At 44.7% G+C, this 114374-nt stretch carries 119 protein-coding genes and 1 pseudogene (1 of these 120 running past the window's edge); 91 read left to right on the forward strand and 29 right to left on the reverse strand.

Annotated features, from left to right (window positions below; genetic code table 11):
- Nucleotides 1-551: 551 nt before the first annotated feature.
- From ICN42_RS07565 to ICN42_RS07575, 3 genes are all read right to left on the reverse strand, one after another.
- Nucleotides 552-1076 carry an HPP family protein gene (locus ICN42_RS07565; RefSeq protein ID WP_216253042.1) on the reverse strand — a complete coding sequence of 175 codons (525 nt, stop codon included), beginning with the start codon at nt 1074-1076 and terminating at the stop codon, nt 552-554.
- A gap of 128 nt (nt 1077-1204) precedes the next feature.
- A complete protein-coding gene (locus ICN42_RS07570) occupies nt 1205-1672 on the reverse strand; it encodes a nitroreductase family protein (RefSeq protein ID WP_216253044.1) in 468 nt (155 codons plus the stop codon).
- Nucleotides 1673-1764: 92 nt separating this feature from the next.
- Nucleotides 1765-2556, reverse strand: coding sequence for an energy transducer TonB (locus ICN42_RS07575; protein WP_216253046.1), 792 nt, complete (start codon nt 2554-2556; stop codon nt 1765-1767).
- Between the two features lie 132 nt (nt 2557-2688).
- Here ICN42_RS07575 and ICN42_RS07580 point away from each other — a divergent pair, with 132 nt between their 5' ends.
- A complete protein-coding gene (locus ICN42_RS07580; protein WP_216253048.1) occupies nt 2689-3303 on the forward strand; it encodes a class I SAM-dependent methyltransferase in 615 nt (204 codons plus the stop codon).
- Between the two features lie 446 nt (nt 3304-3749).
- Here ICN42_RS07580 and ICN42_RS07585 read toward each other — a convergent pair whose 3' ends face one another.
- Entirely contained in the window at nt 3750-3956 is a 207-nt protein-coding gene (locus ICN42_RS07585) for a DUF3079 domain-containing protein (RefSeq protein ID WP_216182416.1), read from the reverse strand.
- 206 nt (nt 3957-4162) lie between these two features.
- Here ICN42_RS07585 and ICN42_RS07590 point away from each other — a divergent pair, with 206 nt between their 5' ends.
- Genes ICN42_RS07590 through ICN42_RS07605 form a run of 4 tightly spaced genes read left to right on the forward strand, consistent with a single transcriptional unit; the run spans nt 4163 to nt 9421 of the window.
- Complete coding sequence (locus ICN42_RS07590) at nt 4163-4588, forward strand: PAS domain-containing protein (RefSeq protein WP_216253051.1); 426 nt, start codon at nt 4163-4165, stop codon at nt 4586-4588.
- An 11-nt stretch (nt 4589-4599) separates the two neighbouring features.
- Nucleotides 4600-5754: an NnrS family protein gene (locus tag ICN42_RS07595; RefSeq protein WP_216253054.1), complete on the forward strand. Its 1155-nt coding sequence runs from the start codon at nt 4600-4602 to the stop codon at nt 5752-5754.
- Between the two features lie 45 nt (nt 5755-5799).
- Nucleotides 5800-7020, forward strand: coding sequence for a nitronate monooxygenase family protein (locus ICN42_RS07600; protein ID WP_216253056.1), 1221 nt, complete (start codon nt 5800-5802; stop codon nt 7018-7020).
- Entirely contained in the window at nt 7001-9421 is a 2421-nt protein-coding gene (locus ICN42_RS07605; protein WP_216253058.1) for an adenosylcobalamin-dependent ribonucleoside-diphosphate reductase, read from the forward strand. Before ICN42_RS07600 ends, ICN42_RS07605 begins: the two co-directional genes overlap by 20 nt.
- Before the next feature lie 21 nt (nt 9422-9442).
- Here the strand turns inward: ICN42_RS07605 and ICN42_RS07610 are convergent, their stop codons facing one another.
- Complete coding sequence (locus ICN42_RS07610; protein WP_015420595.1) at nt 9443-10408, reverse strand: potassium-tellurite ethidium and proflavin transporter; 966 nt, start codon at nt 10406-10408, stop codon at nt 9443-9445.
- A gap of 17 nt (nt 10409-10425) precedes the next feature.
- Between ICN42_RS07610 and ICN42_RS07615 the strand changes: the two genes are divergently transcribed.
- The 15 genes from ICN42_RS07615 (at nt 10426) to ICN42_RS07685 (ending at nt 29774) form a co-directional block, all read left to right on the forward strand.
- Nucleotides 10426-12276 (forward strand): type IV pili methyl-accepting chemotaxis transducer N-terminal domain-containing protein, encoded by a 1851-nt coding sequence (locus ICN42_RS07615; RefSeq protein WP_041484816.1) that lies wholly within the window; start codon nt 10426-10428, stop codon nt 12274-12276.
- A gap of 40 nt (nt 12277-12316) precedes the next feature.
- Nucleotides 12317-12976, forward strand: a complete 660-nt coding sequence (locus ICN42_RS07620; protein WP_216860525.1) for a response regulator — start codon at nt 12317-12319, stop codon at nt 12974-12976.
- A 128-nt stretch (nt 12977-13104) separates the two neighbouring features.
- A complete protein-coding gene (locus ICN42_RS07625) occupies nt 13105-14367 on the forward strand; it encodes a nitrate/nitrite transporter (RefSeq protein WP_216253060.1) in 1263 nt (420 codons plus the stop codon).
- Between the two features lie 24 nt (nt 14368-14391).
- Nucleotides 14392-15774 (forward strand): NarK family nitrate/nitrite MFS transporter, encoded by a 1383-nt coding sequence (locus ICN42_RS07630; RefSeq protein ID WP_216253062.1) that lies wholly within the window; start codon nt 14392-14394, stop codon nt 15772-15774.
- A 20-nt stretch (nt 15775-15794) separates the two neighbouring features.
- Complete coding sequence (locus tag ICN42_RS07635; RefSeq protein WP_216253063.1) at nt 15795-19568, forward strand: nitrate reductase subunit alpha; 3774 nt, start codon at nt 15795-15797, stop codon at nt 19566-19568.
- 12 nt (nt 19569-19580) lie between these two features.
- Nucleotides 19581-21104: a nitrate reductase subunit beta gene (gene narH / locus ICN42_RS07640; RefSeq protein WP_216253064.1), complete on the forward strand. Its 1524-nt coding sequence runs from the start codon at nt 19581-19583 to the stop codon at nt 21102-21104.
- 8 nt (nt 21105-21112) lie between these two features.
- Nucleotides 21113-21790, forward strand: a complete 678-nt coding sequence (narJ, locus tag ICN42_RS07645) for a nitrate reductase molybdenum cofactor assembly chaperone (protein WP_370624735.1) — start codon at nt 21113-21115, stop codon at nt 21788-21790.
- The gene (gene narI / locus ICN42_RS07650) at nt 21787-22488 is read left to right on the forward strand and encodes a respiratory nitrate reductase subunit gamma (protein ID WP_216182447.1); all 702 of its coding nucleotides are present in this window, start codon (nt 21787-21789) and stop codon (nt 22486-22488) included. The genes narJ and narI overlap by 4 nt, the downstream gene beginning before the upstream one ends.
- A gap of 19 nt (nt 22489-22507) precedes the next feature.
- A complete protein-coding gene (locus tag ICN42_RS07655) occupies nt 22508-23182 on the forward strand; it encodes a carbonic anhydrase (protein WP_216182450.1) in 675 nt (224 codons plus the stop codon).
- Nucleotides 23172-23762 carry a nitroreductase gene (locus ICN42_RS07660; RefSeq protein WP_255532669.1) on the forward strand — a complete coding sequence of 197 codons (591 nt, stop codon included), beginning with the start codon at nt 23172-23174 and terminating at the stop codon, nt 23760-23762. Before ICN42_RS07655 ends, ICN42_RS07660 begins: the two co-directional genes overlap by 11 nt.
- A 68-nt stretch (nt 23763-23830) precedes the next feature.
- Nucleotides 23831-24379, forward strand: a complete 549-nt coding sequence (locus tag ICN42_RS07665; RefSeq protein WP_216253065.1) for an HPP family protein — start codon at nt 23831-23833, stop codon at nt 24377-24379.
- Between the two features lie 820 nt (nt 24380-25199).
- Nucleotides 25200-26357: an efflux RND transporter periplasmic adaptor subunit gene (locus ICN42_RS07670; protein WP_216253066.1), complete on the forward strand. Its 1158-nt coding sequence runs from the start codon at nt 25200-25202 to the stop codon at nt 26355-26357.
- Nucleotides 26354-27544, forward strand: coding sequence for an ABC transporter permease (locus tag ICN42_RS07675; RefSeq protein WP_216253067.1), 1191 nt, complete (start codon nt 26354-26356; stop codon nt 27542-27544). The genes ICN42_RS07670 and ICN42_RS07675 overlap by 4 nt, the downstream gene beginning before the upstream one ends.
- A gap of 1 nt (nt 27545) precedes the next feature.
- Nucleotides 27546-28238: an ABC transporter ATP-binding protein gene (locus ICN42_RS07680; protein WP_216228698.1), complete on the forward strand. Its 693-nt coding sequence runs from the start codon at nt 27546-27548 to the stop codon at nt 28236-28238.
- A 672-nt stretch (nt 28239-28910) separates the two neighbouring features.
- Entirely contained in the window at nt 28911-29774 is an 864-nt protein-coding gene (locus ICN42_RS07685) for a carotenoid biosynthesis protein (protein WP_216253068.1), read from the forward strand.
- 188 nt (nt 29775-29962) lie between these two features.
- On the opposite strand, the gene ICN42_RS07690 is transcribed toward ICN42_RS07685, so the two are convergent.
- On the reverse strand, nt 29963-30841 hold the full coding sequence (locus tag ICN42_RS07690) for a LysR family transcriptional regulator (RefSeq protein WP_216253070.1): 879 nt from the start codon (nt 30839-30841) through the stop codon (nt 29963-29965).
- Nucleotides 30842-30940: 99 nt separating this feature from the next.
- Here ICN42_RS07690 and ICN42_RS07695 point away from each other — a divergent pair, with 99 nt between their 5' ends.
- The 11 genes and pseudogenes from ICN42_RS07695 to egtD all read left to right on the forward strand — a co-directional run bounded on the left by ICN42_RS07695 (nt 30941) and on the right by egtD (nt 42563).
- On the forward strand, nt 30941-31924 hold the full coding sequence (locus tag ICN42_RS07695; RefSeq protein WP_216253072.1) for a tripartite tricarboxylate transporter substrate binding protein: 984 nt from the start codon (nt 30941-30943) through the stop codon (nt 31922-31924).
- Between the two features lie 3 nt (nt 31925-31927).
- Nucleotides 31928-33475: a UxaA family hydrolase gene (locus ICN42_RS07700; RefSeq protein WP_216253075.1), complete on the forward strand. Its 1548-nt coding sequence runs from the start codon at nt 31928-31930 to the stop codon at nt 33473-33475.
- 17 nt (nt 33476-33492) lie between these two features.
- Nucleotides 33493-34421, forward strand: a pseudogene (locus ICN42_RS07705) (dihydrodipicolinate synthase family protein).
- 62 nt (nt 34422-34483) lie between these two features.
- Nucleotides 34484-35632 (forward strand): beta-propeller fold lactonase family protein, encoded by a 1149-nt coding sequence (locus tag ICN42_RS07710; RefSeq protein WP_216253076.1) that lies wholly within the window; start codon nt 34484-34486, stop codon nt 35630-35632.
- Between the two features lie 368 nt (nt 35633-36000).
- Nucleotides 36001-37185, forward strand: a complete 1185-nt coding sequence (locus ICN42_RS07715) for an SUMF1/EgtB/PvdO family nonheme iron enzyme (protein WP_216253093.1) — start codon at nt 36001-36003, stop codon at nt 37183-37185.
- A gap of 60 nt (nt 37186-37245) precedes the next feature.
- On the forward strand, nt 37246-38286 hold the full coding sequence (gene selD, locus ICN42_RS07720) for a selenide, water dikinase SelD (RefSeq protein WP_216253095.1): 1041 nt from the start codon (nt 37246-37248) through the stop codon (nt 38284-38286).
- A gap of 39 nt (nt 38287-38325) precedes the next feature.
- Complete coding sequence (locus tag ICN42_RS07725; protein WP_216253097.1) at nt 38326-39198, forward strand: putative selenate ABC transporter substrate-binding protein; 873 nt, start codon at nt 38326-38328, stop codon at nt 39196-39198.
- Complete coding sequence (locus ICN42_RS07730) at nt 39195-39983, forward strand: phosphonate ABC transporter ATP-binding protein (protein ID WP_370626018.1); 789 nt, start codon at nt 39195-39197, stop codon at nt 39981-39983. The genes ICN42_RS07725 and ICN42_RS07730 overlap by 4 nt, the downstream gene beginning before the upstream one ends.
- Nucleotides 39983-40810: an ABC transporter permease gene (locus tag ICN42_RS11945; RefSeq protein ID WP_255539321.1), complete on the forward strand. Its 828-nt coding sequence runs from the start codon at nt 39983-39985 to the stop codon at nt 40808-40810. Before ICN42_RS07730 ends, ICN42_RS11945 begins: the two co-directional genes overlap by 1 nt.
- Nucleotides 40807-41601, forward strand: coding sequence for a phosphonate ABC transporter, permease protein PhnE (gene phnE / locus ICN42_RS11950; protein WP_216253100.1), 795 nt, complete (start codon nt 40807-40809; stop codon nt 41599-41601). The genes ICN42_RS11945 and phnE overlap by 4 nt, the downstream gene beginning before the upstream one ends.
- Before the next feature lie 29 nt (nt 41602-41630).
- Complete coding sequence (gene egtD / locus ICN42_RS07745) at nt 41631-42563, forward strand: L-histidine N(alpha)-methyltransferase (RefSeq protein WP_370626019.1); 933 nt, start codon at nt 41631-41633, stop codon at nt 42561-42563.
- Between the two features lie 5 nt (nt 42564-42568).
- Here egtD and senB read toward each other — a convergent pair whose 3' ends face one another.
- Complete coding sequence (gene senB / locus ICN42_RS07750; protein WP_216253102.1) at nt 42569-43531, reverse strand: selenoneine biosynthesis selenosugar synthase SenB; 963 nt, start codon at nt 43529-43531, stop codon at nt 42569-42571.
- A 152-nt stretch (nt 43532-43683) separates the two neighbouring features.
- Here senB and ICN42_RS07755 point away from each other — a divergent pair, with 152 nt between their 5' ends.
- The 3 genes from ICN42_RS07755 (at nt 43684) to ICN42_RS07760 (ending at nt 44889) form a co-directional block, all read left to right on the forward strand.
- Nucleotides 43684-44103, forward strand: coding sequence for a CHRD domain-containing protein (locus tag ICN42_RS07755; protein ID WP_216253104.1), 420 nt, complete (start codon nt 43684-43686; stop codon nt 44101-44103).
- Nucleotides 44104-44322: 219 nt separating this feature from the next.
- A complete protein-coding gene (locus ICN42_RS11955; protein ID WP_255539322.1) occupies nt 44323-44454 on the forward strand; it encodes a hypothetical protein in 132 nt (43 codons plus the stop codon).
- Nucleotides 44455-44463: 9 nt separating this feature from the next.
- Nucleotides 44464-44889, forward strand: a complete 426-nt coding sequence (locus tag ICN42_RS07760) for an SRPBCC family protein (protein ID WP_255539338.1) — start codon at nt 44464-44466, stop codon at nt 44887-44889.
- A gap of 120 nt (nt 44890-45009) precedes the next feature.
- Here ICN42_RS07760 and ICN42_RS07765 read toward each other — a convergent pair whose 3' ends face one another.
- From ICN42_RS07765 to ICN42_RS07775, 3 genes are all read right to left on the reverse strand, one after another.
- Nucleotides 45010-45504: a cupin domain-containing protein gene (locus ICN42_RS07765; protein WP_216253109.1), complete on the reverse strand. Its 495-nt coding sequence runs from the start codon at nt 45502-45504 to the stop codon at nt 45010-45012.
- A gap of 212 nt (nt 45505-45716) precedes the next feature.
- The gene (locus tag ICN42_RS07770) at nt 45717-46127 is read right to left on the reverse strand and encodes a hypothetical protein (protein WP_216253111.1); all 411 of its coding nucleotides are present in this window, start codon (nt 46125-46127) and stop codon (nt 45717-45719) included.
- 4 nt (nt 46128-46131) lie between these two features.
- Complete coding sequence (locus ICN42_RS07775) at nt 46132-47124, reverse strand: tripartite tricarboxylate transporter substrate binding protein (RefSeq protein WP_216253113.1); 993 nt, start codon at nt 47122-47124, stop codon at nt 46132-46134.
- Between the two features lie 353 nt (nt 47125-47477).
- Between ICN42_RS07775 and ICN42_RS07780 the strand changes: the two genes are divergently transcribed.
- The 6 genes from ICN42_RS07780 (at nt 47478) to ICN42_RS07805 (ending at nt 53004) form a co-directional block, all read left to right on the forward strand.
- Entirely contained in the window at nt 47478-48659 is a 1182-nt protein-coding gene (locus ICN42_RS07780; RefSeq protein WP_255539323.1) for a serine hydrolase, read from the forward strand.
- A 67-nt stretch (nt 48660-48726) separates the two neighbouring features.
- Nucleotides 48727-49707, forward strand: a complete 981-nt coding sequence (locus tag ICN42_RS07785; protein WP_216253118.1) for a tripartite tricarboxylate transporter substrate binding protein — start codon at nt 48727-48729, stop codon at nt 49705-49707.
- A gap of 65 nt (nt 49708-49772) precedes the next feature.
- Nucleotides 49773-50639 (forward strand): TauD/TfdA family dioxygenase, encoded by an 867-nt coding sequence (locus ICN42_RS07790; RefSeq protein ID WP_216253120.1) that lies wholly within the window; start codon nt 49773-49775, stop codon nt 50637-50639.
- Between the two features lie 203 nt (nt 50640-50842).
- A complete protein-coding gene (locus ICN42_RS07795; RefSeq protein WP_216253122.1) occupies nt 50843-51445 on the forward strand; it encodes a nitroreductase family protein in 603 nt (200 codons plus the stop codon).
- A 219-nt stretch (nt 51446-51664) separates the two neighbouring features.
- Complete coding sequence (locus ICN42_RS07800; protein WP_216253124.1) at nt 51665-52063, forward strand: BLUF domain-containing protein; 399 nt, start codon at nt 51665-51667, stop codon at nt 52061-52063.
- A gap of 287 nt (nt 52064-52350) precedes the next feature.
- Nucleotides 52351-53004, forward strand: a complete 654-nt coding sequence (locus ICN42_RS07805) for a cupin domain-containing protein (RefSeq protein WP_216253126.1) — start codon at nt 52351-52353, stop codon at nt 53002-53004.
- A 47-nt stretch (nt 53005-53051) separates the two neighbouring features.
- Here the strand turns inward: ICN42_RS07805 and ICN42_RS07810 are convergent, their stop codons facing one another.
- Nucleotides 53052-54779, reverse strand: a complete 1728-nt coding sequence (locus ICN42_RS07810) for an amidohydrolase (RefSeq protein ID WP_216253128.1) — start codon at nt 54777-54779, stop codon at nt 53052-53054.
- 229 nt (nt 54780-55008) lie between these two features.
- Here ICN42_RS07810 and ICN42_RS07815 point away from each other — a divergent pair, with 229 nt between their 5' ends.
- The 4 genes from ICN42_RS07815 to ICN42_RS07830 all read left to right on the forward strand — a co-directional run bounded on the left by ICN42_RS07815 (nt 55009) and on the right by ICN42_RS07830 (nt 59976).
- Nucleotides 55009-56118, forward strand: a complete 1110-nt coding sequence (locus ICN42_RS07815; RefSeq protein WP_216253130.1) for a linear amide C-N hydrolase — start codon at nt 55009-55011, stop codon at nt 56116-56118.
- Nucleotides 56119-56545: 427 nt separating this feature from the next.
- The gene (locus ICN42_RS07820) at nt 56546-57346 is read left to right on the forward strand and encodes a hypothetical protein (RefSeq protein ID WP_216253131.1); all 801 of its coding nucleotides are present in this window, start codon (nt 56546-56548) and stop codon (nt 57344-57346) included.
- 19 nt (nt 57347-57365) lie between these two features.
- Nucleotides 57366-58244: a hypothetical protein gene (locus ICN42_RS07825; RefSeq protein WP_216253133.1), complete on the forward strand. Its 879-nt coding sequence runs from the start codon at nt 57366-57368 to the stop codon at nt 58242-58244.
- Nucleotides 58245-58269: 25 nt separating this feature from the next.
- On the forward strand, nt 58270-59976 hold the full coding sequence (locus ICN42_RS07830; protein ID WP_216253135.1) for an amidohydrolase: 1707 nt from the start codon (nt 58270-58272) through the stop codon (nt 59974-59976).
- 63 nt (nt 59977-60039) lie between these two features.
- Here the strand turns inward: ICN42_RS07830 and ICN42_RS07835 are convergent, their stop codons facing one another.
- A complete protein-coding gene (locus tag ICN42_RS07835; protein WP_216253137.1) occupies nt 60040-60954 on the reverse strand; it encodes a LysR family transcriptional regulator in 915 nt (304 codons plus the stop codon).
- A gap of 112 nt (nt 60955-61066) precedes the next feature.
- Here ICN42_RS07835 and ICN42_RS07840 point away from each other — a divergent pair, with 112 nt between their 5' ends.
- The 9 genes from ICN42_RS07840 to ICN42_RS07880 all read left to right on the forward strand — a co-directional run bounded on the left by ICN42_RS07840 (nt 61067) and on the right by ICN42_RS07880 (nt 67097).
- On the forward strand, nt 61067-62260 hold the full coding sequence (locus tag ICN42_RS07840; RefSeq protein WP_216253139.1) for a CaiB/BaiF CoA-transferase family protein: 1194 nt from the start codon (nt 61067-61069) through the stop codon (nt 62258-62260).
- A 29-nt stretch (nt 62261-62289) separates the two neighbouring features.
- Nucleotides 62290-63216: a hydroxymethylglutaryl-CoA lyase gene (locus tag ICN42_RS07845; protein ID WP_216253141.1), complete on the forward strand. Its 927-nt coding sequence runs from the start codon at nt 62290-62292 to the stop codon at nt 63214-63216.
- A gap of 31 nt (nt 63217-63247) precedes the next feature.
- Nucleotides 63248-64234, forward strand: coding sequence for a tripartite tricarboxylate transporter substrate binding protein (locus tag ICN42_RS07850; RefSeq protein WP_216253143.1), 987 nt, complete (start codon nt 63248-63250; stop codon nt 64232-64234).
- Nucleotides 64235-64252: 18 nt separating this feature from the next.
- Nucleotides 64253-64645: a VOC family protein gene (locus tag ICN42_RS07855; RefSeq protein ID WP_216253145.1), complete on the forward strand. Its 393-nt coding sequence runs from the start codon at nt 64253-64255 to the stop codon at nt 64643-64645.
- A 10-nt stretch (nt 64646-64655) separates the two neighbouring features.
- The gene (locus ICN42_RS07860; protein ID WP_216253147.1) at nt 64656-64973 is read left to right on the forward strand and encodes a cupin domain-containing protein; all 318 of its coding nucleotides are present in this window, start codon (nt 64656-64658) and stop codon (nt 64971-64973) included.
- On the forward strand, nt 64958-65770 hold the full coding sequence (locus ICN42_RS07865) for a hypothetical protein (protein ID WP_216253149.1): 813 nt from the start codon (nt 64958-64960) through the stop codon (nt 65768-65770). The genes ICN42_RS07860 and ICN42_RS07865 overlap by 16 nt, the downstream gene beginning before the upstream one ends.
- A gap of 95 nt (nt 65771-65865) precedes the next feature.
- A complete protein-coding gene (locus tag ICN42_RS07870; protein WP_216253151.1) occupies nt 65866-66132 on the forward strand; it encodes a DUF1488 family protein in 267 nt (88 codons plus the stop codon).
- A gap of 56 nt (nt 66133-66188) precedes the next feature.
- Entirely contained in the window at nt 66189-66593 is a 405-nt protein-coding gene (locus ICN42_RS07875; RefSeq protein WP_216253154.1) for a translational machinery protein, read from the forward strand.
- Between the two features lie 36 nt (nt 66594-66629).
- Entirely contained in the window at nt 66630-67097 is a 468-nt protein-coding gene (locus ICN42_RS07880; protein ID WP_216253156.1) for a potassium channel family protein, read from the forward strand.
- Nucleotides 67098-67144: 47 nt separating this feature from the next.
- On the opposite strand, the gene ICN42_RS07885 is transcribed toward ICN42_RS07880, so the two are convergent.
- Entirely contained in the window at nt 67145-68047 is a 903-nt protein-coding gene (locus tag ICN42_RS07885) for a transporter (RefSeq protein WP_216253159.1), read from the reverse strand.
- 170 nt (nt 68048-68217) lie between these two features.
- Here ICN42_RS07885 and ICN42_RS07890 point away from each other — a divergent pair, with 170 nt between their 5' ends.
- The gene (locus tag ICN42_RS07890) at nt 68218-68841 is read left to right on the forward strand and encodes a hypothetical protein (RefSeq protein WP_216253161.1); all 624 of its coding nucleotides are present in this window, start codon (nt 68218-68220) and stop codon (nt 68839-68841) included.
- Nucleotide 68842: 1 nt separating this feature from the next.
- Here ICN42_RS07890 and ICN42_RS07895 read toward each other — a convergent pair whose 3' ends face one another.
- Complete coding sequence (locus ICN42_RS07895) at nt 68843-69745, reverse strand: histone deacetylase (RefSeq protein WP_216253163.1); 903 nt, start codon at nt 69743-69745, stop codon at nt 68843-68845.
- Nucleotides 69746-69801: 56 nt separating this feature from the next.
- On the opposite strand from ICN42_RS07895, the gene ICN42_RS07900 reads away from it, so the two are divergent.
- Both ICN42_RS07900 and ICN42_RS07905 read left to right on the forward strand, forming a co-directional pair.
- A complete protein-coding gene (locus ICN42_RS07900; protein ID WP_216253165.1) occupies nt 69802-69987 on the forward strand; it encodes a DUF2256 domain-containing protein in 186 nt (61 codons plus the stop codon).
- Nucleotides 69988-71238 (forward strand): DASH family cryptochrome, encoded by a 1251-nt coding sequence (locus tag ICN42_RS07905; RefSeq protein WP_216253167.1) that lies wholly within the window; start codon nt 69988-69990, stop codon nt 71236-71238.
- On the opposite strand, the gene ICN42_RS07910 is transcribed toward ICN42_RS07905, so the two are convergent.
- From ICN42_RS07910 to ICN42_RS07925, 4 genes are read right to left on the reverse strand one after another with little or no spacing between them, the layout of a single operon-like run.
- On the reverse strand, nt 71220-71600 hold the full coding sequence (locus ICN42_RS07910) for a DUF2237 family protein (protein WP_216253169.1): 381 nt from the start codon (nt 71598-71600) through the stop codon (nt 71220-71222). The genes ICN42_RS07905 and ICN42_RS07910 overlap by 19 nt on opposite strands.
- 44 nt (nt 71601-71644) lie before the next feature.
- The gene (locus ICN42_RS12035; protein WP_216253171.1) at nt 71645-71854 is read right to left on the reverse strand and encodes a hypothetical protein; all 210 of its coding nucleotides are present in this window, start codon (nt 71852-71854) and stop codon (nt 71645-71647) included.
- Nucleotides 71855-71888: 34 nt separating this feature from the next.
- A complete protein-coding gene (locus ICN42_RS12040; protein WP_370626020.1) occupies nt 71889-72332 on the reverse strand; it encodes a histidine phosphatase family protein in 444 nt (147 codons plus the stop codon).
- The gene (locus ICN42_RS07925; RefSeq protein ID WP_216253697.1) at nt 72238-72933 is read right to left on the reverse strand and encodes an SDR family NAD(P)-dependent oxidoreductase; all 696 of its coding nucleotides are present in this window, start codon (nt 72931-72933) and stop codon (nt 72238-72240) included. The genes ICN42_RS12040 and ICN42_RS07925 overlap by 95 nt, the downstream gene beginning before the upstream one ends.
- A gap of 59 nt (nt 72934-72992) precedes the next feature.
- Here ICN42_RS07925 and ICN42_RS07930 point away from each other — a divergent pair, with 59 nt between their 5' ends.
- The 19 genes from ICN42_RS07930 to ccmI all read left to right on the forward strand — a co-directional run bounded on the left by ICN42_RS07930 (nt 72993) and on the right by ccmI (nt 87211).
- Nucleotides 72993-73262: a TIGR03643 family protein gene (locus ICN42_RS07930; protein ID WP_216253181.1), complete on the forward strand. Its 270-nt coding sequence runs from the start codon at nt 72993-72995 to the stop codon at nt 73260-73262.
- Between the two features lie 5 nt (nt 73263-73267).
- Nucleotides 73268-73654: a thiol-disulfide oxidoreductase DCC family protein gene (locus ICN42_RS07935; RefSeq protein WP_216253183.1), complete on the forward strand. Its 387-nt coding sequence runs from the start codon at nt 73268-73270 to the stop codon at nt 73652-73654.
- Between the two features lie 4 nt (nt 73655-73658).
- Nucleotides 73659-74207, forward strand: a complete 549-nt coding sequence (locus tag ICN42_RS07940; RefSeq protein WP_216253185.1) for a chalcone isomerase family protein — start codon at nt 73659-73661, stop codon at nt 74205-74207.
- Complete coding sequence (locus ICN42_RS07945; RefSeq protein ID WP_216253187.1) at nt 74208-74762, forward strand: DUF3833 domain-containing protein; 555 nt, start codon at nt 74208-74210, stop codon at nt 74760-74762. It abuts the gene before it with no gap.
- Nucleotides 74763-74812: 50 nt separating this feature from the next.
- The gene (locus tag ICN42_RS07950) at nt 74813-76339 is read left to right on the forward strand and encodes a cryptochrome/photolyase family protein (RefSeq protein WP_216253189.1); all 1527 of its coding nucleotides are present in this window, start codon (nt 74813-74815) and stop codon (nt 76337-76339) included.
- Between the two features lie 87 nt (nt 76340-76426).
- Entirely contained in the window at nt 76427-76879 is a 453-nt protein-coding gene (locus tag ICN42_RS07955; protein WP_216253191.1) for a DUF2452 domain-containing protein, read from the forward strand.
- A 29-nt stretch (nt 76880-76908) separates the two neighbouring features.
- Nucleotides 76909-77889 (forward strand): zinc-binding dehydrogenase, encoded by a 981-nt coding sequence (locus tag ICN42_RS07960; RefSeq protein WP_216253193.1) that lies wholly within the window; start codon nt 76909-76911, stop codon nt 77887-77889.
- A gap of 143 nt (nt 77890-78032) precedes the next feature.
- The gene (locus ICN42_RS07965) at nt 78033-78446 is read left to right on the forward strand and encodes a carboxypeptidase-like regulatory domain-containing protein (protein WP_216253195.1); all 414 of its coding nucleotides are present in this window, start codon (nt 78033-78035) and stop codon (nt 78444-78446) included.
- Nucleotides 78447-78505: 59 nt separating this feature from the next.
- Nucleotides 78506-79258 carry a transporter substrate-binding domain-containing protein gene (locus ICN42_RS07970; RefSeq protein ID WP_216253196.1) on the forward strand — a complete coding sequence of 251 codons (753 nt, stop codon included), beginning with the start codon at nt 78506-78508 and terminating at the stop codon, nt 79256-79258.
- Between the two features lies 1 nt (nt 79259).
- On the forward strand, nt 79260-80231 hold the full coding sequence (locus tag ICN42_RS07975) for a tripartite tricarboxylate transporter substrate binding protein (RefSeq protein WP_216253199.1): 972 nt from the start codon (nt 79260-79262) through the stop codon (nt 80229-80231).
- Between the two features lie 164 nt (nt 80232-80395).
- Nucleotides 80396-81043, forward strand: a complete 648-nt coding sequence (ccmA, locus tag ICN42_RS07980) for a cytochrome c biogenesis heme-transporting ATPase CcmA (protein WP_216253201.1) — start codon at nt 80396-80398, stop codon at nt 81041-81043.
- A complete protein-coding gene (gene ccmB, locus ICN42_RS07985) occupies nt 81040-81705 on the forward strand; it encodes a heme exporter protein CcmB (RefSeq protein ID WP_216253203.1) in 666 nt (221 codons plus the stop codon). The genes ccmA and ccmB overlap by 4 nt, the downstream gene beginning before the upstream one ends.
- Nucleotides 81702-82472 carry a heme ABC transporter permease CcmC gene (gene ccmC, locus ICN42_RS07990; RefSeq protein WP_216253205.1) on the forward strand — a complete coding sequence of 257 codons (771 nt, stop codon included), beginning with the start codon at nt 81702-81704 and terminating at the stop codon, nt 82470-82472. The genes ccmB and ccmC overlap by 4 nt, the downstream gene beginning before the upstream one ends.
- Nucleotides 82472-82660, forward strand: coding sequence for a heme exporter protein CcmD (gene ccmD, locus ICN42_RS07995; RefSeq protein ID WP_216253206.1), 189 nt, complete (start codon nt 82472-82474; stop codon nt 82658-82660). Before ccmC ends, ccmD begins: the two co-directional genes overlap by 1 nt.
- The gene (gene ccmE / locus ICN42_RS08000; RefSeq protein ID WP_216253208.1) at nt 82657-83091 is read left to right on the forward strand and encodes a cytochrome c maturation protein CcmE; all 435 of its coding nucleotides are present in this window, start codon (nt 82657-82659) and stop codon (nt 83089-83091) included. Before ccmD ends, ccmE begins: the two co-directional genes overlap by 4 nt.
- Nucleotides 83088-85007, forward strand: coding sequence for a heme lyase CcmF/NrfE family subunit (locus tag ICN42_RS08005; RefSeq protein ID WP_216253209.1), 1920 nt, complete (start codon nt 83088-83090; stop codon nt 85005-85007). The genes ccmE and ICN42_RS08005 overlap by 4 nt, the downstream gene beginning before the upstream one ends.
- Nucleotides 85004-85528, forward strand: coding sequence for a DsbE family thiol:disulfide interchange protein (locus ICN42_RS08010; RefSeq protein WP_216253212.1), 525 nt, complete (start codon nt 85004-85006; stop codon nt 85526-85528). Before ICN42_RS08005 ends, ICN42_RS08010 begins: the two co-directional genes overlap by 4 nt.
- A gap of 41 nt (nt 85529-85569) precedes the next feature.
- The gene (locus ICN42_RS08015; protein WP_216253700.1) at nt 85570-86028 is read left to right on the forward strand and encodes a cytochrome c-type biogenesis protein; all 459 of its coding nucleotides are present in this window, start codon (nt 85570-85572) and stop codon (nt 86026-86028) included.
- Nucleotides 86021-87211, forward strand: coding sequence for a c-type cytochrome biogenesis protein CcmI (ccmI, locus tag ICN42_RS08020; RefSeq protein ID WP_216253214.1), 1191 nt, complete (start codon nt 86021-86023; stop codon nt 87209-87211). Before ICN42_RS08015 ends, ccmI begins: the two co-directional genes overlap by 8 nt.
- Here ccmI and ICN42_RS08025 read toward each other — a convergent pair whose 3' ends face one another.
- The gene (locus ICN42_RS08025; protein ID WP_216253216.1) at nt 87212-87985 is read right to left on the reverse strand and encodes an SDR family oxidoreductase; all 774 of its coding nucleotides are present in this window, start codon (nt 87983-87985) and stop codon (nt 87212-87214) included. It abuts the gene before it with no gap.
- Between the two features lie 104 nt (nt 87986-88089).
- Between ICN42_RS08025 and ICN42_RS08030 the strand changes: the two genes are divergently transcribed.
- From ICN42_RS08030 to ICN42_RS08085, 12 genes are all read left to right on the forward strand, one after another.
- Entirely contained in the window at nt 88090-89400 is a 1311-nt protein-coding gene (locus ICN42_RS08030) for a TAXI family TRAP transporter solute-binding subunit (RefSeq protein ID WP_216253218.1), read from the forward strand.
- Nucleotides 89401-89423: 23 nt separating this feature from the next.
- Nucleotides 89424-90179 carry a 2OG-Fe dioxygenase family protein gene (locus ICN42_RS08035; protein WP_216253220.1) on the forward strand — a complete coding sequence of 252 codons (756 nt, stop codon included), beginning with the start codon at nt 89424-89426 and terminating at the stop codon, nt 90177-90179.
- 5 nt (nt 90180-90184) lie between these two features.
- Nucleotides 90185-91429: an MFS transporter gene (locus ICN42_RS08040; RefSeq protein ID WP_216253221.1), complete on the forward strand. Its 1245-nt coding sequence runs from the start codon at nt 90185-90187 to the stop codon at nt 91427-91429.
- 7 nt (nt 91430-91436) lie between these two features.
- On the forward strand, nt 91437-93875 hold the full coding sequence (locus ICN42_RS08045) for a heavy metal translocating P-type ATPase (RefSeq protein ID WP_216253222.1): 2439 nt from the start codon (nt 91437-91439) through the stop codon (nt 93873-93875).
- Nucleotides 93876-93884: 9 nt separating this feature from the next.
- The gene (ccoS, locus tag ICN42_RS08050; protein WP_216253223.1) at nt 93885-94064 is read left to right on the forward strand and encodes a cbb3-type cytochrome oxidase assembly protein CcoS; all 180 of its coding nucleotides are present in this window, start codon (nt 93885-93887) and stop codon (nt 94062-94064) included.
- 170 nt (nt 94065-94234) lie between these two features.
- Entirely contained in the window at nt 94235-95674 is a 1440-nt protein-coding gene (gene ccoN, locus ICN42_RS08055; protein WP_216253224.1) for a cytochrome-c oxidase, cbb3-type subunit I, read from the forward strand.
- 12 nt (nt 95675-95686) lie between these two features.
- Nucleotides 95687-96337, forward strand: a complete 651-nt coding sequence (ccoO, locus tag ICN42_RS08060; RefSeq protein ID WP_216253225.1) for a cytochrome-c oxidase, cbb3-type subunit II — start codon at nt 95687-95689, stop codon at nt 96335-96337.
- 35 nt (nt 96338-96372) lie between these two features.
- Complete coding sequence (locus ICN42_RS08065; protein WP_216253226.1) at nt 96373-96540, forward strand: cbb3-type cytochrome c oxidase subunit 3; 168 nt, start codon at nt 96373-96375, stop codon at nt 96538-96540.
- Nucleotides 96537-97460, forward strand: coding sequence for a cytochrome-c oxidase, cbb3-type subunit III (gene ccoP / locus ICN42_RS08070; protein ID WP_216253227.1), 924 nt, complete (start codon nt 96537-96539; stop codon nt 97458-97460). Before ICN42_RS08065 ends, ccoP begins: the two co-directional genes overlap by 4 nt.
- A 3-nt stretch (nt 97461-97463) precedes the next feature.
- The gene (gene ccoG / locus ICN42_RS08075) at nt 97464-98921 is read left to right on the forward strand and encodes a cytochrome c oxidase accessory protein CcoG (protein WP_216253229.1); all 1458 of its coding nucleotides are present in this window, start codon (nt 97464-97466) and stop codon (nt 98919-98921) included.
- Nucleotides 98922-98951: 30 nt separating this feature from the next.
- Entirely contained in the window at nt 98952-99155 is a 204-nt protein-coding gene (locus ICN42_RS08080; RefSeq protein WP_216253231.1) for a FixH family protein, read from the forward strand.
- On the forward strand, nt 99152-99412 hold the full coding sequence (locus ICN42_RS08085) for a hypothetical protein (protein WP_216253235.1): 261 nt from the start codon (nt 99152-99154) through the stop codon (nt 99410-99412). Before ICN42_RS08080 ends, ICN42_RS08085 begins: the two co-directional genes overlap by 4 nt.
- Nucleotides 99413-99422: 10 nt before the next feature.
- Here the strand turns inward: ICN42_RS08085 and ICN42_RS08090 are convergent, their stop codons facing one another.
- Entirely contained in the window at nt 99423-100181 is a 759-nt protein-coding gene (locus tag ICN42_RS08090) for a helix-turn-helix domain-containing protein (protein ID WP_216253238.1), read from the reverse strand.
- Between the two features lie 81 nt (nt 100182-100262).
- On the opposite strand from ICN42_RS08090, the gene ICN42_RS08095 reads away from it, so the two are divergent.
- A complete protein-coding gene (locus ICN42_RS08095) occupies nt 100263-100994 on the forward strand; it encodes a sulfite exporter TauE/SafE family protein (protein ID WP_216253240.1) in 732 nt (243 codons plus the stop codon).
- Here the strand turns inward: ICN42_RS08095 and ICN42_RS08100 are convergent.
- Nucleotides 100991-102628 carry a SulP family inorganic anion transporter gene (locus ICN42_RS08100; protein ID WP_216253242.1) on the reverse strand — a complete coding sequence of 546 codons (1638 nt, stop codon included), beginning with the start codon at nt 102626-102628 and terminating at the stop codon, nt 100991-100993. The genes ICN42_RS08095 and ICN42_RS08100 overlap by 4 nt on opposite strands.
- Nucleotides 102629-102641: 13 nt before the next feature.
- Entirely contained in the window at nt 102642-103043 is a 402-nt protein-coding gene (locus ICN42_RS08105; protein WP_216253244.1) for a DUF2177 family protein, read from the reverse strand.
- Between the two features lie 88 nt (nt 103044-103131).
- Between ICN42_RS08105 and ICN42_RS08110 the strand changes: the two genes are divergently transcribed.
- Nucleotides 103132-103572, forward strand: coding sequence for a universal stress protein (locus ICN42_RS08110; protein WP_216253246.1), 441 nt, complete (start codon nt 103132-103134; stop codon nt 103570-103572).
- 71 nt (nt 103573-103643) lie between these two features.
- On the opposite strand, the gene ICN42_RS08115 is transcribed toward ICN42_RS08110, so the two are convergent.
- Entirely contained in the window at nt 103644-105107 is a 1464-nt protein-coding gene (locus tag ICN42_RS08115) for a M23 family metallopeptidase (protein WP_370626021.1), read from the reverse strand.
- Nucleotides 105108-105178: 71 nt separating this feature from the next.
- On the reverse strand, nt 105179-106105 hold the full coding sequence (locus ICN42_RS08120; RefSeq protein WP_216253247.1) for a 3-hydroxyacyl-CoA dehydrogenase NAD-binding domain-containing protein: 927 nt from the start codon (nt 106103-106105) through the stop codon (nt 105179-105181).
- Nucleotides 106106-106223: 118 nt separating this feature from the next.
- On the opposite strand from ICN42_RS08120, the gene ICN42_RS08125 reads away from it, so the two are divergent.
- Nucleotides 106224-107357 (forward strand): mandelate racemase/muconate lactonizing enzyme family protein, encoded by a 1134-nt coding sequence (locus ICN42_RS08125; RefSeq protein ID WP_216253249.1) that lies wholly within the window; start codon nt 106224-106226, stop codon nt 107355-107357.
- Nucleotides 107358-107451: 94 nt separating this feature from the next.
- Here ICN42_RS08125 and ICN42_RS08130 read toward each other — a convergent pair whose 3' ends face one another.
- The 4 genes from ICN42_RS08130 to ICN42_RS08145 form a co-directional block, all read right to left on the reverse strand.
- Nucleotides 107452-109464, reverse strand: a complete 2013-nt coding sequence (locus tag ICN42_RS08130; protein WP_216253251.1) for a TRAP transporter fused permease subunit — start codon at nt 109462-109464, stop codon at nt 107452-107454.
- Between the two features lie 96 nt (nt 109465-109560).
- Nucleotides 109561-110511, reverse strand: a complete 951-nt coding sequence (locus tag ICN42_RS08135; RefSeq protein WP_216253253.1) for a TAXI family TRAP transporter solute-binding subunit — start codon at nt 110509-110511, stop codon at nt 109561-109563.
- Nucleotides 110512-110539: 28 nt separating this feature from the next.
- Nucleotides 110540-111466 carry a dihydrodipicolinate synthase family protein gene (locus ICN42_RS08140; protein WP_216253255.1) on the reverse strand — a complete coding sequence of 309 codons (927 nt, stop codon included), beginning with the start codon at nt 111464-111466 and terminating at the stop codon, nt 110540-110542.
- Between the two features lie 13 nt (nt 111467-111479).
- Nucleotides 111480-112409: a 2-hydroxyacid dehydrogenase gene (locus ICN42_RS08145; protein WP_216253257.1), complete on the reverse strand. Its 930-nt coding sequence runs from the start codon at nt 112407-112409 to the stop codon at nt 111480-111482.
- An 84-nt stretch (nt 112410-112493) separates the two neighbouring features.
- On the opposite strand from ICN42_RS08145, the gene ICN42_RS08150 reads away from it, so the two are divergent.
- Nucleotides 112494-113435: a 3-hydroxyacyl-CoA dehydrogenase family protein gene (locus ICN42_RS08150; protein WP_216253259.1), complete on the forward strand. Its 942-nt coding sequence runs from the start codon at nt 112494-112496 to the stop codon at nt 113433-113435.
- Between the two features lie 7 nt (nt 113436-113442).
- On the opposite strand, the gene ICN42_RS08155 is transcribed toward ICN42_RS08150, so the two are convergent.
- Nucleotides 113443-114374 carry the 3' portion of an MFS transporter gene (locus ICN42_RS08155; RefSeq protein ID WP_216253261.1) on the reverse strand. 274 nt of this gene lie beyond the right edge of the window, so the window shows 932 of its 1206 coding nt (coding positions 275-1206); its start codon lies beyond the right edge, outside the window; its stop codon occupies nt 113443-113445.

Consider the following 114374-nt stretch of genomic DNA (forward strand, 5'->3'; position numbering starts at 1 on the left):
TTTCCAGCGCTCCCACATTAAATCCTTCTGGGTGGCTGTGTAATAGATTCGAGGTCGTTGTTTCATGAGCAACACTCCTTGCGCTTACGCAGTTTGTAGTGTGTTGCATCGACGGGTTGAAATCAAGGTCGGTAGCGGTCATTGGTTAAACAGGCGTTACTTTAAGTAACACTTACAAATCACTCAAAAAGTACTTTGGAGCAACGAGGTGTTAGACGGTTGCTCCAAAAATCCTGTGGTTTTGAAAACCAAAGAGTGAGATAGTGTTTGCTGTGATCTTATTAATGTAGTCACACAAATACTCACACACCGACAAACAGGAGACGTAAGCTCTTGAAATCCTAATGGTTTTCTTTGAGTGTCTGCTCTCATAACCAGAGAACCTAAACAGGACCTAAACGTCACAAAAAGCCAGCTTTTGAGACTAAAGGTGAGATTTGGTCATTTGAGCGTTACTTTAAATAATGGTTGAGGTGATAAAAAGTGTGTAGGCAATTACTGTACAGTTTACCGATTGGCAAGACTAGATATATCAATTCAAGCTTATAAGTTCATTTTTTAATAAGTGGAAACTTCTCTAGGGTTTTATTGAAAAAATAAATTGCTATCAGCAATATAAGAATATCAATTGCAATTGGATCAAAAGCCAGGGTGTAGTCCCTCAATCTCTCGCTAATAATCATAATAGGTAACATTATTGCGGGAGGGTGTAAGCATTCAAGCACCAGCATGAGAAAGAAGCTAATTACAAAGGCAGCAATCATTACCCATTGGGCATAGTCAAATAGATATACAAATGCAAAACCAATAAGCGAACATAGAAGATATGACTGAAAAATTACGCTAGCAGAAGTCATTTTTTTGCTTGGCATTGTAAATATCATTAATGCACTAGCGATGAATGGCGCAAGCAGTAGCAAATTTTCTTTATCTAAGAGATGGTTAACCAATGATAGGATGCAGATAGTAGTTGTCGTGCCTATGGTAATGATGAATTGCTGCGTAAGAGAAAATTCGGAGGGGGGTGGCTTGAGTGCCTCATAAAGCTTATGGCACCAGATTTTTAATTTATTCATTAATCTATCGAGTAATTATTTAATAGTAGATAGCCACTAATTTAAACGATTTAATTTAATTTAGTTTTGGTGGTGCGAGAGTTATTAAACAAATTTTGTTGTCAAATATAGAAACTGGGCTATTCTTTTTAAAATATTGATGTATATGAGTTGGCATCTGGCCTATCTTTATTAGGCTTATGGGTTGAGATGGTTCCGATGGTTATGAAACATAAGGGCTGCTCTTTCTCTTTTAATAAAAATAACTCTCTCATTTTTTGACTATAAAGAGCCTTGCCGCTCGAAAGTCCAGATCCAAATCCCAAAGCATTGGCCATTAATAAAACATTTTGAATTGCGCATCCCGCAGAGATGATTTTTTCTTGTTCGGGAATGTTATCTAACTCACTATTGAGATTGACGGTTGCCAATAGCAGCAAGGGACCTCGAAAAGCTTTCTGCCTAGCTTCATCAACCTGAGTTAGAGTCGCGCCTGGGTCTCTTGCGATGAGAGCATCGGCAAATAAGTCGCCTAGCCTATCGCTTCTCTTGGCAACTTCAGAAATGAATACAACCATTCCTGCGGTTAGGAGATATTTGGTGATGATCCAAGCCATAGAAGCCTTTATTGTGTGTACCTACCCCATTATAGGAATGTCGTCTAAAACAATGGCGTATATATATGCGTATATACGCATGAATATGAATGCTACTTTCCTCGATTGAGTTTTCCTGAACTCCATATGTCTAGTTGACGTTGAGCTTCAGCAGTTATGCCATCAATAGAGTCCTGAGGTAATTGCTTTAGGCATTCAGCCAAGGCTTCAGTGCTGAGTTTTTCAGCAGGCTTGTTCTTCTTGATTTCTTGAGGCGACTTGCCATCCCAAGCAAATGGATTGCTAAACGAAGGCGTATCAGGCAGGCAATCATCCCTGTAAATTGGGGCATCATTTGTAGCAAATGGTGTGAGCGAAATCGTTCTCTCAAAAATAAGTGGCTTACCAGTAGGGGTGGGTGGCAAAGCTGGCATAGACTTCATTGCCTGTCTAGCTAGTTGCTCTGCTTTGTCAGATGTTTTCCAAAGTGTTTCCACTTTAGTAACAGTTCCATTTGGAGCAATTTCAATTCTAATTCTCACATGCCCTTGATCTGGCCCCTCAACAGCAGTTCCCATCATGCTTCGCACTTGCTGGCCAAAAGAGTGGCGATATCCCTTGCTATTTTTTAGTGTGTACTTAGATGCGAAAGCCCACTCTTCTGCGGTTGGGGCTGATAGTGCTACCAGTGAGGTTGGTTGATTGTCACTATTTGGACTAGCATTTAGGTCACTATTGTTTTTAGCAATAGGCTGTTCAATATAAGCTTCAATAATGTCCAGATTTTTCTCTTTGGGTTTAACAAAGATAAATCCTTCATATGTTGCCCATAACAAGATCAGTCCAAGGTGGATGGCAATCGATATCCAAATAGGGATAAATTGTCTAAGCCGAGCTCGTGTCATGAAATGGTGGGGGGATTAGACTCTATTGCTTATGAGGGGCGATGGCTTGTAATGCCTAGATAATGTCATGGATATCGAGACTATTTCTTAAAAGAGCATAGAATTGAAAAAATAATTATGTAAAAGGTAATTATGGATAACAAACAGCACTGGGAAAAGGTTTACGGCACCAAAGCGCCAGATGCGGTGAGTTGGTATGCACCTCATCTTGAGACATCATTAAATCTTATTCGCCAAGCAAGTGCTGATAAGAGTGCTGCCATTATTGATATTGGTGGTGGTGAATCTACACTGGTAGACGACCTTTTGTCTGAGGGTTATGGGGACATCAGTGTTTTAGATATTTCTCAAAAAGCAATTGATGTAGCAAGGGATCGTATTGGCAAGTTGGCTGATAAGGTTCACTGGTACTGCGCTGATATTACTCAAGCAACATTACCCCAAGGCTATTTTGACGTTTGGCACGATAGAGCCGTATTTCATTTTTTAACTGAAGAAGCTCAGCGAGCCAGATACGTAGAGCAAGTAATGCGCTCAGTGAAGCATGGCGGCTATGTGATTATGTCCACCTTTGGCCCTGAAGGCCCCGAGAAATGTAGCGGCCTAGATGTAGTTCGCTATGATTCTGAACATTTACATGGGCAGTTTGGTAAGACCTTTAAGCTTATTGATAGCTCTACTGAGATCCATCAAACCCCAATGGGAGCTACGCAACAGTTCCTATATTGCTTTTGTAGGATGGAATAGGGTCGAGCATTTTCGAGATCTGTCGATTCTGTTCCAAACTTCTAAGAATTACTAAAATTACCTTCAGGTAGTTTTTTTAATAATTTCCTTTTTGGCGCATTCTCCTTGCCGTTAAGAGGCACGTCGAAAGCCTGTTTTGTAATCACCGGAGTCTATCTCAGCCCTCGTGCTCGAGCGTTAGTCACATGAATTATCTAGTGTCACTCAGCGCGACGGTTGGGCCTTATGAGGTGCTTTGCGAATGATTAAAACGGGGCGCTTGAAGGTTTTTCGGCAATAGAGGGCGGCCAAAAGTAGTCACCAAGGCCTGCACTATTTGAATCTTATGTCCCCAGATTCACCCCCTAGCCGGTCCACTAGGAATGAAGATGCTAATCTCCGAATTGATATTTTTGTGGGTATTACTTTAAATAACTGCGGAGTAGCTCTAGCGATAGCAGGATCATTCAGTCACATGCTGATTTTTTAAGATCATTAAAAGACTCTCGATCATCTAGCCCCCAGCTTTCCCAGCCATCTCCAAAAAGCTCATGGGGATGCTGTGTTCTATCGGATCCATTTCCACATGCCATTGAATTCGACGGGCAATATCTCTCGCATCCCCAACATACTCGTTCTGGATGTGGTGGGTTGAGGGGGAATTTTTTTAGCATATCAATTTTTATTTGTAATTAAACGCTTGTTTATCTCCAAGTATTTGATTTATAGCAAAAGAAGTCTGCATTTCAAGCGTTTAAAGAGGCCTTATTGTTGGGCATAGTTCTATAGAGCTATTTCAATAACCAATGGTTACGTGGAGAATCCAAAAATCTAAAAACAATAGACCTTTTGATCCCTAGCTTACGGAGTTTGTCTGAATATGAAATACCAAGTTGATTTTGAGCAGTTAGCCAACGCGATGGGTGATGGTGTTGTTATTTCAGATGCCAAAGGCGATATTGTTTTTTGGAATGCATCTGCAGAAAGAATTTTCGGATACTCAGCTGTTGAAGCTCTAGGTAAAAGTTTGGACATCATTACGCCAGAGCGTTTTAGATTGCGGCACTGGGACGGGTATAAAAAATCCATGGAAACGGGAACGACCCGCTACGGTTCTACCTTGCTCACCGTACCGGCCCTTCACAAAGAAGGCAAAGCTTTATCAATTGCTTTCACAGTGGCAATGCTGACGGATGAAGATGGCAATGTAGGCGCTATCGCAGCCATTGTTAGGGATGATACAGAGCGCTTTCAGACAGATCGTGAACTCAAAAAGCGCATTGCAGAATTAGAGGCGAAGTCTTAATTAAAGTAGATATGATAAAAAAGACCATCCCTCTTTTTGCGCTAGGCTTTAGACCATTTTATTTATTGGCGGCATTTTGGTCTGTAGCGGCTATTTTGGAATGGCTGATGGAGCTTAGTGGTTCAGGCATTCGAGGGATTGGCTCGATTCCTGGAATTCAGTGGCATGCTCATGAAATGATTTTTGGGTTTGCAACAACAGTTGTAGCTGGCTTCTCCCTAACTGCAGTTAGATCATGGACGGGGCTTGAGACACCTAAGGGCAGATCGTTAATGCTGCTAGCATTTTTCTGGATTGCGGGACGACTTGGTCCGTTATTTAGTTCGTATTTTGTGATTATTGACATTCTGTTTTTGCCGATCATCGCAATGATTATTGGTAAGTTGATATTACAAAGAAGTATGGTGAGAAATCTTTTCCTGCCTCTTATTCTCAGTGTTTTGGGGATACTGAATGGATTGTTCTATATGTCTGCTTATGGACATATCAGCATTGATAGCAATGTTCCTTTGATCTCATCGTTATTCTTAATTGTGATGATTGAAATCATGATTGGTGGTCGAGTTATTCCAAGCTTTACCGCGAATGCCATTGTGGGAATAAAGCAGTTTCGCAATAAATCATTTGCAACTGTTGTGCTGGCATTCAGTGCGACGTCCTTTTTGCTTTGGATATTCTTTCCAGTCAGCGTTGTTACTGCTCTCATATGCATTCTGACCGGCGTATTACAGTTTATTTTGCTGTTAGGGTGGAAGCCTTTGGCTACACGATCCAAGCCAATCGTATGGATCCTACACGCTGCTTATTTTTGGATTCCTTTAGGTTTTATCCTCCTCGGCCTTTCATCTTTTGGGCTGGTCTCCATGTATATCGCTCTGCATGCTTTTGGTATTGGTGCTACGGGCGGCTTAATTATTGGCATGATTACCAGAACGGCTATGGGGCATACAGGCAGGCTGATTAAGGCAGGGGCAATAGAAGTGAGCTGTTATGTATTGGTGCAGGTGACAGCAGTGATTTGGATGGTTGCGCATTTAACAGTGGGCGTTTGGTTCCATTTTACGATTGGGTTAGCTGGTATCTGCTGGTGTTTGGCTTTCATTCTTTACATCTACAAGTACTTTCCTTGGCTTACCAAGCCCCGCTTGGATGGGCAGCCAGGGTAGTAGCGCTATTGAGTTGATAGCGCAGTCTCTTATATGGGTATGCCAATGAATATGATGATTCCTTCCTTTTCACGAGATCTACTAACTAAGAGTGGGATTGCACCGCTAGTTATCAAAGGCAAGACAATTCTTCCTATTGTGCAAGGCGGTATGGGTGTAGGAGTATCGGCTCATCGTCTTGCGGGCGCTGTTGCAAAAAATGGAGGAATGGGAACGATCTCCTCCATCGATTTGAGACGTTTGCATCCAGACTTAATGCAAGAGACTCAACACCTCTCTCCTTGTTCGGATAGCCGAGAGGTAATTAATAAAGCGAACGTTGAGGCATTAAAGCGAGAAATTACCCAGGCAAAATCAGATTCTGAGGGATTTGGTTTAATTGCAGTAAATGTGATGAAGGCTGTGAATGAGTACGCTGCTTATGTGCAGTGCTCCCTAGAAAATGGTGCTGACGCCATAGTAGTTGGCGCAGGATTACCACTCGACTTACCAGACCTAGCGGCAGATTTCCCCGATACTATTTTGATTCCAATTCTGTCTGAATCCAGAGGTGTTCAATTATTGGTAAAAAAATGGATGAAGAAAGGACGTCTCCCGGATGCCATTGTGATCGAGAATCCTAGGTTGGCTGGAGGACATGTAGGCGCATCTAGCGTAGGGGACATTCATAACCCAAAATTTAATTTTGAAAATGTGATTCCTGAAGTCATTGCCTTTTTTAAATCAATCGGCATTGAGGGGCAAATTCCTCTTATTGCAGCAGGCGGAGTCTCCTCCTTAAAAGATATTAGGCGCTTGCAGGTGCTTGGGGCATCTGGTGTTCAGTTGGGCACTGCCTTTGCGGTAACTTGCGAGAGCGATGCTGATGAGGCATTTAAGCATGTGCTTGCGAATGCCAAGAAAGAGGATCTAGTTGAGTTTTTGAGTGTTGCTGGACTTCCAGCGAGGGCAATTAAAACACCTTGGCTAGGAAAATATCTCAAAGTTGAGAGCATTCTTCAGGGTACGGCTCGTAAGAAACCACGCTGCACAATGATTTTTGATTGCCTTCATGATTGCGGCTTGCGTGATGGTAATAGTTCATGGGGTCAATTTTGTATAGATAAAGTTCTTGGGAGCGCACTGACTGGCAATGTGCAGAAGGGACTCTTCTTTAGAGGGGCAGGTGCCTTACCTTTTGGCAATCAGATACGCCCTGTCATCGAATTAATTACCCAATTATTGTCAGAAGTGGAGCCAGAAAATTATGGTTATGCAGCCAATTAGTTTTGATGTATTAGCTGAAAAGTATTTGAAAAGTGGTGAAAAAGATGAGCAAACTATTTTTGCAAGGGTGGCAAAAAGTCTCGCCTCAGTAGAAGAGCCGTCTTTACGCGAAGAAGTGGAGAAGAAATTCTTGGAGAATTTCAATGCAGGTGCCATTGGTGCCGGTCGCATTATGAGCTCGGCTGGAACTGGGATTAAGGCAACACTTATTAATTGCTTTGTGCAGCCCGTTGGAGATTGTATTCAGGACTTAGATGAGGATGGATACCCTGGTATTTATGAGGCTTTAAAGCAAGCTGCCGAAACTATGCGTCGTGGCGGCGGCGTTGGGTATGACTTTTCTAGAATTCGACCCAAAGGTGCCGAGGTTAAAGGAACCGCCTCAATTGCTTCAGGCCCTTGTAGTTACATCAATGTATTTGATCAATCCTGTTCCACAGTAGAAAGCGCTGGAGCAAGACGAGGAGCGCAAATGGGGGTATTGAGAATAGACCACCCAGATGTATTGGATTTCATTACGGCAAAGAGAACGCCGGGTCGATGGAATAACTTCAATGTCTCCGTTGGCGTTTCAGATGACTTCATGCGATCGGTTGAAGATGATGAAGAGATAGAGCTAATACACAAGGCAAAGCCTGGTGAGTTATTGATTGCTGATGGAGCTTACCAAAAAACGGATCGAATTTGGGTATACAAAAAAGTAAAAGCAAGAGATGTTTGGGATGCGGTAATGCAATCTGCCTATGATTTTGCTGAGCCTGGAATTTTATTTCTTGATAATATTAATCAGGACAATAATTTGTATTATTGCGAGAGAATTGAGGCGACCAATCCTTGTGGTGAGCAGCCCTTGCCTCCCTATGGTTGTTGTGACCTAGGCCCTATAATTCTCCCCAGATTTATCGTCAATCCTTTCGGGTTTTCAGGTGAACCTTATTTTGATTTCGATAAATTCTCTGAAGTAGTGAAGGTTCAAGTACGTATGCTTGATAATGTCTTGGATGCAACATACTGGCCACTTGAAGAGCAGGGATTAGAGGCCCACTCAAAGCGACGTATTGGCGTAGGCTTTACCGGTCTTGGAGATGCCTTAATTATGCTTAAGCTGGCATACAACAGCGCTCCAGCGAGATTAAAGGCCGCGGAAATATCAGAAAAGTTGCGTGATATTTCCTACGAGGCTTCAATTGCATTGGCTCAGGAGAAGGGGTCATTTCCAGATTTGGATATCGACCAATATCTTTCGGGTGGAAATTTTGCGAGTCGACTTGGTGAGGATTTGAAGAAAAAAATTCGGCAGTTTGGCTTGAGAAATAGCCACCTGTTGTCGATAGCACCTACTGGAACAGTGAGTCTTGCATTCGCAGATAATGCATCAAATGGAATTGAGCCTCCTTTCTCATGGACATATACCAGAAAGAAAAGAGAGGCTGATGGCTCAACGAAAGAGTATGCGGTTGAGGATCACGCTTGGAGGATGTATAAGGAACTGGGTGGAGACGTCAATGTATTGCCAGAGTATTTCGTAACTGCCTTAGAAATGTCTGCTGAAGATCATATTTTAATGATGGAAGCAGTTCAACCATTTATTGATACCGCCATTTCAAAAACGGTAAATGTTCCGGCAGATTATCCTTATGAGAAATTTAAGGATCTATATCTAACGGCATGGAAGTCCAGACTCAAGGGAATGGCCACCTATCGACCCAATAGTATTTTGGGTTCGGTATTGCAGGTAACTCCTAGTCCAAACGAGAATCCCTTAAGCGCAGATCTAGATGGCGAGGATTGGAGAAATAGCCCGTCAAAAAAAGTGGTGGATCGTCGTCCTAATGGCGAATTACCTGCGGTGGCTGAGAAAATTAATTACTGGACTCAGGATGGGCAAAAAACGCTGTATTTAATTATTTCCTTTTTGACTGTTGAGGGGGTGGTTGCTGGCAAGAAAGCAAGTGTTGAGAGGGCAATTGAATTTTTTATGCCTGTAGGCCAAAGTGGAGAGTCTCAGCAGTGGATTACTTCGAGTATGCGAATGCTCTCTCTTGCAGCACGCGGAGGCTTCCTTGCAAGAGCTCTCAGTGATATGAGGAAGGTTGCTTGGGATAGAGGGGCTGTTCGATTAGGAACGAAGAAAAAGCAAGATGGTGCTGTAGCCCCAATGTGGCATGACTCTGAAGTGGCTGCTGTGGCTTTTGCTATTGAGAATATCCTAGCCAAAAGGGGAATTACAGAATTTAAAGCTGCAGATGAGTTTACGATTGGTGAGCTTGATTCTCAAAAAAGCACGGGTGGGGGCCTAATGGCTGGGAAAAAATGTCCGGACTGTGGCGCTCATGCGATGATAAAAAAAGATGGCTGTGATTACTGCACAAGTTGTGGTTACGTCGGAGCGTGTGGCTAATCATCTGTGGATGCAGTGAGTTCAATATAGTTTTTGTTGAATCAACAAGATTATTGTTCGGGCTAGCAAAAATAGGACAAGCGCAGTAGAAATAGCAATTGCAATCGTCGCAGCTTGATGGGGCCAGCCTCCTCGTATAACCGCCTCAATGACGCAAGAGGTGGTTGCAGCAGCAGGGAATGCAAATGACCAAAATCCAAATGAAAAGGGGACCGCCGTCCAAGAACGCCATCTCGTGAGTACTGCAAAAATAGGGCCTGATGCAATACCCAAACCTACCAAGATGGCATCAACTGGAAGGTTTGGCCAAATCGTAATGGCGGTGATGGTGCTAACTGCTGCTGGACCCATTTCAATTCCAATGGTTGGGCGAAATTGCGGTGGCAGAGGGCCTGCAAACAAGCGATGCAAAATGCGCATTTCTAATAACGCCCAACCTCCAAGACCCATTCCCCATACAAGATATCCAAATCCAGGCAATCCAATTGCAGCTAACGCAGCGCCTCCAACTAAGCCGCCAGGAACAATGGGTAGATACAGCGCTGGTGTTACTTGGTCAGTGGGCATATTACCCATTGAGAGCATATGAACCACTCGCCAAGCAATGGTGACTTGAATAATGAGCGCGATAGCAGTTAACGTATAAGCAAACGTAGAGTATTCCGGAAATCTGGGGAATAGTAGAGCGATAGCAAGCATTGTGCTAATAGGAAAATAAGCCATCATTGGGCCTAAAACCGGGTTTAAGAACTTCTCCCTAATCGCTTGAGGATAAAAAATCGCCTTAATACTCCAGAGTATTGTTAGAAAGCATAGAATGAAGATGCCGAGTACAAGAAAAAAACGTTCAATCCAAAAAGTTGAAATTGAAGTGACGTGAGAGTATTTACTCCATGCGAAGGAGAGGCTAAGTAAGCTTAGGGACATGCCAAATAGTCCTGGGTGTAGGCGATGAAGCCAATTGGGCTCTTTGTCTCTTTGTATCATTATTTATATGTTGTGGAATGAAGAATACCGAATTTACCTTAAAAAAGAAACTAATGATCATTGGCACGACACTTTTGGTGTTGGCGATGATTTCTATTAGCTTTACTTTATGGGTTACTTGGAAGCTTGAGGGTGGCGCGGCAGCAATCAATGAGGCTGGCCGCATGAGAATGCAAACTTATCAGTTAGCCCTTCTGGTAAATGAGGGTGATGCTGCGGCAACAACTAAGCTAATAACTAAGTTTGACAACAGCATCATTACCCTTAAATATGGAGATCCAGCTCGGCCGCTATTTGTGCCTTGGAATCAATTAAATAAACAATTATTTCTAAATATTTCTGGTCAATGGAGCAGCATCAAAGATGATCTACAGACGAGGAAGGCTACCAGTATTTCTGTATCGCGCATTGATAATTTTGTTGCGAATATTGATCGGTTTGTCGGGTCAATAGAAGTCGAGGTTGATTACTGGACAAATATGCTCCATCTATTCCAGTTTGCTATGTTGGCCATCTCTCTTTTTGCCACATTAGTCATCATGTATGTGGGGTATTCCGTTATTTTAGATCCAGTAGAGAAGCTGCGCATTGGTTTTGATGGTGTGAGATCCGGAAAATTAAATACACGAGTTCAAATCGAGGCAAAAGATGAATTTGGTGATTTGGCAATCGGCTTTAATTCAATGACTGAAACTATTAGTGACTTATATAGCGGGTTAGAGGCAAAGGTCCGGGAAAAGACATTCCATTTACAAGAGCGACAAAATCGTTTGCAAGCGCTATATGATTTGAGTTCATTCGTTTCAACAGAAGATAATCTGGAAAGATTGGCTCAAGGATTTTCAAAGCGAATTTTGTCTATAACGGACGCTTCTGCCATCGCGATACGTTGGACAGATCAGGCAAATAAGAGATATTTTTTATTATCTGGCGCAAATTTACCCTCATCCATTGCCGAGGAAGAGCAATGTTTGGTTGCTGGAGACTGTTACTGTGGACAGTCTAGTGGTAATGCAGAAATTCAGGTAATTACATTTGATCCAAAGATAGAGGCGGATCGGCATTGCGTAAAGGCAGGTTATAACGCCCTTATTTCGGTTCCGATCCTATTTCAGCAAGATTTACTTGGCGAAATTGATATTTTTTATACTAAGGAGCAGTCGATAGATTCAGATCAGAGGGCCTTGCTAGGGACCTTGGCGCATCATTTGGCTGGGGCAATGGAGGCTTTGAGAATTAAAGCTTTGGAGAAAGAGGCGGCAATTTCTGAGGAGCGCAGTTTATTAGCAAGAGAGTTGCATGATTCAATTGCGCAGTCACTAGCGTTTTTAAAATTACAGGTTGGAATGCTCAGAGATGAGATTGTAGAGCCCGCTACGGAAAAGGCCAAAACTATCCTAGGTGAGCTGGATGAAGGCTTGAGAGAAAGTTATAGTGACGTGCGCGAGCTTTTGTTGCATTTTAGAACGCGTACTAATACCGAGGATATTGAACCTGCGATAAAGACGACTTTACAAAAATTCGAGCACCAATCCGGTATTCATACTGAGCTATCTGTTGAAGGGCAAGGACTTCCTTTAGCGCCAGATGTTCAGATTCAGGTAATGCATGTCATTCAAGAGGCCTTATCAAATATCAGAAAGCATTCGAAAGCGAGCATTGTAAGAGTCGAAGTAGCGCAATCGCCAAAATGGACGTTTAGAGTAATTGATGATGGGATTGGTTTTTCAACAGAGCTAAATACGGTTGATAGCACGCATGTGGGGATGAGTATCATGCAGGAACGTGCCAATAAAATTGGAGCCAAGCTGGAGTTGAGCTCGGAGGCATTGGCAGGAACCTGCATATCGTTAACTTTACCTACGTAGGTGATATTCTGTTATCTCAATATTGAAGGTGTGGAAAAAATTGGAAAAAATCCGGATTCTAGTTGTTGACGATCACACCTTATTTAGGCGAGGTTTGATCGCTTTAATTTCGCAGGCCAGTGACTTTGATGTTGTCGGCGAAGCTGGGGACGCTATTGAGGCGTTGCGCTTATGTAAATCTCTAAAGCCGGATGTAATCTTGCTTGACAATCATTTGCCTGGCGCCAGTGGCATTCAATCGCTCCCTGATATTTTTCATGCATCCCCTGATTCGACTGTCATCATGCTTACAGTGAGCGAAGATGAATCTGATTTAATGCAAGCTTTGCAAAATGGCGCCCAGGGGTATTTGCTTAAAACTAGCGAGAAAGACGAGCTTCTACTTGGCATTCGGAAGGCGTTTGAAGGTGAGTCGGTTATTAGCAAGGAGCTGACTCATAAGCTAGTTAGTGCCTTTAAGACCAATACCAGAAAAGAAGATAAGCCCTCAAATACTTCTTTGGCGGCTACGTTATCACCCAGGGAGATCGATACTGTCCGCTTGATTGCCGTTGGGTCAAGTAATAAAGAAATCGCTCGGCAGCTTGGCATAGCTGAAACTACTGTCAAGATTCACGTACAGCATATTTTGAGAAAGCTCAACTTGACTTCTCGAGTACAGGTGGCAGTGTTTGCCAATGCTGAAGGCATTATTTCGTAAGTACTAGTCCTAAAGAACTATAAGCCACAGCTGCCTATAGTTCGACTGCTTTTTGAAAGTAGTCTTTTGGAGGATATTTTTAATCCCCGTTAGTTTTGATAATTAACTCATGACATTAAGGGGTATTCATGAGTTCGATAGCCAAAACTAGCACTAAAGCATATTCAGTTCTGATTGTCAGCACATTTGCCTTCACCGTTTGCTTTATGGTGTGGATGATGTTCGGTGTGATTGGTATACCGATTAAAAAATCACTCGACTTAAGTGCAACTCAATTTGGTCTTTTAACAGCTACCCCTATCTTGACTGGCTCACTTGTACGTGTGCCGCTGGGAATCTGGACCGATCGATTCGGTGGTCGCATTGTGATGTTTTTACTGATGCTCTCTACAGTTATTCCTATCTGGATGATGAGTTATGCCACCCAATATTGGCACTTTCTGGTTATTGGTCTATTCGTAGGCTTGGCTGGCGGATCGTTCTCTGTCGGCACTCCTTATGTAGCAAGATGGTTCCCAAAAAATCGTCAGGGTTTTGCAATGGGCGTCTATGGTGCTGGTAACTCTGGTGCCGCAGTTAACAAATTTATAGCGCCTGCCTTGGTGGTGGCATTTGGTTGGGCTGTAGTACCGCAGGTATATGCAGGCGTTATGTTGGGCGCAGCACTCTTATTTTGGATTTTTAGCGCTAGCGATCCTTCTCATTTGGTAACGAGCAATATTTCCTTTAAAGATCAATTAAAAGCCCTAAAAGACCCGAAAGTATTGCGCTACTGCCAGTACTACAGCATTGTCTTTGGTGGTTATGTTGGCCTCAGTTTGTGGATGGTGCAGTACTACGTCGGTGAGTTTGGTCTGGAAATTCGGACCGCCGCATTACTTGCTGCATGTTTCTCATTACCTGGTGGCGTATTAAGAGCAATTGGTGGATGGTTATCTGACAAATATGGTGCCCATCAGGTCACTTGGTGGGTAATGTGGGTAAGTTGGATTTGCCTTTTTTTACTCTCTTACCCCCAAACCGATTTCACTATCCAAACGATTAATGGGCCTGAGACTTTTCACATTGGCCTGAATATTTATTTGTTTACTGGCCTCATGTTCATCTTGGGCATTGCATGGGCGTTTGGTAAGGCCAGTGTTTTCAAATATATCGGCGACGACTACCCAGAAAATATCGGCACCATTTCAGGAATTGTTGGCTTGGCCGGTGGTTTGGGCGGATTCATTCTGCCGATTATGTTTGGCGCCATTTTAGATATCACAGGGATTCGTTCAAGTGCATTCATGCTGATGTACGGCGTAGTGTGGGTATCGCTTATCTGGATGTATCTCACTGAAGTTCGTAAATCTGAAGTGATGGGTGCTAAATCCATTCCATCGCTTTCTTAAATATCGCAAAGAAAAGGAAACATCATGTCCTCGACCGTAATTTCGCGCTGGGAGCCGGAGAATAAGCAGTTTTGGGAATTTACTGGAAAGCCGATCGCGAAGCGCAATTTATTGATCTCGATTCCGGCCTTAACCCTCGCATTTGCAGTCTGGATGGTGTGGTCAGTAGTAGTGGTGAACTTACCGAATGTTGGATTTAAATTCTCGACGAATCAACTTTTTTGGTTGGCATCCCTTCCTGCATTATGTGGCGCTACTCTGCGAATTTTTTATTCTTTTGCAGTTCCAATCTTTGGAGGCAGACGCTGGACGGCAATTTCAACGGCATCATTATTAATTCCTGCTGTTGGCATCGGATTTGCAGTCCAGAATCCGGCAACCCCTTATGAGTTTTTCATTTTGCTAGCCTTGTTATGTGGGTTGGGTGGCGGAAATTTTGCTTCCTCAATGGCTAATATCAGCTTCTTTTACCCCAAAGCGCAAAAAGGCACGGCTTTAGGCCTTAATGCAGGTCTAGGTAATTTGGGGGTATCTATTGTTCAGTTAGTTGTACCGCTAGTGATTACAGCAGGCGTATTCGGTAGTTTAGGTGGTGACTCCACAATAATTTTAAAAGCCGGTAAAGAAGTTCCAATGTGGCTGCAAAATGCTGGCTTCATTTGGGTGCCTTTTATTGCGGTATCGGCAATTGCTGCCTGGTTTGGTATGAACGATTTGGCTGAGGCAAAAGCCTCTTTTGCTGATCAGGCAGTGATCTTTAAGCGCAAACATAACTGGCTCATGTGCTGGTTGTATTTGGGTACCTTCGGCTCTTTTATTGGCTACTCAGCTGGCTTTCCTTTGCTGATTAAGAGCCAATTTCCTGGCGTTAACGCGCTTAGTTATGCATGGCTTGGACCATTGGTTGGTGCATTAGCAAGACCTATAGGTGGATGGCTGGCAGATAAGCTAGGCGGCGCCAGAGTTACATTCTGGAACTTCATTGCAATGGGTGCTGGTGTATTTGCAGTCTTGAATTATCTGCCTCTTAAAGGCGCGGGTGGTGACTTCTATGGATTCTTGTTTGCATTTATGGTGTTGTTTGCAACATCTGGAATTGGCAATGGATCAACTTTCCGCATGATCCCAGTCATTTTCTTGACAGAGCGTCAACGTGCCGCTGGCAATACTCAGGCCGACAAGGACCAAGCAATTCGTGATGCCAATAAAGAAGCTGCAGCAGTGCTCGGTTTTAGTTCTGCAGTAGGTGCTTACGGCGGATTCTTCATTCCCAAGAGTTATGGAAGTTCTATTGCTGCTACAGGCGGTCCTGAAGCTGCCCTGTACTCGTTCATTGTTTTTTACGTTACCTGTACGTTCATTACCTGGTGGTATTACAGCCGTAAGAACGCACCAATGCCTTGCTAAGAAAATATTAAAGGATTGATATGAGTCACTTTTTAGATCGCTTCAAGTTTTTATCTGCAGATAAAGAAGAGTTTTCAGATGGCCATGGTGTGACGGTCGGAGAAGACCGCACGTGGGAAGACGCTTATCGTTCGCGCTGGCAGCACGATAAGATCGTACGTTCAACGCATGGTACCAATTGCACGGGATCATGTTCTTGGAAAATTTATGTCAAAGGCGGCATTGTTACTTGGGAAACTCAGCAAACTGATTACCCGCGCACTAGACCTGACCTGCCTAATCACGAGCCTCGGGGTTGCGCGCGCGGCGCAAGCTACAGCTGGTATATGTATAGCGCCAATCGCGTGAAGTATCCAATGATTCGCGGCCGACTGCTAAAGCAGTGGCGTGAAGCAAAGTCGGTCGCCAAATCTCCGGTAGATGCTTGGGCAAATTTAGTTGAAAACACTGCTAAGCGCAAAGAGTGGATGGAGTTACGGGGTAAGGGTGGTTTCGTTCGCAGTTCGTGGGATGAGGTAAATGAAATCATTGCCGCAGCGAATGTCTATACGATTAAAAAGCATGGACCCGATCGGATTATTGGCTTCTCTCCGATCCCAGCAATGTCAATGGTGAGTTATGCAGCTGGATCGCGTTACTTAAGTCTAATCGGTGGCGTATGCATGAGCTTTTACGATTGGTATTGTGATTTGCCGCCAGCTAGCCCCCAGGTATGGGGTGAGCAAACCGATGTGCCGGAATCCGCTGATTGGTATAACTCTACTTTCATCATTGCATGGGGCTCTAATGTCCCTCAAACACGTACTCCCGATGCGCACTTTTTTACTGAGGTGAGATATAAGGGCGCTAAAACGGTGGCAATCACTCCGGACTATGCCGAAATTTCTAAATTAGCAGACATTTGGATGCACCCTAAGCAGGGTACAGATGCTGCGATTGCGATGGCCATGGGGCATGTCATTCTGAAAGAGTTTTATTTCAATAAGCGCACTGAGTATTTTGATGATTATGTACGTCGCTATACAGATATGCCAAATCTGGTGATGCTGGAAGAAAAAGTATTGGATGACGGCAGAAAAGTATTGGTTCCTGGACGCTATGCGCGTTCAAGCGATTTTGATGGCAAGCTTGGACAGACTAATGGCGCCGACTGGAAAACGGTTGCATTCGATACGGCTGGCAAGCCGGTAGTACCGAATGGGTCCATTGGATTTAGATGGGGTCCGGAAGGACGTAAAGACCAGGGTAAATGGAATCTAGAATCAAAAGAAGCTAATTACGGTAATGATGTGAAATTGAAGTTATCACTAATGGAGGATCAGTCAATACATGATGTTGTCCCCGTTGGATTCCCATACTTTGGTGGTATTGATACACCATATTTTGATGCAAATAAGCAAAGTGATGTTCTTGTTCAGAATATACCTGCTAAGAAAATTATTCTTACTGAGAATGGCGTTGAAAAAGAAGTATTTGTAGCAACAGTTTTTGACTTATTGGCAGGTAATTATGGAATTGACCGTGGATTAGGTGGTGAATGCGCCAAATCTTATGATGACAATGTCCCCTATACTCCAGCATGGCAAGAATCTATTACCGGAGTAAAGCGTGAGCAAGTAATCGCAGTGGCTCGTCAATTTGCAGAAAATGCAGAAAAGACTAAAGGCAAGTCAATGGTCATTATTGGCGCTGCAATGAATCATTGGTATCACTGTGATATGAATTACCGCGGCATCATCAATATGTTAATGATGTGTGGCTGTATCGGCCAGAGCGGTGGTGGCTGGGCTCACTATGTAGGTCAAGAAAAATTACGCCCACAAACTGGTTGGACCCCCCTGGCTTTTGCACTGGATTGGATTCGTCCACCGCGACAGCAAAACTCTACCAGTTTCTTTTATGCGCATACCGATCAATGGCGCTATGAAAAACTTGGTATGGAGGAGGTGTTATCGCCCCTAGCAAATAAAGAGGAGTACACGGGCAGCATGATTGACTTTAACGTCCGTGCAGAGCGGATGGGTTGGTTGCCATCGGCTCCCCAGTTAAAGACAAATCCCCTTGAGGTTGTAAAAGAGGCTCTTGCTGCAGGTAAAGATCCTAAGGAATATGTTGTTGATGGCTTGAAGTCTGGAGCATTACAAATGAGTTGCGAGGACCCAGATCATCCAAGCAATTGGCCGCGAAATATGTTCGTATGGAGATCTAATATTTTAGGATCCTCAGGAAAAGGGCACGAGTATTTTTTAAAACACCTACTGGGAACAAGTCACGGTGTTCAAGGCAAGGATCTTGGAGTTGATGAGGCAAGACCTTCTGAAGTTGAGTGGCATGATAAGGCGCCTGAAGGCAAGCTTGATTTATTAGTGACCTTAGATTTTCGGATGAGTACTACCTGTTTGTATTCCGACATTGTTCTACCTACTGCTACTTGGTATGAGAAGAATGACCTTAATACTAGCGACATGCATCCATTTATCCATCCGTTATCTACAGCCGTTGACCCTGCTTGGGAGGCTCGTAGTGATTGGGATATCTATAAAGGATTTGCGAAAAAGTTTTCAGAAGTGTGCGTAGGTCATCTGGGTGTTGAAAAAGAGATTGTGATGACTCCCTTAATGCACGATACGCCCGCTGAATTAGCTCAGGCATTTGATGTGCAGGAATGGAAGAAAGGTGAGTGCGATCTCATACCCGGCAAAACTGCGCCTCAAATTGCCGTAGTAGAGCGTGACTATCCAAATACTTATAACCGCTTTACAGCCTTAGGCCCACTGATGGACAAGGTTGGAAATGGCGGGAAGGGTATTGCCTGGGATACCAAGGTTGAAGTGGAGCAGTTGCGCGAGCTCAATGGTCGTGTTGAGCATGGTGAGATGAAGGGTATGGCAAAAATCTCAACGGATATTGATGCTGCTGAGGTTGTATTGATGCTTGCTCCTGAGACAAACGGACATGTAGCAGTCAAGGCTTGGGATGCATTATCCAAAATCACGGGCCTTGAGCATGCGCATTTAGCTTTGCATCGCGAAGATGAGAAGATTCGTTTCCGCGATATTCAGGCACAGCCAAGAAAGATCATCAGTTCGCCAACTTGGTCTGGACTGGAGAGTGAAAAAGTTTCTTATAACGCTTGTTATACAAACGTTCATGAGTACATTCCTTGGAGAACATTGACTGGCCGTCAACAGTTCTATCAGGATCACAAGTGGATGCGCGCATTTGGCGAAGGATTTGTTTCTTATAGACCACCGGTAGATTTAAAGACCATTATTGAGGTCAAGGGCATTAAGCCTAATGGTAATAAAGAAATTGTTTTGAATTTCATTACACCGCATCAAAAGTGGGGAATTCACTCCACCTACAGTGACAACTTAATGATGTTGACTCTGAATCGTGGTGGACCAGTCGTTTGGTTGAGTGAAGATGATGCGGTTAAAGCTGGCATTGTGGATAACGATTGGGTTGAGCTATATAACGCCAATGGAGCAATCGCAGCGAGAGCTGTCGTGAGCCAAAGGGTAAATCCAGGAATGGTCATGATGTACCACGCACAGGAAAAAATTATTAATACTCCTGGATCTGAAATTACAGGTATGCGTGGCGGTATTCATAACTCAGTAACTCGAATTGTTCTTAAGCCTACGCACATGATTGGTGGTTACGCACAGCTAAGTTATGGATTTAACTACTACGGAACCATTGGAACCAACCGAGATGAGTTTGTAACGGTTCGGAAGATGCGAAACATAGATTGGCTTGACACTGAAAATGCCAATTCAGTTCAGGCGTAACGGAGAATAAAGATGAAAATTCGCGCACAAATTGGCATGGTTTTAAACTTGGATAAATGTATCGGCTGTCACACATGCTCCGTTACTTGCAAGCAGGTTTGGACGAATCGTCCAGGGATGGAGTACGCCTGGTTTAACAATGTAGAAACAAAACCAGGAATCGGTTACCCAAAAAATTGGGAAGACCAAGAGAAGTGGAAGGGTGGCTGGAAACGTAAGAGCAATGGCAAGATTCAACCCAAACAAGGTGGTAGGTCCAAGATTTGGATGAACTTATTTGGGAACCCTAATTTGCCAGAAATCGACGATTACTATGAGCCGTTTACATTTGATTATGAGCATTTACAAAGCGCTCCCGAATCTAAGACCACTCCGACTGCTCGCCCAAGAAGCTTGATCACTGGCAAGCGCATGGAGAAGATAGAGTGGGGCCCTAACTGGGAAGAGATTTTGGGCGGTGAATTTGTTAAACGAAGCAAAGATACTAACTTTGATCAAATGCAAAAAGACGTATGGGGCCAGTTCGAAAATACATTCATGATGTATATGCCACGTCTGTGTGAACATTGTCTGAATCCTGCTTGTGTTGCATCTTGCCCATCAGGTTCTATTTACAAACGTGAAGAGGATGGGATTGTTTTAATTGACCAGGATAAATGCCGTGGATGGCGTATGTGCGTCTCTGCATGTCCGTACAAAAAGATTTATTACAACTGGAAAAGCGGTAAAGCAGAGAAATGCATTTTCTGTTATCCACGTATTGAGGCGGGTCAACCAACAGTCTGTTCGGAAACCTGTGTTGGCCGTATCCGTTATTTAGGTGTCATGCTTTACGATGCCGACCAAATTGAAAGCGCTGCCAGCGTTGAGAACGAAAAAGATCTATACAAAGCACAGTTGAAGGTATTTTTGGATCCAAATGATCCAGAAGTGCAGAAACAAGCTTTAGCTGACGGCGTGCCTCCATCTTGGGTGGAGTCTGCCAAAAAGAGTCCTGTATACAAAATGGCGATGGATTGGAAAATTGCATTACCACTTCACCCCGAATATAGAACGCTTCCAATGGTTTGGTATGTTCCACCACTTTCCCCGGTTACTGGGGCAGTAGAGGCTGGTTATGTCGGGGTAAATGGCCATATTCCAGATGTGAAGCAGTTACGTATTCCGGTGCAATATTTAGCTAATATGTTAACCGCTGGAGATGAGGCTCCGGTGATATCCGCCTTAGAAAAAATGTTGGCAATGAGGGCATGGCAGCGAGATAAGCATGTGGATGGCACACGAAATCTAGAGGCATTGAAACAGGCTGGCATCTCTGAGGATCAGGTGGAAGATATGTATCAGACCATGGCGATTGCTAATTATGAAGATCGTTTTGTCATTCCAACATCGCATCGTGAGTATGCAGAAAATACATTCGATATGAAGGGAAGTTGCGGCTTTACTTTTGGAAACGGATGCTCTGATGGCGACTCTGAAGCAAGTCTCTTCGGCGGCACTAAGCGTCGCACCATTCCAATTAAGCCGGCTGTTTAGGAGACATGATGAAACACTCACTACCATTACGAGCGCTTTCTAGATTTCTTCAGTATCCAGATGCAGAGCTTATTCAGCATTCAGCCGAAGTGACTAGTGCGCTATTGGCAATGCCAAAGCTCACTAAAAAGGTTCATGCCGGTCTAGTTGATTTTGTTAACCACCTGGAATCTGCAGATTTGTATGACCTGCAGGAAGAATATGTAGAGTGCTTTGATCGAGGTAGGGCGACATCCCTGCACTTGTTTGAGCATGTTCATGGAGACTCTCGTGAGCGCGGTCAAGCTATGGTCGACTTACTTCAAACTTATAAAGATGGTGGTTTAGAGTTAAGTGCTAATGAGCTTCCCGATCACTTGTCTGTAATTCTCGAGTTTGCCTCAACACTACCCTTAGATCAGTCCAAGCAATTTATTGGGGAAATGGCCCATATCTTGAATGCCGTCTACTCCACTTTAGTTGCTCGTAATAACCGTTACGCATGGTTGATAGCTGCAGCTATAGAGTTCTCCGGTGAAAAATTCAAAATTGTTGAATTGAAGATTGAGGAAGAGTCTATGGATGAAGAGTGGGCAGAGCCTCCAGCATTTGGTGGATGCTCAACCCGTGGCCAATCCAAACCTGGTGAAGAGCAACCGCTTCAATTTGTCAAACGTGCGAAAGAGTTCAAAGGAGTTCAGCCATGAGCTATCTAGATACATTTATTTTTGGAATTTATCCTTATATTTGCCTTGCGGTATTTTTTGTAGGAAGTCTTATTCGGTTTGATAGGGATCAGTACACCTGGAAAAGCGACTCAAGCCAATTATTACGTAAGAAACAATTGCGCATAGGCAGCATCTTCTTTCATATTGGCGTACTCTTTTTATTCTTTGGCCACTTCTTTGGCATGCTGACACCACATTTCTTGTATGAGCCATTTATTACTGCCGGACAAAAGCAGGTTATGGCAATGGCAAGTGGTGGCATCGCTGGCGTATTTGGATTTATTGGATTAACCATTCTTTTACATAGACGTTTGACCGACGATCGAATTCGTATTACTTCAAAGCCAAGTGATATTTTGATTGTTGTAGTGCTCTGGTTGCAGTTATTGCTCGGTTTAGCAACCATTCCTCTATCTGGCCAACATTTAGATGGTTCGGTCATGATGAAGCTGGCAGGCTGGGCTCAACATATAGTCACCTTACGTGGTGGAGCTGTTGAGTTATTAAGTGGGGTAGATTGGGTATTTAAATTGCATATGTTCTTAGGTATGACAATCTTCTTAATATTCCCATTTACTCGCCTAGTCCATGTTTGGAGCGGGTTTGCATCCATCACCTATCTGGTAAGACCATATCAAATTGTACGTAGTAGAAAATTCGGTATGGGTCGTAAGTAAACGATGAGAGCAATTGACGATGCCAGATGAGTTATTAGATCGACTGCGCAAATTTCGGACAGAATATTTCCCGGCGCATCGCCAAGAATTTACAAGCCTTATTCAAAATGGGCAGACACCTAAAACCTTATTTTTAGGTTGTTCTGATTCCAGAATTGTTCCATATTTACTTACCGGAACGGGGCCTGGGGACTTGTTTATTTTGCGCAATGTAGGCGCCATTGTTCCACCTTACGATGGCTCCTATGGTATTCATGGGACGGCTGCAGGAATTGAATTTGCAGTAATGCAACTAAAGGTCAGTCGAATTGTTGTATGTGGACATAGTCATTGTGGGGCAGTCAGGTCAGCTTATGAAGGGGTGCCAGAAGAGGCGATTAATTTAAGTGCTTGGCTTGAATTAATTGATGAGGCACTTTTGCCGGTCTGCCAAACCCCTGAGGCACTTCGAAGGGTGGAGCAACGCTCAGTCATCTTGCAGCTAGAACGTTTAATGGAATACCCAATGGTTCGCTCACAAGTTGAAAACAAGGAGTTAACCCTTCACGGTTGGTATTACGTAATTGAAGAGGGTGAAGTGCAGGTATTTGATGTAACTGAAGGAAAGTTTATCCCGGCGCACCATGCAGATAACTGCGGAACTGGGCCTTACGCTGATGATCATTTTGATGGAGATCCAAAACATGTCGAATAACCAGACTGCAGAAATGGCGGCAGCATTAATTAGCTCAAGACAATCATTTTTGCCTAAAAGGCTATTTCAGCCTGGGCCTACCCCAGAGCAATTGGAAACTATTTTTTCGATGGCTGCGACGGCGCCTGATCATAATTTGACTCGTCCGTGGCGTTTTGTTATCTGCCCTCTTGAGTGCAGGGGGTTATTAGCGGACGCCTTTGCAAAATCATTGCTTGAGCGGGACCCGGGCGCAACTGAGCAACAAGTTCAGGACGCCATGGTTAAAGCCCATAGAGCACCTTTGGTAATGCTAGCAATTGTGAATGCTAGAGGTACGGATTCAGAAGTTCCACCTAGCGAACGAATTATTTCTGCTGGATGTGCCATACAGAACGTCTTTTTAATTTCCCATGCTATGGGATTTGGTGCAAGTCCAACAAGTGGTAAATCAATGTATATGAAGCCGGTAAGGGAGCTATTTGGCCTTCAAGATTACGAGGATCCATTGTGTTTTATTAATATAGGCACCCCAGATAGATCCACCCCTCCAAAGTCACGTATGGTCCCCTCCGAATTTGTGACTACCTTGGAGTTCTAAGCGCCTAATTAACTAATAACCTATACAAATATAGCTTGAATATTGATTTCTGCTAAATTCTCTAATATATGAGTAATCGTTGGGAAAGCTATCTATCTAGACTTAAAAAGTACATCCCACCAGATCCTTATGGATTTTCTTGGTTAGAAATCCTTAGGATTTGCTTTGGGGTAGATGTGCTGATCATTGCTGTTGTGATGTTTAATGAGCTAGTTGGCGTACCTGAGCAAGCGGTGCCTATCAATGCTGCTTTTTTGGTGATGGCGCTGATGATTTTTCTAATGCCATCTAGCCCGATGTTTCATCCTAAGGCAATTATCGAAGGCAACGTGGTTTCTGCATTACTGGCTGCAGCCAGCGTCTCTATCTTCCCTTCGCCATTTGTGGGAATGCCAGCAGCGGTTGTCGCTTCAGCTTTAGCTATGTATAGTTTAAAGTGCTTTAGCCCAACAGCTTTATTACTGGCAATGTTTATCGCCGCTGGAAATATTAGTAGCTATTACTTTGCGATCTATCCTATTTTTGCGGACTCGTTAGTCCTGGTTGCCGCTGCATATCTGTACGGAAAATTAACCAAGAAACCCTACCCGATTAAGGAACTTAGCAAACAGGGTTAAAAGCAACGCAACATATGTAATTTAGATTAAGTCCTAGTCTTGGGATGCGCTTTAAATTACCTCGATGCAGTATTTTTGACTAAGTGGGGGTGTGTATGGGAAAGAAAGATCCTTGCCCGTTGGACGGAAGCTGGACTCGCGATCATTGCACGGCATATAACGATCGTAAAAAGCATCAAACTCTGTCTGAGTGTGTGCATAGAGATAATTGCACTAATTTTAGGAAAATTATAGAGTCTGATCTGGATGAGTCAGTATCAAGCTCAAAGAAAATTTTGTTAAATGGAATCCCTAATATTTTTGAGGATTAATTTCTTTTTTAGAGGCATTAATCGATACACTTGAAAAACGCAGAATCTCCAATCTGAAATTAAACTACGAGAACCTTTAAATTTAGTTGGGTTATTTATCTAGGCGTTGCTTTGACTAAGGTTTAAGCTTCAAAAGACTTCGCAAATACCCAAATCTACAATAGAAGGACAGCTATTGCTAGATTAAGCGATCACATATTGGCCATTGAATTCTTATTATCAATGTTGTGTTTTTTGGATTTATCTTCTGCTACCAATAATGCATTTTTAGTTTATTTAATTTTTTTACTGCCTGAAGATCATTATTCATTATATATTAATATATACTGAATAATGATCCAAGGAAAAGCAAAGTAGACAAAAAGCGAGAGTTAACTTTGATTGAGTTGATCTCCTATGAAATGGGTAATTAAATCGCTATTTGACAACCAAAAGGAGCATCATTAAGGGACACATCTCGTTTACTTAAGTTTATTGATGGTTCGCAAAATATAAACCTAGATTCAAATATGAATACCACCATTAAATTAAAAGAACTCTTAAGTTCGCTTCTGCTCCGAATTCGTGAATTGGACATTACCCGTCGTCAATTACTGATGGGTCTCATGCTTACATTTTTATTAGTCGTATTTGGATTTGTTGTTTTAAATTCTGGGCCTTTAGCATCCACTAAAGTGACGACCATTAAAGTCAGCGACCAATCGCTTGCACCTACACTATTTGGAGTAGGAACAATTGAAGCGAGGCGGTCTTATTTGATGGGACCAGTAGTTGCTGGACGCGTTTCAAACGTATATGTAGATGTAGGCAATTTGGTTAAAGAGGGGCAACTACTGGCCGAGATGGATTCTATTGATCTGAATCAGAGAATGATTGCTGCTGAGGCACAAGTGACTGATGCAAAAGCACGTTTACTACTAGCTTCAGAAACGCATAAGCGTTATGTTGAATTGGGTAACAAGAATTTTATTAGTCCAATTGTTGTTGAGGGAAAGTCACAAGAGCTCAATTCAGCAAAAGCGATTGTTCAAAAAACGACCGCTGATTTGGCTGGGCTTAAACAACAAGAGCTTAATATTAAATTAAGGGCTCCAGTAGATGGGATCATTACATCTAGGGATGCCGAGCCAGGCTCAACCGTTATTGCTGGTCAGGCAGTTTTAAAGTTAATCGACCCAACGAGCCTATGGATTAAGACGCGTTTTGACCAAGGCAAGTCAATGGGATTAGCCGTTGGCTTAGATGCAAATGTGATATTGCGCTCTAATCCACATCACCCAATCTCGGGCAAGGTAGTGCGCGTTGAGATGCTCAGTGATAGTGTTGCAGAAGAACGCATCGCCCAAATTGAAATGATAGATATGCCTAAGACTGTTTCAATTGGAGAGATGGCAGAAGTGACATTGCAATTAGCCCCCAGTGAATATGGCCTTAGCTTGCCCAACGCAAGCATTAAAAAGAGGGGTGATGAAACTGGGGTATGGGTGCTCAAGGATGGCAAGCCCCATTTTGCTCGGGTACAAATTGGACAAAACGGCTTAAATGGTCAAGTGGTTATTCTGGGCGGACTTAAGAGTGGTGATGAAGTTGTTCTCTATAGCGATGCTGAAATTAAAGAAGGTCAGCGCATTAAGGTGGTAGATGCTTTGTTAAAGAAATCGCCGTGATTAGTCTAGCGGGTCGTGACATTGCTCATTCTTGGGGTAAGTTTGCTCTAACGGGATTGGGTCTCGGACTGCTAATCGGTGTCACTCTAACAATGGCGGGGGTATATCGAGGTATGGTGGATGATGCCATGGCCCTACTAAACAATAGTGGTGCAGATCTTTGGGTGGTACAAAAAGATACTCAAGGCCCTTACGCTGAAGCATCCAGTATTCGAGATGATTATGTAAGAGGTGTACTAGGGATGCCAGGCGTTGCACGCGCAGCTAACATCACCTATCTCACAATGCAGGTTCGTAAAGGGCAGAGTGATACTAGAGTCATGGTGGTTGGGGTAGAAAGTGGGCAGCTTGGTGAGCCGGCTTATTTGATTTCCGGTCGACATATTGTTCAGTCACACTATGAAGCATTGGCGGATGTTAAAACGGGGTTTGAGCTAAACGACCGCATTCAAATTAAGCGCCATCAGTATCGGGTAGTGGGTTTAACTCGCCGTATGGTCTCATCGGGTGGCGATCCAATGGTATTCATTCCAATTAAAGACGCACAAGAGGCGCAATTTCTAAAGGACAACGATGCGATTCTGAATGATCGCGCCAGAAATATAGCTAATCCGAGTTTGAATCGCCCCATTCCTGGCTTATTGGATGCCATTACAGCATCGCAATCTACCAATCACAGCGTGAATGCCATCCTTGTTCAAATCCAAGCCGGCAGTAGTCCAGAGGAAGTAGCCAAACCAATCCGTCGCTGGAAACATCTTGAGGTGTATACAAGGGCGCAGATGGAAGAAATCCTTGTTGCCAAGTTGATCGCAAATTCCGCAAAACAAATTGGTATGTTTCTAGTGATCTTGGCGGTAGTAAGCGCTGCCATTGTGGCTTTCATTATCTACACCATGACCCTAGGAAAGATTAGGGAGATTGCCGTGTTGAAATTGATTGGCACTCAAAATAGTACTATTGGCAGCATGATTCTGCAGCAAGCCCTTGGCTTGGGGTTAATTGGTTTTGTTGTGGGAAAAACTTCTGCTACTTTTTGGGCGCCGCTGTTTCCAAAGTATGTTTTATTAGAGCCTGTAGACGCAATCATCGGATTCATTTTAGTGATGGTCATATGCGCTTTAGCTAGTACCTTGGCGATTAGAGCTGCTTTGCTGGTAGATCCCGCCCAAGCAATTGGAGGCTGATATGAGTACTTACAGCATTCAATTAGAAGGGCTTAGAAAAACTTACGGACATGGTGACGCTGCTGTAGATGCCCTCAAAAATGTCAATATGCAAATTGCTCCAGGTGAAGTGGTGGGGCTTATTGGCCCATCTGGATCCGGAAAAAGTACGCTACTGAAATGTCTAGGGGCAGTCATTGAGCCCACAGCAGGTCGCATGACTTTGGGTGGTGAAGTGATCTACGAGAATGGTTGGAAGATTAAGGACTTAAGGGCTCTGAGAAGAGACAAAATTGGCTTTATTTTTCAAGCGCCTTACTTAATTCCCTTTCTGAACGTGACGGATAACGTGGCGCTTTTACCTATGCTTGCGGGGGTGCCAAACAATATTGCTAGAGCGCGCGCTAGAGAGTTGCTAGAGGCTTTAGATGTTGCACATCGGGCTAATGCTAACCCATCAGAATTATCCGGTGGAGAGCAGCAACGCGTCTCTATTGCAAGAGCATTAGCCAATAGACCACCCGTAATTTTAGCCGACGAACCGACAGCTCCTTTAGATAGCGAAAGAGCCTTAGGAGTGATGGGGATCTTAAATCAAATGGCCAGCCAATATCAGACTGCAATTATTGTGGTTACCCATGATGAAAAAATTATCCCTCTATTTAAGCGAATTTACGCTATTAGAGATGGGCAAACTATTGAGGAATCTAGATAGGAATTCATGATTAATTTCCGAGGCAAGAAAATTCACCTTAGGTCGTTATCCCCAGTTTTCCAAACGAGCGTTACTTAAAGTAACGCTCGTAATGCTAATAAAAGAACCCTTTTGAGCAACGAAGTGTTAGATGGTTGCTCCAAAATCCTTTGGTTTTGAAAACCAAAGAGTGAACCAGCGTTTCTTGCGATCTCGTTAAATTAGTCACACAAACGCTTACACACCGATAATCATGCGACGTAAGCTCTTGAAATCCTAGTGGTTTTCTTTGGATATCTGCTCTCATAATCCTTTGGTCCCAGGTTCAAGTCCTGGTGGGCCCACCAATGAAATTAACGACTTAGGGAGAAATTCCTAAGTCGTTTTTCTTTCTGAGGCACAAAATATGTAAGTAATCGCTATACATATTCCACTGCAACCCCAACAAAAAATATGTCTGCCAGTCGAGGCATGAGCTACTGATTGATTGTGGTGTGTAGATGTTGATGGACTGCTTGCCGGTAAATGCAGGCCTTAGGCTGGTAAATTGTTGGTTTTTAAGGGGCCGCAAAGGATTCGTATGAGACTTTTAGTTAAGCATTGATCCGGCAATGCCTCAATAATATAAAATCTTTATAAGCAAATTATGGCTCGGCTAATACCCGCCTTATCTAATTTTTCTGTGGAGTCACTGTGCCCAATAAAACTAATGAATTTATTCTCTGGCTGCTGGTAGCTCTTTCTGTCGCCCTTTCCGTAATTGGTGCAATGCCATCTGCAGCTAGTATTGCAGGTAGCCTAAGTATTGTTGGTACGCTTGCTCGACTCCTGTTTGCGTTAATACATGGATCCCAGAGATTGGGTTGGCGCAAGCTTAGTATGTTGTTTGCTATCACCTGCGTTGTCAGTTGGTGCTACGAATCAATGAGTATCGCAACGGGATTCCCTTTTGGGCACTATGTATATACGGCAGAATTAGGCCCAAAATTGGGAGCAGTTCCCGTGATGATCATGCCAGCCTATTTCGGCGTGTGTTACCTCGCCTGGGTTTTAGCCCATGTGCTTTTAGATAAGCTGGATCGACAAATTGATTCATCTTCGCTGTTTGCCATTCCTGTTATTTCTGCTTTTATTATGGTGATGTGGGATATGAGCATTGATCCAGCATCATCGACAGTCAAGCATGAGTGGATTTGGCAAGATGGGGGCAGCTACTTTGGGGTTCCCTTTTCTAATTTCCTTGGCTGGTTTCTCTGCGTCTATACCGTCTTTCAATTCTGGGCCATCTATTTAATCCGCGCAAAACAGGTAGAGCATTGCCCCTTGGATAGCCATAAGTCGAGCTGGTATCTTCCTATTGTCCTATATGGGTCTATTTTTCTTCAGCCCATTATGGCCGCGGCTTTGACAGCAAATGGCACCGTTACGGATGCGAGCTCTCAAGTTTGGTCTTTAAAAGCGCTATATGAATCTTTGGGGCTCGTATCCATGTTTACGATGCTTTTTGTGGTCTGCTTAGCTTTTTTCAAGGTGCACAGTAATTCAAAGTTACGCTAAGAAAATGGCCACCTTGTTTTATCTATTTCGATTGCCTCAATGGACTCTTATTCAAAATAAAACTCACTGCACATTTACTTCATACTGATACGGACCGCACCTACCCTCATAATCTCTTGGCGTTACTTTAAATAGCTGCTAGGCAACTTTTTTATTACCTCTTTAAGGTACGGCTATTGCACGCGATATTATTTTTTGATGCCAGTAATTTCTGTCGCATATTTAAGTATTGTTTCGCTTAAAGATGCTCGAGGCCCTTGGTTTGACCAAATCAGCCCTATTGTTCTTGCTGGGACTGGAGGAGGTAGCACCATTTTTATAATTTTCAGACCCTCTTGCCAGGGGCCTGACCAGTTTGGTACTAATGCAACCCCTAAGCCTTGATTCACAAATGCAGCAATTGCATTAAGGGAATCAATTTCAATTCTCTCATTAGGTTTAATTTTGCGACTTCTTAGGTAATTATCAGCGAGCTGGCCACCCCACATTCCTCTGTCATAACGTATAAAAGGTTCAGTCCTCAGTAATTCGATTGGGTCTTGTCCGATAAATCCCTCGGGAGCAAGTACCAATAACTCTTCATCAATAATCGGACTCCATGTACATGACTTTGGTAATTCAAATTGTGGCTCAACAATAAACGCAGCATCCAATACTCTTGTGGAAACCTTGTGATAGAGGTGGCTAGATGTCCCTGGTTCAATATGTATTGCTAATTTAGGAAATTGAGAAAACAGTTTTTTAAGCAAGGGCGGCAGAATGCTGGTGAGGGCTGTCACACTAACTCCTAGTTGAAGCTCGCCAATGGGCTCATCATTGCTAGCATTTGCTTGCAGATCTCTTACGCCTCTTAGAAGCTCACGTGCTTGGGTAAGGATTTTCAGGCCAGATTCAGTGGGAACTACGGTTCTGCCCGATCGTCTAAATATCTCAGTGCCTAAAAATTCCTCTAATGCCTTTACCTGGGCTGCTATGGCGGCGGGGGTTAAATCTAGGCGCCTCGCAGCCTCAGCCATTGACCCACAGTCTGCAATAGTGACGAATGTATGTAGATATTTGGTGTCCATCAGAAGATAATTTTATTACCTTTTAAAGATACATTTATATAGTTTTTCTTTTTTATTTTCAATCTTAGACTCTAAGAACCATTAAAAAAGAGGTTGCTTATGAGAAATGTTGGATTTTGGTTTATTAGGTTAATAGGCATCTTTATTTTGGGATTTTCAGTGGCGCAGGTCGGCGCCCAAACTTATCCAGATAAACCAGTTCGATTGCTTGTTGGATTTGCCCCTGGTGGCGCAGCGGATATCGTAGCCCGACAAATTGGCGCAAAAATGAGTCAGCAAACGGGTCAGCAGTTTGTGGTGGATAACAAACCTGGCGCTACAGGAACCGTAGCTGCTGCAAATTTAGCGTCTTCACCTCCTGATGGATACGCCTTAATGTTGGCTTCTCAATCAACAATGGTGATTGCGCCAAGCATGTACAAAATGCTACCTTTTGATCCGCTTGTAGATTTCAAGCCAATTAGCATGTTGGTTTCATTGCCAATGGTTGTAGTGGTCAATTCCGATATGCCGGTTAAGTCTTTAAAAGATTTAATTGCTTTGGCTAAGAAAGACAAGGGGAATTTTGCTTATGCCTCAAGTGGAGTCGGTGGCCCACAGCATATAGCGACTGAATTGCTATTAAGCATGACGGGGGTGGATATGAATCACGTACCCTACAAGGGCGAATCAAGCGCTTTAACTGATGTGATGGGGGGTCAAGTTCCATTCATGTTTTCAAATGTTGCAGCCGCTATGCCAATGGTTGCCACGGGGAAATTAAGGGTTCTTGCCATTAGTAGCGCAAAGCGTAGCCCAAATTACCCAGATATCCCAACTGTGAACGAGGCTCTGGGGTTAACAGGATTCGAGGTATTAACCTGGTACGGATTATTCGCTCCAGCAAAAACATCCAATCAGATTATTAATAAGATTTATATCGAGGCAGCAAACGCCCTAAAGAATCCAGCAATGAAATCGAAGCTAAATGAAGAGGGTTATACAGTTGTGGGTAGCAATCCAGAGCAATTTTCTGGGTTCATTAAATCTGAATCCGCCCGTTGGGTAAAAGTTATTAAATCAGCCAACATTACTGCAGACTAAAATATGCTCGAGCTAAACGAAAAGAAAATTATTGGAACAGTGATTCGTCTTCATTCGGCGGATAACATAGTTATTGCTAGAACCGATGTTTCAATTGGTCAAAAAGTAGACTCAGAAAATTTCATATCAAAGAGTCAGGTGCCAGCAGGGCACAAAATTGCCGCTAGAGATATTAAGGCTGGTGAACCCATAATGAAATACAGCGTATGTATAGGATTTGCGGCCGTTGACATTGCGGCGGGTAGCTATGTTCATTCGCATAATGTGCTGTTTCAAGAGTTTGATCGTGATTACGCTTATGGGAAGGACTATATAAAGACAAGCTATGTAGATAACGAAGCGCAAGCTCGTTTCATGGGATATTTACGCGATGATGGCAAAGTGGGGACTCGTAACTTTATTGGGATTCTTTCTACAGTAAATTGCTCGGCAACTGTAGTTCATAAAGTTGCTGAATATTTCACTAAAGAGCGACTTAAAGACTTTCCGAATATTGATGGAGTGGTTGGATTAACTCACGGGCTAGGCTGTGGCATGGAGATGAGCGGCGAGCCAATGGATCTCCTGCGAAGAACTATTGGTGGGTATGCTCGTCATCCCAATTTTGCAGGAACCTTGCTAATTGGTTTAGGGTGCGAGAGAAATCAACTTTCAGGGTTGGTAGCACAAGAAGGTCTTTCTGTAAGTAATCGCTTTAAAACATTCATCATGCAAGAGTCCGGTGGCACGAGAGTCACAATTGAGGCGGCAATCAAAGAAGTTGAGAAGATGCTGCCAGAAGCAAATCTTGCAGCACGACAATCATTACCCGTGAGTGAATTAAAGATTGGCTTGCAATGCGGGGGTTCTGATGGATTCTCATCCATTACCGCTAATCCCGCCCTTGGCGCTGCAATGGATATTTTGGTGCGTCACGGTGGGACGGCAATTCTTTCTGAAACTCCAGAGATCTATGGGGTAGAACATACCTTAACTCGAAGAGCGCAAAGCAGGGTAGTTGGCGAGAAATTGATTGAGAGAATTAAATGGTGGAAAGAGGACTACTCCACTGGTAGAGATGTGCAAATTAATGGCGCGGTTAGCCCCGGAAATCAAGTTGGTGGCCTTGCTAATATCTTTGAAAAATCACTAGGTTCCTCCATGAAGGGTGGAACTTCTGGCCTTATGGAGGTATACAAATATGCTGAGTCAGTTAGTCAGCATGGTTTGGTATTTATGGATACACCAGGTTTTGATCCAGTTTCCGCTACCGGTCAGATAGCTGGTGGAGCAAACTTAATTATGTTTACCACTGGGAGGGGTTCTATGTTTGGTGCAAAACCCGTGCCATCTATTAAGTTAGCTACAAACACGCCAATGTATAACAGACTTACTGAAGATATGGACTTAAATTGCGGTGTAATTCTAGATGGCATCGAAACACTTGAAGAGACTGCAGGGAAAATATTTGATTTGATGATTCAAGTAGCGTCAGGAGAGAAAACCAAAAGCGAGCTGCTTGGGCTTGGTGATCATGAGTTTGTGCCCTGGAATATTGGCATCATGAGCTAACTACTAGAAAACATAAAATGAATAAATTAAATAAACTTAAAGGTGTCTTTTCACCAGTACTCACACCATTTAATGGGGATTACACGGTTGATTCCGATCGTTTTGTAAAACATTGTAAGTGGCTCATTAATCAAGATGTTGGTTTGGCAATATTTGGAACTAATTCTGAGGCAACCTCCCTATCGGTTGATGAAAAAATTAGTTTATTAGATGAGTTGATTGGTTCTGGGTTGTCGCCAGAGCGAATGATGCCAGGTGTTGGAAGTTGCTCATTGCCAGATACCGTAAGAATGACAAAGCATGTGGTTAGCGTGGGTTGTGCGGGTGTATTGATGCTTCCCCCGTTCTACTTAAAAACGTTAGTGATGAAGGTTTATATCGTTATTTTTCTGATGTAATCGAGAGCGTTGGCGATAATCGCTTGCGAGTCTATCTGTACCATATTCCGCCAGTGTCGCAAACACCCATTACCTTGTCACTAATTGAGAGATTGCTGAAGAAGTATCCTCGATCCATCGCTGGTATTAAAGATAGCTCTGGGGACTGGAGTAATACGGAGGCGATGTTAAAAGAATTTCAACCTGAGGGTTTTGATGTTTTCGCAGGTAGCGAAACCTTTCTACTTAAAAATATGCAGGCCGGCGGCGCTGGTTGCATAACAGCTACTGGAAATGTAAATCCTGGGCCAATTGTTAAGCTCTATCGAGAGTGGCAATACCAAGACGCTTTGAAGCAACAGCAGGATTTGGATTCTCTCCGCTCGGTATTTGCGAGGCTTCCAATGATTGCCGCAATGAAAGCGGCAATTGCTTGGAAAACTGGTAGGGATGATTGGCGAGTAGTTCGTCCACCTCTGGTAGAGCTATCTGATGAGCAGTCCAAACAGTTGGAAGAGGGGCTTTCCAATGTTCGCTTTGAATTGCCTAATGCATTAAATCTTGTTTAGTTTTGGAGTGTAATAAATAGCCGCACAATTAAAAAATAATTTTTACAAAAGGAGATAAACAAATGAATGTTGTCTATAAAAAAATTGCAATTGGATTAGCCGCTGGCTTACTTGCCACATCCGCCTACTCTGGAACCTATGTTTACATTTCCAATATTGAAGATGCGGATATAACAGCATACGAGCTGACTACAGAAGCGAGTCCCCACTTAAATTCTATTGGGCGCTTTCCTGCCGGAAAATTTGTGATGCCAATGGCGACATCACCAGATGGCAAAAATTTGTACGCATCAGTTCGCTCTAAACCTTTTTCTCTATATATGTATCAAATTGACCAGGGAACTGGTCAATTGAAGTGGATGGGCGCAATTCCATTGCCTGATAGCATGGTTAATGTTTCTACCGATAAAACTGGTAAATGGCTATTAGCTACTTCTTTTGGTGGGCATAACAATAGCGTTAGTCAAATTCAAGCAAATGGCTATGTCAATCCCGTTCCTGCGGAAGCTTTTCAAAGTGGGGGAAAAAATCCTCACTCCATCGTATTTGATCAGTCAAATAAGTTTGTCTATGTACCCCAACTAGGCACTGATGAAATCAAAGTTCACACTTTTAATGCATCTCAGCCAAAACCTCTGTCGGAAACTGCAGTCTCAGTAGCCCTTCAAAAACAACAAGGGCCAAGACATATTGTAATTTCAGCTGATAATAAATTTGCCTATGTCATCACCGAGATGACTGGTGAGGTCATTGTCTTCACAAGAGATATTAAAACGGGGATGCTCACTCAAATTCAGGCTGCTTCAAGTCTTCCTGTCGATTCCAAACTGGTGCCTGGAAGACCGAGACCTCCAACTGGATCGCCAGAAGCAACTGCATTTGATGACTCCAATATGATTTTCTCCGCTGAAATTAAATTGACCCCTAATGGTAAGTTCCTCTACACCTCGGAGAGAACTAAGAGTACTTTAAGTGGGTTCGAAGTGGACCCTCAAACGGGTAAGGTAAAGTATTTATTTACCATTCCTACTGAAGAGTTGCCTAGGGGTTTTAATATTGACCCAAGCGGACAATTTTTAGTTGCTGCTGGACAAAAGTCTGAAAAGGTTTCACTTTATTCAATTAATCAAGCTACTGGTGAACTTAATCTTATTGAGAGGGTGCCAGGGGGTAAAGGTGCGAATTGGGTGACGTTTGTTAAGACAAAATAGTAAATTTCTAAATGCTTAGCTAATTTATGCATAAGTTTTATTGAGGAGAGTATCTTTTTTGACTTTAGCCACCTTCGGGTGGCTTTTTTATGAGCGTTACTTAAAGTAATGCCGCTTTGTAGTAAAGCTCAGGGCACATTTACTTAAACACCGTTACTGACCGATCGTAGCCCCCTCTTTATGGGGATCCATCCAGGGCTCCTGCTCTCATAATCCTTTGGTTCTAGGTTCAAGTCCTGGCGGGCCCACCAGAAAAGAAAATACTAACCTTTGGGCTGGTATTTTTTAGTACACATTGATTGAAGCTCTATTGCCCCGATGCGAATAGGCTGCGCAATAATTGATGGATTCAGTAGAATTGAGCACTAATGCGCTCTCTTACTAATGTCAATTTCGATCAAATGACTAAGCCCGACTTTCTCCAGTATGATCCGTGGCCATCGGCGCAGGTTCTGCTGAACGCCTTGGAGAGCTCGGCGCTGATTACACGTACCGTCATTAGTAATCTGAGCAAAGGGCAGGAAACTGTCTCTATTTCATCTAATTTAAACCCCCCTCATTGGGAGTTTGGTCACCTCATTTGGTTTCAAGAGTTTTGGGTGCATCGACACAGGGCTCCATCTAACCCGTCCTTTCTTCCGCATGCAGATGCTTTATTTAATTCATCTGGAATCGTTCATGATGATCGCTGGCAAGTTCAATTACCATCAATTGATATACTCCAGAATTACTTTTCAGATGTGACCGAACGGTCTCATGCCATTCTCAGATCAGGATCTTTGACTCCTGAACAAGCCTATTTTTTGCAGTTGGCGATTTTTCATCAAGATATGCACAACGAAGCATTTGCCTATACATGGCAGCATTTGGCATATGCATGGCCGGTTGAGAGGGGGCCAGAAGTTGCTTTGCTGCAGACGGATAGCTTAGAGCCGACTTATATTGATATGCCTGCAAGCCAAATTCAACTGGGGTCAGCTCCACATTCAGGCTTTATTTTTGATAATGAAAAATGGCAGCACAAAGTGGCGGTTCCCCATTTTTCCATTTCTAGTGATGCGGTAAACAATGGGCAGTATTTAGAGTTTTTAGAGGCGCATCGAGATTCGGGCATGAGCCCATTGGTGAGTCCGCCATTGCATTGGAAACAAGAGGGCGGTCGGTGGTATGAAAGATCGTTTCATCAGTGGCTGGCAATGGATTTGCGGGCGCCTGTGCGACATATTTCCGCTCAAGATGCTGAGCGGTATTGTTTGTGGCGTGGCCTTCGCCTGCCTAACGAGCATGAGCTCACCGCATTAATGCTGTCTTCCCCTGCAAATTGGCGTCACTCAGGCTTATGGGAGTGGACTAGTAGTATTTTTATGCCTTTTGCAGGATTTAGCCCTGATCCTTATCAAGATTACTCAAGCCCTTGGTTCGATGGTAGCTATCGCGTTTTAAAGGGCTGGAGTTCTTACACCCCAGAGTATTTGCGACGTCCACAGTTCAGAAATTTTTATTTACCCTCTAGAAGCGATCACTTTTGTGGTTTTCGCACCTGTTTGGCATAAATTAGGTAAGCTCATACTCTTGCCTGCCCATCTTCTTACTTTTAAATTGAGCTCTTCAACATGACATACAACGGTCGTCTTACCTCCCTCTCTCATGGCGGGGGCTGTGGTTGCAAAATTGCTCCAGGCATATTGAGCGATATTCTAAAATCCTCTCCTATTCGCCAGATACCCGCTGCACTTCTTGCGGGCTCTGATAACAATGAGGATGCTGCTGTTTATCAAATCAACGAACATCAAGCGATCGTGGCGACCACCGATTTCTTTATGCCTATTGTTGATGACCCCTATCAATTTGGGCGTATTGCGGCAACGAATGCTATTTCAGATATTTACGCTATGGGAGCCCAACCCCTGTTCGCCTTGGCGCTATTAGGCATGCCAATTAATGTGCTTCCCTTAGAAGTGATTCAGCAGATCACTGCTGGTGGTGAATCAGTCTGTGCAGAAGCTGGAATCATGATTGCTGGTGGCCACTCAATCGATACTGTAGAGCCCATCTATGGCTTGGTCGCAATTGGAGTGGTTGATCCTAAAAAGCTCAAGCGTAATAGCGGCGCAAAGTTAGGAGATAGCATTATCCTCAGCAAACCCTTGGGTGTGGGTATTCTCTCTGCTGCACTAAAAAAAGAACAGCTATCTGATTCTGCTTACCAGGAGATGATTGCCTTAACGACTAAGTTGAATAAACCTGGTGTAGCGCTATCTCAACTGGATAGCGTACATGCACTCACGGATGTGACGGGATTTGGCTTAGCAGGACACTTATTAGAACTATGCCGAGGCGCAAAGCTATCAGCCCAGATTCAGTGGGACTCTATTCCAGTTATCTCTGAGGCGGTCAAGCTTGTTAAAGAGGGTGTCTTTACTGGTGCATCTCCACGTAACTGGCTTGGCTATGGCCATGAAATTTCGATGGCTTCCCATTTAGATGCTTGGCAACAAAATCTCTTGTCTGATCCCCAAACCAGCGGGGGTTTATTAATCTCTTGCAGCCCAGAAGCTACTGAGCAAGTATTAGAAATTCTCAGAGCAGATGGATTTGCTCAAGCTCAACAAATAGGTCACTTTACTCAAGGCTCAGGCGTTTCTGTAGCCTAAGTTCTACTTTTTTCGTTCAATAGAAAGCATCCATTCCAAATGAAACTCAATACATTGAAATTTTCTTTAAGCCTAGTTTTGGCTATGCTTTTCGGGAGCGTGCTGACGCTTCCAGCTCACGCACAAGCTGTCTTGCGCGTCTCCGCGATTCCAGATGAATCGCCAACCGAGCTGCAAAGAAAATTTCTCCCATTAGGTGAATATCTTTCCAAAGAGACTGGCATGAAAGTCGAATTCATACCTGTGACTGACTATGCTGCAGTAGTTGAGGCTCTGGCAACTAATAAAATCGATATGGCTTGGCTGGGAGGGTTTACTTATATCCAGGCAAAAATTCGTACGAATGGCGCCGTCAAGCCCATCATTCAGCGTCTTGAGGATGAAAAATTTACCAGTAAATTTATTATTCCTGAAGGTAGCTCAGCAAAGATTTTGGCTGACTTAAAAGGCAAGACCTTTGCCTTTGGTTCGCCATCATCCACCTCGGGTCACTTGATGCCGCGTTTTTATTTAATGAAGGCAGGCATTAATCCAGACAAAGACTTTAAGAGTATTGCTTTTTCAGGAGCTCATGACGCAACGATCGCCTTTGTCGCGAGTGGTAAAGCAGATGCTGGCGCTTTAAATGCATCCGTTTGGGACAAATTATCGGATGCTAAAAATCCCAATACCGAAAAAGTCAAAGTGCTATATACAACGCCACCGTACCATGATTACAACTGGACGGTACGAGGCGGTTTAGATGCAGCGCTGACAAAAAAAATTAGCGATGCTTTTTTAAAGTTAAGCGCTAACGATCCCGCTCAAAAAGAATTAATGGATCTTCAGAGGGCTAGTAAATATCTTCCTACCAAGTCATCTAACTATGATGAAATCGAAAAGGCTGCTATCGGTGCTGGTTTGATTAAGTGAAAAAAATAGCATTTTCATTTAAGAATGTTAGCTTTAGCCATAGCAATGGCAAAGAGGCGCTAAAAAATATCAACATTAGCGCCTCGGCTGTGGAGTCTATTGCGATTATTGGATCATCAGGTTCCGGCAAAACTAGCTTTCTGAACTTAATTGCAACTTCACTGCGGCCAAGCACTGGGTCGATAACAGTATTCAATGTTGATCCATGGGCGATTTCAAAAGGGCAGCTACAGCGTTTACGCTCCCAAATAGGCTTAGTGCATCAAGCAGCCCCTATCCCGCCAAGACAAAGAGTGATCACCGCAGTCTTGGCTGGTCGCCTTGGCCAGTGGCCACTCTGGAAGTCTTTGTTATCGTTAATCTACCCAGTAGATATTGCAGGTCCTCAGCTATGTTTACAAAAACTCGATCTAGCGGACCGCCTCTTTGATCGTTGTGATCGCCTATCTGGAGGTCAACTGCAAAGGGTGGGTGTCGCGCGCGTGCTGTATCAAAAGCCGCATTTATTGCTAGCTGATGAGCCGGTATCAGCAATGGATCCCGTGCTTTCCGATTTAACGATTCAGTGTCTTTTAGAGGATGCTCGCACTAGAGATGCCTGTTTTGTAGCTAGCCTACATGCGGTGGATATTGCTTTACGGTGGTTCCCAAGAATTATTGGGCTACGAGATGGAGAAGTCTTTTTTGACTTACCGGCATCTGAAGTAAGCGAGAGTTTGCTACAACAGTTATATGCAGCCGAGCGAGGCATTTTACCCAAACAAGGCATTGCAAATTTACAGTGATGAACGTGTCACATCATTCTAGGGATCCTGAAGCACTCAAACGTTTTTTGGTGATGTGTGTCGCACTAGCTATCTTGTGGCCAATGATGCAATTGGCACAGTTTGATGTATTTGCATTATTTGAAGATCGCAACCTTCAAGTTTTTACCAACTTCTTAATTCAGTTTTTCCCGCCGAATCTGCAATTATCATTTTTGGCTTTAGTGCTAAAGGCTACTTTAGAAACTTTAGCCATGGCAACAGCAGGTATCGCCTTGGCAATGCTGATGGCAATCCCGCTGGGCTTAATTATTACTTATAGCCTATCTATTTCACGTATTGGCCCGGCCTCAGGGCATCAAATCGCTAGGTTTGGTAGATACCTTGCTCGAATGCTGATGTTATTGCTCAGAGGTATTCCAGAAATTGTATGGGCCTTACTGTTGGTCAGAGTATTTGGTTTAGGTCCAATCGCAGGCGTATTAGCAATCGCCATTACCTATGGTGGCATGCTAGCAAAAGTGTATTCCGAAATTTTGGAGACTGAAAATACCTTGCCCGCTAGAGCCTTGCTGATGTTGGGTAGTGGCCGTATCAATGCATTTTTATATGGGCTATTGCCGGGTGCTTCACAAGAGCTAGCCTCTTACACCATCTATCGCTGGGAATGTGCAGTGAGAGCCTCAGTCGTAATGGGTTTTGTGGGTGCTGGCGGTTTAGGCCAGTTAATGGACCAGTCGATGAAGATGCTCAATGGCGGTGAGGTATCTACCATCCTGATCATGTTTTTGTTACTTGTTTTACTCGCAGACTATATCAGCCTCATTATTCGTAGGCAGCTTGCATGAACTACGAACCAGCTCGCAAATTTTGTTTTAAGTGTCTCATGACGCTTGCACTCATCATATTTTGTATTGTGGGAAGCTTTGCTTATCTTTCGCTCAATCCATTGGCGCTGTTCACTCAACAAGCGATCACTGATATTGTCATCTATACAGCGCGCTTTTTTCCACCAGATTTCTCGCCATCATTTTTACAAAAGGTTTGGATTGGTGTATTACAGACTTTAGCTATTTCTGCCTTAGCAACTTTATTAGCGGCAATTGCCGGCCTTTTTTTGGCGCTACCAGCTGCTGGGCAGTTTGGCCATAGTGCAAAAGTGGCGACCCGTTTTTTCTTAAATTTTCTTCGCTCGGTGCCAGAACTTGTGTGGGCGGTATTAATGGTGTTGGCAGTGGGTTTAGGACCATTTGCGGGAACTTTAGCGCTTGCCTTGCATACCACGGGCGTACTGGGTCGTTTGTTTGGTGAGACTCTAGAAAATCATTCTCCTAATGCAACGCATGCTCTCAGATTGGCTGGAGCGAGTCATGTTCAAGCATTTATCTATGGGGCTTTTCCGGGGATTTACTCCCAACTGCTTTCTTACAGTCTTTATCGTTGGGAGATGAACATACGCATGGCGACGATATTGGGATTTGTAGGCGCAGGGGGCCTTGGACAGATTTTGTACTATGAGCTCTCTTTATTACATGAGCAGCAAGCCTCAACGGTGATCATGGCAATGCTGGTATTAGTCATTGGCGTAGATATGATTAGTAATAAACTTCGCAGGGTGCAAATGCACAGCCTTGGCTAAACCCTGGCATATAAAAAAGGAATATTGAAGTGAGTCAAGAGCATTTACCTGGTCATAAGATGATCGATGAGCTTATTACTGGTCTCTTGCAAGAGCAGCCATCGATATCACCAAAGTTTTTCTATGATGAAATTGGCTCCCACTTATTTGAGGCAATTACTTTTTTAGAAGAGTATTACCCAACGCGAACAGAAAAAAAGATCATGCTGCAATATGGTCAGGCAATCGCCCTGGCAATTGGAACATGCGATGTTTTATTGGATTTAGGTGCTGGTAACTGCGAAAAAGGTTGTGCATTATTTGAAACTCTCTTGCCCAAAGAATATCGGGCGCTCGATATTTCAAAGGAATTTTTAGAGCAAGCCATTTCAGGCTTGCAAAAAGAGTTTCCACAGATTCAAATGCAAGCACAAACCTGTGATTTACAGGAAGAAATGGCATTTCCAGATTTAGTGGGTCGAAAGAAAATCTTTTTCTACCCAGGTTCTTCCATTGGAAATTTTGACCCAGATACTGCATTAGAGCTGTTTAAGAATATTGTAAAAGTTTGCGAAGGTAGTGGAGGTTTACTGATCGGTGTAGACCTGGTTAAGGATCATGAAGTTCTATCTCGAGCTTATAACGATGCCCTTGGAATAACTGCAGCCTTTAACAAAAACATCCTTTTACACCTCAATCGTTTAGTTAAAACCAATTTTGATTTAGAGCATTGGGAGCATTACGCCATCTTTAATGATCAGCTTGCGCGTATCGAGATGTATCTTCGATCTACTCGAAATCAAGTGGTTTCTTGGGCTGGTGGTGAAAAGCATTTTGATAGTGGCGCCCTTATCCATACTGAAAATAGCTATAAGTACACACAAGAAAAATTTGAATCACTTTTAACTGGCGCTGGCTTTAAAAGTGTACATTGCTGGACTGATCCCAATTCTTATTTCCTGGTAGCTTATGCTGCTGCTTAGTGGATTTAAGATTTAACTAATAAGGTTTGAAGCAGTTTTTGAATAGATTTTTTCTCTAATTCTGCCTTAGTGATTTTCTGTCGCCCAGCAATCGCCTTACACAATTTTTGATAGAAGGCTGGATCGGACTCAGCTTTATTGAGTAGCTTGCTTAAAGCAACTTTATCTCCTACCGGATAGTAAGCAGGGTAGGAGTCTCCTAATAAGCCTCGATTGCCTGGAATGTCTGAAGCAATCACGGGGATGCCAATAGCGATGGCTTCAGAAACTACGTGAGCACCACCTTCCATAATGCTCGAGATGATCATGACATGAGACCGAGAGAGCCACTGTAGTGTTTTAGAGTGGCTCAGTTGTCCTAACCACCGATAACGCATCACATTTTTTTCAAAAGAGATTGCCTGTTTTTTCAAACCTGGACTCATCGCCTTACCGAGTTGGACCAGTTGGATCTTGCTGTTTGAGGGTAACAAAGGCATACATTGCGCCGCACAAAAAGGGTCTTTTTCTATTCGCAGATGGCCGATGATGCTGGCTAAAAAATGACGTTTTGGTGGCGTTTTTCTAGTGATACTTTTTACTGACTGGTAAATTACCTGGACTTTAGGATGAAATTTCTGGGGCAAGGATTGAATAGCGTCTGGCTGAAGAAGCACGATTGCATCAGCCATCTCCATTGACTTGATAACCTTCGGTGAGTTTTTGAGGTCTCGGTAGATATCTGTTCCAGTCATGATTAAAGCAACTGGATTATTGGGATAGGCTTTTTTAAACCTTTGAATGGAGTCATGGCTTCGAAGTCCATGGAGTGCAATCAGAACATCACATGACTTTCCAGACCATTGCTCAGTAACGGTACTTTGGTAATGTAAGCGTGACAAAAATTGATGCCACCGTAAGGCGGTAATACGGTTTCCGTGAAGAGTGCCAGCAGGTGCAGGCGTTACGATTTCGATACGCAGTTTCAAGTCAATAATTCCGGGTTAGCTTCGGTTTAAATGTTGTCCTCCAGAGGATTCTAGGTTAGTTAGGAAAGATATGTTTAAAGCCCTTGAATTGTCATGATTTAAGCCTGCGGATGTGATAGCCTAAAGATTCGCTAAACCGATTGGAGATATAAATGAAGATGAATCAAGTTTTTACTAAAGCTGCTTTGGTTTTATGTGTTGGAATCGCCTCATTTGGTGCATATGCACAGTCTATGAAAGTCACTCTTACTGGATCTCAAGAGGTGCCACCAGTCATGACCTCTGCATCTGGAGTGGGCGCAATCATGGTTGCACCAGATGGATCTGTATCTGGAACTATCACTACCACTGGTGTGGAAGGCACTATGGCGCATATCCACGAAGCTCCTATGGGGCAAAATGGCCCGGTAATTGTTCCGTTTAGTAAAACTGCAGACAATGTGTGGTCAGCTCCAGCAGGTGCTAAATTAACCGAGGCCCAGCTTCAAAGTTTGAAGAGTGGCAATCTCTATCTCAATGTTCATAGCGCTACAAATAAAGCAGGCGAAATCAGGGCTCAGCTTAAGCCATAAGAATAAAGTTATATCCCGCCTCTTAAGTCCCAAGGAAATAGCAAAAACCACCCTATGGGGTGGTTTTTAACATCTCTTAAAGTAACGCTTATTGCTGTGAAGTCGGTGTGTAAGCAATCCCTGCGCTGGTCAAATTTTGATATAGACCATGTTCACTGAGGCTTAGTGCTTGTAATATCGTTTTAAACGAAAAAATCCATAAGATCCTAAAATCTACAGATGAAATGGTTTTTCACAATTGCCTTAGCCTGCTTTATCTCTCCGAGCTTTGCTCAAGAAAATTCCAATCCCTTTGATGTTCAAGTAAGCGTGATCCCAATTGAAGGTCGACTTCAAATCCAGGCAAGTTAATCTTTGCCAATGAATATTTGCAGCGCTTATTCATTTATTACAGACTATGAGGGCTCAAAAAATATCCCTGGAATAATTGAAGCAAAAGTTATCTCAAGAGTGGGCAATAAGGTACGTGTATACAGAGTGATTGAGGAGAAAATTCTCTTTTTCCCCATTGAAATGAAATCAACAGTGGAATATACGGAGCTGCCAAATAAATCTTTAATTTTTGAGCAGATCAGTGGTGATGTCAGATCTTACAAGGGCACCTGGAAATTAGTCGAGGAAAAAGATAAAACAGTCTTTAAGTATGATTCTCAGATAGAGCCTAACTCAATCATTCCCTCAGCCATCATTGAGTATTTTATAAAAAATAGTATGCGAGGGAGATTTGAATCCATGGCGCAAAGAGCCAGTCAACATAAGTCTATTGAAGCTGTAGCCTGTAAGTAGCTATTTCAGTTTGCGCGAGTATTGGCTTAAGCCGTACTATCACTTTAGGGGATAGTCTTGGGCATTGCTCGATTCTGGCCAGGACAACAAGAAGCGGTAAGATTAATCTGGATGGCTTAATTAATCCCTAGTGAGGGCTTCAATGGCTTGGATATTTTTTGGAGAGCCACCAAACGTATTCAGCAATTCATTGCGCTTGCCTATTTCAAAGTCGCTGAATTCAAATCCTGGGGCTACTGCACAACTTACCAAACAAAAAGATATCACTTCTAATGGTCTTGCGGAAAACCAGGTATTAGCAGGAATAGTGGCCTGCAAATTTTTGGATGCCAGCCCAAGTTGAATGGTTTGTAGTTGCTTATTCTCATCAAAAAAGTAAATGAGTGCGTCGCAGCCGGCGTGAAAGAACCATGTTTCATCAGATTGAATTCGGTGCCAAGATGAAAAATCACTGCCAGCAAGTAGATAGTAAATGCTGGTATATGCACTTTTAAGCGCCGAGCTGTTAACTACTTGAATACTTGTTAGTGATCGATGCATTTCTCTATAAAAGCCCCCTTCAGGGTGCGGTTGAAGATGAAGCGCGTCGATAAAAGAGTTCATTTCTTGCATCATTATTTTGCCTTATAGCTTGCTAGTAAACTCTAATTACTAGAACTCTGCTGTATTTTAAAGGGATGAGTTATTTCACTAGATATTTGCCTGTGCCTATCTAGTGCTTCTGCCCTCTTAATCCTTTGGTCCTAGGTTTAAGTCAGTGGAGGCTCACCAGAAATGAAAATACCAACCTTCGGGTTGGTATTTTTGCCTAATGCGTTTTCAAATAATTAGCTTGTTTCACCTACTTTGAAGTTTCCAAGTTTAAGATCGGGGGCATTAATGTGGGTCTTGAAATAATCTTCAGCTGGGGTGCCGCCTACTTTCACGCAAACTTGTAACCAGCGCCCATTCGCAATCTCCCTCGCTATTTCTTCTAGGCTGTCATGAATCATGGCACCCATAGCGCGAATCATTTCAGGTGGTCGTGGATTCATTGTTTGAAGAGTGGCAAATAAAAATATTGCATCTTCATTTTTATCTGACACTTGCCAATCTTCAAGAAGTATCACGCGGCTTTTAAAGTCATCTAGGCGCCCATAGCCTGCACTGGATAACTTTAAGTGAAGTTTTTTAAAGAGCACTTTCCAGTCAATCTGGTTCTTCAGTGTCGATGGAAGTTCTACAGTGATATGTGGCATATGTTTAATCTACCGTTGCATTGGATTTACGAGTTGCATCACCCCAAACCTTTGCCTCATTAGCTAAGAATTGCTTTGCTTCTGCTAAAGACATTGGAGTGGCGACTAAGCCCATTTCCTGCATGCGCGTAATAACATCAGGGCGACGTAGTACGGCATTGATCTCTTTATTGAGTTTTTCTGCCACTGCTGGAGGCATATTCCCTGGGCCCATAATTCCGTACCATGGCGCCGCAACTAATCCAGTAACTCCTGCTTCACGCAGCGTTGGCGTATCGGGCAATGCTGTGGATCGACGATCGCCAGTTTGAGCAAGAACACGTAATTTACCATTGCGAATATGCTGCATTAAGGGGCCTGGGTTATCAAACATCAGGGGAACTTGGTTGCCAAGCAGGTCGGTGGTTGCTGGCGCAGATCCTTTGTAAGGCACGTGCATTAACTGTACGTTAGTAGACTGCTTAAACATTTCACCAATAATGTGTTGTGGCGTTCCATTTCCAGCAGAACCATAGGCGATAGTATTGGGTTTTGCTTTAGCGGCAGAAATTAAGTCTGCTATATTTTTATATGGCTGGTCTGGATGCACTACAACGACAAATGGCACGCGAGTGATGATCGCTAGAGGTGTTAAATCTTTTGCAGGATCATAACGAAGTTGTGGATAAAGAGCTTTCCCGACTGAAACTGGTCCAGTTGCACCCAAAAGCAAGGTATAGCCATCAGGTGGGGATAGGGCTACTTGTTCGGTACCAATTGTGCCGCCAGCACCAACTTTATTTTCAACAATAACGCTTACTCCAAAACTTTCATTTAACCCCATCGCAATAATGCGGCCAAGGGCATCAGTTACCGCCCCTGCAGAATAAGGGACAACAATTTTGATTGGGCCTTTAGGGTAGGGATCTGGCGTTTGCGAGAAAGATAAGCTTGTAATGCACGTTGTAACTATTGCAATTAAAAGTCTGATGACGCTTTTGAAAAGATGCCCAGGCATGTTGTCTCCATATATATTTTTATTAGTGAATGCTTTAATTTGAGGGTACTGACCTTTAGCTTTTTCGTAAAGTATATACACCCTTGTTTTAATCAATTTTATTTTGATGTGAAGCGTGCTGACCACTCCTATACCCCGGTTTATAGGAGCTATCCTAGGTTTCTGCTCACATAATCCTTTAGTCTCAGGCTCAAGTCTTGGTGAGCCCGCTAGAAATGGTGGAGGCCTTCCTTTTGCTGCTAAGTAGTTTCCATTAATGGGATATCTGTGTTTGTCCAATATTCTGACTAATAATGTACTTTTAAACCTTTAAGGCGGGGTATCTGATGATTGCAAGATTGATCACAATCGGGATGATAATTTTTTCAGCTGGGGTAAGTGCCCAACCATCCGATGTAAGTATTGGAGGTGCGAGAGATATTTACGACGGGTCTCTGTATCCCGATAAAGCAGTTCGCACTTATAGTCAAACTGAGCGTATTTTTCCAACGCGTGTAATTAAGGCTGGCGGAAAGCCATCCCCCCTACTGCAGAGCAATCAACAGTTAACTTCCTTGAAATTTACCTCAGAAGGTAAAACCTATGATTTGCCAGATTATGTAGCACTGAACCGAATGGTGGGCTTGTTAGTCTTAAAAGACGGAAAAATTGCCTACGAGCATTATGATTTTGGATTGACTCCAAATACAAAATGGATGTCAATGTCAGTGGCTAAGTCATTTGTTTCGACATTGGTAGGCGCAGCCATTAAAGATGGTTATATCTCAAGTCTAAATGATCCGGTTACCAAATACTTGCCACAGCTTTCTGGAAGCGCTTATGAGGGGGTCTCGGTACGAGACCTATTGATGATGGCTTCAGGAGTTAAATGGAATGAAACCTATACCGATCCATCATCTGATCGCCGCAAGTTATTAGAACTTCAAATTGCCAGCAATAAACAGGGCGCTATTTTTGACGTCATGAAAACACTTTCCAAGGCATCAGAACCAGGTAAAAACTTCAACTACAGTACAGGTGAAACAGTTTTAATTGGGGAAGTGGTACAGGCCGCTACTAAGATGCCTCTTGCTGATTACTTATCCAAAAAAATATGGGTACCGGTTGGTATGCAAGCAAATGGCTTGTGGTGGCTAGATTCTCCTGGTGGTCATGAGGTGGGGGGTAGTGGTATTTTGGCTGTATTACGAGATTTCGGACGTTTTGGCCAATTCATTTTGGATGGTGCGAAGGTAAATGGGCAGAGCATTGTCCCCGAGGGATGGCTTGCAGAAGCTGGAAGTGCAAAACCGATTACTGGTGTTACAGGGAAAAATGGCTATGGCTACCAGTGGTGGACGGTCAAGCCTGAAGCTGGAAAAATCCATGAGAGTGTCTTTATGGGTAGAGGTATCCATGGTCAATACCTTTACATTAATCCTGCTAATAATATTGTGATTGTTGGTTTGGGCGCTCGCTCTAAGCCAGTTGGTAAGCAGGCGATTGATGATTTAGATTTCCTGGCAGCAGTTGTGGAGAATTTGAAGGCTAATTAGAAGCATGTGAATATGCGCAACTCTATATGCTATTTAGATACGAGAATTTTTTAAGAATGGATCAGGTATGAATCTTTTTCGAATGATCGCGCGCACTGCAGCGTTATTGGCAATCGTTTTTTTACTGCCTCTGACCGCCAGTGCTCAGGCTTGGCCCTCAAAGCAAACGATTAAATTTATAGTTGTATACCCTGCTGGTGGCGCTTCTGATGTAACGGCGAGGTTAATTGCATCGAAACTTTCCGAGTCTCTTGGCCAAACGGTGATCGTGGAAAACAAGCCTGGAGCAAACGGCATTATTGCGACTGAATATGTTGCCAAGGCCGCCCCAGACGGTTACACACTCTTGATGGCAAATTTAGGACCCAATGCAATCAACCCTGTTGTGTATAAAAAGCTTCCGTATGACGCTGTTAAGGATTTCTCCGCTATTACTTTGACTACTATCGTGCCGCAGTTTATTGTGGTTTCGCCAACGCAACCGATTAATTCCATTGCGGATCTTATTGCCTACTCAAAAGCCAATCCAGGAAAAGTAACTTTTGCCTCTGCTGGTAACGGGGCATCAAACCATCTTTCTGGTGAGCTCTTTAATTCAATGGCGGGTATTAAGATGGAGCACGTTCCTTATAAGGGTGATGCACCCGGTCTTGTGGATGTGATGTCAGGGCAAGTCACTGTTGCCCTCCCGACTGCAATAGCAGCAGCCCCTTATGTGCGCTCAGGACAATTACGAGCACTAGCTGTGACTAGTAATAAACGCCTGCCATCCTTCCCGGATGTGCCAACTGTTGCTGAAACTTTGCCGGGATTTGAGTCGGTGTCGTGGGGCGGGGTTATGGCTCCCGCAGGCACTCCTCCCGCAATCATTAATCGCCTAAACACAGAGATTATCAAGATACTGAAGATCCCGGAGGTAGCGGAAAAGCTCAAAGGGTTTGGTGCCGAGACTGTAGGTTCTACGCCAAAGCAATTTGATACCTATGTCAAATCTGAGATCGCCAAATGGGGAAAAGTAGCTCGAGATAACAACGTAACGCTAGACTAGGTTTTACGATATCCCTTACATTAATCTGAATGTGATCAATATCTTATATATTAGTGAGACAAAACGTGCCTATTACCTTTAAGAAGTTACACCCCACCTTTATGGCTGAGGTTAGTGCGATGGATTTACGTGAAGTAAGCGATGAGGCCACGCTTGAGGTACTCCGAAAAGGAATGACGGAATATGGTGTCTTGGTATTCAAAGGCCAGAATTTCTCGCATCAGGATCAACTTGATTTTGCTCAACGCCTTGACGGTGAGTTGCATTCTAAAACCTCTAATTCAGCTGTTGGAAAGAATCGATTTGGGAATGATGCATTAACCGATATTTCCAATGTGACCCAAGACGGCGACATTATGGCGGCGAATGATCGACGTCGGATGAATAATATTAGTAATCGCATTTGGCATACCGATGCGTCATTCGTAGACCCGGCTGGGCGTTATTCAATGCTCTATGCCCGCAATATTCCGCCTGTGCGTGCTGATACTGAATTTGCTGATATGCGTGCAGCTTATGACGAATTGGATGAGGAAACTAAAAAAACTATTGCTGATTTACATGTATTTCATTCAATTGTGTATTCACGACATACGATGGGATTTGATTTTGCTGAAGAAGAAAAGGCTAAGCTTCCAGGAGCAACCCAACCATTAGTAAAAATGATTGCAGGTTCTACGCGCAAAGCCCTGTATTTGGCTTCTCATGCTGACCATGTAGTGGAGTGGCCGGTACCTGAAGGTCGCTTATTACTCAAGGATTTAATGGAGCATGCAACGCAGCCACAGTTTGTTCATTATCACGAATGGACTCTAGGAGATCTGGTAATTTGGGATAACCGCACCACTATGCATAGAGCCCGTCCATTTGATGACATAGCTTACAAGAGGGAGTTAACTCGAGTGACTACTTTGGATATTCCGCGCAACTAGTTGATCTCTAGAGGATTAGCTCCTTTGTTACTGATGCCTCCTCTCATAATCCCTACGCGCGAGGTTTAGGTCCTCATCAGAACTAGTAGGGTTTTTGACTTTTAAGCGTCACTTGAAGTATCCATTAATTCATTTTGAGAGGGTTGCCGCTTGTTTTGGAAAATTGCCTTATGATCGACTTTTAAATCCCACCAAAGAAATTAATGAATACATTTGACGCAATTCGTGAACGTAGGGCTGTAAAGCATTTTGACCCTCAACATCAATTTACCAAGCAAGAGACCGATGAATTGCTGGACCTGGCAATACAATCGCCATCTTCTTTTAATATTCAGCACTGGCGTTTAGTGAATGTCACTGATAAGGCCTTAAGTGTGAAGTTACGTGAAGCTGCTTTTGATCAAGCTCAAGTGACTGATGGATCATTATTGTTTGTAGTAACTGTTGATATCAAGGCATGGGAAAAAGATCCTGCTAGATATTGGACGAATGCTCCTAAAGAAGCTCAAGATATTTTGGTTCCTTGGATTAACCCTTTTTATTCGGGAAAAGAGCAGCTACAAAGAGATGAAGCAATGCGTTCTGCTGGAATCATGCTTCAAACCATGATGTTATCTGCAAAGGCGATGGGCTATGACTCATGCCCAATGGTGGGGTTTGATTTTGATAAGGTGGCTGAGCTGATCCATTTGCCAAAAGACTATGCGATTGCAGCCATGTTGGTGATTGGTAAGGGGATTAAACCGGCATGGCCAAAGCCAGGATTTATCCCTAAATCAGAGATGATCGTTGAAAACCATTTCTAAACGATACCCTTTTAAAATTAATCAGCAGCTACATACCTAACTTAATAAGACGAGCATTCCTAATGTCCTAGATCTTGGTCTAAATTCGTGATGGGATGTCTAAAAAATCAAGCCCTCATCAGAAATGGTGGGGGTTTTGCTTTTTTGAGGACTGCTTTAGGTGCCAGTGTGGGGTATGTGCCTAGAGTAATTGGGCTGTAAGCTCTCTAGTATTGGCGAATGTCCAAGCTCATTGAATTAACTTATGTAAGTGAACCAGCCCAAAATATGTCTTTCTTGGGCTTAATGCGAATCTTATATCACTCGTATTCCAATAACCAGTCTCTAGGCATTACCGGTGCACTCATTTATGAGAATAATAAGTTCGGTCAGGTAATTGAGGGGCTAGAAAAAGATATTGAGTCCTTATGGAAAAAAATTCAAAAAGATGCGCGCCATAAAAATGTTCGCTTAATCGAGATCAAGCCCATCACAGAGCGCAGCTTCAGTAAATGGACTATGGTTTTCCAGGGAAACGAAGAGATTACTAAATCTCTGCCAGAGGTGAGTGCTGCGATTGAGAGTGTGGATTTCCCAGTAGGCCATCCCTTACTAATTGCATTAAGGGATACCAATTAATACTTTTGCTGCGCTTGCACCAAAATTATTGCCTAAAGCGGCATACATCAATTATTTAAAAACTATCGCGAAGCAATATGGAATTTTGATCAATTCCTATAAATACTTTGATTGCGAAAGTAATGTATCGAGAGAGTGCATCTCAAAATAGGTGATATTTCACTGTACGAGCGCTTACATACAGGATGGGTGTTCTCATCAGTAATGATGGGGAGTTTTGTCTTCTAAGCACCCATTCAAATTGCTTGCTATGCTTCGTTATCTTTTTAAATATCTGAATGCAAGAAATGAATATCAATTCTGATTACAGTGAGAGAGTCGTGATTAATCACCATGACTTACCGTGGGTACCGAGCCCTGAAGCAGGCGTTGAGAGGCGTATGCTTGAACGTATTGGTGACGAGGTAGCAAAAGCCACTTCTATCGTTCGTTATCAGCCTGATTCTCACTTCCAGACTCATACCCATGAATTTGGTGAGGAGATATTAGTGCTCGAAGGGGTGTTTAGTGATGAAACTGGCGACTATCCTGCTGGCACATACATCATGAATCCGCCTGGGTCTTCTCATGCGCCGTTCAGTAAAGCTGGCTGCACGCTTTTTGTGAAGCTCCGCCATCTTGGCGCGGATCAAGTAAAGCGAGAAATCATCAATACAAAACTCGCTCCCTGGTATCAAGGGATGGTGCCCGGCCTCAATGTGATGCCACTGATGCAGCAGGGCAGTGGATCAACCTTGGTTCGATGGGCGCCCCAAACGTATTTCAACCCACATAAACATTATGGTGGCGAAGAAATCTTTGTGGTTGAAGGTGTATTTGAGGATGAGCATGGGCGCTATCCTGCTGGCTCATGGATTAGAAGCCCCCATATGAGCTTGCATCAGCCCTTTAGTAAAGAAGGTTGCACTATCTTTGTGAAGACTGGGCACCTGCTAAGCTAACTCAGCTCGGAAAATGATCGATGCATTTCTTTTGAATCTAGTGATGCCTAGTTCGATGTGTAAACCTCTCTGCCACCAACAATAGTTTTGACTGCTTTAACATCTTTCAGGTTGTCCTTGGGTATCTGAAAGATGTTTTGGGAGAGTACGGTCATGTCGGCATATTTTCCAGTCTCAATGCTGCCTTTATTGTTTTCTTCGCCAATCGCTTTTGCCGGCCAGATTGTCCACATTCTTAACGCATCTCGAACAGAGATCGCCTCTTGAGGCTCAAAGATACCCATGTCTGATTGTCTCGTGACCATTGCATATATCGCCTTAAAAGGATCAATGTTTCCAAGATAAATGCCGGTCATGTCCGTGCTAGCGGCGGGCTCTAGACCCGCATTAATGAGAGTCTTAAATTGATAACCCGTTTTTGCTCGTGCTACTCCCATATTTTCATAATCAGCATTGACCAGTTCTAAGAGCCAGATTGGTTGCACAGAAAAATGGAAGTTATTCTTCTTGAGCGCCTGCCCTCTTTTTAGTTGCTCTGGACTGAGTTGAAACATGCCAAAGTGCTCAATGCGTTTAATAGTGTTTGCACTTTGATTTTTGGATAAAGATTCGTAAGCATTTAAACCGATATCGACCGCTGCATCGCCAGAGCAATGCAACATACTTACTTTCTTATTCTGATTGGCTAATTTAGCAAATTGATTAGCTAAAGTTTGATCGGTTACAAGAGTACCTTTACCTCCTGGTGGGTCTGTATCCATGATGCCAACATAGGGCTCATACATATAGCCAGTCCGGCAATCATTCTCACCATCAACCCAAGCTTTGATGGCGCTGAAGCGATAGTAGGCGGAATTTGCTTTAGCGGGCATTTCAAAGACGCTTAAGTCTTTGGGCATACCGGCGCCGTTTGGGGCTGCCCAGACTGATGCCGTATATCGAATATTGGGAGTGGGGGTGCTCAGAGAGACACTTTGCATCACTGGTATCGCTGCAGCGGGGGTAATTGCCATCACTGAGGTGAAGCCATACGAGTTCCAAAACTTGGCAATATCACTTGCATAGTAACGAGCGATTTCTTGTGGGGTGGGGCTGCCTGGGATATCCCCCATGCCATCGGTGATGACACCGTTAGGTTCGCCATCCTTATCCGCTAGAACGCCAGCACCATGAGGAAGTCTGGTGATCCCTTTCTTCACACCCATCTTTGCTAGGGCGGCGCTATTGGCAATTGCCATATGCGCACCATTAGCCATGATGACAGGATTGTTTGGTGCTACTTGATCTAACTCGGCTTTTGTTGGCAGACGCTTTTCAGAAAACTTATTTTCACTGGCTGAAACGCCTGCAACATAAATCCACTGGTCTCTAGGTGTTGATTGAACACGGGCGGCAATATTGAGTAATGCTTGCTTTACCGATGGAGTAACTGGATAGCGAGCATCTACCCAAACCTCTTTAAGCCAAATGGTCTCCATTGGATGGGTATGCGCATCTACAAAACCAGGCACTGCTAATTGTTGATTGAGATTGACGACCTTCGTATTTGGCCCCACGAAAGATTTGATTTTTTGATCAGATCCTACGGCAATAAATTTCTCATTCTTTACTGCGACAGCATTCGCTGTTGGTTGCCGATGATTTAGTGTTTCAATCTGGCCATTAATGAAGACGATGTCGGCTTGCTCTTTGGCATAAATAGTAGGGGTAAGGCAAGGCAGAAATGAGGAGATCGCCAGGGAACTCAGTAGCAAATATTTTAATCGCCTTGGCATGATGGCATCCCCCTAGGAAAATATTTATAAAGAATGATTAGGACATTTAAATACTATCGTATATCTCCTTGTAGATCCTATTTTTATGCTCTATCACATGGTCAGCGCCTTATCCTCCTAATTTAGTGCTTTATTTGGTCAGGATTGGTAAGATCTTCCAAGTAAATTGAAATGTAGTCTTTGTAGCTATTGCCAAAAAATTTCACCGTAACTTCATGAAAGAACGCAAATGAATCAACAAATCATTAGAAGAATGATGGCAGCATCCCTGTCTTTGACCTTGGCAATGGCGCCAATTGCAAGCCATGCTTGTACTAGCTTCTTACTGAAAGGCAATGATGGCGGCTTTGTATATGGCCGCACGATGGAGTTTGGTTTGCCGCTGAAGTCTCAGTTAACGATAGTGCCTCGAAATTTACAGGTCCCTGGAGTTGGTGTGGACGGTAAGCCAGGCACTGGTTTGAATTGGACCACGAAGTACGCTACTGCCGGTATGAATGGTTTAGGTATGCCGGTTCTGGTAGATGGCATGAACGAAAAAGGTTTGGTTGGTGGTCTGCTAAATGCACCTAATACCGCTGTGTATCAAGTTGTATCGCCAGCAGATTCCGCAAATAGCATTGCCTCCATTCAGATGCTCATGTTTGCCTTAACCAATTTTGCTACTGTTGATGAAGTTAAAGCGGGATTTCAGAAAATCAAAATCAATCGCTCGACGATTCCCGCCTATAACAATCAGTCCGCACCAGTCCGCATGACTTTGCATGATGCTAAAGGCAAGAGTATCGTCATTGAGTACCTCAAGGGCGAGCTGGTAATTACCGATAATCCTACTGGTGTGATGACCAATGATCCAGCATTTAGGGATCAGCTTAATAATATTGGCAATTATGCAAACCTCACCAATGTCGAGAAAAATCCAATGGTAATTAATGGTGCCACTTACGCACCTCCAAGCTCTGGTAGCGGTCTGCATGGGTTGCCTGGTGATTACCTAAGTCCTAGCCGCTTCATTCGCGCATTATTTTTGACTAAGTCTGTACCGACAACATATTCCACTCTACAGCAAAACAATACTGCCTGGCATATCTTAGGTAGCTTTGATATTCCCCCTGGTGCAATTAGTTTGCCTGCTACTAATGCCTATGGAGGCGGCGCTGGCGGTATTGAAATTACTGAGTGGTCGGTTGTGGCTGACAATAAAAATATGATCTATAACCTAAAGATGTTTGAAACAACCAACATCTATTCTTTCGATCTAAAGAAGATTGACGTCAATGCAAAAGAAATTAAATACATTAAATGGGATAAACCTTTATCAACAATTCAATTGAACTAATTTTTTAAGACTCATCGCTCACTTAGCCCTCATCAGTAATGATGGGGGCTTTTCATTTCCATTGTCGGATCGCCACCTATGCCAATAGCTTGGCTTGAGGGTTAAATCGCTAGCTACCCCAATTTATCCCTAATTTTTAGATCGTATTAGGGTTTATGATGCTTCGGCAGTCTAATGCCGTAGATTACAATTCTTTTGTTAATTAAATCAGATATTTGGCTCAAATTTTACTGTGGGTTGGTTGGGCTAAATGAGTGAGCTACATATTGCCTATCTCAGTCCTAGACATTGCTTTTTCAAAACTCAGTACCGCAGGCTACTTTTGGGATTTTGATGCAAGAAATCAATTTATCGAGCAAGCTTTTAGATTCTAAAAATTGAACCATTCCACTTAAATTCCTACCAACATAAACTTAATAGCACTTTTATGAACAAGAAAATACTTTTAGCGTTTTTATCGGCCTCAGCATTATTTGTCTTTATGGGTTCTGCGCACGCAGATGCTGACCCTAGCCCAATCCCTAGTGTGTCTGATGCATGGCGCTTTGAAGTGACGCCCTATCTTTGGGCTCCTGGGATTAAAGGTACCCTTGGGTTGAATAATGGGCTTGCTAAGTCAGCGGACTTTACTTCTAGCAATGTCATTAGCAATCTCAAGTCAGGTGGAATGATTTCAGCTGAGGCGCATAAGGGTAATTGGGGTGTGATGGGCGATCTAGTTTCGGCTACTTTACAGAATTCAGCTTCATCTACAGTTGCCACGCCGAATGGTCCTGCGAATATCGCTGATAGGATAACTCTTCAGCAAACAGTTTTAACTGGCGTTGCTACTTACACTGTTGCCAATAATAAAGATGCCTATGTGGATGCTTTATTTGGCGTGCGTGCGATCTATGCAACGGCTACAGTCAATCTGAATATTGTCGGGACGTCGGATAAGGCATCTGTTTCAAAGACTACTTCTACTGTAGATCCAATCGTTGGCGCAAAAGGCCGCTATCGCATTGCAGACTCAACTTGGTATGTACCTTTCTACGGGGATATTGGTAGCGGTGGTGGCACTACCAACCTAACGTGGCAGGCGATGGCTGGTGTGGGTAAAACATTTGGTAGTTTGATCGATGCCTCATTGACTTATCGCGCGCTCTACTACGATATGAAGGATGGTGGCGTACTACAAAAAACTACCATGCTAGGCCCCCAAGTGGCCGTGACCTTTAAGTTCTAATTGCCACTAAAATTTTTTTATGAACATAGCCTTGAAAATCGTTGCGATTGCGCTGCTATCAACGGCATCTATAGGCCTTTCATTTTCCCAGGAGACTGCCACGCGTACTATGACTGCTGATGCTGAAAAGTCAGGTGTAGTTACGACCCCTAGCAAATCGGTTGATGCAGTTGATATTGCAAAAAAATTGGCTAATCCTATTGCCAATATGATCTCGGTACCATTTCAATATGAGTTCAGCCGTGGCTTAGGTAAAAACCAGGGTGGCTCAGAGCAAAGTCTCTTATTTCAGCCGGTTGCACCATTTAATTTGGGGGGAGGCGATGTATTTATTCTTCGTCCAATCGTCGCAGGCGTGAGGGAGGTCAGTGTTCAAGGAGCTACTGGCCAGCCATTCTCCGGTTACGGCATTGCTAGTGTGACGATTGAATCTTTTTATGCGCCTAATACCAACTCTTCTTGGATTTGGGGTGTTGGGCCTTATGCCCAATCACCTTCTGGCAATAGCGGAAAATTTGGCTCTCAACAAACTGGTGCAGGTCTTACTGGTGTCGTGCTTAATCGAGATGGCCCTTGGACGTATGGAGCCTTGGCTTACCAGTCCTGGAACGTGGGTGGCAATCCGACCTTCGGTACGCAAAATAACTTGTATGGCCAACCTTTCGTGGCTTACACCACGAAAGAGGCTTGGACTTATACAGTCAATATGGAAGCCCAATACAACTATGACGTACACCGCACGTCAAACCCCCTTTATGTGGGAGCATCAAAATTAATGGTGTTTGATGGGGTGCCTATCTCCTTTGGGGCGGGCCCAATGTATTACGTGAGTAATACCCCCGGTGGTCCATCTGGCTGGGGCGCTCGTGCTACGGCTACTGTAGTCATTCTGAAGTAATAAATTCTGATACAAGGATCTGAAGATGAAATTTGCACCAAAACTACTTTCTGCATTATTGATCGCTCAATGCACCCTTGTTTTTGCTAAAGGAAATGCTGACACCATTTTTTATGGTGGCCCGATCTTGACGGTCAATCCAAAAAATGAACAAGTACAAGCATTAGCAGTACAAAACGGCAAGATCGTTGCGGTTGGCACTAAAGATGCCGTAACTAAGGAGTGGCAATCCGATGGCACTAAGGTTATTGATCTTAAAGGTCAAACTTTGATGCCTGGTTTTGTAGAGCCCCATATTCATATCATCGGCACTGCGATGAGTGAAGTGCTGGGCTTAAATCTTTCCAACTTCACCTTGCCCTATGACACCAAAGAAACTTTAGGTGCAAAAATGAAGGCGCATCTAAAGACAGTACCTCAAGGTGGGTGGTTATTTGGATTTGGAGTTGACCCTTCACGCACTACGCCATTCATGGCCGAATTAACAGCCGATGATTTAGACAAGGTTTCAACTGCAGTCCCCATTTTTATCATCAACCAATCGGGCCATATTGGCTATGTAAACCATAAGGCACTTGAAATAGCTGGAGTTACTGACAGTACTCCTAATGCATCGGGCGGGGGTGTATACGTTAAGGATGCTCAGGGAAAGTTAACGGGTAAATTAATCGAGCCACCGTCGTTTACGCCATTTATGGCTAAGATGCCAACTCCGCCTACGGCAGATTTGGTCAAGGCAATTAAGCAAACTACTCAAATGATTGCGGCGGCTGGCGTGACCACGGCAACGGAAATTACAGTTGGATTCAACTCCCCATTAGAAGGTGAAGTCAAGCTGTTGCAAGGCATGGCGGCTAATGATGATTTGCCGATCCGTATTCGCGCTTACCTGTATGGACCAGCAATTCCTGCGGGGTATGCTGGTTTAAAGCCAAATGAGGGCAATGATCGTTTACGCTTTGTAGGCGTGAAGTTTATTTCCGATGGCTCCACACAGGGATTGACTGCCGCGTTAAATGATCCTTATATCTATCCAAAAGATACCAAGAGTCGCGGTAATTTAGATTACGGTACTGATGAGATCTATCAGCAAATGAAACTCTATTTCGATCAAGGTTGGCAACTGGCTGTTCATGCGAACGGTGATCGCGCACTTGATCAAACACTGGGTAATTATGAAAAATTACTAGCTGGAAATCCTAACCCGCAGGTACGCCGTTTACGTATTGAACATTTCACAATCAATAGGCCGGATCAAGTTGCAAAAGCAGTCAAATTAGGTGTGACTCCAGGCTTCACTATAGGTCACGTAGATTATTGGGGTGAGGCGTTTCATGATCACCTTGTCGGCCCAGAGCGCGCTAATCGCATTGATCCCTCTGCGGACTTTAAAAAGGCTGGCGGACGCTTTGCTTACCATAGCGATTCTCCAGTTTCAAATGTAAGTCCTTTGAATTACATCTCCGAGGGTGCTGGACGTCTCTGGCAAAAGCCGCCACGTAAAGTATTGGGCCCTGACGAGCGAGTTACTGTGGATGATGCTATTCGTGCAGTTACGATCAATGCGGCATATGAGCTAATGTCTGATGATAAGGTCGGCAGTCTGGAAGTTGGCAAGCTAGCAGACTTTGTGGTGTTAGAGTCGAATCCCCGTAAAACACCAGTAGATCAAATTCGTAATATCAAGGTTAAAGAAACTTGGGTAGATGGTAAGAAGCAAAGCTGGCAATAAAGTTTATATATCTTAGTGCTTAAAAAATACCAACTTGCGAGTTGGTATTTTTTGGGTTGAATTTTAGGTTGCACACTGATTGATTAAGTGCTCACGGAGTAATTTTGCCGACGGAGATAAGGTGGAGTCAGACTTGATAGCTAGCAATAGATTTCGCTTTGCCCAAGAATCATCTAAGGCAACAATCTGAAGATCCATGGCCTTTATTTGTGCAATGCAGGCTTGCAATGGCAGCACACCAACCCCCAAATTTACGGCAATCATTTGACACATGGCATCGTAACTACGTACCTGAATACGCAGTCTCATTTGCTTACCTAGTTTTTCTGCGCTCCTCGAGGTGAGCTCTAAGAGGGAGCTGCCTCGATTTAGGCCAACAAAGTCGTACTCGAGGCACTCCTCAAAAGAGGCTCGCTTTCTTTTGCTAAGCGGATGGGATTTACTGCAGGCAATGACGAGCTTGTCGTTGCCAATAACTTGAGTATCAAGGCCTGTAGTGGGTGCTCCTTCAGCAAATACACCGATGTCAGCAATCCCATCAAGCAGAGCTTTGACAATATCCCCGCTGATCTGTTCCTCCACCTCCACCTGGATCTCAACATGATCTTTAAGAAATTGAGCCAGAGCAGCAGGTAAAAATTCCGTGAGGGCCGACATATTGGCCCACAGGCGGACATGACCTGTATAGCCCTTGGAGTATTCACCCAATTCATTGCTAAATTGCTCAAAACCCTGAAAGAGTCGCAATGCATGCTGCATGACCGCATGGCCAGCGTGAGTGAGGGTAACGCCCTTTGCGGATCTATTTAATAGGGAAAGCCCCACGGTTTCCTCTAATTCTGAGATGCGTCGACTAGCTGCCGATAATGCCAAGCTGCATTCATTTGCACCCTTGGTAATGCTTCCCGATTTCGCAACTGCACAAAAGAGTTTAAGGGTAACAAAGTCGATTCTGGCTGGGTTTAGCAAGGTTTTCATGGAGGTATTTTATCCATGCCTTCGCAAAATGAGAAGGCATTCTCGATTCATAGCAATTCTCAAGCAGGCCAAAAAGGCGTAATTTAATAAAAAAGCTGATTTAAGGATAAAGATGGAGCCGTTAGCCAAGTTAAAAGTTATCGAAATGGGGCAATTAATTGCTGGCCCGTTTGCCGCTAAAACGCTGGCAGATTTTGGTGCTGATGTGATCAAGATCGAGCCTCCAAAGGTAGGGGATGCTTTACGTAAATGGCGTCTACTAAAAGATGGCACTTCAGTATGGTGGCAGGTGCAGTCGCGCAATAAGCGATCCCTCTCACTAGATTTAAGACAGGCTGAAGCTCAAGAAATTGTTCGTACCTTAATCAAGGAAGCGGATGTACTGATCGAGAATTTTCGACCAGGCACTCTAGAGGGGTGGGGGCTTGATCCAGAGAGACTTCTAGAGCTCAATCCCAAGCTCATCATTTTAAGAATTAGTGGCTATGGTCAAACAGGCCCTTATCGAGATAAGCCAGGGTTCGGTGTTGTTGCTGAAGCGATGGGTGGTTTGCGACATTTAACAGCCGAGCCGGGTAGAGTTCCAGTGCGTGTTGGCATTAGTATCGGTGACACCTTGGCGTCTTTGCATGGTGTGATCGGAATTTTATTGGCCTTACAGGAGCGCCATCAGAGTGGTATGGGTCAGGTAATTGATATCGCTTTGTATGAAGCGGTCTTTAATTGTATGGAAAGCTTGCTACCTGAGTACAGCGCTTTCGGAGAAGTTCGACAAGCCGGTGGCAGTGCTTTGCCAGGCATTGCCCCAAGCAACGCATATCTTTGTGCTGATGGCGGTTATGTATTGATTGCTGGTAATGGCGATAGTATCTTTAAGCGTCTGATGAATATGATTGGCAGAGCGGATTTAGCTAATGACCCCGCGCTTGAAAACAATGATGGCAGGGTAGCGCGTGTTGCAGAGTTAGATCAGGCAATTGGTGCTTGGGCTCAAACAATGACGACGGATCAAGCCCTGCAGTTACTGGATTCTGTAGCAGTTCCTGCTGGAAAAATTTATACCATAGCTGATATTGCCAATGACCCCCATTACAAGGCGCGTGGCAATATCGAAAGTATTCAGATGCGCGATGGGACGACATTGGATGTTCCAAGCGTGCTTCCAAAACTCTCTCGTACACCTGGCTCCATTAAAACTTTGGCTCCCGATATTGGCGAAAATACCGATGAAATTCTACAAAGTATCGGATTAACAGAGGCGCAGGTAGCATCTTTAAAAGAACGCGGTATTGCCTTTACCAAATAATCACTAACCTAACTAAGCGATTTAATCTTATGACTAGAATTTATTTCAATGATGTTGTGACCAGAGACGGATTTCAAATTGAGCCTAATTTCATTCCTACAGATGACAAGGTTAAGCTGGTAGATGAGCTGAGCCAGTGTGGGTTTGCCAAGATTGAGGTGACTTCCTTTACATCACCCAAAGCCATTCCAATGCTACGCGATGCAGAAGAGGTGATGGGTAGAATTAAACGCCTACCTGGTGTTGAATACACCGTCTTAGTGCCGAATTTACGTGGGGCGGAGCGTGCCTTCGAATCCTGTGCAGATGAATTTAATCTCGTCATGTCCACATCAGAAACGCATAACCTGGCTAATTTACGTATGGGTCGAGAAAAAAGTTTTTCTGGTTTGGCTGAGGTGATTCAGTATGTCAATGGTAGAACTCCTATCAACGTTTCTCTTTCAACTGCTTTTGGTTGCCCTATGGAAGGTGATGTGCCACAAAGCGTAGTGGAGGGCTTCGTCCAACGCTTTGCAGACTTGGGGGTACGCGGCGTTACCATTTGCGATACAACTGGAATGGCGCATCCTGCCCAGGTTGCGACTATGGCAAATGATTTGCAAAAGAAATTTTCTAATTTACAGTTGACCTTCCATTTTCACAATACGCGCGGAATGGGATTGGCAAATGTGCTTGCGGCAGTGCAGTCAGGTATTACTCGGTTTGATGGCTCCCTTGGCGGATTGGGAGGGTGTCCCTACGCACCTGGTGCCAGCGGCAATATCTCCAGTGAGGATGCTATTCATATGCTGGATGCGATGGGGTACGATACAGGCATCGATATCCCTAAATTACTGGGCATAGCTCGTGAGTTGCCCTTGATTGTTGGGCATCCCGTGCCTGGGCAAGTTGCAAAGGCTGGAAGTACGTGTGACTTACATCCTGCCCCAGCTTATGTGGATGAATTGCGTTAAATTGCTTTAACCTAAATTGAAAGTTAGCCTCATGCGCACCTATTTTTCTAAGATCAATTTACTGATCTTGATCCTCTTAAGCCAGGTATCTATTTCTAGTTACAGTCAAGATTCTGGAAAGTATCCCAATCGGCCAATTACATTTATTGCTTCTTCTGCACCGGGTGGTACGACCGATTTCACGGCAAGGGTATTGGCTCAACCCCTTGGCACTGCATTGGGTCAAACCATTGTGGTTGAGAATAAAGCTGGTGCGTCCGGAGCGATTGCTGCTGCTGCCGTAAAAAAGGCTGATCCTGACGGCTACACTTTATTAGTCCAGTATTCAGGCTATCACGTCATTACGCCTTTAGTGAGCAAGAACCCATTACCTTGGGAACTGAAAGATTTTCAACCAGTTGCGAATGTCATCTCGGCGCCACAAATTGTGGTGATACGCGCGGACTTGCCCTTCAAGACGATGAATGACCTGATTGCATACGCAAAAGCCAACCCAGGTAAATTGAATTACGCATCATCAGGCAACGGCTCATTGCAACATGTGACTGGCGCAATGTTAGAGCAGCAGGCTGGTATCAAAATGACCCATGTACCTTACAAGGGCACGGGGCCGGCATTAGCCGACTTATTGGGTGGGCAGGTTGATCTGACCTTTGGAACGCCTCCACCATTTATCCCTCATATCCAAACCGGTAAATTACGCGCACTTGCAACTACCGGTAAGAAGCGTTTACAGAGCTTGCCTGATGTTCCTACAGCTGCCGAAGCGGGTTTACCGAAATTGGATGCCACGTCATGGTTTGCGGTTTTTGCTCCAGTCAATACCCCAGCCTCAATTGTGAATCAGCTCACTACTGAAATCGCTAAGGTAATGTCTACGCCAGCATTCAAGCAAAAGGCTGTGGAGATGGGTGCTGAAGCGGTGTATATGAACCCGAAGCAATTGGATGAGTTTATTAAAAGTGAAAACACCAGATGGACCTCAGTCGTGAAAGCCGCAAAAATTGAAGCTGACTAAGATAGGAAGTGCTTAAGCATGATTGATCACTTGGACCACCTTGTTTTAACGACAGCACGTGAAAGTGAGTGCATTGATTTTTACACCCGAGTTTTGGGAATGAGGTTAGAGAGTTTTATTGGGGGAACTCCACCAGTTGAGCGCAAGGCATTTCAATTTGGTAACCAGAAAATCAATTTACATATCAAGGGTAAGGAATTTGAGCCTAAGGCCGACATTCCGACCCCGGGATCCCTGGATTTATGTTTTATTGCTGATAGGCCGCTAGTACAGGTTATCGAAAAGCTGGGTAAAGAGAATTGGCCCATTGTTGAAGGCCCCATTATTCGAACTGGTGCTACCTCTAAAATCAATTCAGTGTATGTGAGAGACCCAGATCAAAACTTAATTGAAATTAGTGAGCTGATCTAAGATTCCTTAAATGACTCAAGACCAATTTCTCAAATTACTGATTGCCGATGAATTTCCTGAACCTACGTTAGTAGAGCGTGAGGCTGGAGGATTTTTAGATACTCATACGCATCCCTTTGAGGTAAAGGCTTTGGTAGTTTCAGGACAAATTGATTTAGTAGTTGATGGTGTTAAGTCTGTCTATATTGCGGGCGACGTATTTCACTTGCTAGCTAATGAAGTCCATACTGAGAGATATGGAAATAAAGGTGTTCAATACTGGGCAAGCAGAAAAAACGTATCCAAAGACGATCAACCGACATCGAGCCATGATTGCTTAAGTCCGTAAATACTCCTACGGGCATACAACTTTTAAAAGAGGGGTTATCAAAGCTCAAGCAAAAATTTGACGGTACTGAGGGCGAGCCCTATATCATCGAAAGCAAGAAGTTCAAGGCGCTATATTTTGATAGTGAGTCCACTCAAAGCTTGATGGACATGCAAGCTCCCATACGTTTAGTAGTCAACTATACCGAGACTATGATGGGGTTTCTACTGTTTCATGCTGATCCAAAAAAGATCGCGATGATTGGCTTGGGAGGGGGTTCGCTTGCTAAATACTGTCACCATTACTTACCAGGCGCATGTATCTTGGTATTGGAGAATAACTCCAAGGTCATTGCGCTCAAAGATAAGTTCCATGTCCCGGAAAATAGTGCCCACTTTAAAGTTTTAGAGGCCGATGGTGCGGCTTATTTGCGAGACACAGAAGAAAAATTTGATGTATTGCTAGTAGATGGCTATACCAAGTTGGGACAAGCGGCTCAACTTTGCAGCGAGGATTTCTACGCTAGTTGCTTAGCCTGCTTAAAGCCTGATGGTGTGTTGGTAATTAACTTTTCTGGTGCGGCAGGCCTTAATCAGATCTATCAAGAGAGAATTGATCGAGTTTTTCAGTATCCATCCGTATTGGTGGTGGAGGACGATCGGATGAACCAAATTTTATTCGTGAGCAATGGATCGAGTCTGAATACCTCAGCAGAGGATCTCCTCAGGCGGTCTGTAGCCCTAGCCAAGACTCATGAAATTCATTTGGCTAGAACTACTCAGAACTTTCTAGCACAGAGAAAACTAGATGCGCGCTAGTTAAGGGTAAAGAATTTGATATGTATCAAGTACACTTTGCCTATTGGGTTCAAACTGATGAGATTGTTCGATTATTTTTAATAAAGTGAGCCCCCATGAAGCTTAAATTTGTTGGTCCCGCATCAGTTTTAGATAATGGCGATGTCTCCTATCCAGCGATGCTTGATGGCAAACCTCTCAAATGCAGTTTTAGTTATGAGGCCTTGCAGGACTTGGATCCCGAAGGTGTAGAAACAAATGCCCTGCAATTGTTTAAAACTCATCAATTAAAGTTGCTTTCGATAGCCGAGCAAAAGATTTTGAATGGACATGCCACTGATGGCGCCGTCCACTTATTTAGCCATGATCTAATTTTGGATTAGTTATTAGTTATTAGTTATTGTTTTAGTATCCCGTTTTTTAAATAGAAAGAGAAAATATGTCATTTAATCACTCAGTAATTTGGATTGACCATCAAGAAGCGCGCGTAATTTATTTCAATCCCACAGCAAGTGAGAGTGAAGTGATCAAGACTAGATCTACTCATAAAAATATTCATCACAAAAGTGGTTCTGTTAGTGGTGCACAAGCTGCGCCAGATCAGCACTATTTGCACGAAGTGATTCAGGCGGTAAAAGAATCGAAGGAGATTTTGATTGTTGGGCCAGGATCTGCAAAATTAGAACTCATGAAGCATGCGACTAAGCATGACCATGAGACCGCTGACAAAGTGGTGGGTATTGAAACTGTTGACCATCCTAGTGATGGACAGTTATTGGCTTACGCTAAAAAATACTTTGCCAAAGTAGATGGTTTAAAAGGCGATACCGTTATTACCGGCTGATGATGAATCCCCCTGAAAATGGGGGATAATTTACCGATGCTGCTCATTACTGCTTTCTTGGCCAACGGTTTGTTGGCGCTCATCGTGATCCTGTTTCACTATGAAGTGCTTTTTCAGTTAGATAAAAACCTGCCTAAAGTGGCTCACATTGCCCCTCGATTCAAAGTGCTCTTGGGTGTTGGCGCAATATTTCTTGCTCATGTTTTCGAGATCTGGGTCTTTGCGTTAGGCTACTATGCCACCCTGCAATTTCCTGCGATGGGGAATCTTGTAGGTGAGTTGTCTGGCCATGGCATCTTGCTCGATTGCGCCTATTTGTCATTTATTACTTTTACTACCGTAGGTTACGGTGAGATAGTTGCCCAGGGGTATCTACGTTATTTGACTGGAGTTGAGGCTTTGACGGGGCTGATTCTTATTACCTGGTCCGCATCATTCTTATTTATAGAAATGCAGAAGTACTGGACTGTCTATAAAACTAATCAGACAAAGCAATTTAAGTAGATGGCGCAAAATTGACTGGAGTTAAGCTGCCTGTATATAGGTGAAGTCTAAAAATCTTTCATTAAACGCAGTGCCAATACTCGGGTCTGTACAAACCCATTCTTAATTTCCATATCGCGTCCATATTGCAGTGAGATTCTGCCAATCGGTGTATACGCTTGACTGCTCAATAAAAATCGCTGGGTGTTCGTCACATTATTCATGTAGTTGTTGTTGATCGAAGTCGCACCACCTGCCACATAGAAGTACGCAGCGCCTACAGTGAAGATTTGATTAATGCGATAGATTGGTCCAAGCTGAGTGGTCGTGAGGGGTTTCTGTGTCAATGAACCATTTGAAGTGAGTCCACATGCAGTTGCGCACTGACTATTGCCACCAAACCACATCGTATCTACTGCGATCATCCCATCGACACTATCGGTAATCGGTGCCTGAAAGCCTAACTGTACATCGGTTCTAAAGCGGTTCTCACTGAGGTTAAATGCTCTTTGGCTAGAGTAATTCCCAGTAGGGCTAATAAGATAGCCTGCTAATCCAACGTAGGTTCTAGTGGCTTTGTTGTGATAGGGCCAAATTGCCGTTGCTAGAGTGAGATCGCCGATTCCGTTATCACTTGATTGGGCGGAAAGGGATCCTGCAGGGCTTACTGTTCCATAGGGCAACTGTACATAGGAGACGGCGGGAAGTTCGCCAAGCAAATAAGTTGTAGCGCCACGCAAAATTGTTAGTTGAGTATCTATTACTGGATTTGTGTACAAGCTTTTTGGTCTGGTGATGCCAACAGAACCGTTGTTATAAAGCGTAGAGTTTTCAGTATTGAAGTAGCTAATCGTAATGACATTTTTATCGGGTGGAGGGGCAACAATATCGTTAGGCTGCAAATCGATTGCCCACGCCATGAAAGGTGTCAAAAGAAAAATTAGGAGAGGCGTGATTTGAATGCGATGCATAGCGCTCGTATTTTATCTATAGCTTGGTATAAAGGCGATGACTTTGTTAGGTGTTTACCATCAGCGCTTACCCGTAATGATCTCCTAAACCATATAAAATGGGATTTCTATACCCAGTTACTTGGGCCCAATGCACTTTACTAGGCTTATTTTTTTCATTCGAGGTTTTCATGTCCTTTTTTTCAAGATTGTCCATTGTCCTTTGCGCATTGATTTTGGCGGCTTGCCAGTCGACTGGGAGCGATGGAAAGCCTCTGTCAGAGCAAGAAATTCTTCAGAAACGACAAGCTACTCTTGCGATGTCGAAAACGGGTTTGGCAGCTTTCGTTAAACAAAATCCAGCAATGAAAAAGGAGATAGAGGCTGCTCCTGGATATGCTGTTTTTAATACGACTAACGTCAATGTTGTTTTATTAGTTCTTGCTAGAGGTGAGGGGGTGCTATTTGATAAGCGCCGATCTGAGCCCGTTTTTATGGAAGCCATGAAGACAGGTGAGGGAGTTGGTGCGGGCTATCAGCAGCAGTATCAGATCATCATCTTCAAGAATACGGATGCAATTGATCAGTTCTTGTTAACTTCTATTGATGGACAGCACGGTGGCATGGATGTCGATGCCAATTTTTCTGCAGGCTCTGGCGGAACCGTCCGCTCTTTTAATCCCTACATTTCAATCTATACGGTTGGTTTATCTGGCTACGATCTGCAAGCCAACTATGGCGGAACACTCTACTTGGTTGATCGGCAGCTGAATGATGCGAAAACTTTAGATGCTTTGCCATCGAAGACCAAATAATTTAGGAAAATTGTTGTTGATAGTGCAGTGCGGTTTGAATGGTTTGAAAGTGAATATCCACGGTCGATTCAATTTCTTTGCCGTAGCCGCCTGCCATGCTGAACGCGATCAGAATTTGTCGATCTAGGCCATATTGAAAAACGTATTCGTCACGCTGGCGCATTCCATCTTTGTTGATGCTGAGTTTCCCTAAGCGATCCCCTTCATGTGGATCGGCGCCCGCCAAGTAAATGATCAAGTTAGGCTTAAAGCGCGCATCTAATATTTCCAGGCCTTTGTGAAGGGCGGCTAAATAGGCCTCATCCCTTGTTTCATCTGGCAAACCAATATCCAGATCACTTACTTCTTTAGTAAAAGGAAAGTTATTTTCTCCGTGTATTGATAGAGTGAACACCGTGGGGTCATTTTCTAAGATGGAAGCAGTGCCATTACCTTGGTGAACATCAAGATCAATAATGGCAATCTTCAGCTGAGAGTTAATTTCTTTTTGGATTGCCCTGGCCGCAATGGCAGAGTCATTGAAGACACAGAATCCACTGCCTTTATTACGATAGGCATGATGGGTGCCTCCGGCTAAGTTCGCTGCTACTCCTTCAGTGAGCGCGGATTTAGCTGCAGCTAGAGTAGCACCCGCAGACCTTCGAGAGCGCTCTACCATTTGCATACTCCATGGAAAGCCAATTTCTTGTTGCTCTTGCGGGCTAAGGGTGCCCTGTAAGACTTTAATCAGATAACTCGGATCATGTGCATAGAGTATTTGAGTGTCAGTGATAGTGGGTGCATTCTCAAGTTGTACGCCATCTAATTGCGATACCAAGTCGCGTAATTTTCTGTACTTTTCCATCGGAAAGCGATGTCCGGCGGGAAGTGGTAAAACATAGTGATCTGCGTAAAAGGCTTTCAAAGCGATCTCATTTTTTGAGTATGTTGATAAGTCTATTCGTTTTTGAATAGGTAGGTGTGGGTAAGTCAGAGAAATCCGGATTCAAAGGTAATAAATCCTTTTTGCCGAGCAAGTTATGTGTAACTTGTGGCAGGGAAATGACTTGGCGTAAATCTTGGGCTAAAAATTGGGAGTCCATCAAGTATTGCTCTGATGCCTGCCGACTCAATAAGTCATCCTCATCAACGCCTGGAGTGAAGTAAGTGACTACCTTGATTTACTGGTTTAGAAATGATTTAAGACTTGCAGACAACCCTGCCTTAGTAGAAGCCTGTCTTAACGCTAGCCACTTACTGCCTATATATATCCATCTCCCACGGGCGCAATCTCTTCATGCCTTAGGCTTCCCGAGAGAGGATCGCCATCGCCACGCATTTCTGCGGGAGTCATTGGATGACTTGAGAATGCAGTTGCGTGATCTAGGGTCTGATTTAGCGGAATATGACGGCGAGCCTGCGGAGGTGTTGGCACAACTAGCTAAAACTGCTTGTGCGGATGTGGTTTATTGTGAGCGCGTTGAGGCTCCAGAAGAGATGTACCAGAGTCAACAGATTCAGGAGCGGGGGATTCTGCTTAAAGAATTCTGGCAGTCGAGCATGTTAACGCTAGAAAGTCTGCCTTTTACCGCTCAAGACATGCCAGATATGTTTACCCAGTTTCGTAAGGAGATAGAACGTGCTGGTTTGAAGTTTTCTATTCCAGTTGCCGCACCAATGAGTATTCCACCACTGCCATTGTGCTCAGATGCTCTGCCGCGAGCAGTTGATAGGCAAGTAACTTCATCGGCCCATGGCTTCTTAGGTGGTGAGCGCAATGCCTCTGCCCACTTAAAGCAATATTTAGCAAGACGACTACCCGACAGTTATAAAGAAACGCGCAATCAACTCATTGGAAAAGACTACTCAAGTAAGTTTTCTCCTTGGTTGGCCCTAGGCTGTCTTTCTGCGAGGACGATCGCTGCGGAGTTAGCTGAGTATGAGCGGTGCCATGGCGCTAATGACGGCACTTACTGGCTTTGGTTTGAACTTCTCTGGCGAGATTATTTTCGATTCCTGCACTTGAAGTATGGCAGACGACTTTATCAAGAGAAAGGCTTGACCGAGACTTCTCTTGTGCAAGGTCACTCCCAACAATTTGATCATTGGCGAACTGGCAGCACTGGTGAGTTATTAGTGGATGCTGGAATGCGAGAGCTACTCAAGACTGGATACCTATCGAATCGAATGCGTCAGATTGTTGCCAGTTATTGGATCTATGATTTACAGGGCGATTGGCACTTAGGCGCCGCTTGGTTTGAATCTCAACTCATTGACTATGACGTCTATAGCAATCAAGGTAACTGGCTTTATTTAGCTGGCCGGGGAACTGATCCTAGGGGTGGTAGGCGTTTTAATATCGCCAAACAGGCTCAAGATCACGATCCTCGAGGAGAATATCAAAGGCTGTGGCTTTGAGAATATTGCAATAGCAACTCCATTGATACTTTCTCCAGCGCCTTAGCATGCGTACTTTCCAGTTGAATCGTCGGGGCGCAGTTCGCCTCCAAGGCCTCAATCCAACGGTTGATGCAAAGGCACCACTGGTCACCTGCTAACAAACCTGGAAACTGATACTCGGGTCGTGGAGTAATGAGATCATTCCCTCTTTTGAGGCTAAATTGCAAAAAGTCATTTGTAACGATGGCGCATACCAAATGACTACCAGCATCTTCCTCATTGGTTTTGCAGCAACCATCGCGAAAAAATCCTGTTAAAGGTTCAAAGGAGCAGGGCACCAGAGGTTGGCCTAATACATTTAAGGTAATGTCATCTTGCATAAATAGTCTTTTTATTAAAAGGGGATGTAAAAAATAGAATAGGGTTAAGGGCTTGGATATACCTTGAAAGATAAAGGTTTCCCGGCAGAGTCTACTTTGACCAAAACCATATCACCGGAATTGACGACCATGCCAACATAGGACTGAATATTGACGTGATGGGTCACCATGATGATTGACATATTTGGATATTGCCTACGCTCAGCTGCAATCAATTTTGTTAGCTCATCGGTTTGCCTTTTTGCCTGGCTCATATCATCAAAAAATGAACCTAAAGACGCCTCTTTTTTAACCGCCCCCCCTATTAAGCAGGGTGGCCGTATCCACACATCGACACCAAGGACTACTGTAGATTTTTGCCTGCTGAATTTCTTGATTTGCAAGCCACTCACCAATGCGCTTAGCTTGTTTTCGTCCCGAGTCTCCAAGATTTCGTTGTGTTGAGCATTGGCTGATTTGGTAGTTCTGAGGATCGCCATAGCCAGGCGCATCAGCATGCCGCATCAATAGAACATGCATCCCATCATTCAATTTACTGGCTAACTCACTCTGCGCTAAAGCAAATTTGCCCTGACAAAAAAGAAGGAGAAAAATTACTAGAAAAAAAGATGGGCGTAATTTCATAACAATATTTGGCCTACCAAGGCAAACGCTCACCGGAGTAGCTAATAAATGTGCCCGAGTCTTCTTTATCCAGTGAGAGCAATACATTGAGCATATCTTGCGCGGCATCAAGCGGGGCTCGACCAATTTGCTGGCCTTTAAAAGGTTGTGATAATCGAGAATTCACGGTTCCAGGGTGTAGTGCAATGAGAGCAACGTTAGGTTTGGTACGCGCAAGCTCAATGGCAGCAGTCTTAATAATCATATTGAGAGCAGCTTTAGAAGCGCGGTAGCTATACCAGCCTCCGAGGCGATTGTCCTCAATGCTACCTACTTTGGCTGAGAGCGTTGCCATGACAGATCCTGCTGGATCTAGCAGTTTAGAAAAATGTTTAATGGTCAGACCGGGGCCTATTGCATTGATCTGCATGAGCGTTTGAAGTTGTGCTGGATTCAGGTCATCCAGTTTTTTCTCTGGCATCCAATCAGCGGAATGCAATATCCCGATGGTGTTAATGATGAGTTGAAAGGGTGCCCCTCTTAAGAGGGGCTTGGCCGCCTCTTCAATCGTACTGAGATCTTGATAATCCATCGGATGGGCAGAGTTTCGATGAATGCCTACTACCTCTGAGCACCCAGGATGATTTTCCAGTAAGTCTATAAAGGCAGAGCCGATAGTTCCTGAGGAACCAATCACTAGTGCGCGGAGGGGTTTGGGGGTTAATGGCATCAATAGGGGTAGTGAATCAGGTCTCAGCCAGTTTATTGAATAAGTCTTAAACTTGCTTGATGACGACGCGCCTACCTCAAGCCCTATCAGAAGCCGATATCTCAAGGTTGATTGAGATGGCATGGGAGGATCGCACCCCTTTTGATGCTATTGAGGCTACTTTTGGGTATTCCGAACCCCAGGTAATAGCGTTGATGAGAAAAGAGCTCAAACGCAATTCTTTTGAGCTATGGCGTAAGCGAGTCACTGGCAGGGCAACCAAGCACGTCGCCCTACGCAGTAAGTTGGTCGACCGTGCTTATTGCGCAACTCAATACAAGCACAAATAAGCATCATGAAAAAGCTGACCATGTTTTATGACGGCCTTTGCCCCTTATGTCAGGCAGAAATCCAATTTCTTTCTGGGCGCAATCAAAAGGGCTTGCTCAGTTTTGTCGATATTAATTCGACCCACTATTCTCCTGAGCGCGTGGGCGTCTCTTGCGATCAAGCCTTGGCTTCTATGTGCGCGCAATACGATGACGGTGAACTCATTGAAGGGGTTGAGGTCTTTTCAGCCGCCTACAGTCGAGCAAACCTTCCGAAACTTGCATGGCTTTTTTCTAGGCCATCACTCACGCCTTTCTGGAATGTTGGTTATCGCTTCTTCGCAAAACACCGACATGCGATTTCGGCTTTACTCGGCCCCCTTGCGCTGCGATTAGTGAACAGAAAGGGTTAAGGATATGAGGCTCCCCCGTATATTGGCGGTTACTTTAGCCTTCAGTGCATTAGCTCCCATCAGCTTCGCTAAGGAACCCCCGCATATCAAAAGTATGATGGGGCAAACCCAGTTACAAGGCCTGGGCAGACTGAACTTTTGGGGATTTCATGTTTACGATGCCAATCTATATCGCGGCGCGACTAAGGACTCACAGGAGTTTGCTCTTGAACTGAAGTATCAGAGATCTTTATCGGGCGAGGCCATCGCGAACCGCACTGCTGAAGAAATGAAAAATTTAGGGGTGGCCGATGCTCAAGCAGCAGCTTGGGGTAAAGAGTTGATAAACATACTTCCCAATGTTGAGCCTGGCCAGACTATCGCTGCCATCTACATCCCTAAGCAGGGCACTATTTTCTTTTATGAAGGCAAGAAAATATCTCAAATTCAGGGGGCTGATTTTGCTAAAGCTTTTTTTGGTATTTGGTTAGATGCAAAAACAAGTGCCCCAAAACTGAGGGCAGATTTATTGGGACAGGGTTGTCCGCCACCACTTATTTCAGGAGCATGTTAAATGCGCAGAGCTTATATTGCTGCAAAATGTTTGGCCGTAGGTCTAGTAATGACGGGGCTATTTGCCTGCTCGTCACCTTCGGTAACGCAGTACGCTAATGAGAAACCAAATCTAGATCTGAGTGAATACTTTAACGGCACGATAGATGCTTATGGGATCTTTACTGACCGTAGTGGTGAAGTGAAAAAACGCTTTACCGTACTTTTGGTAGCGCAGTGGAAAGTGATTGATGGTAAAAAAGTGGGTACTCTCGATGAAAGCTTTGAGTATTCTGACGGCATTAAGCAAAAGCGTATTTGGACTTTGACAGAAACGGCTCCCGGTAAATATATTGGCAGGGCGGATGATGTGGTCGGGGATGCGCTGGGCGAATCAGCGGGTAATGCGCTGAATTGGACTTACACCTTAGCCTTACCCGTAGATGGCACGATTTATCAGGTGCAATTTAATGATTGGATGTACTTGGTGACTTCTAAGGTTATGCTCAACAAGGCCAAGATGAGTAAATTTGGCATTGATTTAGGTGAAGTAACTTTAAGTTTCTATAAGCGCTAATTGATGACCCATCCAGCTTCTATATTGTTCCGTCAGCAAGGAATGCTGGTTTGAAAAAGCTCATACTCATTTTGGGCGATCAGCTTGATGTTGATAGCGCCGCTTTGAAAGATGTCAATTCGAAGTTGGATGAAGTCTTGATGGTTGAATCAGTCGCTGAAGCACAGCATGTCTGGTCCCATAAAGCGCGGATCGCTTTATTTTTGTCCGCAATGCGCCATTTTGCCGATCATCTCCAAGGCCTAGGTTTTCCTCTCACCTATATTCGGCATTCTCCTAAGACTATTGTTGAGGAACTCGGTAGCAAAATTATTGATGGAAAATTTACCCATCTCGTATGTGTAGAGCCGGGGGAATGGCGTCTCAAGAAATCCATTGAAGCATTGGCCTTAGAGCTCAATATTGTTCTAGAGATGAAGCAGGACACTCATTTTTACTGTACTCATGAAGAGTTTAAAGAGTGGGTCGCTAATAAAAAAGAGTTGCGACTGGAATACTTCTACAGACTCATGCGTAAAACGCATCGGATCTTGATCGATCAGGACGGTAACCCCGAGGGCGGGCAATGGAACTTTGATCGAGATAATCGCAAGCCCTTTCCAAAGAAAGGCCCCGGCTTAATACCACCTCCAGAAATGTTTGAACCAGATCTCATTACCAAAACCGTTTTGGCTGAGGTAGAGGAGTATTACCCCGAGCACCCTGGATCGCTTGCGCATTTTCAGTGGCCAGTTACCCGCGAGCAGGCACTTCAAGCCCTGAATGGGTTTATCGAACATCGTCTAGCAAGCTTTGGTATTTATGAAGATGCGATGTGGACTGATACGCCATTTGGTTGGCACTCCTTGCTGTCGAGCGCACTTAATCTAAAGTTGCTTAATCCCAGAGAGGTCGTAAACGCGGTAATCGTTGCTTGGAAAAAAGATAACTTAGAAATGGCCACTGTGGAGGGCTTCATACGTCAAATCTTAGGTTGGCGAGAATTTGTGCGAGGGATGTATTACCTCGACATGCCACAAATGGCGCTCGATAATTTCTACGATCACCAGAATTCATTGCCCGCCTGGTATTGGACGGGTAAGACAAAAATGAAGTGCATGCAAGAGGCGATAGGACAAACACTGCAATATGGTTATGCGCATCATATTCAGCGTCTCATGGTGACTGGCAACTTTGCCTTACTCGCAGAAATCCTACCAAAAGAAGCGTGTGATTGGTATTTGGCTATTTATGTTGATGCGATTGAATGGGTAGAGCTTCCGAATACCGCGGGTATGGCCTTATTTGCGAGTGGTGGTCGTTTTACTAGTAAACCTTATATTGCCAGCGGTGCTTATATCAAGAGAATGAGTAACTATTGCAGCTCTTGCCAATACAAGCCTGATATCCGATTTGGGGAGGGAGCCTGCCCAATGACTAATTTGTATTGGAACTTCTTAATTAAGCACCGTAAGCAATTTGAGGCAAGTCCACGAACCCGCTTGATGACCGCCAATTTATCCAGAATTAGCGATTCAGATCAGCAGGCTATCCAGGTTCATGCAAAAGGGCTGCTAGGCGATTTAAGCTCTTTGTAGCAACTCATTGCTGTCGGCAAGCAGTAGCAACGCAATTTGTGAATTTGTGTCACACTTTCGCTAAATAAATCAGTAGGTTAAAAAGCTATGAGAATTGAAGATACCGATCCAGCACGGCATGCGGGCATTGAATATCCCATGGAAGTGGGCGCACCAGTATTTGCACCGATTAAAGTCTTAGAAGAGAAAGACAAGGCGGTGAATGTCGCGCGCCAAAATGCAAAGCTCGAATATGATCGCATCATGGAGCAGGCCGAAGTATTGATGAAACAGGCACGCGAGCTTCAAGCGAGACTGGATGCTACAGAAATGGTGCATAGCGCCAAATTCAGTTTTAATCCCCTCCACGGCAAAACGTACCACCTCTATTTCGATAGCCGCATTGGTGCCAATGTGTTGATTCAGAATGGTCCTGATCAGTGGAGTTGTGGCATTCCGGATGCTTGGACCTATTCCATGGCTGTCAAAAAGCTTGGGGATAGCACCTGGGCCGTAGTTGAGGATGAGGAGCTCGCATCTTCCGCTCTTGCAGTAAGATAATTTTTTCTATAAAAATAATAAGGTGACTTGTGACAACTGCTCGAATTGTTAGTCTTTCAGAACTCGGTAGCGCCGATGTAATTCAGTTAATTGATAAAGAACTTCCGGCCCCAGGTAAGGGCGAAGTTCAACTTCGTCAAACAGCTATTGGCTTTAACTTTATCGATGTGTATCAGCGCTCTGGCGTTTATCCTTTGGAATTGCCAACGGGCCTTGGTCACGAGGCAGTTGGTGTAGTCGAGGCGCTTGGTGAAGGCGTTACCCGATTTAAGCTTGGTGATCGCGTGATGTATATGAATGCCGGTATCGGAGCTTATGCCAGTGCACGCAATGTTGCAGTAGATAAGTTAGTGCCGGTACCAGACAGCGTATCCGATGAGGTAGCTGCTGCGGTGTTCTTCAAGGCAATGACTGCGCAATACTTGATACAAAAAACTTATAAAGTGAAATCTGGTGACGTCGTGCTAGTACATGCTGCTGCAGGCGGTGTTGGCCAAATCTTAGCGGGTTGGGCAAAATCATTGGGTGCATTTGTGGTGGGTACTGTAGGGTCTGAAGGGAAGTTTGCGGCAGCCAAGGAGGCGGGATGTGATGCCGTTGTGGATTACTCAAAACCAAATTGGGCTGAAGAGGTTATCAAGGCAACAGGTGGACGCAAGGCAAATGTGGTTTACGACTCGGTTGCTAAAACTACTTTCTTGGGGTCGCTCGATTGTGCCGCTCCATTTGCTACGGTAGCTTTATTTGGCGCAGCTTCGGGCCCAGCTCCAGAGATCCAACCTGAGATTCTAAATAAGAAAGGTTGCCTCTTCTTAACTAGACCTTCTGTCTTCCCACATAACGCTACCCCTGAGTTGCTTCAAGAAAATGCCCGCGCGGTGTTTGATGCTATTGCCCAGGGTCGAGTCAAAGTGCAAATTGGCGCCAAGTTCACACTTGAGCAAGCTGCTGAAGCGCATAAAGCGGCAGAAGGAAGAAAAGTTTCGGGTGCGATTGTCATTACACCTTAATTAGTTTGCCGAGCAATCGGTTGCCTAAGTTGGTTTGATTGAGAGCCCCGCTGATGTAGCGGGGTTTTTTATTGCCATGCCTCATGTCAAGATAATCAACTTAACGGTAGAATATTTTATTACGCCAATTATGAGATGCTCATATGAACTTCTACATTAAGTCGATTCTTCCTGCGGCATGCATTGCCTTTTCCTCAATAGCTTTGTCGCAAATTCCAGATACGCAATATTCGCAAGGAATCTCTTATATTTCTGGTGGGGTGGGGGAAGAAGAGTCTCAGGCGATTTTGGCGGAGGCGAAGCAGTGGCCTTTATTGCTGGAGTTATCGCAATTAGAAAATGGTCGTGGTATCTGGATTTTTGGCGCAAAGATCAAAATTCTGAATACTAAGAATCAAATAGTATTTGATGCGCAGGCAGATGGCCCTTATATCCTGATTAATTTACCTGCTGGTGATTATCTAGTTGAAGGAGCTTATGAGGGCGTCGTTCAGAAGAGGTCGATTAGTGTGAAGCCAGCATTGCCGCAGAAGGTGAATTTCTTTTGGAAGGGTTAGTTAACATTCGCTCCTTATCCGTTATAGTTTAAAAAACCTATAAAAATCTGGAGACTCGTTTGAATAGCATTTCACTCACAGTGAAGGAGCAGCTCGCGCCGAATGGCGTTCTGTCCGCTGCAGTGTATTTGGGTAATTTTTTACTAGTTACCGGGCAATCATCCTCTGGTGAGCCCACTGGTATCGCACCTGATATCTGTCGAGCAATTGCAAATCTTTTGGGCGTGGAGTTAAATCTCTTTGGCTTCAATACACAGGATGAAGTTGTTGAGGCTGCGGTCAGTGGAAGGTGTGGCATTTCATTATTAGGTTCTGATCCGGCCCGTGCTCAAAAGCTTACTTTCACTCCTGCTTATGTGGAGCTAGAGGCTAGTTACTTGGTGCCCGCTAATTCACCTATTACTGAGTTAGCGCAGGTGGACCAACCAGGAGTTCGAATTGCATCTTTTTATAAGAGTGCTTATGACCTTTGGTTGCAGCGCAATCTCAAAAATGCCAGCCTAGTTCATGCTGATAGCCTGAAAGCAAGTAATGAATTGTTTATTAGCAATAAATTAGATGCTCTGGCGGGTTTGAAAACTGGCTTAGTTTCCGTTGCTCGAGATATTCCTGGGTCAAGAATTCTTGATGGTCAATTCACTGGAATACAGCAGGCGATTGCTACTCAAAAAACACGCCTAGAGTCGGTTGAGTTTCTGAATGCTTGTGTGCAAGAATTCATTAGGTCGGGTTTAGTGGCAGATCTCATTAGGCAATATCAGGTCCAGGGCCTATCAGTGGCGCCACTCTCTCAAATGTCTTCAGAAAGCTAATATGCAAAAGTTACTCCTAGCCCTCATTTTCGCCTCTGGTTTTTTGACTCACTCAGTCGCCATCGCTCAAGCGAATACTTATCCAAATCATCAAATTAAGATCATTTCTCCATTTGCTACGGGCGGTATTGCTGATGGGTTTTCGCGAATCATTGCTCAAGGATTAAGTGAGGCTTATGGGCAGCCGGTGATCGTAGAAAACAAAACTGGGGGCGGAGGAAATATTGGGGCTGACTTTGTGGCCAAATCACCAGCAGATGGATATACCTTGATCATGGGCAGTATTGGTACGCACGCAGTAAATCCCTACCTAGTGAAGAATATGCCCTATGACCCTCTGAAAGATTTCGTACCGGTAGCTTTTGTGCTTGATGCCGAAGGTTTATTGGCTGTTAATCCTAATGTCCCGGTAAAAAATGTTAGTGAGCTGATTGCCTATATCAAGGCAAATCCAGGGAAGGTATCTTATGGATCTGGTGGCATTGGTACTGCTAGTCATTTAGCGGGAGAACTTTTTGTTCTCACTACTAAGGTTGATATGACCCATATTCCATATAAAGGAAATGCGTTGGCAATTACTGATTTAATCGGCGGTCAAACTCAGCTGATGTTCGCCACAATGCCTACGATTCTTCCCTATGTGAAGAGTGATAAGTTACGCGGTTTAGCGGTAACGGGCGCCTCAAGAGATCCTTCAATGCCAGATTTGCCCAGCATTAGCGAAACTCTGCCTGGATTTGACGTCAAAAATTGGATTGGCCTATTTGCTCCCGCAGGCACTCCACCTGAAATTGTGAAGAAGCTGCATGCTGAGGTGAGCAAAATCATGCAACAGCCTGCTGTTCAAAAAAAGCTGGAGTCAGAAGGAGCAAAGTATTACGCCATGTCGCCTGAGGCTTTTGGATCATTTCAGAAGAAAGAGGCGGCCCGCTGGGGTAGGATCATCAAAAGTGCTGGCATCAAGCCCGAATAGAGTCATGATCCAAGTGGGGGTGCTTCTTCCTCACTCCGCTTATAATTGGCTAAGCGATTGAATTAAAAGAAATTTATTCTTTAAATACTGTTTTAGGTCGTTTGACAGCCCCAATTGGGTCTTGGACAATGCCTGAGGTGGTTTGATTCAAGCCATTTCTTCCGATGACAGCCATTAACTCCTCCCTTCCAGAATCTTCAGTAGCGACCCTTGAGGCTAGGGGGATTGCCTGTGTGCGAGGTGAGCGAGAGCTGTTTTCGGGATTGAATTTCCAGATATCTAAAGGTCAGTGTCTGCATATTCGTGGGGAGAACGGCGTTGGTAAAACGAGTCTTTTACGACTACTTACCGGCTTAGCTTCCCCTGAGTCTGGAGAGATCTTATGGAATAGCCGGTCCATCAAAAAAGAAGCGTCGGAATATCGCAGTAAACTTTTATTCTTGGGTCATCGCGATGCGCTGAAAGAGGATCTGAGTGCGCTTGAAAATTTGCGCATGTATGCAGCGATTGATGGCATTACGCTTTCGGAGCAAGATACTTTTTCTTCCTTGTGGCGCTTTGGTCTTAAGGGGCGCGAAGATCTACCTGTAAATTGCTTGTCCGCTGGCCAGAAAAAACGTGTCTTAATGGCTCGCATGCTGACGCGACGGGCGCAAGTGTGGATTTTGGATGAACCCTTCAATGCCTTGGACACTCACGCAGTGCAGGAGTTACAAGCTTTGATAGCTGAGCATCTTGAAGATGATGGGTTGGTAGTGCTAACGAGCCATCAACCTTTGGCCATTTCGGGTTTGCGAGTGTTAGATCTATGAATGCCTTTTTTGCCATAGTCCATCGCGATTTATTGCTTGTGATGCGTCGCAAGAGTGAGGTTTTGACTGCGTTATTTTTTTTCGTCATTGTGACTAGCTTGTTCCCACTCGGTATTGGCGCTGATACTGCGTTACTCAGAAAAATTGCGCCTGGCGTTATTTGGGTTGCCGCCTTGCTGTCTACATTACTTGGTTTGCAGCGGATGTTCGCAGCTGATTACGCTGACGGTACTTTAGAACAATTAATTTTGTCCCCCAATACATTTACGGTATTGGTATTTGGGAAGATTTTTGCTCATTGGTTGGTCTGCGGTTTGCCCTTAGTTTTGCTGGCACCTGTGATTGGCATTCAATTCGATTTGGATGTCCAGTCTTTGAAAGTGTTGATGGCGGCCTTATTACTGGGAACACCAGTTTTATCCTTACTGGGCTCGATTGGCGCAGCCCTAACGCTGGGAGTGAGGGGTGGTAGTGTATTGATGAGTCTTCTGATCTTGCCACTCTACATCCCTGTATTGATTTTTGGGGCGGGTGCCGTGTACGCCAGTAGTGTTGGACTGGATATCACAGGACATTTTTCGCTATTGGGCGCTTTATTCATTTTGGCATTAGCATTTGTGCCTTGGGTTAGTGCTAATGCAGTAAAGATTGCTATCGAATGAGTAATGTAAATAATTTATCTTCTAGTCGTGTCGTGAACTGGTTCAAATTCTCGAGCCCAAGCACCTTTTATCCGCTGGCTGGAAAAATGATTCCCTGGTTCTGGGCGCTTTGTTTTATCTTTGGGGCTGCTGGCTTGTGGGTGAGTTTTTTTGTTGCGCCCGTAGATGCCGTGCAAGGCCAGGGCTATCGTATTATTTTTATTCATGTACCCGCTTCTTGGATGTCCATGTTTATCTATTTAGTCATGGCTGCTTGGGCGGGATTGGGTTTGGTATTTAATGCTCGCCTATCTGCCATGATGGCGCAGGCCTTGGCTCCTATCGGGGCTTGGATGGCTTTCCTATCCTTATGGACGGGCGCCTTTTGGGGCAAGCCCATGTGGGGCGCCTGGTGGGTATGGGATGCGCGTTTAACTTCTGAGTTAATTCTGCTGTTTTTGTATCTTGGATTTATCGCTTTGCAAGCCTCTATTGATAGTGCCCGCCGTGCTGATAAAGCAGGTGCGATCTTAGCCTTAGTTGGCGTCGTAAACGTGCCTATTATTTATTTTTCAGTGAAATGGTGGAACACTTTGCATCAAGGCGCCTCTGTTTCATTAACTAAGGCTCCGGCCATGGCTCAGACAATGCTCTGGGGAATGTTGTTGATGGCCTTATGCCTTTGGATGTACTCAATCGCAGTAGGGTTAATGCGTGTACGCGCCATCATCTTGGAGCGCGAGGCCCATACTGATTGGGTTAAGCAATTAAATGAGGTAAAGCGTTAATGTGGAATAGTCCGGCTGAATTCTTTGCAATGGGTGGTTATGCTCTATATGTATGGTGCAGTTTTGGTGTGTGCGCCCTAGTGCTCTTGCTTGAGCCCTTAGCTATTCGAGCGCGACATAGGGTAATTGTGCGAAGGCTTCAGCGCGAAGTGATGGTAGAACAGTTTGATCAAAAGGGTAGCAAGTGAAACCAAGACATAAACGAGCAGCCATAATTGTTGGCGCACTCATTGCCATTGGTATCGCGGCAGTATTAATTTTGAACGCACTCAACAGTAATATTGCTCTATACGTTACCCCTAGCGAAGTAGCTGCTGGCAAGTCGCCTTCTGGACAGGTCTTTCGAATTGGTGGCATGGTCAAGGATGGTTCGGTCAAACGTGATGGTTTAACGGTGCACTTTGTCATTACCGATATGGTGAAAGATATTCCCGTTGCGTATACGGGTATTCTTCCGGATTTATTTAAAGAGGGTAAGGGCGCAGTCATCCAAGGTCGACTCAACCCAAATGGACAATTTATTGCTAGCGAAGTATTGGCTAAGCATGATGAAAACTATATGCCTCCAGAGGCTAAGCATGCCTTAGAGCAAGCTCAAAAAAATGGAAGTAAACAATGATTCCTGAGTTTGGGCATTACGCATTAATTCTGGCCTTGTGCATCGCCATCATCCAGGGAATACTTCCATTGGTCGGCGCACATCAAGGTCGCCGTGAATGGATTTTTTTAGCTAGACCAGCCGCGCAAACGGTTTTCTTATTGCTGGCAATTTCGTTCACGATTTTGGCCTGGAGTTTTTATGCCAATGATTTTTCTGTTCTCTACGTTGCGGAACATTCAAATTCACAAATGCCGGTCATTTATCGCTTAGGTGCGGTATGGGGTGGTCATGAAGGTTCCTTGTTATTGTGGATCTTCTTGTTATCTACTTGGACATTTTTGGTTGCTCAGCTTTCTAAGTCGCTTGATGAGTTTATGGTGGCTCGGGTGATCGGTGTATTGGGTTTGGTAACTACTGGCCTGCTCTTATTTGTTCTCACCACCTCCAATCCTTTTGAAAGACTTTTGCCTGCCGCGCAAGATGGACGCTCCTTAAATCCACTCTTACAAGATCCGGGATTGGTGTTTCATCCGCCAATGTTGTATATGGGTTATGTTGGTTTCTCGGTAGCGTTTGCGTTTGCAATTGCCTCTTTATTGTCTGGTCGTCTCGATGCGGCTTGGGCGCGTTGGTCGCGTCCTTGGACGACGGCTGCTTGGGTATTTTTAACTCTCGGTATTGCATTAGGTTCTTGGTGGGCATATTACGAATTAGGTTGGGGTGGCTGGTGGTTTTGGGATCCCGTAGAGAACGCTTCATTTATTCCTTGGTTAGTTGGAACTGCATTACTCCATTCTTTAGCAGTTACTGAGAAGCGCGGCGGCTTTAAGAGTTGGACGGTATTGTTGGCGATTACGGCTTTTTCACTTTCACTCCTGGGAACCTTCTTAGTGCGCTCTGGTGTACTCACGTCAGTTCACGCATTTGCGACTGATCCGAAGCGCGGCATCTTTATTTTGATTTTCTTGGTGTTGGTAGTGGGCTCCTCCTTAACGCTCTACGCTTGGCGCGCACCCAAGAGTTCGCTTGGTGGCAAGTTCAGCTTAAGCTCGCGCGAAACCTTTATCTTGCTCGGTAATGTTTTCTTGGTGGTATCTGCCGCATCAGTACTTTTGGGTACGCTCTACCCCTTGTTGATTGATGCTCTGCATTTAGGAAAAATCTCAGTAGGGCCTCCATACTTTAATAGCGTCTTTGTGCCCATCATGATCCCTCTGTTGGTCTTAATGGGAATTGGGCCTTGGACTAGTTGGAAGAATTCTAATCTCGTGGATGTTGTGAAGCGTCTATGGATCGCAGCCCTAGTAGCGGTGATTGCCGCGGCTTTGATTCCATTTGCAATGGGTGAATTTACTTGGCTTAGCAGCCTTGGTTTCTTGCTCGCTTTCTGGGTAATTACTTCAGGCGTTTTGCAGATTATTCGCCAAGCAAAAGCGGGTAAGCCAACACGTTCATTTATTGGTATGCAGGTAGCGCATCTCGGTATAGCGGTGTTTGTCATTGGCGTCACTATGGTGGGCGCCTATCAAGAAGAGAAAGATGTGCGAATGCTTGCAGGAGAAAGCGTTAGTGTCGGTGGTTACCAAATTCAGCTTCAAGGTGTCAACACTGTTCCTGGGCCAAACTACAAAGCTATGCGAGGTACCTTCTTGTTGACCCGCAATGGCAAATTGGAAGCCACGATGTATCCAGAAAAGCGCAGTTACTTCTCATCAACAATGCCAATGACTGAGGCGGCGATTGATGCGGGCCTGACTAGAGATATCTACGTTTCATTAGGTGAGGAACTAGAAGATAAGGCATGGGCAGTGCGGGTCTATTACAAGCCTTTTGTTGATTGGATTTGGGGCGGTTGTTTGTTGATGGCCTTGGGTGGTATCTTGGCGATGTCAGATAAACGTTATCGTATGAAATTGCGGAAAGTTGTGGCATGAAGGCGAAGTTTTTAATTCCACTTCTCTTATTTGTGATCTTGGTGGGATTTTTGGCGGTAGGTCTAAATCGTGATCCGCATGAAGTGCCTTCGCCACTGATTGGTAAGCAAGCACCTGCCTTTGAAATACCACAATTGGCAGACCCCCAAAAAACCTTTTCGCCTGAAAGTATGAAAGGTAAGCCCTGGATTTTGAATGTATGGGCTTCTTGGTGTGTTGCCTGCCGTGAAGAGCATCCTGTTTTAGTTGAATTGGGCAAGCTACAGGTCGCGCCGATTATTGGATTGGATTACAAAGACAAGCGTGACGATGCCATGGCTATGCTTGCTCGCCAAGGCAACCCGTACTCTTTATCTGCATTTGATGCTAATGGCCGAGTAGGGATTGATTACGGTGTTTATGGGGTTCCAGAGACATATGTGATTGATAAAGCTGGCGTGATTCGATTTAAGCATATTGGCCCGATCACTATGGAATTACTCAATCAAAAGATTATTCCCCTCTTGGGTGAGCTCAAGTGAGATTGAACAAGCTCTCTCTATCCACTCTTGCGATCTTGGTAATGGCTTGCGCAATGAATATCGCTTTAGCTAAAGATGCTGCTCCGCTTGCGGATGACCCAATTACTGAGCAGCGTCTCATTGCCATTTCTGAAGAAATGCGTTGCCTAGTTTGCCAAAATGAATCTCTGGCGGGCTCTCGTTCTGATTTAGCAAATGACTTACGTCGAGAAATTCGGATTCTCATTAATGAGGGTAAGACGGACGAGCAAATTCGGAGTTTTATGGTGGAGCGTTATGGCGATTTTGTTTTATATCGTCCGCCTGTGAAGCCAATCACCTGGCTCCTTTGGATAGGCCCCTTTGTTATTTTGCTTGCCGGCATTATTGGTTTAATGGTTTATCTACGCCGTAGAAATCAAAGCATCCCGAGTACCACGCTATCCGCAGAGGACAACCGCCGTATTGATGCGCTACTTCAGGATACAAAATCCAGCTCAACAGAGAATGTACATGACTAGTTTTTTAATATCCGCTCTCCTTTTGCTGATCTTGGTGCTGGTGTTATTGCTGCGCCCATTCTTCTTCCCAGCGAAAGAGTCCGCTACTTCACGTCGCCAGATGAATGCAGCTATTTATCGTGAAGAGCTCGATAAGCTTGAGGCCGATCGTTTAGTGGGTGCTGTTGATGCGAATAGCTATGAGCAAGCTCACGCGGAAATGCGTCAACGTCTTTTTCAAGATACTGATGAGGCGGATGACCTTGCGGTATTGGGTTCCCCAAAGAAAACCATCATTGGAGTTTGCCTTTTTGTAGTGTTGCTCTCAGCAGGCTCTTATTTTTACCTTGGCGATGCCCCTCGAATTGCTGAAAAGAGTGCTGAAAAGCCAATGACTCAAGAGTCTGTGGAAAAGATGGTTGCGGAGTTTGCGGCCAAAATGGAAAAAGAGCCGGATAACTTGAAGGGTTGGGCCATGTTGGCTCGGTCTTACCGAATTTTGGGTCGCAATGCTGAGGCTGAAAAAGCCTATGCTCGTGCAGGTGCGTTTGTAGATGCTGATCCGCAATTATTGGCTGATTACGCTGATGTACTAGCGGCTAATGCGAATGGTAATTTTGCTGGTAGACCGCAACAGCTGATCAATAAAGCGCTAGCATTAGATCCTAATAATTTACTTGCTCTATGGCTCTCTGGAACTGCGGCTTTTAATGCGCAAAACTATAAAGTAGCAGTGCAGTCTTGGGAAAAGCTAGCAAAGCAATTACCTGCCGAAACAGATGAGGCGCGCGCTATTGCTACTTCTATTGCCGAAGCTCGGAGTAAGGGCGGGCTTGCGCCAGCTAGTGCACCAGCGATCAGTAATCAAGGGGTGAGCGGACAGGTGGGGATTGCAGCTGAGCTGAGTAACAAAATTAAAGCCGGTGATGTTTTGATGGTGATTGCACGCAAGCCAGGGGAGCGTATGCCGGTAGCGGTTCTTAAAACTGCAGTGACTACTTTTCCAATGAGCTTTGTTCTCAATGATGCTTTAGCAATGAGCCCGAATGCCTTGATTTCTCAATTGCCCGAAGTGTTAATTGAAGTACGCATCTCCAAAACAGGTATGGCAATGCCAGAATCTGGTGACCTGATATCTACGCCTCAAACGATTAAGGTGGGCACGACCAATGCCCGCCTAATGATCAATCAAGTCAGGCCTTAATTAGCCCCGACCAACAAATGGCATGTTGGTTGCCATGATGGTCATCGACAAAATATTGCTCTCTAGGGGTAGTTGGGCCATATGAAGGACTGCTTGACCGACGTGATCTACATCCATTAACGGCTCTACCTTTTTTGAGCCATCTGGCTGCAAAATTCCAGCAGCCATGGGGATAGTCATTTCTGTACCCGCATTGCCAATATCGATTTGACCGCAGGCAATATTAAATGGACGGCCATCCAAAGCAATGGATTTAGTCAATCCAGTAATGGCATGCTTAGTGGCTGAATAGGGCGCAGACATCGGGCGCGGCGCATGCGCAGAGATAGAACCATTATTAATGATTCTGCCTCCTTGAGGTGATTGCAACTTCATCATCCGAATAGCCTCTTGCGAACACAGAAAGGCTCCGCAGAGATTGGCGTTGACTACATTCATCCACTGTTCATAGCTCAGCTCTTCCATGGGTATTGCTGGAGCCCCCATGCCAGCATTATTAAAGAGCACATCAATACGGCCAAATTGTTTTTGGATTTCTGAAAATAGGTGTTTGACTTCTTCCGGTCTACCTACATCACAAGCAATAGCCCGGCAGTTTTGATTGTTTCCGCCTATATCTTGGATTGCGTGATTGAGCTTCTCAAGATTTCTACCGGTCAGGACAACGCAAAAGCCACCCTGTAAAAGTGCTTTTGCTGCTGCCTTGCCAATACCCGTTCCAGCTCCTGTAACTAGAGCTACCTTATTGGGGCTTGAGTTCATTGTGATCCTCATGGTTCTTTGAAAACCCCCATCTTATCCCGAAATAATTCGAATGAATTCAATCTGCTCCCGATCCTTGGGCTCGGGGCATAATGGCAAAAACGAGAAAAATTCTTATGGACTTCATACGCAAAAATATCTATAACCCCTTGGCGGTTGGTATTGCCTTTTTGATTCTGGTTGCCATACTTTTTTCCACACTGTGGGTGTTGGTGCCACCACCACCTCGCTCAATTGAGTTAGCGACTGGCTTTCCTACTGGCCTATATCAAAAATTTGGCGAAAGACTTCAGAGTGAGCTTGCTGAGCAGGGCGTATCTCTGAAATTACGCACTACAGGTGGAACGGGGGATAACTTAGCCTTGTTAAGTGATGACAGCTCCGGCGTTGATTTTGCGATGGTTCAAGGTGGTGTGGCTGATCTATCGAAGCATCCCAACTTGGTTTCTATTGCGGGCGTATTTTATGAGCCAGTTTGGGTTTGGTACAGAGAGTCTAGTTTTAAAAATGACGCGGGGCGATTAAGCTTATTAAGTCAGCTGAAAGGTAAGCGCGTTTCCATCGGTAATGAGGGCAGTGGTACATTGACATTGGCTTCCCAATTGCTTGAAGCCAGTGGCATAAGCATGAATGATTTTCATGCTGAAAAGCTAAAGCCACTGGATGCCTTGGAAAAATTCAAAAAGAATGAATTAGATGTTGTCTTTACCGTTAGTGCGGCCGAGGCGCCTATTCTTAAAAAGTTTTATGAAACCCCTGGCATTCGCTTAATGAGTTTTGAGCAAGCAGATGCCTATGTTCACTTATTCCCCTTCCTATCCAAGGTGACGGTGCCGCGCGGGGTTGTGAGTATTGCGCACGATCTACCACGGCAAGATATACAGGTACTAGCGGCAACGGCAACCTTGGTAGGGAAAGACGATGTTAGTCCTGCATTAGTAACTCTATTGCTTGGCGATACGTACGATATTTTAAAAACCTATTCTTATTTGCAAAAGCCGGGAGAGTTTCCATCTGGTACAGGTCTTGATTTTCCTTTGCACGTAGATGCTGAAATCTATTTAAAAGATGGCCCTTCTTTCTTGCACCGCCACCTTCCTTTCTGGACGGCAGTGTGGATTGGACGCTTTGCCAAAATTGTCATCCCCTTGCTGGTCATTTTGATTCCCTTATTTACTTATATCCCAGCGGCCAAGAATTTCTTTTTACGTCTCAAGTTGTCCAGGGTGTATGAGGAGCTCAAGATCATTGAAAGAAATGCCGCTATCCCAGAATTAAAAGAAAAGAACTATAAGGATTTGGTGGATATTGAGAGAAGGGTCGGCAATATCAAAGTATCTATGCTCGACGCCAAAGAGTTGTACGACTTAAAAGGGCATGTCGGTGAAGTGCGCGGCCGCCTAAATTTTTATTCTGAAATGAATTAATGGTCAGCGCTTAAAATAAGCTTATGACTCTCTCAAGCCTTTTGCCGCCACTCACCCCCCTTAAGGAGGTGGATCAATCCCTCCGAGATGATGGTTTTGCGGTTGTCTCTGCGCTGGATGTTGCGCAAATAGCGCACGTAGATCTCAATCAACTGCAAAATCTCACCCAGTTTTGGGATGACTTGCCGCGTGATCCTTATCTCAGAGATGGTGGACGATACCGATTTCGCCGCCATTCTAGCTTTGAGATCAAAGGTGGATCTTTGGCGATGGTGCCGCATCGCGCCCATTGGCAATCCGTAAACTACAACGCATTACATGGCGGTATCGAGCGCTGGTTTGAGCCCTCACAAATTCAGCTCACCAGTAATCCTGCCTGGAAATCCCTTTTGCTGGGCTTGGCCCATGTACTTAATGGTCTCAAACAGGTCAATACTTGGTTTGTTGAAGCGCACCAATTTCGGATTGATACAACCGACGGAATTGGGCGACCAACGCCTGAAGGGGCGCATCGTGATGGGGTAGATTTTGTAGCCGTCTTTTTGCTCAATCGCGTTGGCATCAAGGGTGGTGAGACCCGTATTTTTGATACAGGCGGTTCTGCTGGTTTGAGATTTACTCTAACTGAGCCGTGGTCTTTGTTGCTCATGAATGATGAAAGAATGATTCATGAATCTACCCCGATCCAGCCCTTGGGACCGCACGGCTATAGAGATACGTTGGTGCTTACCTTCCGATCAAATGGCTTCCAGGACTCACCAAATCGTAGTCAGCAGTAAGCCCTATGCGTTTTAAACCTACTAGTTACACTCCTCTGATGCTCATGGCGCAGACCTGCGCACTGCTGGGTTTTGCTTGCTATGCTGTAGTTCTGACAACTTTGCAAGATGAATGGCATCTCAGTAATTTGCAATCAGGCTTAATTGCAAGCGCCTTCTTTTTTGGCTACATGCTGATGGTTCCTTTAGCAACGGCACTTACCGATCGGGTTGATGCAAAAAAAGTCTATCTCGTAGGTGGTCTCTTAGCAACTTGTGGATTGTTGGGCATGGGTCTGTTTGCCTTTAACTTTTGGTCTGCTCTAATCTTTATGGCGCTCAACGGAGCGGGCTTAGCTGGCACCTATATGCCAGGTCTAAAAATTCTATCTGACCGAATTAAAACGGGGGAGCTGACTCGTCACATTGCTTTCTACACAGCATTCTTTGGCATTGGTACTGGGTTTTCTTATCTCTGCTCGGGTTGGATATTGAGTGTGTTGGGCTGGCACTATGTCTTTGGGATCATTGCTTTAGGACCATTCACTGCATTTCTGATTGTGCTGTTATTTGTTCCCGCACTGACTAATGAAAAATGGCATGGCCCGATTCGGATTCGCTTGCATGATATTTTTCCAGTAGATAAATGGCGTTTAGTTTTACAGGACAAAACAGCCTCGGGATTTATTTTTGGTTATACCGCCCACTCAATGGAGCTGTTTGCATCGCGTAGTTGGATAGTGGCCTTTTTTGGCCTATGTGCAATTATTTCTGGGGAACCCTTTTTATTAACCGCCACTTCACTTGCTGGAGTAATTAATTTTTTTGGCGTCCCCTCATCCATTATCGGAAATGAGATTGCCTTAAGAATAGGGCGTCAAAAATGGATTTGTATTGTCATGCTATCTAGTGCGGCCTTTGGAGTCGCGCTGGCATCATCTACTGGCCAGTCTTGGTGGTTAATTATTGCCTTGGCAATAGGGCATACGATATTTATCATGGCTGATTCAGCTACTTTGACCGCTGGTTTAGTAATCAGCGCTCAAGAAAATATCAAAGGTGCTGCCATGGGCCTGCACTCGCTCATGGGGTTTGGGGGCGGCTTGTTGGGCCCAGCCATCTTTGGATTCGTTTTGGATTTAACGGGTTCACGCGCCTCTCAAGTTTCTTGGGTCTGGGCCTATTCTGCTGTAGTGGTCTGGGGCGTTCTATTTGTACTTTACGAGCGTCGTAATGGCTGGGTTACCAAGCCTCTAAGCCGTAATCGATAATGCATTTATGAGCTCAAGCTTGCCAAGTAATAGCTGCTATCACTGTGGAAGTTTTATTCGTCCCGGTGACTCTTATGAGTGTGAGCTTGGTGGTATCAATAGAAAATTCTGTTGCGCTGGTTGTATGGCAATTGCACAAACCATTCATGGAGAGGGTTTGGAGGTGTTCTACGCGCGACGCGCGCAGTCTAGCGATAAGCCTGCTGCTTATCTTGCCTCAAATGAAATTCCCCAAAGTCTTGCTCCTTACGATGACCCTTCTTTACTCGGGAGATACACGCGACCAGGTGGTGGGGAAGGTAACCTAGAAACAACCTTACGACTTGAGAAAATTCGCTGTGCTGCTTGCGTGTGGTTATGTGAGCAACATTTGCGACGCATCCCCGGTGTGCGGGATGTGCAGATTAACTACGTGAGTCAAAAAGTGAAGGTGGAATTTTCACCTCAGCAAACCAGCCTAGCCCGTTTGCTATTTGAAGTTGAGCGCATTGGTTATGAGGCTTGGCCATTCGAGCCTTCACTCTCGATTGAAAAATCCAAAAAAGAGCGCCGTCAATTACTCACTCGGCTTGGGGTTGCATTACTGGGCATGATGCAAGTCATGATGTATGCCTGGCCAAGCTATGTTGGTGATAGCGATATCACTGCGGAGTATGACCTGCTATTAGGCTGGACTAGTTGGGCCCTCACCGTTCCAGTGATGATCTACTCGGCAGGCCCCATTTTCCAAGCGGGCTGGCGAAGTGTTGTCTCGTTTCGTCAAACGCATATGCTGGGCATGGATGTCCCTATTGCCTTAGCTTTAGCGCTGGCTTTCTGCGCTGGTACTGTAAATCTGGCTACTGGTTCGGGTCAAGGCTATTTTGATTCCATCACCATGTTTGTCGCCTTCATCTTAACGGCACGCTATGTGGAGTTATTAGCGCGCCAAGATGCCCAGGGTGGAGCGGAGGCGCTGGCAAAACAGTTGCCTGCCACTTGCGAGAGGGTGCCGAATTATCCCGTTTCCCAGCAAGTGGAAATAGTGCCGGTAGTGAATTGCAATCCTGGCGAGGTTCTGCGTATTCCACCTGGCGATATTGTTCCTGCCGACGGTATTTTGATTGAGTGCGAAAGTGCTCTCGATGAATCTCTCCTTACCGGCGAATCGAAGCCAATCGATAAGAAGATTGGTGATCGCGTGTATGCAGGGACGCACAATATTCTCAATCCAATGCTCATGAGAATCGATGCTGTAGGTCAATCCACTCGTATCGCTGGCATCGCCTCATTACTTGATCAAGCATTGCAAGCAAAACCATTAATGGTGAGTCTCGCCGAAAAGTGGGCTGGATATTTTGTTGGCTTTCTGCTGATGGCTGCTTTTTTATCCTCAGCAATTTGGTGGTATGTCGACCCCAGCAGAGCTTGGACGGTTTTGGTTTCTGTATTGGTTGCCAGTTGCCCTTGCGCTTTATCTCTTGCTGTGCCAACTGCGATGGCTGCCGCCCAGGGAGCAGTAACAAAACTCGGTTTGTTAATTGTCCGTGGCCATGTCCTCGAGGGCTTGGTCAAGGCCACGGACTTAGTGCTAGATAAAACCGGCACACTTACTATGGGTCAACCAGAGTTAAAAGAGGTTTTGATTGCCCGCACAGAGTTTTCTAGAGCAGATGTACTTAGCCTTGCCGCATCAATGGAGGCAGGTCAAAAACATCCTCTGGCGCTTTCTTTATTGCGTGCTGCTGAAGCTGAGGGCTGTGCACTGACTTCTCTACCTGAGCCCGTAAGTAATCTGTTGGGTAAAGGTCTTAGCTCAGGAGTTTATCGACTGGGAAGTGCTGTATGGGTAGGTGCTCAACAGATGGCGCAAGAAGGACAGTATGGACAAGTGCATTTAGCGGATAACAAAGGATTGATTGCGAGCTTTCTATTTTTGGATACTCCAAGAGCGGGACTCGAAAATCTCTTGGCTGCTGCAAAGTCTCGCAAGATCACAGTGCATTTAGTTTCTGGGGATGATCCGGTCACGGTAGCCTGGTGGGCGCATCAAGTCGGCATCGATAATTTTAAGGGTGCCTGTTCACCAGAAGACAAATATCACTATATTGAACGTTTACAAAGTGAGGGTCGCTTTGTTTGGGCAATTGGTGATGGAATTAACGATGCGCCCCTATTGGCGAGAGCGGATGTCTCGATTGCCGTTGGGGCAGGGGCGCCACTCGCTACAGCAGGCGCAGATGCGATTTTGACAGCCAGATCCTTGGCTCCCCTGGCTAAATCTTTATTGCTGGCAGATAAAACCCAGTTGATTATTAAAGAAAATTTGATTTGGGCCTTGGTTTATAACCTGTTGGCTATTCCGGCTGCCATGATGGGTTGGGTCAACCCTTGGGTTGCGGGAGTCGGCATGTCTTTTTCCTCCCTCGCCGTGACATTGAATGCCTGGCGCCTCAGAAAGGCATAGACTAGAGCGATGGAAAGCCTTTTTCTTTTAATCCCTTTATCTCTAGTTCTAGTTGGCGTTTTGGCCTGGATTTTTCGTTGGTCTGTAAAAAGTGGCCAATTTGATGATTTGGATGGCCCTGGCCAAGCGATTTTGATGGATGATGATACGCCAAAGCCAGAAAAAGTTAGTGAACACCATCAAAAATAGCTATACTTTTTAAGCATTTAGCTAATACAAACAAATAAATCGAGTAATAAAAAGCATAAATGCACCCATCCTTTTTGATGTAGATCAAAACGCCTGATTAGGCTTACTTTGATAATGATTCCAGTCTATTTGGATTATGTCGCTGTTTGGTCACAAAAAAAGGAGAAACCATGGGACTTACCGTGGGGAACAATCAAGATACCTTCAATTACAAGGTTGTCAGCCAATTTGCCATTGTTACGGTGCTTTGGGGAATTGTGGGCATGCTTGTGGGGGTTATCCTCGCTGCGCAGCTCATCTGGCCTGAAATCACTTTTAACATTCCATGGTTAAGCTACGGTCGTTTGCGCCCTTTGCATACCAATGCGGTCATTTTTGCTTTTGGTGGTTCGGCGTTGTTTGCGACGTCTTACTACATCGTGCAGAGGACATGTCAGGCACGCCTGTTTTGTGACAAGTTAGCGGCATTTACATTCTGGGGTTGGCAGGCGGTCATCGTTTTGGCTGCGGTGACTTTGCCGCTTGGTATTTCAACCTCCAAGGAATATGCGGAGCTTGAGTGGCCAATTGATATCTTGATCACCTTAGTTTGGGTGGCTTATGCGGTGGTGTTCTTCGGAACTATCATGAAGCGCAAAACCAAACATATTTATGTATCCAACTGGTTCTTCGGCGCGTACATTCTGACAATTGCTATTCTTCATATTTTCAATAATTTGGAAATGCCAGCAAGCTTGTGGAAGTCATATTCTGCATATGCAGGTGTACAAGATGCCATGGTTCAGTGGTGGTATGGACATAATGCAGTTGGCTTCTTCTTAACTACCAGCTTCTTGGGCATGATGTACTACTTCATTCCTAAGCAAGCAGAGCGTCCAATCTATTCATATCGTTTGTCCATCGTCCACTTCTGGGCTTTGAACTTCACCTATATGTGGGCTGGTCCTCACCATTTACAGCACACATCATTGCCTGATTGGACTCAATCACTAGGTATGGTGTTCTCTTTGATTTTGTTAGCTCCGTCTTGGGGTGGCATGATCAATGGAATCATGACTTTATCTGGTGCATGGCATAAGTTGCGTAGTGATCCAATTCTCAAGTTTCTCGTTGTTGCTTTGTCTTTCTACGGTATGTCTACGTTTGAGGGCTCAATGATGTCGATCAAGACTGTGAATAGCTTGTCGCATTACACAGACTGGACTATTGGTCATGTACATTCAGGTGCACTCGGTTGGGTTGCCATGATCACTATCGGATCTTTGTATTACCTGATCCCTCGCTTAGTTGGTCAAAAAGATATGTACAGTACACGTTTGATCGAGGTACATTTTTGGATCGCAACTATTGGCGTAGTGATTTATATCGCTGCCATGTGGATTGCTGGAGTGATGCAAGGTCTGATGTGGAGAGCTTTTGAGCCAGATGGCACCTTGACCTATAGCTTCGTTGAGTCCGTTAAAGCAACTTATCCTTTCTATGTGATTCGTTTGTTGGGTGGTCTTTGCTACCTAAGCGGTATGTTCTTGATGGCTTATAACGTCTTCAAAACAGTGCAAGGTAAGACCTTTATTAATGCGCCAATTCCATTGGCTACTAACAATCACTAAAAGGAGAAGAAAATGTCTAGTGAAAATAAATTCTTTTCCCACGGAACACTTGAGAAGAACGTTGGGTGGTTAATTATTGCCACTATCGTAGTGGTATCTATCGCTGGTTTGGTTCAAATTGTCCCATTGTTTTTTCAGCACACGACTACTGAGCCAAGTCCTGGGGTAGTGCCGTATTCAGCATTGCGTTTAGCTGGTCGAGATGTATATCAGCGTGAAGGTTGTGTTGGTTGCCATTCTCAGCAAATTCGTACTTTACGTTCAGAAGTGGAACGTTATGGCCCCTATAGCTTGGCTGGCGAATCTGTATATGATCACCCGTTCCTCTGGGGTAGCAAACGAACTGGTCCCGATCTAGCGCGTGTTGGTGGTCGTTATTCAGATGCCTGGCATCAGATTCACTTGAATAACCCGCGTGACGTGGTTCCCGAGTCGAATATGCCCGCATATCCTTGGTTGCAAAAAAATGCCGCTGATGGATCAACTATCCAGTCCCATATGGTTGCAATGCGTCGTCTAGGTATTCCGTATTCCGACGAAGATATTGCTAATGCGCCTAAGGAACTCGAAGGCAAGACAGAGTTGGATGCTTTGGTTGCCTATCTGCAAGGTTTAGGTATTTCACGTCGCTACATCACTGTTGATGAAGTGGTAGTGAAGTAACGGTTGGGATTATTAATTAACACTATATAAATCAAATGGAACTAATCACACCTTATCTCTCCGCTTTTTCAACAGTAATTGGACTCGTCTTTTTTGTTGGGATTGTTTGGTGGGCCTGGTCTCCAAGCAGAAAGTCAGCTAATGAAGAATCTGCTGAGCTTCCATTTGATCTTCCAGATGAATTTAGTAAGGACAAATCATGAGTGACTTTTTTAGCAGCGGTTGGAGTAATTACATCGCACTCGTTTCGTTAGTCGGGATTCTTTGGTGTATCTGGCTACTATTCTCGCAACGTAAGGCTAAAGTAATTCATACGGCCGATGGTGCTGTTGCTGATACTGGTCACGTTTGGGATGGTGACTTACGTGAACTAAATAACCCATTACCGCGCTGGTGGATGTGGATGTTCTTGCTATCCTGCATCTTTGCTTTAGTGTATTTGGTTCTTTATCCAGGTTTGGGTTCTTATCCAGGTGTCTTGGGTTACAGCACAGATGGTGCTCTCATGAATTCTATGACTACTGCTAATGATGAGTTGAAGCCGGTTTACGCTAAATATGTGAAGATGGATATCGAGCAAGTTGCTGCAGATCCAAAGGCGCGTGAGATGGGTCAACGTTTGTTCTTGAACTCATGTGCGCAGTGCCACGGTTCAGATGCTGGTGGGGCGAAGGGCTTCCCAAATTTGACTGACGGTGACTGGCTCTATGGTGGTTCCCCAGAAAATATCAAGACGACATTGATTAATGGGCGCGCGGGCGTAATGCCTCCGTTCCCACAGCTTGATAGCAATCAAATTGTGGATGTAGCTAACTACGTACGTAGCCTCTCGGGTTTGCCTGTGGATGACGCAAAGGCGGCTCGTGGCGCGGAAGTATTTAAAGCCAATTGCGTAGCTTGTCACGGTGCGGATGGCAAAGGTAATATCGCCTTGGGTGCGCCTAATTTGACTGATAAGACTTGGTTATATGGTGGATCAGAGGCAACCATTATTGAGACTCTCACCAAAGGTCGCATGGCAATGATGCCTGCTCAGGATAAAGTATTGAGTCCTGAGAAGATTCATCTCTTGACGGCTTATGTATGGGGTTTATCTAACAACAAGGCTGCCGTAGCCAAGTAATCAGTGTCAGATAATTCGCCGGTCGGGAAGCCTATTCCCATTGATGTTATCGAGGAATCTCTTTATGAGGTCCGGCGAAAGATTTATCCACGATCTGTTAGCGGGCTGTTCGCTCGCTGGCGTTTCATCTTGGTATTTGCAACGCAATTATTGTTCTATGGCCTTCCTTGGGTTAGCTGGAATGGTCGTCAAGCCGTACTCTTTGACTTAATTCAACGTAAGTTTTATATCTTTGGCTTAGTGTTGTGGCCTCAGGATGTGATCTATCTCACACTCCTATTAATTCTATCTGCGTTAGCTCTCTTTTTGTTTACCGCAATTGCTGGTCGATTATTTTGTGGCTATGCCTGTCCGCAAACGGTCTATACCGAAATTTTTATGTGGATCGAGCGCAAGGTTGAGGGCGATCGTTTTGCTCGCATTCGCTTGGATGGGGAAGAGTGGCCTTGGAGCTTCCATAAGTGGCGCCTCAAAATCACTAAGCATTTTCTGTGGCTATTAATTGCCTTTTGGACTGGCTTTACTTTTATTGGGTACTTCACCCCAATTGAAACTCTGAGCGCAGGAATTCTGCATTTATCACTTGGCCCATGGCAAACTTTCTGGTTATGTTTCTACAGCTTTGCAACTTGGGGTAATGCGGGTTTCATGCGTGAGCAAGTTTGTAAATACATGTGCCCCTATGCACGCTTCCAAAGCGTCATGGTAGATAAAGATACTTTCCTAGTTACCTACGATAAGGTCCGTGGCGAGCCCCGAGGCAGTCGCAGCAAGTCGGCGGATCACACCAGTCTGGGGTTAGGCGATTGTGTTGATTGCAGTATTTGTGTGCAAGTCTGCCCAACTGGTATTGATATTCGTGATGGCCTGCAATACATGTGTATTGGTTGCGGAGCTTGTATTGATGCTTGTGATCAAGTGATGGAGAAGGTCGATTATCCAAAGGGCTTGATTCGGTATACGACTGAACGAGCTATTGAAGATAAAGAAACCAATCAAAGTGCGATACGCCATATCTTGCGTCCACGGGTGTTGATTTATACGGCATTCATCACGGTATTGACAGCCGCCTTCATGATCTCTTTGCTCACTAGAAACCCCCTACGAGTTGATGTGATGAGGGATCGGGGGGCATTAGCACGTGAAGTGGATGGTGTACGTATTGAGAATATCTACCGTATTCAGATTATGAATGCCTCTGAAAATTCCATGAAAGTTCATGTGAAAGCATCGGGCCTCTCCGGCCTGAGGATCTTAGATTCACAGGGAAATGAAATTACTGAAATCGAAGTAGCCCCTGCTAGTAATCAGTTATTACCAATTAAAGTTAGCGCCAATATTGGTGATAATGAGCCAGGAAATTACCCGATACACTTTGATGTATCAGCGGATGAAATGTCTGGCGATAAGCCAACTGTCAGGGTTCGCGATGAAAAATCAAGCTTTATTATTCCCCGCTAAGCTATATAGCAAAAGATGGAGAGGATGAATATGTCAGAACAAGAAACAAATAAACCTTGGTTTAGGCAGCTCTGGCCATGGTTACTCATTAGCGGGCCAGCTATAGCTGCTATTGGCTGCATGATTACCATCTATCTTGCGGTGAATTTATACGCTGATAAACCAGTGCGCGATGGTGTAGTCAAGCGCGGACTAAAGGTTGAGCAGCTTAAAGTAGAGCAGGCTCACAAATGAAGTACCGCCTATTCATTTGGATCATGTGGCCATCATTTTTGGTTTCTATTTTGGCCGAAGGTTTGCTCTTTAGTGTTGTACATCCAGCGGAGCTATTATTTTTTGGCTCTCACCCAAACATTTCTGATGAGGGCATCTACACCATCGGATTTTTTATTATCTGGATATTCTGCTCATTCTCAAGCGCTTTAACTGCCTATATTCTTCCAGGCATTGATGAGGATGGCAATAAAGGGCCGGACCGCGGCTTGATTTAGACGGTCTTACTTAAGCGCTAATTGGCTTGATTTGAAGCGTGCGGTCAGGGTTGGGGATGCTGGCTAACTCATAAAGCCCATCCATATCGATCAGCTTAATATGGCGCTGTTTAATCTGGATTAGTCCTGATTCAGCAAAACGAGAGAGCATGCGACTAACCGTTTCAATCTGAATGCCCAGGTAACTACCAATTTCTACGCGACTCATCCGTAAATCAAATTCATTATTTTGATAACCGCGAGCTGCCAAGCGCTGAGAAAGATTCAGTAAGAAGGTCGCTAAACGTTCTTCTGCACGCAAACTACCCAATGAGAGTAGGTGACGTTGGTCTTGCGTGAGTTCGCGACTCAGAATGCGGTGAAATTGCTTTTGTAGTACTGGAATTTGGCGTGCCAAATCCTCAAATGCTTCGTAGCGAATAATGCAGACTTCGCTATCTTCTAGAGCGATTGCCTCGGATTGATAGCTGCCCTCACCAATGCCATCAAGACCTAGAATCTCGCCAGGCAGATGAAAGCCGATGACTTGTTGGCGCCCATCTTCTAGACCATATTCAGTCTTCAGGGTGCCAAAGCGTATGCTATATACCGCAGAAAGTGGGTCGCCATGACGATAGAGGGTCTCACCTTTTTGCAGATGGACGCGTTCTTTAACAAGTGTATCAATCTTGGCAATATCGCTTGAGCTGATCCCTACTGGCAGGCAAAACTGACCCAGTACGCAGACTGAGCATTTACTACTAGGGACATCTGAGTTAATGTAATTCATATTGGATCTAGTTATCAGACCAGTTTATTCTACTCGGATAATGTTTAATTTTAATACTTCCTCGAGACTGGGGCTGCCTAGATGCTAACTACTAGTTTATTGCTAGCCGTCTTCCTGGGCGCTTTGGTTAGTGGGTGGCACTGCGCCCTCATGTGTGGCGGTATTGCGGCGGCAATCGAACGTCAGGGTGGCGCTCCAAAGGCGACTTACAGCCCATTACAAAGTAAGTCTGAGCTGTTTTATCTGCAACTCATCATGCACTTAGGGCGCTTAACCACATACGTTTTACTTGGTGCTATCGCTGCTTGGGCTGGCGCTATTATCTGGCAGCAAAATATGGTGCCTATTCAACGCCCCTTATTTGCTTTTACGTCCCTAGTTTTATTGTGGATGGGCTTGCGCCTTTTGCGTCAGAGGTCGAATAGCCCTCTATTGGTCGGAAAGTGGCTGGGCGCACGAATGGCAAGCTATTGGGCGAAATATTTAGGGAGTTTTACAGGCCGCTCATCCCGTTGGTTTAGTGGAATGGTGTGGGGCTTAGTGCCTTGTGGTTTGGTGTACAGCGTTTTACCGCTCGCTTTTTTATCGGGGGATGTCTTGACAGGTGCTGCGCTGATGTTGGCATTTGGCTTAGGTACTTTGCCTAACCTATTGCTGATCTCGAAATTTTCAGCGGTCCTGACACAGTTTGGACAATACATCTGGGTGAGATATATTGCTGCAGGACTTTTATTGTCCGCAGGAATTTTTGGGCTCTATCGCGCTTGGTATTTGCCAGAAGCTTTACTTAAGGGCGGCTTCTGTATTAGTTAATACGGCTGACTGACTGCTGCGGCAATGCCTTGTTGCAGGTCTGGGTAGATGCAATTAGGGGGTAGTCGCTCCAATAGGCCTCCACGTACTGCCATCTCATATGGCTGATGTACAAGCCCGCAAATCAGGAGCTTAATGCCGCGATTTTTGCAAACTTCTTCAAGTTCAAGCAGAGCATCCATTCCAGAAACGTCGATATAGATTACGTTCTTTAAATCCAGAACCAACAGCTTTGACGGCAATTCATTTTCAATGTTCTCTAGAATCTTTACTGCGCCAAAAAAGATGGCGCCATAGATTCTGAATACAGAAATGTTGCCCTGGTGTTCTTGCAATACTGGAAAGTCGATTGCGCTTGCCGCTTCATAGCGAGATAGGCTTGAGATTCGGTAAATGAAAGTAATAAATGCCAAGAGCAGACCCACTTGAATTGCCACAGTAAGGTCTAAAGCGATGGTCAGAAAAAAGACGCTCAACATGGTCAAGCGATAAGGCAGGCGGAATTGTTTGAGGTCTGCAAACTTTCGCCACTCACCCATATTCCAGGCAACATACATCAAAATAGCGGCTAAGCTGGCTAAGGGAATATTTTTTGCCAGCGGAGCCCCAAACAAAATAATAGACAGTAATGTTACAGAGTGGACTATTCCGGCAACTGGTGTACGACCACCACTTTGTATGTTCGTAACTGTTCTTGCGATTGTCCCTGTAGCGGGCATGCCACCAAAAAATGGAGTGACTAGATTTGCCAGCCCTTGTGCCATGAGTTCTTGATTAGAGTCGTGGCGATCATGAATCAGCCCATCGGCAATGCGTGCGCACAGGAGCGATTCAATTGCTCCGAGTAGGGCGAGTGTAATGGCGGGTGCAATGACAAACTGTGCCGTACTCCAGCTAATTGGAATCCATTCAAAACTGGGAAGACCGGCTGGGATACCGCCAAACCGACTGCCAATCGTATCTACAGGCAGATGAAATAGGCTGCTAGCTATCGTAGCTAGCACCATCGCAATCACTGTTCCAGGTATATGTGTGAGATAGCCAAGATGTTTTTGAAGTGCTCGCCAGGAAACTAAAAAAACCAGGCTTCCCATCGACAGCAAGAAAGCAGCTGGATTGACGGTATCGGCAGCTGTATATAAGATTTGAGCTGCTTGAAAAAATTCAGCAGGCATCTTGGTAATTTGCAGACCAAAAAATTCTTTCACTTGGGATAAGCCAATCAATACGGCGATGCCGTTGGTAAACCCAATAATGACGGCTACTGGAATAAAGCGAATTAAAGTGCCGAGGCGAAAGAGCCCCATCAAGAATAAAAATACTCCAGACATGGCGGTCGCTAAGAGTAGGTTAGCGATCCCGTAGTGATCCACAATGCCGTAAACAATGACGATGAAGGCGCCTGCTGGACCGCCAATTTGCACGCGACTGCCGCCTAATACGGAAATGAGTCCACCGGCAATGATGGCGGTAAAGATACCTGCTTCTGGTTTGAGCCCGCTGGCAATCGCAAATGCCATTGCTAAAGGCAATGCCACTACCCCCACCGTAATACCCGCTAATACATCTTTACTAAATAGCGCGCCACTATAACCCTTGAAGGAGTCAAGCAGTTTTGGGTGAAAGAGGTTCATTAGAAAAAGATTTTCAGGCTATACGGCTACCAACCCAATAGGCTAAGGTGGCAGAAAGTGCCGTAACTGCAGAGCCCCAAGCAATATCCACAAATGCCAGTCGAACAGGAAAATCGCGGATGACGGCGAGGTTTGTTAGATCGTAAGTCATGTAGCAAAAGAAGCCAAATAGAGCGCCATATTGCGCTGCATATATCCAGGACTGTTTCGAGATGGCCGGAAGAATCACAAAAATCGATGCGCCCAGCGCGTAGAGAAGATAAAAACCCAGTCCAGCTAATAATTTAGGCTCGCTGGCCATCAGAGAGCCCATGTCATCGCGATAGAGATTCTTGGCGATGCCCAGTAGCCAAATCAAATCAATGGCTACTAAAGACAGTAGAAATGAAAAATAGACCGCTAAATACTTGAGCAATTCAGTTTCCCTTTTAGGCTTTTACAGATGAATAATTAGGATTATGATGGAACGAGCGGCATTAAGGTTTAATTTAACAGGAGTCGATATGTTCAAGCACTTATTAGTACCGGTTGATGGTTCAGATGTCAGCAAAAAGTCCTTAAAGAAGGTGGCAGAGCTTGCCAAAGCCGATAAGGCTGCTGTGACGTTGGTCTATGTTTCTGATCCGATGCCGCCAATGGTGTATTCAGACAGCACGATGGGTTACGGGATTTCGCAAAAAGAGCATAAAAAAGTATGCGAGGCATTTGCTGCGGATGTCTTTAAAAAAGCATCAGTGATATTGGGTGCTGGTATTAAGGTCAATACGCTGCACATTGCTGATAGCAATTTATCTGAAGGTATTTTGGAAGGTGCTAAGAAATCCAAGGCAGATGTGATTGTGATGGCTTCCCATAAGCGCACCGGAATTAAGAGCGTCCTCTTGGGTAGTGAAACGCATGAAGTGATTGTGCATTCTAAGTTGCCGGTGTTGGTTCTCGGCTAAGACTCAAGACTGCAAGAAATTAAGGGGCCCGATAGGCCCCTTTTTTGTTCTGTATTTATTTCAGGCGCCCCTTAATTTTTGAGGGGCGTTCCCAGCAATAGAATTTCTCTGGTGAGCAGCCCGCTGTCACTATCGCGCATATTCCATAGATCTAATTCAGTTTTAGCGCCATATGGATCAACATAGATGCCATCTTTTCTTAATTCAAAGTGAAGGTGAGGGCCGGTAGAGCGTCCGGTCGATCCCACGTAGCCAATCTCCAGGCCACGCCTTACTTCATTGCCTACCTCAAGCTCTACGTTGTAGTTGCTCAAATGGGCATAGTAGGTACGATAGTTTCCAGGATGCTCAAGGATAATGAGATTACCAAATGCACCGCTATAGCCCAAGTGCACGACTTTGCCAGTGGCGACACTAAAGATGGGCGTTCCAATAGGTGCTGCGTAATCAATTCCCATGTGGGCGCGATAGCGTTGCTTGGGTGCCGCAGTTGGCGTAGCGCTTGCCTTTTTAGGAGAAGCTTTTTTACTATAGGCACGAACACTTCCAACACCGCGTGATATGCGTCGATAGCTCAGGGGGTTAGTCCAAAAGGTGCGTTCGATGGATTCTCCGTTAGCGGTATAAAAGCCTCCTGGAATGTCACTTCTCTCAATCCAAAACGCACTGGAAAATACCTCATTAGAGGCTGGATCAATAATTTCTGCTGCCCAGATTTGCGCCCAGCGCTCTTTATCGCCAAAGTCCACGATCAAGCGCACAACGCTATTGGTATTTTCTAGGGCACTGTTCTCCTCTGGATAAATCTGTTTAATGACGGAGTTCAATTCCCAAATGAGCTCTACAGGCAATTTATCGCCTACTTTTTTGGGGTCGTATAGAACATCACGCAGTGGCAATTGAATTTCGGTAAAACGTTTCGACTCGTCTTTTAGGTAGTCTTGCTGAATTAAGAAGCTACCTGCTGCTGAGGGAGTAAAAGTCCAAATTTCGGTCTTGGCATCCTGTATCGGGCCATTCATGATGCTAAGCGATTCAAAGCGGTTGCGACTTCCAAGGGCTAGCGCATAAGGAATGCAATTACCACGCATGCGATCAAAAAAGCCTTTGGTTTGCGATTTAAAAAAATCATTGAAGTTGTGATCACTTAGACCTAAATTGGACGGGAGATGATCTTCGTTATAACTGCGACGTAGGCAGCCTCGTTGGACGCGGTAATCCAGGTTCGCGGCACCTTCACTACTGTATTCACCCTCTATCCTTTTAAATAATTCAGGATTTAAGCTCATGCTTTTTGAGGATTGATTGAACGTGTTTTGCTTCACTTTGAGTCCGACTTGCTTGCTACTTGGTATGGCAGCCTTCTGCTTAACTTGGGGTGCTTTGCTAGCCTTACCATTTTGGGCTGTAGTTTGCGCCAAAGCGCTAGAGACGAGCTCTATCCCTGGTATTTGAATGAAGCCAACAAGGGCAAATCCAATTACTTTGATTGCCCCTTTAAAAAAGAGGGGTCGCGCACAGACATTTTTCTTCACACAGCAATTATCCAATATTGTTGTGAAAGATCTGCGTATTTTGGGTCGTGCTGTACCGCAACAATATCGCTTTAATTTAGTTCGGGTGCTATTTTTAGCACTTCAAAGGCTGCTTTGAGCCGCTCCTCATAGACATGCTTCATTTGAGCTGCTTCCCCTGGTGACCACTCTCTGAAGCCTGCGCCTTTGTCCATGCCGGTTTTCCCCACGTTCACCAGATCCATGACACAAGCAGGCGGCGCTTGAACATTTGAGAGGGAGGGGTAGATGACCTTTGCAGCTAGCGCCATACCTTCCCAACCCGAGATTTCTTTTTGTGTCATCGGGCCAACTGCCGCATAACGAAAGCCAAAGCTATAGCGCACCGCAGTGTCGACATCATCTGGTGATGCAATCCCTTCTTGCACCAAAGAGAGTGCCTCACGCATTAAGGCATGCTGAATGCGGTTAGCTAGAAATCCTGGAATATCACGCTTGACCAATACGGGCTTCTTACCATGGGCACGGTAAAGATTACAAATCTGTTCCGCCATGTGTGGGTCAGACTTTTCACCTAGAACCACCTCTACCAAAGGAACAATATGGGCAGGCATGAAATAGTGGGTATTGAACATCCGATGACTTGTCTTAAGGCCTTGTGCAATTTCACTAATGGGGAAACCCGAGCTATTACTACCAATTGGAATATTGGATGGGACACGCTGATCAAGCTCGCGAAAGAGTGCTTTTTTGAGATCTATGCGTTCAGAGATGGTTTCAATAATGAGATCGGTATTTTGCCAATCAGACCAATCCGCAATGCTACCGGCAAGTAGTTCGCCACCAGCATCTCGCCATGTGGGATTAATGGTTTCAGCACACGTCTCCACCTTGGAGAGGCAAAGCTCTGCTTTGTTGAGATCTCTGCCCAGCAAAATTGTTTTGGCGCCATAAGCCAAGAAGCTGGCTGCAATGCCTACCCCCATAGTGCCCGTACCCATGACAACAACTTGACTCATAGCGTCTCCAAATCATCCTAGATGATGCATATTGTTAAGTGACTCATTATTCCTTATCTGTGAGTTCTCACCTAGCTCTAAATATGGCTACAATAATTTTTTGTATATAGGAGCTCCCATGCCCATCATTGAGTCAGTATCAGTTGCAGCAGTAGCTGTGCCTCTGGATAAAGTTACCTCCTTTTCAACACGGACGGTTTCAGAGCGTCACTATTGTTTAGTCAAAGTGCGCGGCAAGGATGGCAATGAGGGTATTGGTTTTTGCTATGTTGGGAGTGCGGGTGGGGATATTGCCAAAATTGCAGTAGAACAATTACTTGCTCCAAAATTGCTTGGTCAAAATAGCCATCGCAGTGAAGGTTTGTGGATGGAGATGTATGACGAATCTATTTTGCAGGGACGTGCTGGCGCTGTGATGCGTGGCATCTCCATTCTGGATACTGCGCTCTGGGATTTAAATGCCCGGGCTGCGAAGTTGCCTCTCCATCAATACCTAGGATCCGTCGTAGATGACCGCGTTCCAGCTTATGCCAGCGGTGGTTACTATTTAGAAGGAAAAACGCCTGCTAAGTTGGGCAAGGAGATGGAGTCCTACGTCAAACAGGGTTTTAAGGCTGTCAAAATGAAAGTAGGTCGCCTCTCGCCTAGAGAGGAAGAGGCGCGCGTTAAGGCTGCTCGTAAGGCCGTGGGCGAGGATGTTTTGCTGACCTTGGACGCTAATAATGCTTGGCGCGATTTACCTACGGCACTGGAATACATACGTCGCTTTGAGGCTTACAACCCATACTGGATTGAGGAGCCATTTTCTCCAGATGCTATTGATCTCCATGCGGCTCTTGCGCGTCAAACCAAGATTAATGTGGCTACTGGCGAGATGGAAGCTGGGCGCTGGCGTTTTAGGGAGTTAATTGATGCAGGTGGCGCGGCTATTTTGCAGTCTGATGCAGCGGTGTGTGGCGGTATCACAGAGTGGCGTCGTATCTCTGCTTATGCAGATGTCAAGGGTGTGATTGTTTGCCCACATTGGATGCATGATTTACATGCGCCTTTAGTAGCAGCGACTCCAAATGCCCGTTTTGTAGAATTCTTCTTGGATGATCAAGTCTTGAACTTCCGCAGATTGATTAACAAGCAACTCACTTTCAAGAATGGGGATTTAATTTTGCATAAAACCCCAGGCTTGGGATTTGAGTTTGATGAAGCCGCTATTAAAAAGTATGCCGGGAAAACTGCTTGGACAAAGATTGCATAACTAGTTTAATAACTTGATTTAAGCAAATTCTGAGTAATAAAAAATCCCGCACATGAGGCGGGATTTTTTATATTCTGAGGATACTTAAATGAGCTTAGGAAGATTTTGGATTGAGCTTGAAATGCGTGATTGATTGGGTAATCAACACTAAGCCAAATCCTAAAAATCCAATAATGTCGGCCTCGGTGGATGGATAGGCTAGTGCTACCCCAGCAACCACCATAATGACGCGCTCAAAGACTTTGGTTTTTTCAATAAACCAGCCCTGTAGTCCGCCAGCCAAGCAGATAATGCCGACAACAGCGGTAAAGGAAACCCAAGCGATCTCCATCCAGTTCGCTTGCTCTAATGCTGCAGTAGAGCCCATTAACAAGAGGCTGACGCCAGACTTATCCAGCACAAACATGAAGGGCACCAATATCGCGGGCGCAACGTACTTCCAGGTTTGTAGAGTGGTTTTGTATGGATTACCTTTGCAAATAGCAGCCGCTGCAAAAGGGGAGAGCGCTGTTGGAGGGGATACCTCGGAAAGCACGGCGTAATAAAAGATGAACATATGCGCTGCAAATTCTGGAACACCAAGATTGATCAGCGCAGGTGCCGCGATCACCGCGCAAATAATGTAAGACGCAGTCACTGGAACGGCGAGGCCGACAACCCAAACGACTAGACCCGTGAAGATGGCGGTAAGTAAGAGTGAGCCACCAGCGTATTGAATGACAATAGAGCTGAACTTTAAGCCTAAGCCAGTCAAGGTAACGGTACCAACAATGAGTCCTGCGCCAGCACAGGTGACTGCAATAGCGAGAACGCCAGTAGAGCCAGATGCCAGTGCTTTGGTAAGGTTAGAGTTATATAGACCAGAGAAAATCTTCTCTTTACCTTGGAACCAATCCCAGGGAATGATGGCGGTATCACGACGCAGCATGCTTGAGAGTGCTGAAACAACAGTCGCCCAAAATACCGACATGACGGGCGAGAAGCCAAACATCATGAAGACCACAATCGAAATCAATGAGAAAAAGTGGAACCAATATTTTTTGGTTAACTGCCAGGCAGATTCCGCGGCTTTGAATTGGATATTTTTCATGCCGTACTTGCGTACATCAATTTCCACCATGACTAATAAGCCTAGGTAAAACAGAATGGTTGGAATGGTTGCCATCAGCAACACGTCTAAATAGGAAATCTTTAGAAAATCGGCAATCAAGAATGCTGCCGCGCCCAGTACGGGAGGAGAGATGATTGCTCCTAGGCCGCCAGCCGCCAGCAATCCGCCAGCTGCATTTTTTTCGTAGCCAACTTTTTCTAGCATCGGAGCGGCTACAGAGCCAACGGTAACAGTCGTAGCTACGCCAGAGCCTGATGGGCCACCAAGTAAGAATGAGGAAAGAACAATCGTTCTGCCAACGCCAGAGGATTTACCACCCATGGCGGCAAAAGAGAAGTCGATAAAGAATTTACCTGCTCCCGTGAACTGAAGGAAGGCGCCAAAAATGGTGAACAGAATAATGAGGGTGGCAGATACATCTACTGCGGTTCCATAAATACCCTCAAGCGTCATGTACATGTAACCCACTAGGCGATCAAGGTCATAGCCTTTGTGCGTCCATGGAGCTGGCAGGTAGTTACCAAAGAGGGCATACAACAAAAATAGGGAAGTAACGACAACCAAGACCATGCCATTGGTTCTTCTGACGCTTTCTAGGATGAGCGCGATGAGAAAGACGCCAACCATGACATCGGTTGAATTTGGGGCGGTATTGCGGTCAAACAGATCGTCGCCACCACTCAGAATGTAATAGGCAACAACTACCGATCCCACGGCAAATAAGATATCCCACCACATCAGGCGGTTCTTAAAGCGGGCTGCAATTGGAAAACTCAGAAAAACTAAAAACAGCACTAGGGCTACGTGGATAACGCGCAGCTGCTGGGTTGGCACAATTGAATAAGCGGCATATAGGTGAAAGAGTGACATGCCAACAGCTACCAAGGTGATGAACTTGGCCAAGAGACCTTTGTAGTCATTTGAATCGCCTTCCTCTTGCTTGATGAAGGCGTCTAATTTTTCTTGTGTTTCGTTATCAATCACAGCTTGTGTCATGTCTCTACCTATTTTTTTATTTATAGCTTTTTAGTATTACTAATGCGGGGCTAGCAAAAAACTCAGGAGTGCTTGTGGGCACCCCTGATTTCAAACTTAATTTAATTTAACGTTCTTTTCTTTGAAATACTTCGCTGCACCAGGGTGGTATGCGATTGGGGTAGAGCTTTGTTTTTGATTCTCAAGGGTAACGTTGATGTACTCTTTGTGAGTGCGAACTAGCTCTAACTTATTGTCAAATACTGCCTTCACAATTTTGTAGGCTTCATCATCAGGCATGTTGGCATTGACTACGAGGATGTTGGCTACGCCAGCAACCTTATTATCTTTACCCATCCCACTGTATGTTTCTTTTGGAATATTGGTAGCAAAGTACAAGTTACCGTATTTCTTATTCATTGCTACGACTTCAGCAGCATTGTCTACCATGACGATTTTCATGCCGGGGCTATTAGCAAGATCGGTAACCGCTGCGGTTGGTAGACCACCAACCCAGAAGAAGGCATCAATTTTTCGATCCTTTACAGCATTTACAGACTCGGCTACGCTCAAACGCTCGCGCTTGACGTCTTTGTCTTTATCCAGACCGGCTGCTTCTAGTAAGCGAAAGGCCATTACTTCAGTAGCACTGCCGGGCGCGCCTGTACTAATACGTTTGCCTTTGAGGTCCTTCATAGACTTGATGCCAGTGGAGTCCACCGTCACAACGTGCATGAGATTTGGGTAAAGCACTAGAAGGGTGCGTAAATCTACCTTCTTATTGGTAAATTTACCCTCACCATCTTTAGCGTCTTTAGCTGCATCTGCCATAGAGAAGCCAACGTAAGGCTTACCTGTGCCGATGAGGTTGAGGTTGTCTACGGATCCACCAGTCACTTCAGCTGTAGCAGACATGCCCGCTACTTTGCTGGACAGAACTGAGGCTAGTCCACCACCCATTGGATAGTAGACGCCACCAGTACCACCGGTGGCAATAGAAATGTTTTGTGCTTGTGCAGCACTAAACAGCATAGTGAGTGATACAGCAATTATTTTGATTATTTTCATATTTGTCTCCTGTTGTAGGTCTGTCTAATTAAAGTCCTGGCATGCTGAAATTAATCTTTTCTAATTCGCTCAGTAGCTTCGCTTGCTGGTCAGCGCTGAGTTGCATAAGTGGTGGGCGCACACGTAACCAATCGGGATCCTTGCTGTAGTGCGCAACCGCGGTTTTCATGCCGGCAATCATTTGATACTGGGCAAAAATTGAGCGTACTTGATCCAGGTCAGCTTGACGTTGATCTACGTCAGATTCTCTCCAATGAGCCGCCAATTCAGCTATGGCCTTAGGGTTAACGTTAGCAGTAGCAGAGATGCAGCCAACGCCACCTGCGCGTAATGCGCGCAAGAGGAAGACTTCGCTACCGGCATATACGCGGAAACCGGACGGCGCTAAGAGCTTGATCACGGATTCTGTATAAGACCAATCGCCAGAACTATCTTTCATGCCAACGACGGTTTTTGGATACTCCTTGGCTAAGCGCTCCAACAAAGAAAGGCTTAAGTTAATTTTGGTGACAGGCGGGATGTTGTAAATGTAAATTTGCAATCCAGCATCTCCCACCTTTTGAATCACTTCGGAGAAGTAAGCAAAAAGACCATCATCGGTGACGTCTTTGTAGTAGAACGGTGGCAACATTAAGACGCCAGCACACTTGTGTTGAATGGCATGGCGAGTCATATTGACTGTTGCGTCAATTGATGTGGCACCGGTACCAGGCATCATGTGCGCAGGGTTTAAGCCACCTTCAATGAGGGCTGTTAATGTGCCCATCTTCTGCGGCGCAGACATCGAGTTAGCTTCTGAGTTTGTGCCGAAGATTGCTTGGCCAACACCATTGGCTTCAAGCCATTGACATTGCTTTAGTAATTTTTTCGCATCTGGACTGCCGTCTGCTTTAAATGGAGTCAATACAGGTGAGAGCACCGCAGGTAGTGTGGAAGGGTGTAGGGAAATAGTCATTACTTACTCCAATTTAATTTTTTACTTCAGTGAGAAGCGGTTTTTGATTATAGAAAGCTTCTAAATTATCTATTGCTAGGTTCGTCATCAATTGTCGCGTTTCAGAGGTTGCGCTTCCGATATGCGGTGTTAATAAGACATTATCAAGATTTAAGAACCCGAAGTTTGGATTTGGTTCATTTTCAAATACATCGAGCGCTGCACCAGCAATATTTTTTTGTTGCAGTGCAACTAAAAGTGCCTCCTCATCCACTACGCTACCGCGCGCAATATTAATGAGATAGCCTTTCGGACCCAAGGCATCTAAGACTTCAGCATTAATCATTTTTTCTGTCTCTGCATTGGCGGGGCAGGCAAGTAGGAGGATGTCACAGGCCTGTGCCAGGGACTTGATATTGCTGAAGTACTCGTAGGGCAATTCTTTTCTGCTGGGGCCGGTATAAGCCAGTTTGACCTTAAAAGGCTCTAATCGTTTTGCCAGATCCTGACCAATACGCCCCATACCTGCAATGCCAACGCGCTTACCTGCAAGGGTGCTTGTGATGGTGAAGGGAGACTTAGACCAAGCGGTGCTTTTGACAAAATCCTGCGCTTCAGGAATGCGGCGCAATAAGCCAAGCAACATACCAATGGCTAATTCACATACGGCATCGTTCAATACGCCTGGGGTATTGCTTGCCTTGATGCCATTGTCCTTGAGATAGTCTAGAGGAAGGTTGTCATAGCCCACACCACAAGTGGCGACCATTCGTACGCTAGGCATTGCTTCAAATAATTCTTTTGGCAACTGGGTATTGGAGCGGGTCAGGATGGCAGCGAAGCTTCCATCGGGAGCCTTGCCATGTGGATCGAGAAGTTTGATTGTGCTCAGTCGTTTATCAATCTCCAATTGCATTATTTCTGGAAATTGCCCGACCTGCAGCACCGAATTGACTGGGATCATGTCTCACTTACTTTTTTATTGGAATAATGAAATCATTGTAAGAGGATTTGTAATCCTTATCTGGCACCCGAAGGAGAAATTGAGATGCTGTTTACCCCATCAGAAACTAAAGTCCTCATCGTCGGCGGCGGCACCATGGGTGCTGATGTCGCTGCCGTTTGCGCTCGGGGAGGTTGTGCGGTGCAAGTTCTGGAGCCCACCACAGAGCGTCGAGCACTTCTGCCAGACTACTTTGCGAATACCATGATTGATCTGGGTTATGAACATCGACTGCATTTACTTTCTACAGCGGGCTCTTTGGAGGAAATAGATTGGCCTGAGGTGGATTTAGTTATTGAGTGCGTGCCAGAGCGTTTGGATATCAAGCAAGAGTTATTTGCTAAGTTGGAGGAATACGCAAAGCCGGAAGCAGTCTTGGCGAGTAATAGCACTAGCTTTCCGATTAGTGATATTGCGGCAGGTTTGAAAACGGCAGCCCGCATGATTGGCTTACATTTTTTCATGCCCGCGCACTTAGTGCCTTGCGTAGAAGTGGTCTATGGGGCGAAGACATCACCCATGGTTGGAGAAAGTCTTTCTCGGTTGATGACGGCTTGTGGCATGGTTCCAGTGACCGTTAAAAAAGATTTACCTGGTTTCTTGGCAAATCGTTTGCAGCATGCTTTATCGCGCGAAGCTTTTGCCATGGTCGATGCCGGTATTGCTAGCTTAGAAGATATTGATAAGGCTGTGCGTTTCGGTTTTGGCTTTCGCTACATTGCTGCGGGACCTGCAATGCAAAGAGATCATGCTGGCTTGGATGTGCATGGTGCTGGTGGCGCAACGATTTATCCAACCCTCAATAACTCCCCAGAAATTGCGAAATGTTTAAGCGATCGCATTGCCAGCGGTAAGTTAGGCATGAAGACTGGTGAGGGATTTTATTCTTGGACTGCGGAGACCATGAAAGCAGAGCGAGAGCGTTATCAAGAGGCTTTACGTGAAGGCCTAAAGATTATTCAAAAGGATCTGCCTAAGATTGAATGATGATGCTTTAGGTCAGATCTTTGAGGTTGAGTTTTCTTAGTTGGGGTGCAAGTTGGTAGGTAAGTAACACTACCAGTATGGTTGCCGCTCCACCAAATAGGATTGATGGCACAAGCCCCATTAGGCTTGCTGCAATCCCTGATTCAAGTGCACCTAATTCGTTAGAGGAGCCAATAAATATTCCATTAATAGCGCTGATCCTGCCGCGCATCTGGTCTGGAGTAGTTAATTGCATAATGCTGCCACGGATCACGACCGAGATGGAATCACAGCAACCAGAGATAAATAAGAAGAGTGCGCAAAGCCACAGATTGCTAGAAAGCCCAAAGGCAATAATTGCAATTCCAAAGCCACCAACTGATAAAAATAAATGTTTTCCAGAATCTTCTAGTAGAGGTCGACGCGCCAAGTAAAGGCCAGTCAGGACTGCCCCAGCTGCAGGTGCTGCCCTCAGGATTCCCAGTGTTTCTGGACCAGCATTGAGAACCTCTTTAACAAGGGCCGGAAGAATGGACACAGCGCCACCAAATAGTACGGCAAACATATCTAAGAGCATGATGCCAACAATGAGCTCGTGTTTTCGTACGTAATTAAATCCTTCAAAAAAGCTTTTTAAGAAATCATTACTGATGCCTTCAGGCTTTTCATGTTTTATGTGAATGAAGGTGACCCCATATAGACCGACAGCTCCACTCAATGCGGCCATTGCATAAGTCCATTCCAGCCCAGCGACTCCAATCATGAGTCCACCCAGGCCTGGTCCAGCTACAACGCAAATCTGAAAAGCAGAGGATGCGTATGCGGTATAGCGCGTCATTTGATCTCTGGGAATGATCTGCCCAAAGATAGCCTGATAAGAGGGGCGCAATAGTGCGCGTGCCAAGCCTAAAAATGCTACTGCTGTGTAAATCAAGGGAACGGGTGGGGCTAACCAGTCGA

Origin of the sequence: Polynucleobacter sp. 71A-WALBACH (assembly GCF_018882365.1) — a bacterium.
Classification (GTDB): Bacteria; Pseudomonadota; Gammaproteobacteria; order Burkholderiales; family Burkholderiaceae; genus Polynucleobacter.

Coding starts and splice junctions, on each gene's coding strand:
- ICN42_RS07565 (WP_216253042.1), bottom strand. CDS start 1,076: ATGAATAAATTAAAAATCTGGTGCCATAAGCTTTATGAGGCACTCAAG.
- ICN42_RS07570 (WP_216253044.1), bottom strand. CDS start 1,672: ATGGCTTGGATCATCACCAAATATCTCCTAACCGCAGGAATGGTTGTA.
- ICN42_RS07575 (WP_216253046.1), bottom strand. CDS start 2,556: ATGACACGAGCTCGGCTTAGACAATTTATCCCTATTTGGATATCGATT.
- ICN42_RS07580 (WP_216253048.1), top strand. CDS start 2,689: ATGGATAACAAACAGCACTGGGAAAAGGTTTACGGCACCAAAGCGCCA.
- ICN42_RS07585 (WP_216182416.1), bottom strand. CDS start 3,956: ATGCTAAAAAAATTCCCCCTCAACCCACCACATCCAGAACGAGTATGT.
- ICN42_RS07590 (WP_216253051.1), top strand. CDS start 4,163: ATGAAATACCAAGTTGATTTTGAGCAGTTAGCCAACGCGATGGGTGAT.
- ICN42_RS07595 (WP_216253054.1), top strand. CDS start 4,600: ATGATAAAAAAGACCATCCCTCTTTTTGCGCTAGGCTTTAGACCATTT.
- ICN42_RS07600 (WP_216253056.1), top strand. CDS start 5,800: ATGAATATGATGATTCCTTCCTTTTCACGAGATCTACTAACTAAGAGT.
- ICN42_RS07605 (WP_216253058.1), top strand. CDS start 7,001: ATGGTTATGCAGCCAATTAGTTTTGATGTATTAGCTGAAAAGTATTTG.
- ICN42_RS07610 (WP_015420595.1), bottom strand. CDS start 10,408: ATGATACAAAGAGACAAAGAGCCCAATTGGCTTCATCGCCTACACCCA.
- ICN42_RS07615 (WP_041484816.1), top strand. CDS start 10,426: ATGAAGAATACCGAATTTACCTTAAAAAAGAAACTAATGATCATTGGC.
- ICN42_RS07625 (WP_216253060.1), top strand. CDS start 13,105: ATGAGTTCGATAGCCAAAACTAGCACTAAAGCATATTCAGTTCTGATT.
- ICN42_RS07630 (WP_216253062.1), top strand. CDS start 14,392: ATGTCCTCGACCGTAATTTCGCGCTGGGAGCCGGAGAATAAGCAGTTT.
- ICN42_RS07635 (WP_216253063.1), top strand. CDS start 15,795: ATGAGTCACTTTTTAGATCGCTTCAAGTTTTTATCTGCAGATAAAGAA.
- narH (WP_216253064.1), top strand. CDS start 19,581: ATGAAAATTCGCGCACAAATTGGCATGGTTTTAAACTTGGATAAATGT.
- narJ (WP_370624735.1), top strand. CDS start 21,113: ATGAAACACTCACTACCATTACGAGCGCTTTCTAGATTTCTTCAGTAT.
- narI (WP_216182447.1), top strand. CDS start 21,787: ATGAGCTATCTAGATACATTTATTTTTGGAATTTATCCTTATATTTGC.
- ICN42_RS07655 (WP_216182450.1), top strand. CDS start 22,508: ATGCCAGATGAGTTATTAGATCGACTGCGCAAATTTCGGACAGAATAT.
- ICN42_RS07660 (WP_255532669.1), top strand. CDS start 23,172: ATGTCGAATAACCAGACTGCAGAAATGGCGGCAGCATTAATTAGCTCA.
- ICN42_RS07665 (WP_216253065.1), top strand. CDS start 23,831: ATGAGTAATCGTTGGGAAAGCTATCTATCTAGACTTAAAAAGTACATC.
- ICN42_RS07670 (WP_216253066.1), top strand. CDS start 25,200: ATGAATACCACCATTAAATTAAAAGAACTCTTAAGTTCGCTTCTGCTC.
- ICN42_RS07680 (WP_216228698.1), top strand. CDS start 27,546: ATGAGTACTTACAGCATTCAATTAGAAGGGCTTAGAAAAACTTACGGA.
- ICN42_RS07690 (WP_216253070.1), bottom strand. CDS start 30,841: ATGGACACCAAATATCTACATACATTCGTCACTATTGCAGACTGTGGG.
- ICN42_RS07695 (WP_216253072.1), top strand. CDS start 30,941: ATGAGAAATGTTGGATTTTGGTTTATTAGGTTAATAGGCATCTTTATT.
- ICN42_RS07700 (WP_216253075.1), top strand. CDS start 31,928: ATGCTCGAGCTAAACGAAAAGAAAATTATTGGAACAGTGATTCGTCTT.
- ICN42_RS07710 (WP_216253076.1), top strand. CDS start 34,484: ATGAATGTTGTCTATAAAAAAATTGCAATTGGATTAGCCGCTGGCTTA.
- ICN42_RS07715 (WP_216253093.1), top strand. CDS start 36,001: ATGCGCTCTCTTACTAATGTCAATTTCGATCAAATGACTAAGCCCGAC.
- selD (WP_216253095.1), top strand. CDS start 37,246: ATGACATACAACGGTCGTCTTACCTCCCTCTCTCATGGCGGGGGCTGT.
- ICN42_RS07725 (WP_216253097.1), top strand. CDS start 38,326: ATGAAACTCAATACATTGAAATTTTCTTTAAGCCTAGTTTTGGCTATG.
- ICN42_RS11945 (WP_255539321.1), top strand. CDS start 39,983: ATGAACGTGTCACATCATTCTAGGGATCCTGAAGCACTCAAACGTTTT.
- phnE (WP_216253100.1), top strand. CDS start 40,807: ATGAACTACGAACCAGCTCGCAAATTTTGTTTTAAGTGTCTCATGACG.
- ICN42_RS07755 (WP_216253104.1), top strand. CDS start 43,684: ATGAAGATGAATCAAGTTTTTACTAAAGCTGCTTTGGTTTTATGTGTT.
- ICN42_RS11955 (WP_255539322.1), top strand. CDS start 44,323: ATGAAATGGTTTTTCACAATTGCCTTAGCCTGCTTTATCTCTCCGAGC.
- ICN42_RS07760 (WP_255539338.1), top strand. CDS start 44,464: ATGAATATTTGCAGCGCTTATTCATTTATTACAGACTATGAGGGCTCA.
- ICN42_RS07765 (WP_216253109.1), bottom strand. CDS start 45,504: ATGATGCAAGAAATGAACTCTTTTATCGACGCGCTTCATCTTCAACCG.
- ICN42_RS07770 (WP_216253111.1), bottom strand. CDS start 46,127: ATGCCACATATCACTGTAGAACTTCCATCGACACTGAAGAACCAGATT.
- ICN42_RS07775 (WP_216253113.1), bottom strand. CDS start 47,124: ATGCCTGGGCATCTTTTCAAAAGCGTCATCAGACTTTTAATTGCAATA.
- ICN42_RS07780 (WP_255539323.1), top strand. CDS start 47,478: ATGATAATTTTTTCAGCTGGGGTAAGTGCCCAACCATCCGATGTAAGT.
- ICN42_RS07785 (WP_216253118.1), top strand. CDS start 48,727: ATGAATCTTTTTCGAATGATCGCGCGCACTGCAGCGTTATTGGCAATC.
- ICN42_RS07795 (WP_216253122.1), top strand. CDS start 50,843: ATGAATACATTTGACGCAATTCGTGAACGTAGGGCTGTAAAGCATTTT.
- ICN42_RS07800 (WP_216253124.1), top strand. CDS start 51,665: ATGTCCAAGCTCATTGAATTAACTTATGTAAGTGAACCAGCCCAAAAT.
- ICN42_RS07805 (WP_216253126.1), top strand. CDS start 52,351: ATGAATATCAATTCTGATTACAGTGAGAGAGTCGTGATTAATCACCAT.
- ICN42_RS07810 (WP_216253128.1), bottom strand. CDS start 54,779: ATGCCAAGGCGATTAAAATATTTGCTACTGAGTTCCCTGGCGATCTCC.
- ICN42_RS07815 (WP_216253130.1), top strand. CDS start 55,009: ATGAATCAACAAATCATTAGAAGAATGATGGCAGCATCCCTGTCTTTG.
- ICN42_RS07820 (WP_216253131.1), top strand. CDS start 56,546: ATGAACAAGAAAATACTTTTAGCGTTTTTATCGGCCTCAGCATTATTT.
- ICN42_RS07825 (WP_216253133.1), top strand. CDS start 57,366: ATGAACATAGCCTTGAAAATCGTTGCGATTGCGCTGCTATCAACGGCA.
- ICN42_RS07830 (WP_216253135.1), top strand. CDS start 58,270: ATGAAATTTGCACCAAAACTACTTTCTGCATTATTGATCGCTCAATGC.
- ICN42_RS07835 (WP_216253137.1), bottom strand. CDS start 60,954: ATGAAAACCTTGCTAAACCCAGCCAGAATCGACTTTGTTACCCTTAAA.
- ICN42_RS07840 (WP_216253139.1), top strand. CDS start 61,067: ATGGAGCCGTTAGCCAAGTTAAAAGTTATCGAAATGGGGCAATTAATT.
- ICN42_RS07845 (WP_216253141.1), top strand. CDS start 62,290: ATGACTAGAATTTATTTCAATGATGTTGTGACCAGAGACGGATTTCAA.
- ICN42_RS07850 (WP_216253143.1), top strand. CDS start 63,248: ATGCGCACCTATTTTTCTAAGATCAATTTACTGATCTTGATCCTCTTA.
- ICN42_RS07855 (WP_216253145.1), top strand. CDS start 64,253: ATGATTGATCACTTGGACCACCTTGTTTTAACGACAGCACGTGAAAGT.
- ICN42_RS07860 (WP_216253147.1), top strand. CDS start 64,656: ATGACTCAAGACCAATTTCTCAAATTACTGATTGCCGATGAATTTCCT.
- ICN42_RS07870 (WP_216253151.1), top strand. CDS start 65,866: ATGAAGCTTAAATTTGTTGGTCCCGCATCAGTTTTAGATAATGGCGAT.
- ICN42_RS07875 (WP_216253154.1), top strand. CDS start 66,189: ATGTCATTTAATCACTCAGTAATTTGGATTGACCATCAAGAAGCGCGC.
- ICN42_RS07880 (WP_216253156.1), top strand. CDS start 66,630: ATGCTGCTCATTACTGCTTTCTTGGCCAACGGTTTGTTGGCGCTCATC.
- ICN42_RS07885 (WP_216253159.1), bottom strand. CDS start 68,047: ATGCATCGCATTCAAATCACGCCTCTCCTAATTTTTCTTTTGACACCT.
- ICN42_RS07890 (WP_216253161.1), top strand. CDS start 68,218: ATGTCCTTTTTTTCAAGATTGTCCATTGTCCTTTGCGCATTGATTTTG.
- ICN42_RS07910 (WP_216253169.1), bottom strand. CDS start 71,600: ATGCAAGATGACATTACCTTAAATGTATTAGGCCAACCTCTGGTGCCC.
- ICN42_RS12035 (WP_216253171.1), bottom strand. CDS start 71,854: ATGAGCCAGGCAAAAAGGCAAACCGATGAGCTAACAAAATTGATTGCA.
- ICN42_RS12040 (WP_370626020.1), bottom strand. CDS start 72,332: ATGCCGCGCAAGATATGCTCAATGTATTGCTCTCACTGGATAAAGAAG.
- ICN42_RS07925 (WP_216253697.1), bottom strand. CDS start 72,933: ATGCCATTAACCCCCAAACCCCTCCGCGCACTAGTGATTGGTTCCTCA.
- ICN42_RS07930 (WP_216253181.1), top strand. CDS start 72,993: ATGACGACGCGCCTACCTCAAGCCCTATCAGAAGCCGATATCTCAAGG.
- ICN42_RS07935 (WP_216253183.1), top strand. CDS start 73,268: ATGAAAAAGCTGACCATGTTTTATGACGGCCTTTGCCCCTTATGTCAG.
- ICN42_RS07940 (WP_216253185.1), top strand. CDS start 73,659: ATGAGGCTCCCCCGTATATTGGCGGTTACTTTAGCCTTCAGTGCATTA.
- ICN42_RS07945 (WP_216253187.1), top strand. CDS start 74,208: ATGCGCAGAGCTTATATTGCTGCAAAATGTTTGGCCGTAGGTCTAGTA.
- ICN42_RS07955 (WP_216253191.1), top strand. CDS start 76,427: ATGAGAATTGAAGATACCGATCCAGCACGGCATGCGGGCATTGAATAT.
- ICN42_RS07965 (WP_216253195.1), top strand. CDS start 78,033: ATGAACTTCTACATTAAGTCGATTCTTCCTGCGGCATGCATTGCCTTT.
- ICN42_RS07975 (WP_216253199.1), top strand. CDS start 79,260: ATGCAAAAGTTACTCCTAGCCCTCATTTTCGCCTCTGGTTTTTTGACT.
- ccmA (WP_216253201.1), top strand. CDS start 80,396: ATGACAGCCATTAACTCCTCCCTTCCAGAATCTTCAGTAGCGACCCTT.
- ccmB (WP_216253203.1), top strand. CDS start 81,040: ATGAATGCCTTTTTTGCCATAGTCCATCGCGATTTATTGCTTGTGATG.
- ccmC (WP_216253205.1), top strand. CDS start 81,702: ATGAGTAATGTAAATAATTTATCTTCTAGTCGTGTCGTGAACTGGTTC.
- ccmD (WP_216253206.1), top strand. CDS start 82,472: ATGTGGAATAGTCCGGCTGAATTCTTTGCAATGGGTGGTTATGCTCTA.
- ICN42_RS08005 (WP_216253209.1), top strand. CDS start 83,088: ATGATTCCTGAGTTTGGGCATTACGCATTAATTCTGGCCTTGTGCATC.
- ICN42_RS08010 (WP_216253212.1), top strand. CDS start 85,004: ATGAAGGCGAAGTTTTTAATTCCACTTCTCTTATTTGTGATCTTGGTG.
- ICN42_RS08015 (WP_216253700.1), top strand. CDS start 85,570: ATGGCTTGCGCAATGAATATCGCTTTAGCTAAAGATGCTGCTCCGCTT.
- ccmI (WP_216253214.1), top strand. CDS start 86,021: ATGACTAGTTTTTTAATATCCGCTCTCCTTTTGCTGATCTTGGTGCTG.
- ICN42_RS08025 (WP_216253216.1), bottom strand. CDS start 87,985: ATGAGGATCACAATGAACTCAAGCCCCAATAAGGTAGCTCTAGTTACA.
- ICN42_RS08030 (WP_216253218.1), top strand. CDS start 88,090: ATGGACTTCATACGCAAAAATATCTATAACCCCTTGGCGGTTGGTATT.
- ICN42_RS08035 (WP_216253220.1), top strand. CDS start 89,424: ATGACTCTCTCAAGCCTTTTGCCGCCACTCACCCCCCTTAAGGAGGTG.
- ICN42_RS08040 (WP_216253221.1), top strand. CDS start 90,185: ATGCGTTTTAAACCTACTAGTTACACTCCTCTGATGCTCATGGCGCAG.
- ICN42_RS08045 (WP_216253222.1), top strand. CDS start 91,437: ATGAGCTCAAGCTTGCCAAGTAATAGCTGCTATCACTGTGGAAGTTTT.
- ccoS (WP_216253223.1), top strand. CDS start 93,885: ATGGAAAGCCTTTTTCTTTTAATCCCTTTATCTCTAGTTCTAGTTGGC.
- ccoN (WP_216253224.1), top strand. CDS start 94,235: ATGGGACTTACCGTGGGGAACAATCAAGATACCTTCAATTACAAGGTT.
- ccoO (WP_216253225.1), top strand. CDS start 95,687: ATGTCTAGTGAAAATAAATTCTTTTCCCACGGAACACTTGAGAAGAAC.
- ICN42_RS08065 (WP_216253226.1), top strand. CDS start 96,373: ATGGAACTAATCACACCTTATCTCTCCGCTTTTTCAACAGTAATTGGA.
- ccoP (WP_216253227.1), top strand. CDS start 96,537: ATGAGTGACTTTTTTAGCAGCGGTTGGAGTAATTACATCGCACTCGTT.
- ICN42_RS08080 (WP_216253231.1), top strand. CDS start 98,952: ATGTCAGAACAAGAAACAAATAAACCTTGGTTTAGGCAGCTCTGGCCA.
- ICN42_RS08085 (WP_216253235.1), top strand. CDS start 99,152: ATGAAGTACCGCCTATTCATTTGGATCATGTGGCCATCATTTTTGGTT.
- ICN42_RS08090 (WP_216253238.1), bottom strand. CDS start 100,181: ATGAATTACATTAACTCAGATGTCCCTAGTAGTAAATGCTCAGTCTGC.
- ICN42_RS08095 (WP_216253240.1), top strand. CDS start 100,263: ATGCTAACTACTAGTTTATTGCTAGCCGTCTTCCTGGGCGCTTTGGTT.
- ICN42_RS08100 (WP_216253242.1), bottom strand. CDS start 102,628: ATGAACCTCTTTCACCCAAAACTGCTTGACTCCTTCAAGGGTTATAGT.
- ICN42_RS08110 (WP_216253246.1), top strand. CDS start 103,132: ATGTTCAAGCACTTATTAGTACCGGTTGATGGTTCAGATGTCAGCAAA.
- ICN42_RS08120 (WP_216253247.1), bottom strand. CDS start 106,105: ATGAGTCAAGTTGTTGTCATGGGTACGGGCACTATGGGGGTAGGCATT.
- ICN42_RS08125 (WP_216253249.1), top strand. CDS start 106,224: ATGCCCATCATTGAGTCAGTATCAGTTGCAGCAGTAGCTGTGCCTCTG.
- ICN42_RS08130 (WP_216253251.1), bottom strand. CDS start 109,464: ATGACACAAGCTGTGATTGATAACGAAACACAAGAAAAATTAGACGCC.
- ICN42_RS08135 (WP_216253253.1), bottom strand. CDS start 110,511: ATGAAAATAATCAAAATAATTGCTGTATCACTCACTATGCTGTTTAGT.
- ICN42_RS08140 (WP_216253255.1), bottom strand. CDS start 111,466: ATGACTATTTCCCTACACCCTTCCACACTACCTGCGGTGCTCTCACCT.
- ICN42_RS08145 (WP_216253257.1), bottom strand. CDS start 112,409: ATGATCCCAGTCAATTCGGTGCTGCAGGTCGGGCAATTTCCAGAAATA.
- ICN42_RS08150 (WP_216253259.1), top strand. CDS start 112,494: ATGCTGTTTACCCCATCAGAAACTAAAGTCCTCATCGTCGGCGGCGGC.